At 72.9% G+C, this 112,421-nt stretch carries 103 protein-coding genes, 1 rRNA gene, 4 pseudogenes and 1 riboswitch (1 of these 109 running past the window's edge); of the genes and pseudogenes, 46 read left to right on the top strand and 62 right to left on the bottom strand.

What is annotated here, in order from left to right; translation table 11 throughout:
- On the top strand, positions 1-188 hold the 3' portion of the coding sequence (locus ACZ4WH_RS12345; protein WP_468179405.1) for a DUF7824 domain-containing protein. It extends 2,524 nt beyond the left edge of the window; only the last 188 of its 2,712 coding nucleotides appear in the window; the start codon falls outside the window, past its left edge; its stop codon occupies positions 186-188.
- Positions 189-356: 168 nt separating this feature from the next.
- The gene (locus tag ACZ4WH_RS12340; RefSeq protein ID WP_468179403.1) at positions 357-1,757 is read left to right on the top strand and encodes a GNAT family N-acetyltransferase; all 1,401 of its coding nucleotides are present in this window, start codon (positions 357-359) and stop codon (positions 1,755-1,757) included.
- A gap of 93 nt (positions 1,758-1,850) precedes the next feature.
- On the opposite strand, the gene ACZ4WH_RS12335 is transcribed toward ACZ4WH_RS12340, so the two are convergent.
- Entirely contained in the window at positions 1,851-3,053 is a 1,203-nt protein-coding gene (locus tag ACZ4WH_RS12335; RefSeq protein ID WP_468179401.1) for a trans-sulfuration enzyme family protein, read from the bottom strand.
- Between the two features lie 60 nt (positions 3,054-3,113).
- On the opposite strand from ACZ4WH_RS12335, the gene ACZ4WH_RS12330 reads away from it, so the two are divergent.
- Both ACZ4WH_RS12330 and ACZ4WH_RS12325 read left to right on the top strand, forming a co-directional pair.
- A complete protein-coding gene (locus tag ACZ4WH_RS12330) occupies positions 3,114-3,599 on the top strand; it encodes an Lrp/AsnC family transcriptional regulator (protein WP_468179399.1) in 486 nt (161 codons plus the stop codon).
- Positions 3,600-3,652: 53 nt separating this feature from the next.
- A complete protein-coding gene (locus ACZ4WH_RS12325) occupies positions 3,653-5,344 on the top strand; it encodes a DUF885 domain-containing protein (protein WP_468179397.1) in 1,692 nt (563 codons plus the stop codon).
- A gap of 55 nt (positions 5,345-5,399) precedes the next feature.
- Here the strand turns inward: ACZ4WH_RS12325 and ACZ4WH_RS12320 are convergent, their stop codons facing one another.
- Positions 5,400-6,242, bottom strand: coding sequence for an SDR family oxidoreductase (locus tag ACZ4WH_RS12320; protein WP_468179396.1), 843 nt, complete (start codon positions 6,240-6,242; stop codon positions 5,400-5,402).
- Positions 6,243-6,378: 136 nt separating this feature from the next.
- Between ACZ4WH_RS12320 and ACZ4WH_RS12315 the strand changes: the two genes are divergently transcribed.
- The 4 genes from ACZ4WH_RS12315 (at position 6,379) to ACZ4WH_RS12300 (ending at position 10,097) form a co-directional block, all read left to right on the top strand.
- Entirely contained in the window at positions 6,379-7,056 is a 678-nt protein-coding gene (locus tag ACZ4WH_RS12315) for a hypothetical protein (RefSeq protein WP_468179394.1), read from the top strand.
- A gap of 154 nt (positions 7,057-7,210) precedes the next feature.
- Entirely contained in the window at positions 7,211-7,441 is a 231-nt protein-coding gene (locus ACZ4WH_RS12310) for a ferredoxin (protein WP_468179392.1), read from the top strand.
- Positions 7,431-8,822, top strand: a complete 1,392-nt coding sequence (locus tag ACZ4WH_RS12305; protein ID WP_468179390.1) for an NAD(P)/FAD-dependent oxidoreductase — start codon at positions 7,431-7,433, stop codon at positions 8,820-8,822. Before ACZ4WH_RS12310 ends, ACZ4WH_RS12305 begins: the two co-directional genes overlap by 11 nt.
- Before the next feature lie 36 nt (positions 8,823-8,858).
- Positions 8,859-10,097, top strand: coding sequence for a cytochrome P450 (locus tag ACZ4WH_RS12300; RefSeq protein ID WP_468179388.1), 1,239 nt, complete (start codon positions 8,859-8,861; stop codon positions 10,095-10,097).
- A gap of 13 nt (positions 10,098-10,110) precedes the next feature.
- Here ACZ4WH_RS12300 and ACZ4WH_RS12295 read toward each other — a convergent pair whose 3' ends face one another.
- The 5 genes from ACZ4WH_RS12295 to ACZ4WH_RS12275 all read right to left on the bottom strand — a co-directional run bounded on the left by ACZ4WH_RS12295 (position 10,111) and on the right by ACZ4WH_RS12275 (position 13,935).
- Complete coding sequence (locus tag ACZ4WH_RS12295) at positions 10,111-11,211, bottom strand: sensor histidine kinase (protein ID WP_468179387.1); 1,101 nt, start codon at positions 11,209-11,211, stop codon at positions 10,111-10,113.
- Positions 11,208-11,861: a response regulator gene (locus tag ACZ4WH_RS12290; RefSeq protein ID WP_468179385.1), complete on the bottom strand. Its 654-nt coding sequence runs from the start codon at positions 11,859-11,861 to the stop codon at positions 11,208-11,210. Before ACZ4WH_RS12290 ends, ACZ4WH_RS12295 begins: the two co-directional genes overlap by 4 nt.
- Before the next feature lie 188 nt (positions 11,862-12,049).
- Complete coding sequence (locus ACZ4WH_RS12285; RefSeq protein WP_468179383.1) at positions 12,050-12,715, bottom strand: histidine phosphatase family protein; 666 nt, start codon at positions 12,713-12,715, stop codon at positions 12,050-12,052.
- A gap of 157 nt (positions 12,716-12,872) precedes the next feature.
- A complete protein-coding gene (locus ACZ4WH_RS12280; protein ID WP_468179381.1) occupies positions 12,873-13,376 on the bottom strand; it encodes a GNAT family N-acetyltransferase in 504 nt (167 codons plus the stop codon).
- 82 nt (positions 13,377-13,458) lie between these two features.
- Positions 13,459-13,935, bottom strand: a complete 477-nt coding sequence (locus ACZ4WH_RS12275) for a rhodanese-like domain-containing protein (RefSeq protein ID WP_468179380.1) — start codon at positions 13,933-13,935, stop codon at positions 13,459-13,461.
- 94 nt (positions 13,936-14,029) lie between these two features.
- On the opposite strand from ACZ4WH_RS12275, the gene ACZ4WH_RS12270 reads away from it, so the two are divergent.
- Positions 14,030-14,476: an Lrp/AsnC family transcriptional regulator gene (locus tag ACZ4WH_RS12270; protein ID WP_468179378.1), complete on the top strand. Its 447-nt coding sequence runs from the start codon at positions 14,030-14,032 to the stop codon at positions 14,474-14,476.
- Here the strand turns inward: ACZ4WH_RS12270 and ACZ4WH_RS12265 are convergent.
- From ACZ4WH_RS12265 to ACZ4WH_RS12245, 5 genes are all read right to left on the bottom strand, one after another.
- On the bottom strand, positions 14,473-17,466 hold the full coding sequence (locus ACZ4WH_RS12265) for an AAA family ATPase (protein WP_468179376.1): 2,994 nt from the start codon (positions 17,464-17,466) through the stop codon (positions 14,473-14,475). The genes ACZ4WH_RS12270 and ACZ4WH_RS12265 overlap by 4 nt on opposite strands.
- On the bottom strand, positions 17,463-18,626 hold the full coding sequence (locus ACZ4WH_RS12260; protein ID WP_468179374.1) for an exonuclease SbcCD subunit D: 1,164 nt from the start codon (positions 18,624-18,626) through the stop codon (positions 17,463-17,465). Before ACZ4WH_RS12260 ends, ACZ4WH_RS12265 begins: the two co-directional genes overlap by 4 nt.
- Before the next feature lie 107 nt (positions 18,627-18,733).
- The gene (locus ACZ4WH_RS12255; RefSeq protein WP_468179372.1) at positions 18,734-19,360 is read right to left on the bottom strand and encodes a YigZ family protein; all 627 of its coding nucleotides are present in this window, start codon (positions 19,358-19,360) and stop codon (positions 18,734-18,736) included.
- 36 nt (positions 19,361-19,396) lie between these two features.
- On the bottom strand, positions 19,397-19,939 hold the full coding sequence (locus ACZ4WH_RS12250; RefSeq protein ID WP_468179370.1) for a SixA phosphatase family protein: 543 nt from the start codon (positions 19,937-19,939) through the stop codon (positions 19,397-19,399).
- Positions 19,940-20,174: 235 nt separating this feature from the next.
- Positions 20,175-21,200 (bottom strand): hypothetical protein, encoded by a 1,026-nt coding sequence (locus ACZ4WH_RS12245; protein WP_468179368.1) that lies wholly within the window; start codon positions 21,198-21,200, stop codon positions 20,175-20,177.
- Between the two features lie 142 nt (positions 21,201-21,342).
- On the opposite strand from ACZ4WH_RS12245, the gene ACZ4WH_RS12240 reads away from it, so the two are divergent.
- On the top strand, positions 21,343-21,750 hold the full coding sequence (locus tag ACZ4WH_RS12240; protein WP_468179366.1) for a CoA-binding protein: 408 nt from the start codon (positions 21,343-21,345) through the stop codon (positions 21,748-21,750).
- Positions 21,751-21,886: 136 nt separating this feature from the next.
- A complete protein-coding gene (locus ACZ4WH_RS12235) occupies positions 21,887-23,107 on the top strand; it encodes a 4-hydroxybenzoate 3-monooxygenase (RefSeq protein ID WP_468179364.1) in 1,221 nt (406 codons plus the stop codon).
- A 9-nt stretch (positions 23,108-23,116) separates the two neighbouring features.
- Here the strand turns inward: ACZ4WH_RS12235 and ACZ4WH_RS12230 are convergent, their stop codons facing one another.
- Entirely contained in the window at positions 23,117-23,482 is a 366-nt protein-coding gene (locus ACZ4WH_RS12230; protein WP_468179362.1) for an ArsR/SmtB family transcription factor, read from the bottom strand.
- A 61-nt stretch (positions 23,483-23,543) separates the two neighbouring features.
- Here ACZ4WH_RS12230 and ACZ4WH_RS12225 point away from each other — a divergent pair, with 61 nt between their 5' ends.
- Positions 23,544-24,584 (top strand): cation diffusion facilitator family transporter, encoded by a 1,041-nt coding sequence (locus ACZ4WH_RS12225; RefSeq protein WP_468179360.1) that lies wholly within the window; start codon positions 23,544-23,546, stop codon positions 24,582-24,584.
- A gap of 621 nt (positions 24,585-25,205) precedes the next feature.
- Here the strand turns inward: ACZ4WH_RS12225 and ACZ4WH_RS12220 are convergent.
- Both ACZ4WH_RS12220 and ACZ4WH_RS12215 read right to left on the bottom strand, forming a co-directional pair.
- Positions 25,206-25,763 (bottom strand): YbaK/EbsC family protein, encoded by a 558-nt coding sequence (locus ACZ4WH_RS12220; RefSeq protein WP_468179358.1) that lies wholly within the window; start codon positions 25,761-25,763, stop codon positions 25,206-25,208.
- 32 nt (positions 25,764-25,795) lie between these two features.
- The gene (locus ACZ4WH_RS12215; RefSeq protein WP_468179356.1) at positions 25,796-26,368 is read right to left on the bottom strand and encodes an XRE family transcriptional regulator; all 573 of its coding nucleotides are present in this window, start codon (positions 26,366-26,368) and stop codon (positions 25,796-25,798) included.
- Between the two features lie 109 nt (positions 26,369-26,477).
- Between ACZ4WH_RS12215 and ACZ4WH_RS12210 the strand changes: the two genes are divergently transcribed.
- Positions 26,478-27,335, top strand: a complete 858-nt coding sequence (locus tag ACZ4WH_RS12210; protein ID WP_468179354.1) for an EamA family transporter — start codon at positions 26,478-26,480, stop codon at positions 27,333-27,335.
- Between the two features lie 11 nt (positions 27,336-27,346).
- Here ACZ4WH_RS12210 and ACZ4WH_RS12205 read toward each other — a convergent pair whose 3' ends face one another.
- The gene (locus ACZ4WH_RS12205; protein ID WP_468179352.1) at positions 27,347-28,111 is read right to left on the bottom strand and encodes an acyltransferase; all 765 of its coding nucleotides are present in this window, start codon (positions 28,109-28,111) and stop codon (positions 27,347-27,349) included.
- Positions 28,112-28,220: 109 nt separating this feature from the next.
- Between ACZ4WH_RS12205 and ACZ4WH_RS12200 the strand changes: the two genes are divergently transcribed.
- A complete protein-coding gene (locus tag ACZ4WH_RS12200; protein WP_468179350.1) occupies positions 28,221-28,748 on the top strand; it encodes a gamma carbonic anhydrase family protein in 528 nt (175 codons plus the stop codon).
- Between the two features lie 15 nt (positions 28,749-28,763).
- Here the strand turns inward: ACZ4WH_RS12200 and ACZ4WH_RS12195 are convergent, their stop codons facing one another.
- Positions 28,764-29,408 carry a DedA family protein gene (locus ACZ4WH_RS12195; protein WP_468179348.1) on the bottom strand — a complete coding sequence of 215 codons (645 nt, stop codon included), beginning with the start codon at positions 29,406-29,408 and terminating at the stop codon, positions 28,764-28,766.
- A gap of 252 nt (positions 29,409-29,660) precedes the next feature.
- Here ACZ4WH_RS12195 and ACZ4WH_RS12190 point away from each other — a divergent pair, with 252 nt between their 5' ends.
- Positions 29,661-30,713 (top strand): lysylphosphatidylglycerol synthase transmembrane domain-containing protein, encoded by a 1,053-nt coding sequence (locus ACZ4WH_RS12190; protein ID WP_468179346.1) that lies wholly within the window; start codon positions 29,661-29,663, stop codon positions 30,711-30,713.
- Positions 30,714-30,816: 103 nt separating this feature from the next.
- Here ACZ4WH_RS12190 and ACZ4WH_RS12185 read toward each other — a convergent pair whose 3' ends face one another.
- The 8 genes from ACZ4WH_RS12185 to ACZ4WH_RS12150 form a co-directional block, all read right to left on the bottom strand.
- A complete protein-coding gene (locus tag ACZ4WH_RS12185) occupies positions 30,817-32,094 on the bottom strand; it encodes a class I SAM-dependent methyltransferase (protein ID WP_468179345.1) in 1,278 nt (425 codons plus the stop codon).
- Positions 32,091-33,272, bottom strand: a complete 1,182-nt coding sequence (locus ACZ4WH_RS12180; protein WP_468179343.1) for a glycosyltransferase — start codon at positions 33,270-33,272, stop codon at positions 32,091-32,093. The genes ACZ4WH_RS12185 and ACZ4WH_RS12180 overlap by 4 nt, the downstream gene beginning before the upstream one ends.
- Positions 33,269-34,069, bottom strand: a complete 801-nt coding sequence (locus ACZ4WH_RS12175; protein WP_468179341.1) for an alpha/beta fold hydrolase — start codon at positions 34,067-34,069, stop codon at positions 33,269-33,271. Before ACZ4WH_RS12175 ends, ACZ4WH_RS12180 begins: the two co-directional genes overlap by 4 nt.
- 3 nt (positions 34,070-34,072) lie before the next feature.
- Complete coding sequence (locus ACZ4WH_RS12170) at positions 34,073-34,393, bottom strand: acyl carrier protein (protein ID WP_468179339.1); 321 nt, start codon at positions 34,391-34,393, stop codon at positions 34,073-34,075.
- The gene (locus ACZ4WH_RS12165) at positions 34,390-39,570 is read right to left on the bottom strand and encodes a type I polyketide synthase (protein ID WP_468179337.1); all 5,181 of its coding nucleotides are present in this window, start codon (positions 39,568-39,570) and stop codon (positions 34,390-34,392) included. The genes ACZ4WH_RS12170 and ACZ4WH_RS12165 overlap by 4 nt, the downstream gene beginning before the upstream one ends.
- A gap of 1 nt (position 39,571) precedes the next feature.
- Positions 39,572-46,768 carry an SDR family NAD(P)-dependent oxidoreductase gene (locus tag ACZ4WH_RS12160; protein ID WP_468179335.1) on the bottom strand — a complete coding sequence of 2,399 codons (7,197 nt, stop codon included), beginning with the start codon at positions 46,766-46,768 and terminating at the stop codon, positions 39,572-39,574.
- A 406-nt stretch (positions 46,769-47,174) separates the two neighbouring features.
- Positions 47,175-49,127: an RICIN domain-containing protein gene (locus ACZ4WH_RS12155; protein WP_468179333.1), complete on the bottom strand. Its 1,953-nt coding sequence runs from the start codon at positions 49,125-49,127 to the stop codon at positions 47,175-47,177.
- Between the two features lie 761 nt (positions 49,128-49,888).
- The gene (locus tag ACZ4WH_RS12150) at positions 49,889-50,350 is read right to left on the bottom strand and encodes a DUF4442 domain-containing protein (RefSeq protein WP_468179331.1); all 462 of its coding nucleotides are present in this window, start codon (positions 50,348-50,350) and stop codon (positions 49,889-49,891) included.
- Between the two features lie 62 nt (positions 50,351-50,412).
- Here ACZ4WH_RS12150 and ACZ4WH_RS12145 point away from each other — a divergent pair, with 62 nt between their 5' ends.
- Together ACZ4WH_RS12145 and ACZ4WH_RS12140 are read left to right on the top strand one after the other, a co-directional pair.
- Entirely contained in the window at positions 50,413-51,477 is a 1,065-nt protein-coding gene (locus ACZ4WH_RS12145; RefSeq protein WP_468179329.1) for a DUF8017 domain-containing protein, read from the top strand.
- A gap of 55 nt (positions 51,478-51,532) precedes the next feature.
- A pseudogene (locus ACZ4WH_RS12140) lies at positions 51,533-51,667 on the top strand (MFS transporter); the annotation flags it as partial.
- Between the two features lie 89 nt (positions 51,668-51,756).
- Here the strand turns inward: ACZ4WH_RS12140 and ACZ4WH_RS12135 are convergent.
- Positions 51,757-52,602: a spermidine synthase gene (locus ACZ4WH_RS12135; protein ID WP_468179328.1), complete on the bottom strand. Its 846-nt coding sequence runs from the start codon at positions 52,600-52,602 to the stop codon at positions 51,757-51,759.
- Between the two features lie 85 nt (positions 52,603-52,687).
- Positions 52,688-53,857, bottom strand: a complete 1,170-nt coding sequence (gene tuf, locus ACZ4WH_RS12130) for an elongation factor Tu (RefSeq protein WP_468179326.1) — start codon at positions 53,855-53,857, stop codon at positions 52,688-52,690.
- Between the two features lie 369 nt (positions 53,858-54,226).
- Between tuf and ACZ4WH_RS12125 the strand changes: the two genes are divergently transcribed.
- The 4 genes from ACZ4WH_RS12125 to ACZ4WH_RS12110 all read left to right on the top strand — a co-directional run bounded on the left by ACZ4WH_RS12125 (position 54,227) and on the right by ACZ4WH_RS12110 (position 56,943).
- Positions 54,227-55,378: a glutathione-independent formaldehyde dehydrogenase gene (locus tag ACZ4WH_RS12125; RefSeq protein WP_468179324.1), complete on the top strand. Its 1,152-nt coding sequence runs from the start codon at positions 54,227-54,229 to the stop codon at positions 55,376-55,378.
- A gap of 186 nt (positions 55,379-55,564) precedes the next feature.
- Positions 55,565-56,332 carry a TVP38/TMEM64 family protein gene (locus ACZ4WH_RS12120; RefSeq protein ID WP_468179322.1) on the top strand — a complete coding sequence of 256 codons (768 nt, stop codon included), beginning with the start codon at positions 55,565-55,567 and terminating at the stop codon, positions 56,330-56,332.
- 33 nt (positions 56,333-56,365) lie between these two features.
- Positions 56,366-56,557 (top strand): hypothetical protein, encoded by a 192-nt coding sequence (locus ACZ4WH_RS12115; protein ID WP_468179320.1) that lies wholly within the window; start codon positions 56,366-56,368, stop codon positions 56,555-56,557.
- Complete coding sequence (locus tag ACZ4WH_RS12110; protein ID WP_468179318.1) at positions 56,533-56,943, top strand: hypothetical protein; 411 nt, start codon at positions 56,533-56,535, stop codon at positions 56,941-56,943. The genes ACZ4WH_RS12115 and ACZ4WH_RS12110 overlap by 25 nt, the downstream gene beginning before the upstream one ends.
- A 434-nt stretch (positions 56,944-57,377) precedes the next feature.
- Here the strand turns inward: ACZ4WH_RS12110 and ACZ4WH_RS12105 are convergent, their stop codons facing one another.
- Positions 57,378-58,547 (bottom strand): thiolase family protein, encoded by a 1,170-nt coding sequence (locus ACZ4WH_RS12105; RefSeq protein ID WP_468179317.1) that lies wholly within the window; start codon positions 58,545-58,547, stop codon positions 57,378-57,380.
- A gap of 106 nt (positions 58,548-58,653) precedes the next feature.
- Between ACZ4WH_RS12105 and ACZ4WH_RS12100 the strand changes: the two genes are divergently transcribed.
- The 3 genes from ACZ4WH_RS12100 to ACZ4WH_RS12090 all read left to right on the top strand — a co-directional run bounded on the left by ACZ4WH_RS12100 (position 58,654) and on the right by ACZ4WH_RS12090 (position 60,471).
- A complete protein-coding gene (locus ACZ4WH_RS12100) occupies positions 58,654-59,124 on the top strand; it encodes a winged helix-turn-helix transcriptional regulator (protein WP_468179315.1) in 471 nt (156 codons plus the stop codon).
- Between the two features lie 96 nt (positions 59,125-59,220).
- On the top strand, positions 59,221-60,096 hold the full coding sequence (locus ACZ4WH_RS12095; protein WP_468179313.1) for an undecaprenyl-diphosphate phosphatase: 876 nt from the start codon (positions 59,221-59,223) through the stop codon (positions 60,094-60,096).
- A 195-nt stretch (positions 60,097-60,291) separates the two neighbouring features.
- Positions 60,292-60,471 carry a hypothetical protein gene (locus ACZ4WH_RS12090; RefSeq protein WP_468179311.1) on the top strand — a complete coding sequence of 60 codons (180 nt, stop codon included), beginning with the start codon at positions 60,292-60,294 and terminating at the stop codon, positions 60,469-60,471.
- 57 nt (positions 60,472-60,528) lie between these two features.
- On the opposite strand, the gene ACZ4WH_RS12085 is transcribed toward ACZ4WH_RS12090, so the two are convergent.
- Entirely contained in the window at positions 60,529-61,149 is a 621-nt protein-coding gene (locus tag ACZ4WH_RS12085) for a DUF4291 domain-containing protein (protein ID WP_468179309.1), read from the bottom strand.
- Between the two features lie 95 nt (positions 61,150-61,244).
- Here ACZ4WH_RS12085 and ACZ4WH_RS12080 point away from each other — a divergent pair, with 95 nt between their 5' ends.
- The gene (locus ACZ4WH_RS12080; RefSeq protein ID WP_468179307.1) at positions 61,245-61,709 is read left to right on the top strand and encodes a nuclear transport factor 2 family protein; all 465 of its coding nucleotides are present in this window, start codon (positions 61,245-61,247) and stop codon (positions 61,707-61,709) included.
- A gap of 158 nt (positions 61,710-61,867) precedes the next feature.
- Positions 61,868-63,442: an apolipoprotein N-acyltransferase gene (lnt, locus tag ACZ4WH_RS12075; protein ID WP_468179305.1), complete on the top strand. Its 1,575-nt coding sequence runs from the start codon at positions 61,868-61,870 to the stop codon at positions 63,440-63,442.
- Here lnt and ACZ4WH_RS12070 read toward each other — a convergent pair.
- On the bottom strand, positions 63,360-64,271 hold the full coding sequence (locus ACZ4WH_RS12070; protein ID WP_468179303.1) for a Gfo/Idh/MocA family protein: 912 nt from the start codon (positions 64,269-64,271) through the stop codon (positions 63,360-63,362). The two genes, lnt and ACZ4WH_RS12070, sit on opposite strands and share 83 nt — an antisense overlap.
- 10 nt (positions 64,272-64,281) lie before the next feature.
- Positions 64,282-65,457: an FAD-dependent monooxygenase gene (locus tag ACZ4WH_RS12065; RefSeq protein ID WP_468179301.1), complete on the bottom strand. Its 1,176-nt coding sequence runs from the start codon at positions 65,455-65,457 to the stop codon at positions 64,282-64,284.
- Positions 65,458-65,531: 74 nt separating this feature from the next.
- Between ACZ4WH_RS12065 and ACZ4WH_RS12060 the strand changes: the two genes are divergently transcribed.
- Both ACZ4WH_RS12060 and ACZ4WH_RS12055 read left to right on the top strand, forming a co-directional pair.
- On the top strand, positions 65,532-66,227 hold the full coding sequence (locus tag ACZ4WH_RS12060) for a TetR/AcrR family transcriptional regulator (RefSeq protein WP_468179299.1): 696 nt from the start codon (positions 65,532-65,534) through the stop codon (positions 66,225-66,227).
- Between the two features lie 115 nt (positions 66,228-66,342).
- Entirely contained in the window at positions 66,343-66,822 is a 480-nt protein-coding gene (locus tag ACZ4WH_RS12055; protein ID WP_468179297.1) for a hypothetical protein, read from the top strand.
- 39 nt (positions 66,823-66,861) lie between these two features.
- On the opposite strand, the gene ACZ4WH_RS12050 is transcribed toward ACZ4WH_RS12055, so the two are convergent.
- The 8 genes from ACZ4WH_RS12050 to ACZ4WH_RS12015 form a co-directional block, all read right to left on the bottom strand.
- Entirely contained in the window at positions 66,862-67,209 is a 348-nt protein-coding gene (locus ACZ4WH_RS12050; RefSeq protein ID WP_468179295.1) for an antibiotic biosynthesis monooxygenase family protein, read from the bottom strand.
- Positions 67,210-67,308: 99 nt separating this feature from the next.
- Positions 67,309-67,800 carry a hypothetical protein gene (locus tag ACZ4WH_RS12045; RefSeq protein ID WP_468179293.1) on the bottom strand — a complete coding sequence of 164 codons (492 nt, stop codon included), beginning with the start codon at positions 67,798-67,800 and terminating at the stop codon, positions 67,309-67,311.
- 249 nt (positions 67,801-68,049) lie between these two features.
- Positions 68,050-68,733: a uracil-DNA glycosylase gene (locus ACZ4WH_RS12040; RefSeq protein WP_468179290.1), complete on the bottom strand. Its 684-nt coding sequence runs from the start codon at positions 68,731-68,733 to the stop codon at positions 68,050-68,052.
- A 119-nt stretch (positions 68,734-68,852) separates the two neighbouring features.
- A complete protein-coding gene (locus ACZ4WH_RS12035; RefSeq protein WP_468179288.1) occupies positions 68,853-70,430 on the bottom strand; it encodes an ABC transporter substrate-binding protein in 1,578 nt (525 codons plus the stop codon).
- Between the two features lie 194 nt (positions 70,431-70,624).
- The gene (locus ACZ4WH_RS12030; RefSeq protein ID WP_468179286.1) at positions 70,625-71,386 is read right to left on the bottom strand and encodes an SDR family oxidoreductase; all 762 of its coding nucleotides are present in this window, start codon (positions 71,384-71,386) and stop codon (positions 70,625-70,627) included.
- Positions 71,387-71,407: 21 nt separating this feature from the next.
- Entirely contained in the window at positions 71,408-72,169 is a 762-nt protein-coding gene (gene fabG / locus ACZ4WH_RS12025) for a 3-oxoacyl-ACP reductase FabG (RefSeq protein WP_468179284.1), read from the bottom strand.
- Positions 72,170-72,316: 147 nt separating this feature from the next.
- Positions 72,317-72,766, bottom strand: coding sequence for a DUF3037 domain-containing protein (locus ACZ4WH_RS12020; protein ID WP_468179282.1), 450 nt, complete (start codon positions 72,764-72,766; stop codon positions 72,317-72,319).
- The gene (locus tag ACZ4WH_RS12015; RefSeq protein WP_468179280.1) at positions 72,763-73,551 is read right to left on the bottom strand and encodes a HipA family kinase; all 789 of its coding nucleotides are present in this window, start codon (positions 73,549-73,551) and stop codon (positions 72,763-72,765) included. Before ACZ4WH_RS12015 ends, ACZ4WH_RS12020 begins: the two co-directional genes overlap by 4 nt.
- Positions 73,552-73,715: 164 nt before the next feature.
- On the opposite strand from ACZ4WH_RS12015, the gene ACZ4WH_RS12010 reads away from it, so the two are divergent.
- Positions 73,716-74,177, top strand: coding sequence for a Rieske (2Fe-2S) protein (locus tag ACZ4WH_RS12010; RefSeq protein WP_468179278.1), 462 nt, complete (start codon positions 73,716-73,718; stop codon positions 74,175-74,177).
- Between the two features lie 6 nt (positions 74,178-74,183).
- On the opposite strand, the gene ACZ4WH_RS12005 is transcribed toward ACZ4WH_RS12010, so the two are convergent.
- On the bottom strand, positions 74,184-74,828 hold the full coding sequence (locus tag ACZ4WH_RS12005; RefSeq protein WP_468179276.1) for a cysteine hydrolase family protein: 645 nt from the start codon (positions 74,826-74,828) through the stop codon (positions 74,184-74,186).
- 97 nt (positions 74,829-74,925) lie between these two features.
- Here ACZ4WH_RS12005 and ACZ4WH_RS12000 point away from each other — a divergent pair, with 97 nt between their 5' ends.
- A complete protein-coding gene (locus ACZ4WH_RS12000) occupies positions 74,926-75,396 on the top strand; it encodes a pyridoxamine 5'-phosphate oxidase family protein (RefSeq protein WP_468179274.1) in 471 nt (156 codons plus the stop codon).
- Positions 75,397-75,411: 15 nt separating this feature from the next.
- Here the strand turns inward: ACZ4WH_RS12000 and ACZ4WH_RS11995 are convergent, their stop codons facing one another.
- A complete protein-coding gene (locus ACZ4WH_RS11995) occupies positions 75,412-76,314 on the bottom strand; it encodes a LysR family transcriptional regulator (RefSeq protein ID WP_468179272.1) in 903 nt (300 codons plus the stop codon).
- Positions 76,315-76,388: 74 nt separating this feature from the next.
- Here ACZ4WH_RS11995 and ACZ4WH_RS11990 point away from each other — a divergent pair.
- Positions 76,389-77,329 (top strand): annotated as a pseudogene (locus tag ACZ4WH_RS11990) (DMT family transporter).
- Between the two features lie 77 nt (positions 77,330-77,406).
- Here ACZ4WH_RS11990 and ACZ4WH_RS11985 read toward each other — a convergent pair.
- Entirely contained in the window at positions 77,407-78,738 is a 1,332-nt protein-coding gene (locus ACZ4WH_RS11985) for an aminotransferase class I/II-fold pyridoxal phosphate-dependent enzyme (RefSeq protein ID WP_468179270.1), read from the bottom strand.
- A 50-nt stretch (positions 78,739-78,788) separates the two neighbouring features.
- Here ACZ4WH_RS11985 and ACZ4WH_RS11980 point away from each other — a divergent pair, with 50 nt between their 5' ends.
- Positions 78,789-79,469, top strand: a complete 681-nt coding sequence (locus ACZ4WH_RS11980; RefSeq protein ID WP_468179506.1) for a pyridoxamine 5'-phosphate oxidase family protein — start codon at positions 78,789-78,791, stop codon at positions 79,467-79,469.
- 10 nt (positions 79,470-79,479) lie between these two features.
- Here the strand turns inward: ACZ4WH_RS11980 and ACZ4WH_RS11975 are convergent, their stop codons facing one another.
- The 3 genes from ACZ4WH_RS11975 to ACZ4WH_RS11965 form a co-directional block, all read right to left on the bottom strand.
- Positions 79,480-79,659 carry a hypothetical protein gene (locus ACZ4WH_RS11975; RefSeq protein WP_468179268.1) on the bottom strand — a complete coding sequence of 60 codons (180 nt, stop codon included), beginning with the start codon at positions 79,657-79,659 and terminating at the stop codon, positions 79,480-79,482.
- 72 nt (positions 79,660-79,731) lie between these two features.
- Positions 79,732-80,736, bottom strand: a complete 1,005-nt coding sequence (locus ACZ4WH_RS11970) for an EamA family transporter (protein ID WP_468179266.1) — start codon at positions 80,734-80,736, stop codon at positions 79,732-79,734.
- Positions 80,737-80,820: 84 nt separating this feature from the next.
- Positions 80,821-81,321, bottom strand: a complete 501-nt coding sequence (locus ACZ4WH_RS11965) for a Clp protease N-terminal domain-containing protein (RefSeq protein WP_468179504.1) — start codon at positions 81,319-81,321, stop codon at positions 80,821-80,823.
- Between the two features lie 334 nt (positions 81,322-81,655).
- On the opposite strand from ACZ4WH_RS11965, the gene ACZ4WH_RS11960 reads away from it, so the two are divergent.
- The gene (locus ACZ4WH_RS11960) at positions 81,656-82,084 is read left to right on the top strand and encodes a type II toxin-antitoxin system Rv0910 family toxin (protein WP_468179264.1); all 429 of its coding nucleotides are present in this window, start codon (positions 81,656-81,658) and stop codon (positions 82,082-82,084) included.
- A 105-nt stretch (positions 82,085-82,189) separates the two neighbouring features.
- On the opposite strand, the gene ACZ4WH_RS11955 is transcribed toward ACZ4WH_RS11960, so the two are convergent.
- Together ACZ4WH_RS11955 and ACZ4WH_RS11950 are read right to left on the bottom strand one after the other, a co-directional pair.
- Entirely contained in the window at positions 82,190-82,816 is a 627-nt protein-coding gene (locus ACZ4WH_RS11955) for a PadR family transcriptional regulator (protein ID WP_468179262.1), read from the bottom strand.
- A gap of 140 nt (positions 82,817-82,956) precedes the next feature.
- Positions 82,957-83,192: pseudogene (locus ACZ4WH_RS11950) on the bottom strand (MerR family transcriptional regulator).
- 87 nt (positions 83,193-83,279) lie between these two features.
- Here ACZ4WH_RS11950 and ACZ4WH_RS11945 point away from each other — a divergent pair.
- Both ACZ4WH_RS11945 and ACZ4WH_RS11940 read left to right on the top strand, forming a co-directional pair.
- Positions 83,280-83,565 (top strand): annotated as a pseudogene (locus tag ACZ4WH_RS11945) (hypothetical protein); the annotation flags it as partial.
- 84 nt (positions 83,566-83,649) lie between these two features.
- Complete coding sequence (locus ACZ4WH_RS11940; RefSeq protein WP_468179502.1) at positions 83,650-84,462, top strand: PhzF family phenazine biosynthesis protein; 813 nt, start codon at positions 83,650-83,652, stop codon at positions 84,460-84,462.
- A gap of 8 nt (positions 84,463-84,470) precedes the next feature.
- Here the strand turns inward: ACZ4WH_RS11940 and ACZ4WH_RS11935 are convergent, their stop codons facing one another.
- Together ACZ4WH_RS11935 and ACZ4WH_RS11930 are read right to left on the bottom strand one after the other, a co-directional pair.
- On the bottom strand, positions 84,471-85,271 hold the full coding sequence (locus ACZ4WH_RS11935) for a CPBP family intramembrane glutamic endopeptidase (protein WP_468179500.1): 801 nt from the start codon (positions 85,269-85,271) through the stop codon (positions 84,471-84,473).
- Positions 85,272-85,764: 493 nt separating this feature from the next.
- Positions 85,765-87,282, bottom strand: a complete 1,518-nt coding sequence (locus ACZ4WH_RS11930; RefSeq protein WP_468179260.1) for a glutamate-cysteine ligase family protein — start codon at positions 87,280-87,282, stop codon at positions 85,765-85,767.
- Positions 87,283-87,850: 568 nt separating this feature from the next.
- On the opposite strand from ACZ4WH_RS11930, the gene ACZ4WH_RS11925 reads away from it, so the two are divergent.
- Together ACZ4WH_RS11925 and ACZ4WH_RS11920 are read left to right on the top strand one after the other, a co-directional pair.
- Positions 87,851-88,435, top strand: a complete 585-nt coding sequence (locus tag ACZ4WH_RS11925) for a hypothetical protein (RefSeq protein ID WP_468179258.1) — start codon at positions 87,851-87,853, stop codon at positions 88,433-88,435.
- A 285-nt stretch (positions 88,436-88,720) separates the two neighbouring features.
- A complete protein-coding gene (locus ACZ4WH_RS11920) occupies positions 88,721-88,927 on the top strand; it encodes a DUF5999 family protein (RefSeq protein WP_030603474.1) in 207 nt (68 codons plus the stop codon).
- A 146-nt stretch (positions 88,928-89,073) separates the two neighbouring features.
- Here the strand turns inward: ACZ4WH_RS11920 and ACZ4WH_RS11915 are convergent, their stop codons facing one another.
- Positions 89,074-90,549 carry a glycoside hydrolase family 43 protein gene (locus ACZ4WH_RS11915; RefSeq protein ID WP_468179256.1) on the bottom strand — a complete coding sequence of 492 codons (1,476 nt, stop codon included), beginning with the start codon at positions 90,547-90,549 and terminating at the stop codon, positions 89,074-89,076.
- Between the two features lie 234 nt (positions 90,550-90,783).
- Between ACZ4WH_RS11915 and ACZ4WH_RS11910 the strand changes: the two genes are divergently transcribed.
- The 8 genes from ACZ4WH_RS11910 (at position 90,784) to ACZ4WH_RS11875 (ending at position 98,284) form a co-directional block, all read left to right on the top strand.
- A complete protein-coding gene (locus tag ACZ4WH_RS11910; protein WP_468179254.1) occupies positions 90,784-91,314 on the top strand; it encodes a universal stress protein in 531 nt (176 codons plus the stop codon).
- A 140-nt stretch (positions 91,315-91,454) separates the two neighbouring features.
- Positions 91,455-92,012: a hypothetical protein gene (locus tag ACZ4WH_RS11905; RefSeq protein WP_468179252.1), complete on the top strand. Its 558-nt coding sequence runs from the start codon at positions 91,455-91,457 to the stop codon at positions 92,010-92,012.
- A gap of 251 nt (positions 92,013-92,263) precedes the next feature.
- Complete coding sequence (locus ACZ4WH_RS11900; RefSeq protein ID WP_468179250.1) at positions 92,264-94,222, top strand: APC family permease; 1,959 nt, start codon at positions 92,264-92,266, stop codon at positions 94,220-94,222.
- A 37-nt stretch (positions 94,223-94,259) separates the two neighbouring features.
- Positions 94,260-94,655, top strand: coding sequence for a TOBE domain-containing protein (locus ACZ4WH_RS11895; RefSeq protein ID WP_468179247.1), 396 nt, complete (start codon positions 94,260-94,262; stop codon positions 94,653-94,655).
- A 216-nt stretch (positions 94,656-94,871) separates the two neighbouring features.
- On the top strand, positions 94,872-95,711 hold the full coding sequence (gene modA / locus ACZ4WH_RS11890; RefSeq protein WP_468179245.1) for a molybdate ABC transporter substrate-binding protein: 840 nt from the start codon (positions 94,872-94,874) through the stop codon (positions 95,709-95,711).
- Positions 95,708-96,568: a molybdate ABC transporter permease subunit gene (modB, locus tag ACZ4WH_RS11885; RefSeq protein ID WP_468179243.1), complete on the top strand. Its 861-nt coding sequence runs from the start codon at positions 95,708-95,710 to the stop codon at positions 96,566-96,568. The genes modA and modB overlap by 4 nt, the downstream gene beginning before the upstream one ends.
- A complete protein-coding gene (locus ACZ4WH_RS11880; RefSeq protein ID WP_468179241.1) occupies positions 96,565-97,836 on the top strand; it encodes an ABC transporter ATP-binding protein in 1,272 nt (423 codons plus the stop codon). Before modB ends, ACZ4WH_RS11880 begins: the two co-directional genes overlap by 4 nt.
- A 28-nt stretch (positions 97,837-97,864) precedes the next feature.
- On the top strand, positions 97,865-98,284 hold the full coding sequence (locus tag ACZ4WH_RS11875) for a TOBE domain-containing protein (protein ID WP_468179240.1): 420 nt from the start codon (positions 97,865-97,867) through the stop codon (positions 98,282-98,284).
- Between the two features lie 54 nt (positions 98,285-98,338).
- Here the strand turns inward: ACZ4WH_RS11875 and gcvP are convergent, their stop codons facing one another.
- Positions 98,339-101,224, bottom strand: a complete 2,886-nt coding sequence (gene gcvP, locus ACZ4WH_RS11870) for an aminomethyl-transferring glycine dehydrogenase (RefSeq protein WP_468179238.1) — start codon at positions 101,222-101,224, stop codon at positions 98,339-98,341.
- 175 nt (positions 101,225-101,399) lie between these two features.
- A riboswitch (glycine riboswitch) is annotated at positions 101,400-101,494 on the bottom strand.
- Between the two features lie 119 nt (positions 101,495-101,613).
- On the opposite strand from gcvP, the gene ACZ4WH_RS11865 reads away from it, so the two are divergent.
- Positions 101,614-101,985, top strand: coding sequence for a PRC-barrel domain-containing protein (locus ACZ4WH_RS11865; RefSeq protein WP_468179236.1), 372 nt, complete (start codon positions 101,614-101,616; stop codon positions 101,983-101,985).
- Here the strand turns inward: ACZ4WH_RS11865 and ACZ4WH_RS11860 are convergent.
- From ACZ4WH_RS11860 to rrf, 11 genes are all read right to left on the bottom strand, one after another.
- On the bottom strand, positions 101,907-103,382 hold the full coding sequence (locus ACZ4WH_RS11860; protein ID WP_468179234.1) for a DNA polymerase IV: 1,476 nt from the start codon (positions 103,380-103,382) through the stop codon (positions 101,907-101,909). The genes ACZ4WH_RS11865 and ACZ4WH_RS11860 overlap by 79 nt on opposite strands.
- A 68-nt stretch (positions 103,383-103,450) precedes the next feature.
- The gene (locus ACZ4WH_RS11855; RefSeq protein ID WP_468179232.1) at positions 103,451-104,134 is read right to left on the bottom strand and encodes a MerR family transcriptional regulator; all 684 of its coding nucleotides are present in this window, start codon (positions 104,132-104,134) and stop codon (positions 103,451-103,453) included.
- 260 nt (positions 104,135-104,394) lie between these two features.
- Positions 104,395-104,868 (bottom strand): bifunctional nuclease family protein, encoded by a 474-nt coding sequence (locus tag ACZ4WH_RS11850; RefSeq protein ID WP_026253112.1) that lies wholly within the window; start codon positions 104,866-104,868, stop codon positions 104,395-104,397.
- An 85-nt stretch (positions 104,869-104,953) separates the two neighbouring features.
- Positions 104,954-105,691: a transcriptional regulator FtsR gene (ftsR, locus tag ACZ4WH_RS11845; RefSeq protein WP_468179230.1), complete on the bottom strand. Its 738-nt coding sequence runs from the start codon at positions 105,689-105,691 to the stop codon at positions 104,954-104,956.
- Positions 105,692-105,735: 44 nt separating this feature from the next.
- Positions 105,736-106,566 (bottom strand): FHA domain-containing protein, encoded by an 831-nt coding sequence (locus ACZ4WH_RS11840; protein ID WP_468179228.1) that lies wholly within the window; start codon positions 106,564-106,566, stop codon positions 105,736-105,738.
- A gap of 190 nt (positions 106,567-106,756) precedes the next feature.
- Positions 106,757-107,626, bottom strand: coding sequence for a DUF881 domain-containing protein (locus tag ACZ4WH_RS11835; protein ID WP_468179226.1), 870 nt, complete (start codon positions 107,624-107,626; stop codon positions 106,757-106,759).
- Between the two features lie 5 nt (positions 107,627-107,631).
- Positions 107,632-107,964 (bottom strand): small basic family protein, encoded by a 333-nt coding sequence (locus tag ACZ4WH_RS11830; RefSeq protein ID WP_003988855.1) that lies wholly within the window; start codon positions 107,962-107,964, stop codon positions 107,632-107,634.
- Positions 107,961-108,869 carry a DUF881 domain-containing protein gene (locus tag ACZ4WH_RS11825; RefSeq protein WP_468179224.1) on the bottom strand — a complete coding sequence of 303 codons (909 nt, stop codon included), beginning with the start codon at positions 108,867-108,869 and terminating at the stop codon, positions 107,961-107,963. Before ACZ4WH_RS11825 ends, ACZ4WH_RS11830 begins: the two co-directional genes overlap by 4 nt.
- 131 nt (positions 108,870-109,000) lie before the next feature.
- Entirely contained in the window at positions 109,001-111,496 is a 2,496-nt protein-coding gene (locus ACZ4WH_RS11820; RefSeq protein ID WP_468179222.1) for a sugar phosphate nucleotidyltransferase, read from the bottom strand.
- A gap of 114 nt (positions 111,497-111,610) precedes the next feature.
- Complete coding sequence (locus ACZ4WH_RS11815; protein ID WP_468179221.1) at positions 111,611-112,219, bottom strand: CDP-alcohol phosphatidyltransferase family protein; 609 nt, start codon at positions 112,217-112,219, stop codon at positions 111,611-111,613.
- A gap of 107 nt (positions 112,220-112,326) precedes the next feature.
- Positions 112,327-112,421: ribosomal RNA gene (gene rrf / locus ACZ4WH_RS11810) — 5S ribosomal RNA — on the bottom strand; the annotation flags it as partial.

The following is a 112,421-nucleotide window of genomic DNA, read 5'->3' as shown; positions in this document are numbered from 1 at the left end:
AGGCGGCGGCCGTGGCGGCCCGGGGCCTCGGTGATCTGCTGGCCGTCGCCGCGGAGTGCGCCGAACGGTCCGGCGCGCGAGGAGACGTGCCGCATCTCGCGAAGACCGCCGCCCGTGCCGGCTCCTCCCGCCTGGTCACCCAGGCTCGGCGGCTGCGGGACGCCCTGGGCGTGGAGGTGGCCGCCTGACCCCGACCGCGACGCCCGCGACCACTCCCCCACCCCCACCCGCTCCCGCGCTCCCCGCCAACAATAGAAAATGCAACAAAAAGGACGGAAGCATGCTTTACCCATCGGTCACAATCAGTTCGTGATCACGCAACACCCTTCCTTCACAGTGGCTGCATGACTCCAGACATGCCTGATGTGACCCGGGCGAAGCACGGACGGCCCGTGCACCACTGGCGGCGGGACGTCGTCGAACTCGCCGCGCTGTTCACCGCCGTGGCCGTCGCGGACGCGGTGGCCAACCTGGTCGGGCACGGGCCCGACGGCCCGGCCCTGCTGATGATCTCGGCCATCGTGCTGGCCGCGACGGCGGGCTTCCACGTGTGGTGGTCACGCCGACACGGACACGCGCCGCCGGTGAGCGATACCGGTGCCCGGCCTGCCGCCGAGACGCGGCCGGCCGGGCCCTCCGAGCAGCCCGCCACCGACGAGGTCGCGGGCGTGCTGTGGCGGATGCGGACGACAGTGAAGGACGCGCCGGGCTCCCTGGCCGCCCTGTGCACGGCGCTCGCCGAGCGGCGGGTGGACATCCTGAGCCTTCAGACGCATCCGCTGGCCGACGGCACGGTGGACGAGTTCCTGCTGCGGGCGCCGGGCGCGCTCACGGCGGCCGAGATCACCCGGGCGGTGGCGCTGGCCGGCGGCGCGGCCACGTGGATCGAGCGGGCCGACGCCCACGACCTGGTCGACGCGCCGACCCGGGTGCTCGGGCTGGCCGCCCGCACCGCCCTGGACACCGCCGAACTGCCGCTCGCGCTGCGCCAGTTGCTGGGCCGCTGCACGATCCGGACGCTGCCCGGCACGCCGGCCGGGGGCGGCCGCGGTCCGGAGCCGGTGCCGGTCGAGGGGGTCCTGGAGGACACCGTGATGCGGCTGCCGGCGCCCGAGGGCGGTGTGCTCACCGTGGAGCGGCCGTATCTGCCGTTCACCCCGACCGAGTTCGCGCGCGCCCGGGCGCTGGTGGAGCTGGACACCCGGCTCGGGCCCCGGATCCCCCGTGGTCACGATGTGCTGACCCTGCCCGAGGGCAACCACATCACCGTGCGCCGGGTCGACACCGGGGACCTGGCGGCGGCCCGGGCGATGCACGACCGGTGCTCGCCGCACACCCTCGGCCTGCGCTACCACGGCCCCGTCGGCGACGCGGACCGCTATCTGAACCACCTGCTCAGCCCCCGCTTCGGCCGGACGCTGGCCGCGCAGACCGCCTCCGGCCGGATCGTCGGTCTCGGGCATCTGCTGTGGGACGGCGACGAGACCGAGGTCGCGCTGCTGGTCGAGGACGACTGGCAGCAGCGCGGCGTCGGCGGGGAGTTGCTCGGCCGGCTGGTGGCGATGGCGGCGGAGGCCGGCTGCGCGAGCGTGTACGCCGTGACGAAGGCGTCCAACACCGGCATGGTCGCCGCGATGCGTGGCCTCGGGCTGCCGCTGGACTACCAGGTCGAGGAGGGCACCCTGGTCATCACGGCCCGCCTGGACCCCACACCGGTCGCCACGGCACCTGGCCCCCAGCCGCCCCGCCTCACCTGACGGCCACCCTCGCTCCGCCGCGGCGGCACTCAGCCACAGCGGCGGTCACCGGCGGTGCCGTGCCCTGCGCGAGCACCCGACAGGGCCGCGCCCTCAGCGCACCGCCTCCCGCAGCGGCGTCACCCGCCGTTGGCGCGGAGCGCCCAGGGCATGGTCCAGGTCGGACCACAGGTCGTCGACGTCCTCCAGGCCCACCGAGAGGCGCAGCAGCCGGTCGCTCACCCCGGCCCCGCGGCGGTCCTCGGCGTCCACGATGCGGTGGCTGATGGACGCGGGATGCTGGATGAGCGTGTCGACGCTGCCCAGGCTCACCGCGGGGGTGACGAGCCGGACCTGGGAGATCACCTCGTGCGGGTCGCCGTACACCTCGAAGGCGATCATCGCGCCGCCGAGCCGCGGATAGCGTACCCGGGCCACGCGCGGGTCTGCGGCGAGCCGGCGGGCCAGCTCGGCGGCGTTCGCGGAGGCGGCCCGCACCCGCACCGGGAGCGTGGACAGCCCACGCAGCAGCAGATAGCCGGCCAGCGGATGCAGGACTCCCCCGGTGGCGAACCGTATCTGCCGTAGCCGGCCCGCGAACTCCTCGTCGCAGGCGACCACTCCGGCCAGCACATCGCCATGTCCGCCGAGGTACTTGGTGGCGCTGTGCAGCACCAGCCGGGCGCCCTGCTCGGCCGGGCGTTGCAGCACGGGCGTGGCGAAGGTGTTGTCGGCGAGCAGCGGCACCGCACCACAGGCGTGCGCGATGCCCCGCAGGTCGACTTCGGCGAGGGTCGGGTTGGCCGGGGACTCGACCATCACCAGACCGGTGTCGGGGCGCAGCGTGTCGGCGATGCCGGCCGGGTCGGTCCAGGTGACCTCCGTGCCGAGCAGCCCGGCGGTCAGCAGATGGTCGCTGCAACCGTACAGCGGCCGTACGGCGACGACGTGGCGCAGGCCCATGGCCGACCGTGCGAGCAGGACCGCGCTGAGCGCGGCCATGCCGCTGGCGAAGGCGACGGCGGACTCGGTGCCCTCCAGGCGGGCGAGCGCGGTCTCGAAGCGGGCGACGGTCGGGTTGCCGAGGCGGCCGTAGACGGGCGGCCCGATCGGGTCGGCGCCGTCGGTGGCGAAGGCGTCGATGCGGGCGGCCTCGGCGCGGCTGTCGTAGGAGGGGTAGGTGGTGGACAGGTCGATCGGCGGGGCGTGCAGGCCCTGGCGGGCGAGGTCGTCACGGCCGGCGTGCACGGCCTCGGTGGCCAGGGCTCTCGATGCGGTGCGTACGTCGTCGTAGGCACTCGTGCTCGATGTGTCCATGGCGGGAAGGGTGAACAACGAACGGTTTCCGGAGTCCGGACACCGTGCTACGTTCGGCCGGTGGCTGATTCTGTCGTACTGGATCCGGTCGATCTGCATCTGCTGCGGCTGTTGCAGAACGACGCCCGGACCACCTACCGCGATCTCGCCGCGCAGGTGGGCGTGGCGCCGTCGACCTGTCTGGACCGGGTGACCCGGCTGCGCCGCTCGGGCGTGATCCTCGGGCATCAGCTGCGGCTCGATCCGGCCAAGCTCGGGCGCGGCCTCCAGGCGCTGCTGTCGGTGCAGGTGCGGCCGCACCGGCGGGAGCTGGTGGGACCGTTCGTGGAGCGGATCCGGGCGCTGCCGGAGGCGCGGACGGTGTTCCATCTGACCGGGCCCGACGACTACCTGGTGCATGTGGCCGTCGCGGACATGGCCGATCTCCAGCGGCTGGTGCTGGACGAGTTCACGGCGCGGCGCGAGGTGGCCCGGGTGGAGACCCGGCTGATCTTCCAGCAGTGGGAGTGCGGGCCTCTGCTGCCACCCGGCCACGCCCAGAGCTGAATCGCGGCAAACCCGGATGACGCGGCGATCGTCCGCGTACGAGGATGGACCGCATGTCTGAGACCCAGAGCCCGCTGCCCCGTCAGGTCGCCGACGCCTATGTGGACGACCTCATCGCCCTCGACCCCGTCACCGGTACGTACCTCGGTGTGAAGGAGAGTTCGAGCAGGCTGCCCGACTACTCGCCGGCCGGTCAGGAGGCCCTGGCCGAGCTGGCGCGGGCCACTCTCGCGAAGCTGGACGAGGCCGAGCGGCGGCCCGGCGCGGACAGCGATGTGGAGCGGCGCTGCGCGCGGCTGCTGCGGGAGCGGCTGACCGCCGAACTCGCCGTGCACGACGCGGAGGAGCACCTGCGCCGGATCGGCAACATGGACACGCCCGGCCACTCGGTGCGGGACATCTTCACGGTCACCCCGGCGGACACGGAGGAGGACTGGGCGGCGATAGCGGAGCGGCTGCGCGCGGTGCCGGACGCGCTCGCGGGCTACCGTGCCTCGCTCGAACTCGGCCTGGAGCGCAAGCTGTTCGCGGCGCCCCGGCCGACCGCCACCCATATCGACCAGCTCACCGAGTGGACGGACACGGACGGCACGGGCCGCGGCTGGTACGAGGACTTCGCCGCCGCAGGCCCGGAGGCGCTGCGCGCGGAGCTGGACGAGGCGGCGCGTGCGGCGACCGGCGCCCTGGTGGAGCTGCGGGACTGGCTGCGGGACGTGTACGCGCCGGCGATCGAGGGCGCCCCGAACGTGGTCGGCCGGGAGCGGTACGCCCGCTGGGCCCGCTACTTCAACGGCACGGACCTGGACCTGGACGAGGCGTACGCGTACGGCTGGGCGGAGTTCCACCGCATCCTCGGCGAGATGAGGAAGGAGGCGGAGAAGATCCTGCCCGGCGCCGGGACGCCGTGGGTGGCGCTGGCGCACCTGGACGAGCACGGCCGGCACATCGAGGGCGTGGACGAGGTCCGGGAGTGGCTCCAGGGTCTGATGGACAAGGCGATCGAGGAACTGGACGGCACGCACTTCGAACTCGCCGAGCGGGTGCGAAGGGTGGAGTCGCGCATCGCCCCGCCCGGCGGTGCGGCGGCCCCCTACTACACGGCCCCGTCGGAGGACTTCTCCCGGCCCGGCCGCACCTGGCTGCCCACGATGGGCCTGACCCGCTTCCCGGTCTACGACCTCGTCTCGACCTGGTACCACGAGGGCGTGCCCGGCCACCACCTCCAGCTCGCGCAGTGGGCGCACGTGGCGGAGAACCTCTCCCGCTACCAGGCTACGGTCGGCGGGGTCAGCGCCAACGCGGAGGGCTGGGCGCTGTACGCGGAGCGCCTGATGGACGAGCTGGGCTATCTGGCGGACCCGGAGGAGCGGCTCGGTTACCTGGACGCGCAGATGATGCGGGCGGCCCGGGTGATCGTGGACATCGGCATGCATCTGGAGCTTCGGATTCCGGCGGACTCGCCGTTCCACCCCGGTGAGCGGTGGACGCCGGAGCTGGCCGAGGAGTTCTTCGGCGCGCACAGCAGCCGCCCGGCGGACTTCGTGGAGAGCGAGCTGACCCGGTACCTGACGATTCCGGGCCAGGCGATCGGCTACAAGCTCGGGGAGCGGGCGTGGCTGCTGGGCCGGGAGAAGGCGCGCGAGCGGCACGGCGACGCGTTCGACCTGAAGGCCTGGCACATGGCGGCGCTGTCGCAGGGTTCCCTGGGCCTGGACGACCTGGTGGACGAGCTGTCCCGGCTGTGACCGCCCGCGCTGTCCGGCTGTGACCGCCCGCGCTGCCCTGCTGTGAGCGTCCGCGTCAGCGCCGGAAGCCGCCTTCCGAGTTGACGACCTCCCCCGTGATCCAGCCCGCCTCGTCGGTGGCCAGCCAGGCGATGAGGCGGGCCGGGTCGTCGGGCGCGCCCCAGCGTCCGGCGGGGAACCGCGCGGCCACGGCCGTACGCACGTCTTCGGTGGCGTACCCGGTGTCCACCGGCCCGGGGTTGACGGCGTTCACCGTGATCCCCTGTCCGGCGAGCGTCGTGGACAGGGAGCGGGTGATGGAGGCGAGGGCGCCCTTCTGGAGGGCGTAGGCGATCTCGCCCGGCATGCCGCCGCCGAGATCCTGCCCGGACGTCATCAGCACCACGCGCCCGCCGGGCGTGCCCGGCGGCAGGGCGGCGCGCGAGCGGGCGTACGCCTGGACGAGCAGCAGCACCGAGCGGGTGTCCACGGCCCAGTGGGCGTCGAGCATCGCCGCGTCGATGTCGTCCAGAGTGCCGTCGGAGCCGCTGAGGGCGTGGTTGGCGACGAGGATGTCGAGACGGCCGAACTCCTCGGTCACGGTGTCGACCAGCCGGGCCGGTTCCGTCGGGTCCGCCAGGTCACCGGGGCCCGGCACGACCCGTGCCCGGGGGTCGCCGAGCGCCTCGCGCACGGAGTCGGCGACGGCGTCGGGGCTGTCGGCGCCCCAGGGCATGGCGGCGTCGTGCGGGACGTGGTGGTGCAGATACACACTGGCGCCGTAGGCGGCCAGCCGCCGGGCCACGGCGTGCCCGATCCCGGCCCGCCGGCTCGCGCCGGTGACGAGTGCGGTACGGCCGCGCAGCGGCAGGGGGTCGCGGCGCAGTTCGGCGGAGGTCGGCTTCGGGGGTGTCGGCATGGACGCACACCTTAGGGAGGGCGGCTCAGGCGGCGCGAGCGGATTTCCGCTCGGCCGTACGGCCGCCTCCCGGTGGCGCGAGCGGTGCCCGGGGGGCTAGCTGGTGCCGGGGGCCGATGCGGAAGGCGGGCCGGGCATGCAGGAGATGGGGCCGGGGCAGCAGGCGTTGCGGACACCGCGCGCCGCGGGGCTGGCCGGGGTCGTCTTCGCGCTGCTCCTTGCGGCGGCGATCGTCCTGGTCAGACTGGGGATTCCGGAAGGGGCCGACGCCGTCACCGCGCAAGGCTTCACGGACTCCGCGCGGCGCCAGGCGGTACGCACGGCCCTCGCCCTCGTGCCGTTCGCCGGCATCTTCTTCCTCTGGTTCATCGGCACGGTCCGCTCTCACGTCGGCGCGGGCGAGGACAAGTTCCTCGCGACGGTCTTCCTGGGCAGCGGTCTGGTCTTCACCGCCACGATGTTCGGCGCGGCCGCGGCGGCGAGCGCCGTGCTCGCGGTGACCCACCCGGCCGGCCTGCCGCCGGTGCCGGCCGCCTGGGACTTCGGGCGCCATTTCGCGTACACGCTGATGACGGAGTACGCCATGCGGATGGCGGCCGTCTTCGTGTCCTCCATGTCGGTCATCGGCCACCGCCTCGGTGTGCTGCCGCGCTGGCTCACGGTCCTGGGCTACCTCACCGCCCTGACGCTGCTGTTCGTGTCGTCCAACGTGCCGTGGGCGGAACTCGTCTTCCCGGCCTGGTCGCTGCTGCTCAGCGTGCACATCCTCGTGGCGGGCCGCCGTGACCGGCCCCCGCAGGCCGTGGCCGGATGACGCACGGGCGCCGGCCGCTCACTCGATCGGCGTGCCCGGCGCGCGGTCACCCCGCCCGGGCTCGCATGCTGGCGGGCGGGGGACGACCGCCGTCCGGAGCCGCCCGCGCGCCGCGCGGGCGTCCGGACCTGGCCATCGGAAGGGCGGAGCGTCGATGAGGCTCGTCGTCGATCTCAACAAGTGTCAGGGGTACGCGCAGTGCGCGTTCCTCGCGCCCGACGTCTTCGCCATGCACGGCGAGGAAGCGCTGATCTACAACCCGCGCGCGGACGAGGAGCAGCGGGAGCGGGTGGCGCGTGCCGTGGCCGCGTGCCCGGTGCAGGCGATCACCGCCGACGGACTGGAGCGCACGGGAGAGGCGCGGGAGGCGTCCGATGGTCGCTGACCACGTGGAGTGGCTCAGGCGTGAGGGCCGGATCGTGATCGTGGGCGCCTCGCTGGCCGGCCTGCGGGCCGCCGAGACGCTGCGCGCGGAGGGCTTCGCCGGTGAGCTGACCCTGATCGGGGACGAACCGTACGAGCCGTACGACCGGCCGCCGCTGTCGAAGTCCGTGCTGCTGGGCAAGGCGTCCCCGCACCGCACGGAGCTGCCGCACCGCCGGGAGATCGACGCGAAGTGGCGGCTCGGCGTCGCGGCGACCGGCCTGGATCTGACCGCCAAGCGGGTCCGGCTGGCCGACGGGGACGAGGTGGAGTACGACCGGCTGCTCATCGCGACCGGCGTACGTGCCCGGCCGTGGCCGAAGGAGGAGGAGGCCCGGCTGGACGGCGTCTGTCTGCTGCGCACGCGGGACGACGCGGCGGACCTGTACCGGCGGCTGAAGGCGGGGCCGCGCCGGGTGTTCGTGATCGGCGCCGGGTTCGCCGGTTCGGAGGTCGCCTCGGCGTGCCGGGAGATGGGCCTCTCCGTGACCGTGGCGGAGCGCGCGGGCGCGCCGCTGGTGGGCGCGCTCGGCGGGGTCGTCGGCGCGGTCGCGGCGGACCTCCAGACCGAGAACGGCGTGGATCTGCGCACCCATGTCACGGTGACCGCGCTGGAGGGTGACACGGTCGGCAGGGTACGGGCCGTCCATCTGTCCGACGAGAGCGTGGTCGAGGCGGACGTGGTCGTGGTCTCGCTGGGTTCGCTGCGGAACACCGAGTGGCTGACCGGGTCGGGGCTGGGTGCCGGGCCCCGGGGCATCGCCTGTGACGCGGGCTGCCGGGCCTTCGACTTCCGGGGCATCGTCACGGACGACGTCTTCGTGGCGGGCGATGTGGCGCGCTCCCCGCACGCGCTCTTCGGTTACCAGTTCCTGTCGCTGGAGCACTGGGGCAATGCCGTCGCCCAGGCGGAGACCGCCGCGCACAACATGATCTGCCACGGCGCCGACCGGCGGCCGCACCTGTGGATGCCCGCCTTCTGGTCGTCGATGTTCGGTGTGAACATCAAGTCGGTCGGGGTGCCGCCCATGGGCGAGCAGCTGATGATCACGCAGGGCTCGTTGACCGAGCGCCGGTTCGTCGGTGTCTACGGCTATCAGGGCCGGGTGGTGGCCGCCGTGGCCTTCGACAACACGCGGTGGCTGGAGTTCTACCGGGGGCAGATCGAGCGGGGCGCGCCGTTCCCGGTGGAGTACCCGACGGTGGACCGGCGTCCCGAGGGCCGGCAGCCGGTGCCGGCCGGGTTCCCGGACCCGTCCCTGCCGACGCACGGCCCCATGGTGACCCTCAGCGGTTACTCGCCGGCCGACCAGCAGCTCGTCTTCCACCCCGCCCGCCACTGACACCCGGCCACGGCCCCGACGCCCCAAGGACCCGCCATGCCGCACGCCTCGATCGCGCGCCAGATCACCGACTTCGCCACCCGCGCCAACCCGTACCCGGTCTACGAGGAACTCCGCAGGACGCCGGTGCTCCACGAGGAGGAGGGGGGCCCGTACATCATCAGTTCGTACTACGACATCAAGGCCCTCCTCCACGATCCGCGGATCAGCTCCGACGCCGCCAACCTGGCCGCCGCCGGGGACGACGAGCTGGGCCGGACCGAGGAGACGGGGGGCCTGCCGCCGTCGTTCCTGCGTCTGGACCCGCCCGAGCACGACCGGCTGCGGCGCATCGCCAACAGCGCCTTCGGACCGCCGCACCGGCCGCGGCGGATCGAGAGCATGCGGGACGAGATGCGGGAGATCGTCACCGAGCTGATCGACGGTTTCGGGGACGCGCGCCAGGTCGACCTGGTCGACCAGTTCGCCTACCCCTTCCCGGTGACGGTGATCTGCCGGCTGCTCGGGGTGCCCCGGGAGGACGAGCCACGGTTCCGCGGCTGGGTCGACCCGCTGGTCGCGAGCCTCGACCCGGCGACCCGCCAGGGCTCGGACGCCGACTCCCGGAAGACGGCGCGGGAAGCCCGTATGCAGCTCGGCATGTACCTGGCCGGACTGGTCGAGCAGCGCACCAAGGAACCCCGGGACGACCTGTTGTCCGACCTCGTGGACAGCCGGGGCCCGGAAGGCTCCATGACGATGATGGAGGTCCTCAGCACCTCGGTGCTGCTGCTGATCGCCGGTCACGAGACGACGGTCAACCTGATCACCAACGGCATGCTCACCCTGCTGCGCCACCCGGAGATCCTCCAGCGGCTGCGGGAGGACCCGGAGCTGTCGGTCACCATCGTGGAGGAGCTGCTGCGGTACGAACCGCCCGTGCAGATGGTGCCGCAGCGCACCTGCATCGCCGACATCGAGGTGCGCGGGGTCACGATCCCCAAGGGCTCACGGATCTGGCTGGTCCTCGCCGCGGGCAACCGCGACCCGGAGCGGTTCAAGGACCCGGAGCGGTTCGACCCGGACCGCGAGGACCTCCAGCACCTCGGCTTCGGCAGCGGCATCCACAGCTGTTTCGGCGCTCCGCTGGCCCGGCTGGAGACCCAGATCGCGCTGTCCGAGCTGGCCCGGCGGCTGGAGAGTCCCCGCCTGGTCGAGGACCCGCCGCCGTACCGGCAGAACGCCGTGCTGCGCGGCCCCCGGCATCTGGGCGTCGCCTTCGACGGGCTGCGCTGAGCACGTCGTCCGTTCAGCCCGCGACTTCCGCCGGCAGCACCACGCAGACCTCGTAACCGCCGTCGCTCGTCGGGCCCGAGGTCATGGTGCCGCCGAGGAGTTCGGCGCGCTGGCGCAGACCGATCAAGCCGTGGTGCGCGCCGGGCAGCGGCAGCGGCGGCTGGGTCGGCGCGGTGTTGGTGACCCGGACCCGGACGGAGCCGCCCGCGTGCAGCAGGTCGATGCGTGCCCTGGCGCCGGGAGCGTGTTTACGGGTGTTCGTCAGCGCTTCCTGGACCGTGCGGTAGACCGCGCGCTGGACGGTGGCCGGCAGCCCCTCGGGCAGGTCCATCTTCAGCTCGGTCTCGATGCCGCAGCTGTCGGCCAGCCGCTGGATGTCGGTGAGCGCCGGCTGCGGGGTCAGTTCGGTCGGGTGGCCGCCGGAGGCACGCAGGACGCCGACCATGTGGCGCAGCTCGTCCAGCGTCTGCACGCTCAGTCGCCGGATCGTCGCCGCGGCCTCCTTGGTGTCCTCGTCGCCCGCGCCGACCTGGAGCGCTCCGGCACGCACGGCGATCAGGCTGACCTGGTGGGAGACGACGTCGTGCATCTCCCGCGCCAGCTGGGCGCGCTCCTTGGCCAGGACGGCCTGGGCCGTCAGCAGCTCCTGATGGTCACGCGCCTCGGAGATCTCGGTCAGCCTGAGCGACAGATCGCGCCGGGTCCGCACCAGCTGCCCGAGGAACACGGCGGCGGCCGCCGTGGCGGCGCTGTAGCCGAACGGGATCAGCCTCCGCAGCTCGGTCAGATCGAAATTCGGTGACGGCAAGGCCGTCGTGTCGCTGAACGCGAAGGCCAGGACGCACAGGAGCAGCAGCGTCCTGGGGCGACTGAGCGAGGCGAGCGTGTACAGCGCGGCCAGACAGGCGACGACCGCGTCGGACAGCAGGACCGCCGGAAGGGTCAGGAGGAAGGTCAGCAGCGGTTGCCGCCGGCGCAGCAGCAGGACGACGGCGGCGCCCAGGGCGCAGGCCATCCGCCACGGCTCGGCGATGTCCCAGTGGGCCCACACGTCGAGGAGGGCCATGGCCATCGCCACGCCGTCCAGCACCAGCGGGGGCGGGCGGCGGTTCATCCGGTCTCCTCCGCGAGGATTCCGGCCCGCTGGGCGAAGAGGGCGGCCTGGACCCTGCCGCTGACCTCCAGCTTGGTGAGGATCGCGCTGACATGGTCCTTGACCGTGCCGGTGCTCAGGTGCATGCGGGTCGCGATCTCGGCGTTCGACAGGCCCTCGGCGATGAGGACGAGCACCTCTCGCTCCCGGCCGGTGAGTCGTTCGAGGGCCTTGGGCGGGCGCTCCTGCGCTCCGGCGCTCAGATAGCCGTCCACCACCGTGCGCGTGACCTTGGGCGACAGCACCGTGCCGCCGCGGGCCAGGCTCTCCACCGCCAGCGGCAGCGCCTCGGGGTCGGTGTCCTTGAGGAGGAATCCGGCGGCGCCCGAGCGCAGCGCCGTCTCCACGTACTCGTCCATGTCGAACGTGGTCAGCATGGCCACCACGGGAGGCTCCCGCAGCCGACGGATCTCACCCAGGACGGTGAGCCCGTCCACGTCCGGCATGCGGATGTCCAGCAACACCACGTCGGGGTGCTTCTCGCGCACCGTCCGCAGGGCCTGGCCGCCGGACACCGCGCCGACGACCTCGATGCCGTCGGCGGCGGCCAGGATGCGCTGGAAGCCCGTGCGGATCAGGGCTTCGTCGTCGACCACCAGTACCCGGATCACGTGCGCTCCAGCCTGTATGGAACCACTGTCCGATTCGTACCACGCCCGGGGCGGCTTCGCCGCTGGGCGCCGTACGGACAGGCTCCATGACCTACGGTGCCGTGATCACGCGATCGCGCGTCCTCCCTCTCCTGCCTGTCCCCCTGTCCCGCCTGTCCTGTCAGGGCCGGCCTGTCAGGGCCGGCCTGTCAGGGGCGACCGGTGCGACCGGTGAGGCACAGGTGCCGTGGCGTGGCCGGCATGGTCAGCACCGTGACGGCGGGAGAGCCGTCGACCCGCTGCGGGCGCCGCGGCGCGGTCAGCCGGTCGACCTGGGCGCTCCACCGGCCGTCGCGCAGCGTCAGCGTGACCGCTGACGAGGGCGGCACCTGGAGATGCCGGAACGAGCGGGCGGGTACGGACAGGGCGTGGACCAGCGCGGCTCTGATGACGGACGCTTCGGTGATCGCGAGGATGCGCCCGGTGTCGGCGGGCAGGGTGTCCAGCCAGGCGGCTGTCCGACGGCAGAGCCCGCGGACGGACTCGCCCCCGTGCGGAGCGGCGTCGGGATCCGTCAGCCAGTGGGAGAGACCGTGGGGGTCCACGGCCGCGATGTCCTCGGGCGTACGGCCGTCCCATGTGCCGTGGTCCAGGTCGCGCAGGGCGTGCTCGGGCGTGGCCGCGATCGCGAGCGCCTCGGCGGTCTGCGCGCAGCGGGTGGAGGGCCCCCGCAGGGCCAGTGCGTACGGTGGAAGGGTCGCTGTCACGGCCGCCAGCTCACGCCGGCGGCGCTCACTCACGGCACCGTCCCCGAAGACCCGGCCGAGGCCGTCCTCCGCGGTGGTCGCGCAGAGCATCGTCAGTCGCACCGTCACTGTCCGACCTCCTTCTCCGATCGGGAGGGCCACGCGGCCGGTGGACCAGCCGGGGCAGAGCTGTTTTCCTCGGACACAACCTTCCAGGAAAGATGCCCCTTCAACCTCCGGCAGGTGGCCGGACCACCCCCGCCGGTCGGCGGGTCACCCCGTCGGTCTACCGCTGGAGCGCGACCAGGTCGCACTGGTACCAGGTGCCCCGCTTGCCGCCCAGGTCGGCGGGGTCGGCCGGTCCGATCGGGATGAACCCGGACTTGGTCAGCACCCGGTGGGACGCGGCGTTCTGGTGGGAGGTGGCCGCCCGCAGGACGCGCAGTCCGTGCCGCTGTGCCGCCAGGCGGCACAGCTCCCGGACGGTCTCGGTGGCCACTCCGCGGCCGGCGACGTGCTCGGCGACCCGGTAGCCGAGTTCCGCGCTGCGGTTCCCGATGTTGACCAGGTTGAACCGGCCGAGGACCGATCCGTCCTCGGTGACGAGGACGTAGAAGGCGCAGGTGCCGGCCTCCTGCTCGGCCAGCAGGGCGTTGTACCGGTCGGTGAACTCCTCGAAGTACGCGTCGCCACGGTCGGAGATCGAGGCGGCGAAGTAGGCGCGGTTCGACAGCTCGAAGGCCAGGACAGCGGGGGCGTGGCTGGCGTCCAGCCGCTTCAGCTCGGGCACCGCCCGACTCTACCCGGACGGGGTGCCGGGACCACGTGTGTTCGGCCGACCGACCGAGTGCCGCGCGGCGCGGGGGCGTGCGTCAGCAGCCGCACTCGCCCGCCACGGGTGCTGTCAGCGGGTCGGCGTCCCGGCGCGCCGGGCCCTGCCAGGTCTCGTAGGGGAAGCCCTCGCGGGCCCAGTACTCGAAGCCGCCGAGCATTTCCTTGACCCGGTAGCCGAGTTCGGCGAGGGCGAGGGCGGCGCGGGTGGCGCCGTTGCAGCCGGGGCCCCAGCAGTACGTCACCACCGGCACGTTCGTGTCGAGGAGCTGTCCGGCCTGCTCGGGGATGAGCGCGGTGGGCAGGTGGACCGCGCCGGGGATGTGGCCCTGGTCCCAGGACTCGGTGGAGCGGGAGTCCACGACGACGAAGCCGGGGTCGCCGCCGGACGCGAGCGCGGCGGCGACGTCGGAGACGTCGGCGTGGAAGGCGAGGCTCGCCCGGAAGTAGGCGGCGGCCTCCGCTGGAGCGGCGGGGTCGACGCGCAGGACGGGATTCTCGGAAGCCGTGTCGATCATGAGGGGAAATGTACGGTCCACTGGCCGCCCCCTGAAGGGACGATCCCCGGGCCTGCCCTTGCCCGGCCGGGGATTCCCCTGCTATCCATCCGGGATGACCGTGTATTCCCCGGACGCCACCGACTGGCGCATCCTCGACGTCCTCCAGCGCGACGGGCGGGCCAGCTACGCCGAGCTGGCGCGGGCCGTGTCCATGTCGCCGAGCGCCGTCACCGAGCGGGTCCGGCGGCTGGAGGAGGCCGGCGTGATCCAGGGATACGCGGCGGTGGTGGACCCCGAGCGGCTGGGCCTGCCGATCCTGGCGTTCGTACGGCTGCGCTATCCGAACGGCAACTACAAGCCGTTCCACGACCTGGTCGCGGCGACCCCCGAGATCCTTGAGGCGCACCATGTCACGGGCGACGACTGCTTCGTCATCAAGGTCACCGCGCGGTCGATGTCCCACCTGGAGGAGATCTCGGGCAGGATCGGCGCGCTGGGCTCGGTGACCACCAGCGTCGTGTACTCGTCCCCGCTGACGCGCCGGCCACTGGGCCGCTAGGCCGCTCCCCGCTGGCGCAGTGTCGAGCCCGAGCGGTCCTTGACGACCTCCAGTTGGGCATGGATCCGGCGGCGCAGGTCGGCGACATGGCTGACGATGCCGACACTGCGGTCGCGTTCACGCAGGGAGTCCAGAACGTCCAGGACCTCGTCCAGGGTCTGGTCGTCCAGGCTGCCGAATCCCTCGTCGATGAAGAGGGTGTCCAGGCGGACGCCGCCCGCCTCGTCCGTGACCACGTCGGCGAGGCCGAGCGCGAGCGCGAGCGACGCGAAGAAGGTCTCGCCGCCGGACAGGGTGGCGGTGTCCCGTTCCCGTCCGGTCCAGGCGTCGACCACGTGCAGCCCCAGCCCGGAGCGCCCGCGCCCGGTGCGGTCGTCGGAGTGGACCAGGGTGTAGCGGCCCGACGACATGCGCTGGAGGCGGACGGTCGCGGCTGCGGCGACCTGTTCCAGACGGGCCGCCAGGACGTACGACTCCAGGCGCATCCGGCGTTCGTTGTCGGCGGAGGTGCCCGCGGTGAGGGCGGCGAGCCGGGCCACGCGGTCGTGCTCCTCGCGCAGCGGGCCCAGCCGGCGTACGGCCTGGGCGGCCCGGGCGGAGAGGCGGTCCAGCTGCGCGCAGCAGCGGGCGGCGGCGTCGCGCGCGGAGGCGGCCTCGCGCAGCCGCCGTTCCGCCGCTGCCGCCGTCCGCTCCGCCGTGGCCGGGTCGGCGGGCGGCTGCTGGGCGGCCGCCGCGGTACCGGGCTCGACGAGGACCGCGCGGACGGCGGCCTCCTCCTGCTGCCAGGCGTCGAGGCGGTGCTGGAGTTCGCGGTGGGCGGCCGGGTCCAGGAGGGCCGCCGCGGCGGCCTGCGGGGTGTCGAAGCCGGCCCGGTAGGCGGCGTCGGCGAGGCGGGCGTCGGCGTCCTTCAGCCGCTGGGCGGCGTCCTCGGCGGCGCGCACGGCGTCGGCGGCGTCGGTGAGCAGGGCCGTCCGCCGCTCCAGCTGCGCGGCGCGCGCGGCCACGCTGTCGGCGGTGCCCCGGGCCTGCGCCAACTCCTCTTGCAGCTGGGTCCGTTCGTGCTCCAGCGTGTCGCGGCGGGTGAGCCGGGAGGCGGCCCGTACGGCGGCCTGCTGGCGGTCGGCGAGCCGCTGCTCGCGCTCCCGCTCGGCGCGCCGCAGCTCCTCCTGGGCGGGGTGCAGGGCGGAGGCCGCGCGGCGAGCGCGGGCGTACTCCTGCTCCAACCGGTCCGCCTCGGTGGCGAGTTCGGCGGTGGGCGGGTCGCCGGCCTCGGCGGTGGCGGCGGCCAGGGCCTCGCGGACCACGCCGAGACGCCGCTCGGCCTCGGTGTGCTGGTCCTCGGCCCGCTGGTAGGCGGCGAGGGCATGGTCCTCGGCCTCGCGGTCGACGTGTCCGGCGACCTTGCGGGCGGGGGCGGGGTGTTCGGTGGCTCCGCAGACCGCGCAGGGCTCGCCGTCGGTGAGATGGGCGGCCAGTTCGGCGGCGATGCCGTTCAGCCGCTGTTCCTTGACGTCGAGCCAGTGGGCGCGGGCGTCGAGGGCGCGCTGCCGGGCGGCGCGCGCGTGCTGCTGGGCCTGTTCGAGGTCGGCGGCGAGCTGGTCGCGGTTGCGGGCCGCGTCGAGCCGCCGCCGCATGGGGGCGCGCTGGACGGCAAGCTGTTCGGCGCGGGTGGCGGCCTCCTGGGCGGAGTCGACGCGGGTCTGGAGGGCCGCGCGGATGCCGTCCCAGTCGGCGAGCCAGGCCTCGGCCTCGCGCAGCACGTCCTCGTCGGCGCGCTCCTGCCGGTCGAGTGCGGCCCGCTCCTCGGCGAGTTCGGCGAGCCGCCGTTCGGCGCGCCGGGCCGCGTCCAGGCCGCCCAGTTCCTCGGCGACCCGGCGGGCGGCGGCGGCGAGTCCGCTCGCGCCCGCGTCGGCGTAGGAGTCGGGCAGCAGCCCCCGCGCGCGTGCCTCGGCCGCGGCGGCCCGGCGGTGTTCCGCCTCGGCGGCCTCCCGCAGCTCCAGCGCGGGGGCGACCGCTTCCGCCTTGCGGGCGCGCTCCATGCGCCGCTGGGCCTCCTGGTGGGCGCCGGCCCGCTCCTGGAGGCGCTCGGCGCGCTGCCGGGCCTCGGCGAACCGGGCCTGGAGGCGGGCGAGTTCGCGTACCTCGTCCAGGGCGCGGCGGGCCGCGGCGTGGGCCGACTCGGCGGCGGACAGCCGGCAGTGGGCGACGGTGAGGCGCTCCCGCGCGGTGCTGCGGGCGACGGCGGCGGCGCCGAGCACGGCCTCGGCCAGGCCCGGGTCGCCGGGGGCCAGATCGGGCAGCTCCATGGCGTCGCCGGCCTCCTGCTGCATGCGGTGGGCGTCCGCGAGCAGGGCCGTGTCACCCTCGCGCACGCGTGCCTCGGTGGCGCGGCGGCGTTCGGCGAGGCGCTTCTCGACGTCGGCGAAGCGCTGGGTGTCGAAGAGGCGGCCGAGGAGCCTGCCGCGGGCCTCGGCGTCGGCGCGTAGGAAGCGGGCGAAGTCGCCCTGGGGCAGCAGGACGACCTGGCAGAACTGCTCGCGGCTCATGCCGAGCAGCTGGGTGATCTCCTCGCCGATCTCCTGGTGGGAGCGGCTGCGGTCCTTCCAGACGCCGGCCGTGCCGTCGTACTCGCGCAGCCAGGTCTGGGCCTTGTCGACCGTCGTGCCCGTGCCCCGCAGCTTGGGGCGCTCCCACGGGGGCTGCCGGGTGATCTCCAGGCGGCGTCCGGCGACGGTCAGTTCGAGGCGGACCTCGGTGCGGGTGCCCGGCCGGGCGTGGTCGCTGCGCAGGGTCATGCCCTGGCCGTTCTGGCGGGCGCCGGGGACGGAGCCGTAGAGGGCGTAGCAGACGGCGTCCAGGACGGAGGTCTTGCCGGCGCCGGTGGGGCCGTGCAGCAGGAACAGCCCGGCGGCGGACAGGGCGTCGAAGTCGACGGTCTGGGCGCCGCCGAAGGGCCCGAAGGCGGTGATGTCGAGCCGGTGCAGCCTCACCGGGCCACCTCCCGCGCGGCGTCGTCGGCGCGCAAGGCGTCGAACGCCTCGCGCAGCACGGCCGCCTCGTGCTCGTCGGGTCCGGCGCCCCGCACATGGGCGACGAAGTCCTGGGCGATCTGCTGGTCGCTGCGGCCGGCGAGGCGGCGCGCGTACGACACCTGGGGGTCGTCCGGGGCGCGCTCGGGGGCGAAGACCAGGCTGAGGGTGTGCGGGAAGCGCTCGGTGAGGCGGGCCATGGGGTCGGCCGGGCGGACGGGGTCGGTGAGGGTGGCCTCGACCCAGGCGTCCTCGTGGCGGGTCAGCTCCGGGTCGGCGAGGAGGTCGTCCAGGGTGCCCCGGACGCGGGCGAGCGGGCGGGGCACCGGGCAGTCGAGGCGTTCGGCGGTGACCGCGCCTGCCGCGTCCAGGTCGATCAGCCACATGCTCTTGCGGTGGTCGGCCTCGGAGAAGGAGTAGGCGAGCGGTGAGCCGGAGTAGCGTACGCGCTCGGTGATGGTCTGGCAGCCGTGCAGATGCCCGAGCGCCACGTAGTCGACGCCGTCGAAGACCCCGGCCGGTACGGCGGCCACCCCGCCGACGGTGATGTCCCGCTCGCTGTCGCTGGCCTGGCCGCCGGTGACGAAGGCGTGGGCGAGGACGACGGAACGCGTGCCCCGCGCGCGGGTGGCGAGGTCGGCGCGGACGCGGTCCATGGCGGCGCCGAGCACGGCCTCGTGACCGGCCTTGTCGACGCCGAACTCGTCCTTCACCAGGGCCGGTTCGAGGTACGGCAGGCCGTAGAAGGCGACGTCCCCGTGGGCGTCCCGGAGCACGACGGGGGTGCCGGCGGCGGACGGCTCGGTACGCAGGTGGATGCCCGCGCGGTCGATGAGTCCGGCGCCGACGCCGAGGCGGCGGGCCGAGTCGTGGTTGCCGGAGATCATCACCGTGGGCACGCCGAGGTCCGCGAGGCGGTGCAGGGCCGTGTCGAACAGCTCGATCGCGGCGAGCGGGGGCACCGCGCGGTCGTACACATCGCCCGACACGACCACCGCGTCCACCTCGCGCTCACGCACGGTGGTGACGAGGTGACCGATGAACTCGGACTGGGCCCCGAGCAGGTTCACCCGGTGGAAGGCCCGGCCGAGGTGCCAGTCGGACGTGTGCAGGACTCTCATGATCCCCGAGACTAACGGCCGGGTCTGACATCACGGGCGGTTACTCCCGTACCAGCCCGTCACAACCCGCGCCACATGGGCCCGTTATGTCTGATTCGCTCCAATCGTCAGGCGTCTCCGTAGGCTTCGCCGCCGAGTTCGAAGACGGCCGTGCCCGCCGTCACATCGGCGAGCCAGGCGCGGAAGGCGTCCACGTCGGCGTCCGGCAGGCCGATCTCGATGGTGACGGCCTCCCCGTAACGGACGTCCCGCACCTCGCGTCCGGTGGCGCGCAGGTCGTTCTGGACCTTGCCGGCGCGCTGGTGGTCGACGGTCACCGTGGCCAGCCGGAAGCGGCGCCGGGTGATCGTGCCGAGCGCGTCCAGGGCCTCGCCGACCGAGCCGCCGTAGGCGCGGATGAGTCCGCCGGCGCCGAGCTTCACACCGCCGTAGTAGCGGGTGACGACAGCGACGACGTACCGCATGTCGCGGCGCAGCAGCATCTGGAGCATGGGCACGCCGGCGGTGCCGCCCGGTTCGCCGTCGTCGCTGGCCTTCTGTACGGAGGCGTCGGCGCCGATGACGTACGCCCAGCAGTTATGGGTGGCGTCGGCGTGCTCCTTGCGCACGGCGGCGATGAAGTCCTGGGCCTCCTGCTCGGTGGCGGCCGGGGCGAGGGCGCACAGGAAGCGGGAGCGGTTGATCTCGGTCTCGTGCACGCCCGCGCGGGCGACTGTGCGGTACTCGTCCTGCATCCCGCCAGCCTATGCGAGTGCCGGGAGGTCCCTCGGTCAGCTCTTCTTCTGCCCGCGCGGGACCGTGAAGGAGGTGAGCAGGGCCGCGCCCGGGGCGAGGGCCGGCCAGTCGGTGCCGTGCCAGGCGAGCACGGCGATGGCGCAGGTCGGGAACTTCGCGCGCACCCGGTCCAGGGAGTCGTCGAGGCCGTCCGCGGCCAGCGCCAGCACCAGCTCCTCCAGACCGGGGTTGTGCCCGATCAGCAGCAGCGTCCGCACCTCCGGCGGCACCTCGTGCACGACGTCCAGCAGCTCCGGTACGCCGGCCGCGTACAGCCGCCGGTCGTAGCGCACCGGCGGGGGCGTGGCCCACTCGGCGGACACCAGCTCCCAGGTACGGCGGGCGCGTACGGCGGTGGAGCACAGGGCGAGGTCGGGCAGGGAGCGGGCGGCGAGGGCGCGTCCGGCGGCCGGCGCGTCCCGCAGCCCACGCGGCGCGAGCGGCCTGCGGTGATCCTCGACACCCTCGGGCCACGCGGACTTGGCATGCCGCAACACCACCAGCCGCCGCAACGGCCCCACAGCCGCCGGCGCGCTCACGAGGGGCTCCCTACACCACACGCCGCGAACAGCCCGCACCGGCCCTCGACACCCTCGCCCCAGGCGGACTCGGCGCGCCGCAACGGCCCCACAGCCGCCGGCGCGCTCAAGGCGCGACTCCCGACACCACACGCCGCGCGCAGCCCGCACCGGCCCTCGACACCCTCGCCCCAGGCGGACTCGGCGCGCCACAACACCGCCAGCCGCCGCAGCAGGCCCGTACCCGCCGGGGCGCTCACGCGGGGCTCCCGAGGTCGCGCGCGAGGTCCAGGCCGAGCAGGCGGTCCGCGTAGGCGTACGTCTCGAAGCGGGCGCCGTCGGGCAGGTCCGGGGCGTGCGCGACGTCCCGCAGCACGTCCAGCACCCCCGGCAGGTCGAGATCGTTCTCCCAGGCGGCCCGCAGGCGTCCGCGCACCTCTTCGGGCACCGGTCGTGAGGGCCGCCGCGCCCATCCGGCCACGGCCCGCCGCCAGTCGGCGAGCTGCCCGGCGGCCCGTTCCAGGGCGGTGGCGTCCAGTCGCGCGGGCTGGTACCGGGGGACGGAGAGCAACGCGAGCCGCAGCGCGGCGGGGTCGGAAAGGAGGGCCGGGAGCCACGGCTGCGAACCGACCCACTCCACCGGCGCCACAGCGGCCAACGGCCCCTCCCCCGGCACTCCCGGCGCAAAGCCCGCCATCGGATCTCCGGCCGACCGAGCCCCGGGTGCCGAGCCTTCGGCCCGCGGGACCGGCGCCGGGCCCGTGACGGGTCTCTCGGCCTGCTCGCCCGGGGCCACGGCCGACGTCACGCCCTCGCCCCGCGCTTCCGGTGCCACGGCTGGCGTCGGCCGCTCAGCCGACTCCCCCGGCAACACGGTCGGCGTCGGCCGCTCAGCCGACTCCCCCGGCGCCACACCCCCTACCGGCCCCTCACCCCGCTCCCCCGACCCCGCACCCCACCCGCTCGTCACGTCCCACCGTGCGACGTGGATGGCCTGGGCCTCGCCCAGGCCGGAGGCGAGGTCGCGGTCGTCCTCGAAGGGGCGGATGGACAGGTGGGTGGCGGCTGTGCGGAGTTCCGGGCGGTCGCGGGGGGCCGTGAGGATCGTCCAGACCGGGGTGCCGCCCAGTTCCAGGGCACGGACGAGCAGGTCGGCGGTGAGCAGCACCCGCAGCGCCGTCGGGTCGAGGCCGGAGGCGTGGGTCTCGATGCGGGTCAGGCCGCGGCGGGCGGGCGCGGCGGGGACGGGCTCACCGGTTCGGGCGTCGTGAATGCGCAGCACGGAGCGAGCGTAGGCGGGTGAGCGGCCGTATGCAGCAGCTTGCGCCGATTCCGGACAGCGTGGCGGGGTACGGCGGGAATCCACACCCGCCACGGCGATGTTGCTCCGACGCAGAGTTCCCCGCAGCCCGAGGAGGCGGCCGATGTACGGCGACGAAGCGACGATCCGCAGGATTCTGACCGAGCTGGGCGACACCTGGGCGGTGGTCGGCCTGTCCTCGAACCAGAACCGGCCCGCCTACGGCGTGGCGCGGGTGCTCCAGCGGTTCGGCAAGCGGATCGTGCCGGTGCACCCCAAGGCCGAGACGGTGCACGGGGAGCAGGGTTACGCCTCCCTGGCCGACATCCCCTTCGACGTGGACGTGGTCGACGTCTTCGTGAACAGCGACCTGGCCGGCGCGGTGGCGGACGAGGCCGTGGCCAAGGGCGCGCGGGCGGTGTGGTTCCAGCTGGGAGTCGTCGACGAGGCCGCCTATGAGCGGACCCGGGCGGCGGGTCTGGACATGGTGATGGACCGGTGCCCGGCGATCGAAATTCCCCGCCTGAGCTAGCCTGTCTCATCTTCTGGATGAGGTCGTGGTGACGGACGCCCCCGCGCACTGACCAATCGGCGCGCTGACCGCGCCCGCCGCACCCACGGTGTCCCGTCGGCCGCCCGGCTGACGGGACACCGTCATAATCCCCGGCGTGACGCCTCCTTCCCCCCAACCCGAGTCCCCTTCCCCCTCGCACCGTCCGGTCGTCGTCGTGGGCGCCGGACCGGCCGGCCTGACCGTCGGCAACATCCTGCGCGCCGCCGGTGTCGACTGCCTGGTCCTGGAGACCGAGAGCAGAGCGTTCATCGAGCAGCGGCCGCGCGCCGGCGTGATCGAGGAGTGGGCCGTACGCGGCCTCGAACAACGCGGCCTGGCCGGTGACCTGTCGAAGCGCGCCGAGCGGCACACCGAGTGCGAGTTCCGCTTCGACGGCCGCGGTTACCGCTTCGCCTACACAGAGCTGACGGGGTACCACCACTGGGTCTACCCGCAGCCGTTGCTCGTGACCGATCTCGTGCGCGAGTACGCCGACGTGCGCGGCGGGGAGATCCGCTTCGGCGTGCGGGACGTACGCCTGCACGACCTGGACTCGGACCGGCCCGCCGTGTCGTACACCGACCCGGACTGCGGTGAACGGCACCTGGTGACCTGCGAGTTCGTGGCGGGCTGCGACGGGGCGCGCGGGGCGAGCCGGGCCGCGCTGCCGCCCCGGGCGCGGATCTCCCGGCACGACTACGGCATCGGCTGGCTGGCGCTGCTGGCCGAGGCGCCGCCGTCCTCGGACCGCGTGCTGTTCGGCATGCACGCGAACGGGTTCGCCGGGCACATGCCGCGCAGTCCCGAGCTGACCCGCTACTACCTCCAGTGCCCGCCCGGCGACGTCCCGGACGCCTGGTCCCACGAGCGGGTCTGGGCCGAGCTCCAGCGGCGGCTGCGCGCGGCGGACCGCCCGCCGCTGACGGAGGGGCCGCTGCTGGAGAAGCGTGTGCTGGACATGCACAACTACGTGGTGGAGCCCATGGTGTTCGGCCGGCTGTTCCTGGCCGGGGACGCCGCGCACCTCGTCGCGCCGATCGCCGCGAAGGGCATGAACCTGGCCCTGCACGACGCGTTCCTGCTCGGTGACGGCCTCGTCGCCCAGCTGACCGAGGACGACGCCACCGGCCTGGACGGCTACTCGGAGGCCTGCCTGCGCCGGGTGTGGGACTACCAGGAGTTCTCGCAGTGGCTCTCCGAGATCTACCACGGCACCTCCTCCGGCGACCCCTACCGCGCCGGCACCACGCTGGCCCGGCTGCGTCGGATGTTCACCTCACCGGTCGCGGCGGCGGCCTTCGCCGAGCAGTACCTCGGGACGGCCGGCGCGTTCTGAGCGAGCCGGTCAGCGCGCCGCTCCGCCGCCTCCTTCGGCGAGGCGGTGGTCGGCCGCCCTCAGGGCCTCCTCGACCACGCGCCGCACGTGTCCGTGGCGCAGTGAGTAGATCACCCGGCGACCCTCCTTGCGGGTGTCCACCACCCCGGCCAGCCGCAGCCGGGCCAGGTGCTGGCTGACGGCCGGCCGGGCGGCGCCGCACGCCTCGGTGAGCGTGCTGACGTCGGCCTCGCCGGCGGCCAGGGTGTGCAGGAGGGCGAGCCGGGTGCGGTCCCCCAGCAGGGCGAGGAGTTCGGCGGCGAGCGCGAACTGCTCCTCGCCCGGGCTGCGCTCGTGCGCATGGTGCGCAGATGATAGGTGCATGCGTGCGCTCATACGCACATAATGGCTCCGTGGGCGCCGTGCGTCCACTCCCGCACACCGGAAGGGGATCGACGTGAGCGACCGGCATCCTCATGAACACGGCCCGCACGAGCATGCGCACGACGCCCCCGGCCTGCGGCACCGCCTGGCCCATCTCCTCACCCCGCACTCCCACGAGACCGCCGGGAAAGTGGACCCGGCACTGGAGTCCTCGGCGCGCGGCATGCGCGCGCTGTGGGTGTCGCTGGCCGTGCTGGGGGCGACCGCGCTGGCCCAGGCGGTCGTGGTGGCCGTGTCCGGGTCGGTGGCGCTGCTCGGGGACACGGTGCACAACGCGGCCGACGCGCTGACCGCCGTACCCCTCGGCATCGCCTTCGTGCTGGGCCGCCGGGCGGCGACCCGCCGGTTCACCTACGGGTACGGCCGTGCCGAGGATCTCGCTGGGCTGGTGATCGTGCTGACCATCGCCGCGTCGGCGGCGTTCGCCGCATGGGCGGCTGTCGCCCGGCTGCTCGATCCGCGCCCGGTCGCGCAGGTGCCGGCGGTCGCGCTGGCCGCGCTGCTCGGCTTCGCCGGCAACGAGTGGGTGGCCCGGTACCGGATGCGGGTGGGCCGGGAGATCGGCTCGGCCGCGCTCGTCGCCGACGGGCTGCACGCGCGTACCGACGGATTCACCTCGCTGGCCGTGCTGCTGGGCGCCGGCGGGTCGGCGCTGGGGTGGCGGTCGGCCGACCCGCTCGTGGGGTTGGCGATCACGGCCGCGATCGTGCTGGTGCTGCGGGACGCGGCGCGGGAGGTGTTCCGGCGGGTGCTGGACGCCGTCGACCCGGCCCTGGTGGACCGGGCCGAGCACGCGGTGCGCGCCGTTCCGGGGGTGCGTGGGGTGGGCGAGCTGCGCCTGCGCTGGATCGGCCACCGCCTGCGGGCCGAGCTGTCGGTGGTGGTGGACGGCGAGGCGACGCTACGACAGGCCCACGCGATCGCCGTCGAAGCGGAACACGCCCTGCTCCACGCCGTACCACGCCTGACAGCCGCCCTGGTGCACGCCGACCCGGCCCCGACCCCCGGAGAAGCGGACCCACACCTGACACTGGCCCACCATGCGACGACCTGAGTGGGGCCGGGGGCCGACGGGAGGCGGGGCGGCGCAGCGGGCGTGCGGCGCGGCGGGCGTGCGGCGCGGCGGGAACGAGCGAGACCCGGCATGCGACGGGCGTGCGGCGCGGCAGGAACGAGCGACGCCCGGCAGCACGGCCGGCGTGCGGCGCGGCGGGCGTGCGGCTGGTGGGAGCAAGCGAGGCCGGGCGGCGCGGCGGCTCAAACCGCGACGGGATCGACCACGGCCAGGCGGCGCGGCCGGCGTGCGGCGCGGCAGGAACGACCGAGACCCGGCAGCACGACCGGCGTGCGGCGCGGCGGGAACGAGCGACGCCCGGCAGCACGACCGGCGTGCGGCGCGGCAGGAACGAGCGACGCCCGGCAGCACGGCGGGCGTGCGGCTGGTGGGAGCGAGCGAGGCCGGGCGGCGCGGCGGCTGAGACCGCGACGGGATCGACCAGGGCCAGGCGGCACGGCGGCATGCGGTCGGCGGGAACGACCGACGTCGGGCGGCATGGCGGCGTACGGGCGGCCGGACCGAATCGGCGGCCTGGCAGCACGGCGGTGTATGGCTCGCCGGAGCGCGCTGAGGCCCGGCAAGCACGCGCCGTGAGGGGGCGGCAGACAGCCTGAGGTGTCAGGCGATGCCCAAGTTGTCCAGTACCACCGCGCCGGGCAGGTCGGCCAGGAGCTTGCCCGGCAGGAGGAGCTTGCCGCGGCGGCGGCCGCTGCCCACCAGGACGTAGGGCAGGTCGACGACGGCCGAGTCCACCAGGATCGGCCAGCCGGTGGGCAGGCCGAGGGGGGTGATGCCGCCGTACTCCATGCCGGTCTCGCCGGTCGCCGTCTCCATCGAGGCGAACGAGGCCTTGCGGGCGCCCAGTTGACGCCGGACGACGCCGTTGACGTCGACCCGGATGGTGGAGAGCACCACACAGGCGGCGAGCGTGGTCTCGCCGGCCCGCTTGCCCGCGACCACCACACAGTTCGCCGACCGCTCCAGCAGGTCCCGGCCGTAGTGCTCCACGAAGACGGCCGTGTCGGCCCACTGCGGCTCGGTGTCGACGTACAGAATCCGGTCGGCCGGAACCGCCCCCCGCCAGTCGCGTACGGCGTCGGCGACGGGAGCGGTCAGCTCCTCCAGGCAGTCCGGGGCCGGGACGGCGGTGTCGAAGTCTCCGATGGGTGCGCGCATGGCCGCACGCTAGCAGCCCCTTCCGGCGCGGTTCAGCGCACCGGCGGCACCGAGACGGCCATCACCATCTCCATGGGTTCCGCACCCTCGTTGCCGTACGTGTGCGGCGTACCGGCCTCGAACGTGGCGCTCGCCCCGGTCGGCACCAGGTGCTTCACCCCGTCCACGGTGAGGGTCAGTTCACCGGCGGTGACGTGGACGAGTTCCACCGTGCCCGCTGGATGCGGGTCGGACGGGCTCTGTTCGCCGGGCATCAGCCGCCAGTCCCACATCTCCAGCGGGCCGGGCGCCTCCGTGCCCGCCAGCAGGCGGTTGTAGCTGCCGGCCTCGGTGTGCCACAGCCGTACGGCCTGCTCGGCGGGGACGATGCGGACCTTGGGGCCCTGTTCGTAGTCGAGCAGCGTGGTGATGCTGACGCCGAGCGCGTCGCCGATCTTGACGACGGTGCCGATGCTGGGGTTGGTCCGGGCCTGCTCGATCTGGATGAGCATGCCACGGCTGACCCCCGCGCGGGCGGCGAGCGCGTCCAGGGTGAAGCCGCGTTCGGTGCGCCACCGTTTGACGTTGCGCGCCAGGGACTGGGTCAGCAGGTCGAGGTCCGACACGTTGTGTCCAATATCCGGGAAGTTCAATATTATTGATAGATCAGTTCAATGAACTGGACTACCGTGAGGTGCACCTGATCGTTCACCGAACTGTACTGCGAGGCCGGCCGTGACAGCATTCTTCGCCCTGACCACCAGCCTGCTGTGGGGGCTGGCCGACTTCGGCGGCGGACTGCTGACCCGGCGTACCCCGGCGCTGACGGTCGTGGTGGTCTCGCAGGCCATCGCTGCGGCCGTCCTCGGCGCGATCGTGGTCGCCACGGGCGGCTGGAGCGAGGCCGGACCCCGGCTGTGGTTCGCGTTCGCGGCCGGCCTGGTCGGACCGGTGGCCCTGCTCTCCTTCTACAAGGCCCTCGCGCTCGGCCCCATGGGCGTCGTCTCCCCTCTCGCCACCCTGAGCGTCGCCGTGCCCGTCGGCGTCGGCCTCGCCCTCGGCGAGCGGCCGGGGCTGCTCCAGGCCGCGGGCATCGCGGTCGCCGTCACCGGGGTGGTCCTCGCCGGCGGCCCGCAGCTGCGGGGCGCGGCCGTGCAGCGGCGCGCGGTCCTGCTCACCCTGGTCGCCGCGCTCGGCTTCGGCACGGTGTTCGCGCTGATCACGGAGGCCTCGACCGACGTCACAGGTCTGTTCCTCGCGCTGTTCGCGCAGCGGCTCACCAACGTCGCGGTGGGCGGGGCCGCGCTCGCCGTCTCGGTCCGGCGCGGCGGCGCCGCCCTGCCGGAGGGGGGCTTCCCCTGGGCCTCGCTGCCCGCGCTGGCCTTCGTGGGACTGGCCGACGTGGCGGCCAACGGCACGTACGCCGTCGCCGCCCGGAGCGGTCCGGTCACCGTCGCGGCCGTGCTCGCCTCGCTGTACCCGGTGGTGACCGCGCTGGCCGCGCGAGGTTTCCTCAGCGAGCGGTTGCGCGCGATCCAGGCGGCGGGGGCGGGCCTGGCCCTGCTCGGCACGCTGCTGCTGGCGACCGGTTGAGCCGGTCCGCGTCAGCCCTCGGGCTCCAGCGCGGCGAGCCGCGCCACCGCGTCCTCCTCCAGATCCGCGAGCGCCCGCAGCTGCCCCGGCGTCATGCCGTCCGGGATCGGCACCGGGGCGGGGGTCCGCAGCGGCGGCTGCCAGCCCTCGTCGGGCGTCCAGCGCCGTACGACCTTGGCGGGCGCCCCCGCCACCACCGCGTGGTCGGGCACCGTGCCCCGCACCACCGCGCCGGCCGCCACGACCACGTTCCGGCCGATCCGCGCCCCCGGCAGGATCACCGCGCCGGTGCCGATCCAGCAGCCCGGGCCGATCTGGACCGGCTCCATCCGTGGCCACTGCCTGCCGATGGGCTCGTGCGGGTCGTCGTAGGAGTGGTTGGTGGACGTGACGTAGACGTACGGGCCGAAGTAGCAGTCGCTGCCGATGGTGACCGTGGTGTCCGCGATGACATGGCTGCCGCGGCCGAGGACCACGCCGTCGCCGATGCGCAGGATGGGCTCCGGGCCGAGGTCCAGGTCGGGCATCAGGCCGGCGGTGAGGGTGACCTGCTCGGCGATGATGCAGTGGGAGCCGAGCCGGATCCAGGGTTCGCCGAAGACCGTGCCGAGCGGGAAGGCCAGACGGGTGGCTTCGCCGATGGAGCCGAAGCGGAAGCCCGCGGGACGCTCGGCCGTGACGGACCCGTTGCGCTGCATCCAGGACCAGGCCGCGTGTACGGCTCGCTGCGCGAGGCCCTGTCGCCAGGATGAGAACGTGTTCTTGCGCTTCGGCACGGGGTCACGTTACTCACCGGTCGGTTCCGGCGGTGAGGGCGGGCTGCTGTGATCTTTGCCCCACCTGGTGTCGTACGGTGCCGTGTACCGCTGACACGAGGAGACGGTGATGACGCACAAGGCGCTGATCGTGGGTATCGGGGGCAAGGAGCCGCAGATCGACCCGGAGGCGTTCGTGGCGCCCACGGCGTCCGTGATCGGGGATGTCACGCTGCACGCGGGGGCCAGTGTCTGGTACGGGGCCGTGGTGCGCGGTGACGTCGAGAAGATCACCGTGGGGGCGCGGGCCAATGTGCAGGACAACGTCACCCTGCACGCCGATCCCGGGTTTCCCGTGAGCGTGGGCGAGCGGGTGTCCATCGGGCACAACGCGGTGGTGCACGGGGCCACCGTCGAGGACGACTGCCTCATCGGGATGGGGGCGACCGTGCTCAACGGGGCGGTGATCGGGGCGGGGTCGGTGGTCGCGGCTCAGGCGCTGGTGCCGCAGGGGATGGTGGTGCCGGCCGGGTCGTTGGTGGCGGGAGTACCGGCGAAGGTGAAGCGGCCCCTGTCCGCGGAGGAGCGGGAGGGGGTCACCCTCAACGGAACCTTGTACGCGGAGTTGGGCAAGGCGCACAAGGATGTGCACCAGTAGGAGTCCCGGGGCGGTTCACTCCCCCGCGCTCACCGGCTCCGCTTCCCGGTGGTCCTGCTGGGCCTTCTTCGCCTTGCGCTTCAGGATCAGCATGGAGGCCAGGCCGATCAGTACGGCCACCGCCAGACCCACGTACGAGAAGCGCTTCAGCCAGTCCTCGGCGACGATGCCCACGTAGTAGATGACGGCCGTGGTGCCGCCGGCCCAGCAGATGCCGCCGAGGACGTTGGCGATCAGGAACTTCCAGTACGGCATGTGCAGGACGCCCGCGAGGGGACCGGCGAAGATACGCAGGAGGGCGACGAAGCGGCCGAAGAAGACCGCCCACATGCCCCACTTCTCGAAGGACCGCTCGGCGGTGGCGACATGGCCCGCGCTGAAGTGACGTGGGAACTTCCTGCCGAGCCAGGCCAGCAGCGGGCGTCCGCCCTTGCGGCCGATGGCGTAGCCGATGGAGTCGCCGATCACCGCGCCCGCGGTCGCGCAGGCACCGAGGACCACCGGGTCGACGCCCGAGTGCTGGGAGGACATCAGCGCCGCGGAGACCAGGATGATCTCCCCCGGCAGCGGGATGCCCAGGCTCTCCAGACCGATCACCAGAGCCACCACGGCGTAGACGGCAGCCGCCGGCACCGAGTCGAGCCATTCCTGGACGTGCACCGCCGGTTCCTCCCCTGTCGCTGTCCTTGCCCGCCGGGTCGTCGCATGTAAAGCGCGCCCCAAGGGAAGGCTACCTGGTCGGTGGTGAACGGCTGCCTGCCCGCGCCCGACCGGCGGCACCGTCCCGCCCTCGCCCCTTTCGTTTCCGGCCATCCCGGTGTCACGCGGGAGGGGAAGGCTCTCCGCGGTTCCGCCCGGCCCGCCTCCCCCAGGTCCCCGCCGTGGGGCCCGCCGCGGAAGGACGACGTCCCCGTGTCCTCACTGTCCCCGTCCCGCTCGCTGCCCCCTGCCACCGCTCCCTGTCCCGGGTCCGCCACGCCGGCCACGGGTCCCTGTCCCGTGACCACGGCTCCGGCCCGCCCGGCGTCCCGTATGTCCGCCCGGCCGGTACGGCTGGCCCTGTGCCTGGCTCCCCTGCTGCTCGCCGTCGGCTGGGGTGTGGCGAACCGGCCCGTGGTGTACGAGGGGGTACGGCGGCTGGTCGCGGCCGACCCGGGGTGGCTGCTGGCCGGAGCCGGCTTCACGTGTCTGACCTGGGTGGCCGCCTCCTGCGTCCGGCAGGGCGCCCTGCCCGACCCGTTGCCGCCGGGGCTGCTGCTGGCCTCGCAGTTCGCCGCCGGCGCCGCCAATCACGCGCTCCCCGCCGGGCTCGGTGCCCACGCGGTCACCCTGCGCTTTCTGCGCGGCCGGGGCGTACCGCTGGAGCGGGCGACCGCGTCGATCGGGCTGTACTCACTGGCCAAGTCCACGGCGAAGACGCTGGTCCTGCTGGTGTTCCTGGCGGTGTCCCCGGCCTGGCGGCGCCTCGGGGACCTGGTCCCGGACGGACGGCTGCTGGTGCCGCTCGCCGCCGTCGCGGGCGGGGCGGTCGCGGTGGCGGGGGTACTGCTGACGGTCGTACGGCCGTTACGGCGGCCGGTGACCGGGCTGCTGCGCTCCGCCCTGGCCGACGTGCGCGTGGTGCACTCCCGGCCCTGCCGGGTGCTCGCCCTGTGGGGCGGGGCGGTCGCGATGCCGCTGGTGCAGGCCGGCACGCTGGCCTGTGTCGGGGCCTCGCTCGGGCTGGGGCTGCCGTGGGAGCAGGTGGTGCTCGCCTACCTGGCGGCGGGCACGGCCGTCGGTGCGGTGCCCGCGCCGGGCGGGCTGGCGGTCGACGCGGCGCTGGTGTGGACGTTGGTCACGTTCGGCGCGGGGCCCGCGGTGGCGACGGCCACGGTGATCGGGTACCGGGTGCTGTCCGACTGGGTGCCGTTGCTGCCGGGGGCGTTGGTGTTGTCGGCGTTGATCCGCGCGAAGGTGTTGTGAGCCGGTTCGCCCACCCACCCACCCGACTCGGGTGTTGACGAGGCGCCCTTGAGGGTGTTCGTGCGCACCCGACTCGGGTGGTGGGGAGATGCCCTGGGAGGCGTCAATCCCTGCGGGCCACCAAGCGGTAGGCGTTGGACAGGCCCAGGTGGCGGGACAGGGGGCGTATCGCGAAGCGGTCCAGGAGGGTGGCGGTGAGGAGGGCCGGGACGCCGGCCAGGAGGAGTGCGGTGCGGGCGGCGCGGTGGAGCGCGTTCGGTGGTTCGGGGAGCCAGGGCGCGTCCTCGCGGGGGGCCATGTGGTCGAGGGCGAGCCAGACGGCGGCCAGCAGGTCGACCGGGTCGTGGGCCTCGGCGTGCTGCTCCGCGACCACCGTGAACCCCAGGTCGGTGAGCCGGCGGCGCAGATTGGCGACCGGCATGAAGTGCAGGTGCTGCGGCTGGAGCCAGGGCAGCCACCAGCGGCCGAGGAGCCGGGCGTAGCGGCTCTCCGGGTCCGGGACCTCGATGAGGACGTGGCCGCCGGGGCGTACGGCTCGGTGTGCGGCGCGCAGTTCGCGGTCGGGGTCGGTGCTGTGTTCCAGGTAGTGGAACATGCTCACCACGTCGTAGCGGGCGGTGAGTTCGGGGACCAGGTCGGGAAACGCGCCGCGGTAGGCGTGCTCCACGCGGCCCTCGCGGGCGGCGAGTTCGACGCCGTCGGTGAAGTCGAGCCCGTCGAAGGCGGTGTCCGGCAGGACGGCGCGGGCCGCCGCGCAGAAGTGGCCGTGACCGGTGCCGACGTCGAGCCAGGTCTTCGGCGCGGGGTCGTACGGCAGCATGGCCTCGGCGCGGCCCAGGTACATCGCGCCGCGCCCGCCGAAGGTACCGCTCATGCGCTGCTCGCCGAGGCCGTCGTAGAAGTCGCGGTAGTAGAAATCCAGGCCTTCGGCCGTCAGTCGGGGGTTCTGGAAGACGTGGCCGCAGTCGGCGCAGCGGTCCAGGGTGAAGCGGCCGGGCTTGTGCTGGAGCAGATCCGTGGTGCGCAGGCGGGGGACGAGCCGGCCGGAGGAGCACCAGGGGCAGGTGGTGCGCCGGGGGGCGAGGAAGCGGTCGGTGCCGGCTTCCAGGTCGGCCCGGTAGGCGAGGCGCAGGACGGCGACGCGGGCTGCCTTGTCGACGGGGTTCTGCTCGGGGGCGTCCTGCTCGGGCGTGTCCTTCTCAGGCGCGTCCGTCCCAGGCGTGTCCTTCTCAGGCGTGTCCTTCTCAGGCGCGTCCGTCCCAGGCGCGTCCGTCCCAGGCGCGTCCGTCCCAGGCGCGTCCGTCCCAGGCGCGTCCGTCTGAGAGGCGCCGGTTCCATGGGCGTCCGTCTTGAAGACGTCGCTCTCACGCGCGTCGCTCATCGGCTCTCCGTTGCCAGTCGTTCGAGGTGGGTCGCGGCCGTCGGGGCGCCGCCCGCCGCGCGGAAGGCGGTGCTGGTCCGGACGGCGGCGGCCCGGTGGGCGGAGTCGTGCAGGACGGTGTCGAGGGCGGCGCCCAGCCGGGCCGCGGTGACCCGGCCGAACCGGACCCGGACGCCCGCGCCGCAGTCCACGACCTGCCCCGCCACCACCGGCTGGTCGTCCCGGATGGGCGCGACGACGAGCGGGACGCCGTGCCACAGGGCCTCGCACACGGTGTTGTGGCCCGCGTGGCAGACGACGGCGTCCATCCGCTCCATGAGCGGGAGTTGGGGTACCGACGGCAGGATCAGGATGTCCTTGTCGTCCGGCACCGCGGGCAGGGTGCCGCCCGGGTCGGCGATCACCGCCTGGACGCGGGCGGCACGGTCCCGCAGCGCGGTCAGGGCCTCCGCGAGAAATCGGCCGCCGGCGTCGGCGTTGGCCGTGCCGAGCGTCACCAGGACCTTGGCCCGGCCGTGGTCCAGCCGTTCCCACGGGAATCCGGGCCCGGCCGGGCGGTCGGCGAGGGACGGGCCGACGTAGTGGACGTGCGGAGCCAACGGCGCCCGCGGACCGATGAGTTCCGGTGTGCTGAACACCAGCAACAGGTGGGGCGAGAAGCGCGGGTCGGCGGTGCCGGACGGGTCGCCGACCCGGGCGCGCAGCTCGGCCAGATGCTGCCGGAGCCGGTCGGCGACCTTGGGCAGGCCGTCGTAGGCGCCGCTGAACTCGGCGGACGTGGTCGCGGAGGTGGCCCAGGGCAGCCCGAGGCGCTCCGCCACCAGGGCGCCGGCGAAGGCCTGCTGGTCGGCGACGACCACATCGGGCCGGAACGCGGCGACGGCCGCGCGGACCCCGGGCGCCATCGCGTGGGCGAGCGGCACCAGATACCACTCCCACAGGAACTTCAGCGCCTCCGCGCCCCGCAGGTCCGGCGGTCGTACGGCGCCCTCGGCGCCCGGCACCGGACCCGCGCACTGGAACACCACGGCGTCCGCGCCCGCGAGCCGCCGTACCAGCGCGGGGTCGGCGCACGCCCAGGCCACCCGGTGGCCGTGCGCGGTGAGCCGGGCGGCGACGCCGACGGCCGGGTTGATGTGCCCGGTCAGCGGCGGGACGACGAAGAGGAAGCCGCTCACCGGACGCCCGCCCCCGACGAGACCAGGTCCAGGATGTGCGCGCCGACGGTGCCGGGCGCCTCGACCAGGACCGAGTGCTCGTGCCCCGGCAGGACGACCGCCCGGAAGTCCGGGAGCAGCCGCCGCTGCGCCGGTACCAGGTCCGCCAGGTCCGAGTCACCGCCGTACACACCGAGGACCGGGCAGCGTACGGCCCTGATCTCGGCCTCGGTGAGCACACGGCTGGCGGGGATGTCCCGGCCGAGGGTGGTCTCGCGGGCGAGCCGGGCCGCGCCCTTGGCGAGGCGGGCGGTGTTGTGGCCGCGATGGGCGGTGATCCAGGCGAGCGCGTCCGGCTCGTTGTGCGCGAGTTCGGTCACCACCCGGCGCAGGATGCGGCCGAGTTTGGCGGCCCACGCGGCCGTGGCCGGCTCGGACTCGATCAGGGTCAGGGTGGCCGCCCGGCCGGGGTGGCGGGCCGCGTAGCCGAAGGCGATGGTGCCGCCGTAGGAGTTGCCGACGAGGTGCGCGGGCCCGGTCACGCCCAGTCGGTCCAGGAGCGCCGTCAGGTCGTCGATGTTGTGGTCCAGGGTGTAGCCGTGCGGCGGGCGCTCGCTGCGGCCGTGGCCGCGCAGGTCGTACATGACGACGTCGAGTCCGGCCGCCGCGAACGCGGGCGCGACGGTGAAGTAGTAGCTCGCCAGGCTGTCGGTGAGCAGTCCGTGCACGAGGACGACGGTGGAGTGCGGGGTGCGGCCGTCCGTGGGGCCGATGCGCTGGACGTGCAGCCGGATGCCGCCGGCGTCGACCATCGCCATCGGTCAGCCCGCCTGGGTGGTCTTCAGGCTCCACACCACGTACTCCACGAGCCGGCCGACGGTCAGGTCGATGATCTCCTCGAACTCCATGCCGGCCAGGAACTCGGCGAGGTTGACCCGCTGTCCGTACCGCTCCTCCAGCAGGCCCGCCAGGGTGACGAGGTCGATGCTCTCCAGTTCCAGATCGTGGTTGAAGGTGGTGGACATGCCGATGGCCATGTCGTCGTCGCCGTACTCCGCGAGGACCGTGCGGAGCATGCCGGTGACGTCGGCCAGCACGGTGTCGGCGGTGGGCCGCGCCGGGGCCGGCGGGGTCGGGTTCATCGGGGCTGCTCCTCTGCTGCGGGGTCGTGGGGTGCGGCGTCGGCTGCTGGGTCGGGGGGTGCGGCGTCCGTTCCGGGCCCGGTCGTCCAGGCCACCACGTAGGCGCGCTCGGGCAGGCCGGGCGGGTTGGCCACCGGCGCGCAGTGCACGGTGTAGGCGCGTTCCAGGCGGCCCGTGACGACGAGCCGGCAGCCGTCCGGGGCGGCCTCCAGAACGGCGAAGTCCCGTGGCCGGCCCCCGAATCCGACACCCTCGGCCTTGGCGACCGCCTCCTTGGCGGCCCAGAACCGCGTGAACCACACGGACTGCGGATCGCCGCCGTCCGCGCACCGCGCCCGCAGGAGCCGCAGTTCGGCCGGGCCGAGCGCGGTGATGAGGGTCGCCGCGTCCCGGTCGGTGACCTCTTCGATGTCGATGCCGGGACCGGGCCGCGGGCGGTGCGGCCGTACGAGCGCCACGCCCGCCTCGGCGCGGTGCGCGAGCGAGACGTCCAGTGGGGGCAGGTCGCGGCCGTGCACTCCGGTGACGTACGGGCGGCCGAGTGCGTCGTTGCCGACCCGGATCTCCGCCGGGAAGACCGGTCCTTCACCCTGCTGCCAGAGCCAGTGCCGTACGGCGTCCTTGACCGCGATCCTGCCGAGCAGCCACGGCCGGCGTCCGCGCGGTGGGCGCTCCGCGTAGGCGGCGCGCTCCGCGCCGCCCAGTGAGTTGCGCATGATCAGTTCACGGGAGGCGAGGTCCGGCCACCGCTCGTGCACCAGCGCCCAGCCGCCGGGCAGGACCGTGGAGAGGGTGTGGCGCTCGGGGAAGCGTTCGACGGGCCTGGTCGTGGGGTCGTTGTCGAAGCGGCGGTCCTGCCAGCCGGTCAGCCGTGCCCACACCCGGCCGCCGACGGTCAGCTCCGCGTCCGCCTCCAGCACGGTGTCCGTGAGAGAGGTGATCCGCAGCAGGCAGTGGACCTCTGTGCCCGGCTCCGGGTGCGGTCCGTGGAACCGGGCCTCCCCCAACTGCACCGGGAAGACGACGGTCCGCTCGGTGCGGGTCGCCATGATCCAGTAGCCGAGCAACTGGCCGACGTTGTCGAGCAGGGCACCGGGGGCCGCCGGGGTGGTGATCACTCCGCGGACGTGCCGCTCCCCGATCGCCGTCAGCTCGGTCAGGCCCTGGAACCCCGGGCCGTGGAACATCCAGCGGTCGCGGTAGAGCTGCGCGGCGGTGTGCGCGGGGCGGCGTTCGGGGGCGTCCGGGCGGGGGCCGGGCGGGGGCGGTGCGGGGTGGTGCGGCGCGAGTTCGACGACGGCGCGGGCGGTGGGGCCGAAGGTGACGGTGACGTGGGTGGGGTGGTCGGGGGTGGGGGTGACGGGGAGACGGTCCGGGCGATCGGGGGGCGGGGGGACGGGGACGCGGTGCGGGCGATCGGGGGGCGGGGGGACGGGGACGCGGTGCGGGCGATCGGGGGTCGGGGTGACGGTGACCTGGACGTCGACCGGGGGTACGGCGGTGAGCCAGCGGTCGAAGCGGGCGCCGTGCACGGCGACGGCGCGCAGGCCGGGCGCCGCCGCCTCCGCCGCGTCCATCATGTGCCGGACGATCGTGGTGGCCGGGACGACCGGCCAGCGGTCCTCCAGGTCGGGCCAGCCGGGACGCTGGGGGAAGAAGCAGTGGTCGAGGAGGTGGGGCATGGTGTGCGGGGAGACGTGCAGGGTCGTGGTGGTGGGGGCGCGGGGGACGGTCGTGGTGGGGGTGCTGGGGACGGTGGCAACAGCGGCGGTGGGGGTGCTGCCGGAGTCGGGCGCACCTGTCGCCGGCGTGGGAGGCGTTCGGTCGTTGGGTCGGTGGCCCGCCGCGATCAGCTCCGCCGCCGTGATCGCCGTGTCCCGCAGAAGGGCGGTCAGTTCGGCGGCGGCCGGGTGGTGCACGGCGAGGTCGTCCAGCGCCGGGGTGCCGGAGTGGGGCCGTACGCCCGGCTCCGTCGGTCGCAGGTGCGCGCGCAGCGCCTCGCGGGTCGCGACGTCCAGGGACACCAGGGCGCTGCCGAGGTCGAGGCGGACGGGCGGGCGTACGGCGGCCGGCCCCGCCCCGGCACTCGGGGGTGCCGCCGGTGCCACGGTTGCCCCGGCCGTCCACAACGCCGTTGCGGCACGGCGGAGTTGGGCCAGACCGCTGTGGTGAGGTGAGTTGGCGGCTACGGCCAGGTGATCGCGGTCGCCGAGAGTGTCGCCGATCAGGGAGGGCAGCCGGCCGGGGCCGGTCTGGACGAAGACGCGGTGACCGGCGGTGTACAGGGCCTCGGTCAGCTCGCGGAAGCGGACGGGTTCCAGGAGGTGCCGGACGAACAGGTCGCGGACCGCCGGTTCGTCCGGTGGGAAGGGAGCGGCTGTCGTGCCCGACCACACCGGCACGGTCGGCGGGTGGAGCCGGAAGCGGTCGGCGGCCTCCTTGATGGGGGCGAGGAACGGTTCGAGCATCGGCGTGTGGAAGCCGGACCGGAACGGCAGCACCTGGCAGAGCACGCCCTCGGCGCGGAGCGACCGGACGAACGCCTCCACCGCCGGGCCGGGGCCGCAGACCATGGACTGGCGGGGCGCGTTGTCGTGGGAGAGCACGATCCCGGCGTCCGCCCAGGCGCCGGCGAGGATGGCGTGGACATGGGCGGCGGAGGTGCCGACGGCGGCGAAGACGAGGCCGGGGACGGTGACCGAGTCCGGGTCGAACTCGGCCATGAAAACGTCCACTTGGTCCGCCGAGTACAGCCCGGCCGCGACCATGGCCGTCCACTCGCCGACGCTGTGCCCGGCGACCGCGTCCGGTACGACGCCCATGCGGCGCAGGGCCTGGTCCAGCAGGCGGCCGACGCCGACGACGCCGAAGCCGTGCCGGCCGATGTCGCCGACCTGAACGTCCGGGCCGGTGCCGGAGGCCGGGGGGAGGCCGAAGTGGGCGGCGATGTCGTCGGTGCGGGGTGTGAAGTCGGCCTCCAGGCCCGGGAAGACGAACGCCAGTCTGCCGCCGGACCGGCCGAGCAGGGGCGCCGGCCGGAACCACACGTCACCACGGCCGTGCCAGGCGCGGCCCCTGGCGACCGCGCGCCGGGCGAGGGCGAGCCGCTTGGCGGTCGGCTCCACGACACCGAGCCGGACCGGACCTGCGTCGCTGTGCGGCCGGGCGGGGTCGAGCCCGGCGGCGAGGACGGCGGAGTCGCCGGCATCGAGGAGCGCGGCGAGGCTGTCCACGTCATCGGCCGACAGCAGGAGGACACGCTCGGGTTCGGTGACGCGCGGGGGGCTGCCACTGAGAGCGGGGCGAGTGGACGCAGTCCGCCCGTCCGTGGCCGCCTGTTTCCCGCTCTGTGCGAGCGCGGACAGGGAACGCCCATCCGTGTCCGCCCGCGCCCGGCCCCCTTCAGCCCCGGCGAGCGCGGACACGGAACACCCGCCCATGACCGCCTGCGCACCACTCCCGTTGTCCCCGGCACGAACAGGCACGGAACACCCGTCCGCGTCCGCCCGCGCACCACTGCCGCCGCCCCCTGCAACAGGCACGGAACGCCCATCCGTGTCCGCCTCCGCGCCACTCCCGCCGCCCCCGGCACGAACAGGCACGGAACACCCGTCCGCGTCCGCCCGCGCACCACTCCCGCCGCCCCCGGCAACAGGCACGGAACGCCCATCCGTGTCGCTCTCCGCGAGCGTGGGCGCGGACCACCTGCCCGCCCCCACCTGCGCGCTCGCCCCGCCGGCCCCGGCGAAAGCCGCTGCCTCCTCCAGCACCACATGGGCGTTGATTCCGCCGAAGCCGAACGCGTTCACCGCTGCTCTTCTCCGCGTGCGCCCCGGGGCGGTCTCCCAGGGTTGGGCGCGCTGGAGGGTGTGGAAGCGGGTGGTGGCGAGGCCGGGGTGGGGCTCGTCGCAGTGGAGGGTGGGCAGGAGGGTGCGGTGGTGGAGGGCGAGCGCGGCCTTGACCAGGCCCGCCACTCCCGCCGCCGGCATGGTGTGACCGATCATCGACTTCACCGAGCCGAGCACGGGACGGTCGGCGTCCCGGCCGTGACCCGTTCCCGGCCCGAACACCTCGGCCAGCGTGGTGAGTTCGGCCGTGTCACCGGCGGGTGTGGCCGTGCCGTGCGCCTCCAGCAGGCCGATGGAGTCCGGCGCGGCGGGGTCGAGTCCGGCGGCCCGCCAGGCCTGGCGCACGGCGCGGGTCTGCCCGCCGGGGTCGGGGCTGACGAGTCCCGCCGTACGGCCGTCGCCGGCCACGCCCGTGCCCCGGATCACTGCGTACACGCGGTCGCCGTCGCGTTCGGCGTCCGCGAGCCGTTTCAGTACGACGACCCCGGTGCCCTCGCCGATGAGGGTGCCGTCGGCGTCGCGGTGGAAGGGGCGGATGCGCTCGGTCGGGGAGAGGGCGCGGAGCTGGGAGAAGACGCTCCACAGGGTGATGTCGTGGCAGTGGTGCACTCCCCCGGCCAGCATCAGGTCGCAGCGGCCGGTGGTGAGCGCGGTGACCGCCTGGTCGACGGCGACCAGGGAGGAGGCGCAGGCCGCGTCCACGGTGTAGGCCGGCCCGCGCAGATCGAGGCGGTTGGCGATGCGGGAGGCGGCGAGGTTGGGTACCAGGCCGATCGCGGCGTCGGGGCTGTCGGGCCCGAGCCGTTCGGTGAACGCGGCCCGGATGCGGTCCAGTTGGCCGGCTCCCAGGCCGGGCAGCAACTCGCCGAGCGTGCGGACGAGTTGGTGGGCCGTACGCACCCGTTGGTCCAGCCGGGCCAGGCCCGGGGTGAGATAACCGCCCCGGCCCAGCACGACCCCGGTCCGGTGCCGTTCGGGCAGTCGTTCCGGGCCGCCCGCGTCGGCGAGCGCGGCGGCGGCCACATCGAGGGCGATCAACTGGTCGGGCTCGGTGCCGGGCACCGAGGCGGGCATGATGCCGTAGCGGGTGACCTCCACCTCGGCCAGGCCGTCCACGAATCCGCCGCGCCGGCAGTACACCTGGTCGGCGACGGCGGGTCCGGCGGCCGAGCCGGGGGCGTAGTAGTCGGCGTCCCAGCGGCCGGCGGGGACCTCGGTGATCGCGTCGGTGCCGTCGCGCAGGTTGCGCCAGTAGGCGTCGAGGTCGCGGGCGCCTGGCAGCAGCACCGCCATCCCGACGATGGCGACGGGTGGCTGACTGTCTGTCATGTCACCAGCCCGAGGCGGTGTAGACGACGGCGCGGGCCGCCGGGTCGCCCCAGGCGAGTTCGCGGAGCAGGGCCGCGGTGCCCTCCTCCGGGTCGATCAGCGCGACCCCGCGCCGGGCGTACTCGCGGCCGAGTTCCGCGCCGACCATGCCGGTGTGGCTGCCGGCCGGCGCCCAGGGACCCCAGTGAACGGTGAGCGCGCGGTGGCCGGTACGGGCCGCCCAGTCGGCGCCGAGCGCTTCCAGGGCGTCGTTCGCGGCGGCGTAGTCGGCCTGGCCCCGGTTGCCGAGGACGGCGGCGATGCTGCCGAACAGCACGGTGAACGCCGGTGCGGCGGGCAGGTCGTCCAGGGCGGCGAACAGCGAGGCGGCCCCGGCCGTCTTGGTGCCGTAGACCCGTCGGAAGGAATCGGGGGTCTTCTCGGCGATCAGCCGGTCCTCGATCACGCCGGCGGCGAAGACGACACCGTCGAGCCGGCCGTGTTCGGCGTGGATCTCCTTGACGGCCTGGAGGACCGTGTCGCGTTCCCGGAAGTCCACCGCGCGGTAGCGGGCCGGGCTGCCGAGAGCGGTGAGTTCGGCGAGCGTGGTGGTGATCTCCCGCTGGGCGAGGATCAGTTCGGCGGAACGGTTGATGTCGGCGGGCTTCGGGGCGCCGGGGCCCGCCGCGAGCGCGGCCCGCAGCTCGACGGGGGTGCGGGCGGCGGCGGTGTGCGGGGCCTCGGGTGCGGTGGGAGCGGGCGTACGGCCGAGCACCTCGATCCGGCACCGGCAGGAGGCCGCGAGCGTGACCGCGAACCTCGCCGTGATGCCCCGGGCGCCGCCGACCAGCAGGACCACGGAGTCCCGGTCGAGCCCGAGCGCGGCGGCCTCGGCGGCGCCGTCCCCGGCGGGTCCGGCCCCGGTGGTGCCGAGCGGGCCGAGGGGCGCGGGCACCAACGCCAGGGCGTGGCGGAGTCCGGCGGCCGTGCGCAGGACGACGGGGGCCGGTGCCGGAGTGGGTTCCGAAGGTGCCGGAGCGTTTTCCAAAGGTGCCGGAGCGGGTTCCAAGAGTGCCTGAGCGGGTTCCCGAGGTGCCCGAGCGGGTTCACGAGGTACCCGACCCGGTTCCGGAGCTGGTTCCGGAGCGCGCAGCTCTGCGAGGACCGCGTCGGCGACGGCCGCCGGGCCGGTGTCGGCGACCGCCAGCACCCGCGCCAGGAGGTCCGGGTACTCGCGGCCGACGCTGCGGATCAGACCGTCCAGCCCCGCCGCCCGCAGCGCCCCGGCGCCCTCGGCGGCGCGCACGGCCAGCAGCACGTGGGGGCCGCGCTCCAGCGCCGCCCGGAACACCGGGAAGGCGTCCGGCAGCACCGGGAGGTCGGGGCCTGTCAGCGCGCCCAGGTAGAGGACGCCGTCGACCGGGCCGTCGGCGGCGCCGAGGAGGTGGCCTCGGTCGCGGAGCACGGCGTCGGCGCCGTACCGGGTGAGCCGCGCGGCGACCTGGGCCGCCGTGTCGTCGGCGGCACCGCCGAGCAGGACGAACCGCCGGCCGGACAGGTCAGTGGCCGGTGCCGGGTCGGGAAGCGGGACGGGCCGCAGTTCGCAGCGCTGGGGAGCGACACCGGCAGGGGTGTCGCTGGGCGTCCCCATCCCCAAGCGCCCGTCCTCGGATGGCACTTGACCGTCATGGGTTGCCGCACCGATCCGTGCCGACAGCCACGCCGTGACCGCTGCCGCGGTGCGGGCCTTGGCCAACTCCTCCAGTTCCGTGTCGTCGAGCAGTTCCGGGCCGCCCGCGATCCCCAGGCGCTGCGCGAGTTCGCCCGCGATCTCGGCCCGCTTGATGGAGTCGATGCTCAGATCTGCTTCGAGGTCCAGGCCGGGCTCGATCATGTCGACGGGGTAGCCGGTGCGCTCACTGATGATCTCCCGTACGACCCGCTCCACGTCCTCCGGCGGACCCGGCTCGACGGGGCCGCTCGGCTCCGGTCGCGCGGGCGGTTGCCGTACGGTCTCGACAGGCTCCAGGGCCCGCGCGGACGTCAGGGGGGCCACGGGTGCGACGGGGACGGCGGGCGCCGGTGGCGTGGCGCCGAAGTAGGTGAGCAGCACGTCCCGTTGGGCCGCGATCATCTCCCGGCTGGTGCGCAGGAATTCGGAGATCAGCGCGTCCCGGTCGGCCGGGGCGCCGTTCGGCTGGTCGGTCGTCACAGTCGTCTCCAGGACGCGTCGGGCCGGCGCGAGGGCACCGGGCAGGAGTGCTCCGTCGGCCGTACGGACGAGGTGTCCGTCGACCGTCCAGCCGGGCCGTTTCGGTGCCGGGGTGCGCAGCGCGTCGACGGCGTCGCGGCCCCGGAAGAGCCACGCGGTGCGCACCGGCTGCCCGGCGACGGCGAGGCGGGCGAGTGCGTCGAGCCAGCCGGCCAGGCCGCTGTCGGCCCGTGGCTCGCAGGCGACCGTGCGGTGCGGGCGGCCGCCGAGGATCTGGCCGACGAGCCGGGTGAGGATCGTCCCCGGGCCCGCCTCCACGAAGATCCGCGCGCCCGCCTCGTACATCGCCTCGATCTGCGCGGCGAAGGCCACCGGGGCGCCGATCTGGGCGGCCAGTTCGGCGCGTACGCCGTCGGGGTCCTGCGGGTAGGGGGCGGCGGTGCGGTTGGCCCAGACGGGGAACTCGGGCGCCCGGACCGGCTTGTCCGCGAGCACCTTGGCGAAGCGCTCCCCCGCGGGGGCCACGAGCGGGCTGTGGAAGGCGCAGGCCACCGGGATGCGGCGGGCGCCGAGCCCGGCCGCGCGCAGGGCCCGTACGGCGGTGTCGACATCCGCGCTCGGTCCCGAAATCACCGTCTGCTCGGGCGAGTTGAGGTTGGCGACGACGACGGACCCCGGTGCCCCGGCCGCGCGCAGGGTGCGTACGACGGTTTCGGCGGGGGCACCCACGGCGGCCATGGTGCCGGGCTCGTCGCCGGCCGCCGCCAGGATCGCGCCGGCCCGCTCGGCGCTCAGCTCCAGCAGGGTCTCCGGCTCGAGGGCGCCGGCCGCTGCGAGGGCGACCAGTTCGCCGTAGCTGTGCCCGGCGGCCAGGTCCGGGTGGACACCGGCCGACGTGAGGAAGGCGTGCGCGGCGAGACCGGTGACACCGAGGGCGGGCTGCGCCGTCCGGGTGTCGGTGAGAGCGGCCCGCTGCCGCTCACGCGCGGCGTCGTCGAAGGCGGCCGGCGGAAAGAGCCGGTCGGCGTGGGTGCGACCGAGGTGCAGGTAGTCCCTCAGCTCGGGCAACACGACGAAAAGCTCGCCGAGCATACCGGTGCGCTGACTGCCCTGCCCGGGGAAGAGAAAGGCGACTTGGCCACTGCCGACTGCTGCTGTGCCGGTGGGGGCGGAGTGCGGGGCGGTTCGGTGGAACGGGGAGTCGGGACCCGGGGGGTGGGCGCCGGCGCCCCCGTCCGCGCGAGCGCCCCCTCCGCCCGTCTCCGCGAAATACGCCCCCGCGCCCGGGTCCTGCTCACCCGCCGCGATCCGTCGCAGTTGTCCGATCAGTTCTCCGGTGTCGTGGGAGACGACTGCCGCCTGTGCCGGTTCGTGGGACGTGTCGGCGCGGTGGGCCGCTGCGAGGGCGAGGTCGCGCAGACGCCACGGACTGTCGGCGGACTCGGCGGCGCGCAGGATCTCCTCGGCGGTCCGGCGGGCCGCCGCCATGTCGCGGCCCCGGAAGAGGAACAGCTCGGCGGGCCAGGCGTCCAGGGCCTGCCGGGGCGGTGGCGCGTCACCGTACGCCGCCAGTACCGCGTGGAAGTTGGTCCCGCCGAAGCCGAACGCGCTGATCCCGGCGAGGCGTTCGGCGGCCGGTGCCGCCCAGGGCTGGGCGCGGGTGTGGAAGACGAACGGGCTGTCGGCCTCGTCCCAGGCCGGGTTGGGTCGCTCCAGGTGCAGGGTGGGCGGCTTGACGCCGGTGTACAGCGCCAGCGTGGTCTTGATCAGGCCGGCGAGTCCGGCAGTGCACTTGGTGTGCCCGATCTGCGACTTGACCGACCCGAGGGCACAACCGCCCGTCGCGGCGCCCGCCTCGGCGAACACCTGACCGAGCACGGTGAGTTCGGTGCGGTCGCCGACGACGGTCCCGGTGCCGTGCGCCTCCAGCAGACCGACCGCGGCCGGCGGGACACCGGCATTGCGGTACGCCCGCTCCAGCGCGGTCCGCTGGCCCTCGGGACGGGGCGCGGTCAGGCCGAGGGAGCGGCCGTCGCTGGCGGAGCCGAGGCCCTTGACCACGCCGTAGATCCGGTCGCCGTCGCGTTCGGCGTCCGCGAGCCGTTTGAGGACCACGCAGGCCACGCCCTCGCCGAGGGCGATGCCGTCGGCGGAGGCGTCGAAGGCGCGGGACCGGCCGGTCGGGGAGAGCGCGTGGACGGAGGAGAACAGGACGTAGTCGTTGATGCCGTTGTGCAGGTCGGCGCCGCCGCACAGCACGAGGTCGCTGGTGCCGCAGACGAGTTCCTTGCAGGCCACGTCCAGCGCGGCGAGGGAGGAGGCGCAGGCGGCGTCGACGGTGTAGTTGGCGCCGCCGAGGTCCAGGCGGTTGGCGATGCGGCCGGAGATGACGTTGGCCAGCATGCCGGGGAAGGAGTCCTCGGTGAGCCGGGGCAGTTGGTCGTCCAGTCCCTCGGGGACCTTGCCGTAGTACGACGGGAGCACGGCCCGCAGGGTGACCGCGTTGGACAGGTCGCTGCCGGCCTCGGCGCCGAAGACGACCGAGGTGCGGGAGCGGTCGAACTGCCGTCCCTGCTCGCCGTATCCGGCGTCCTCCAGTGCTCCGCGGGCCGCTTCCAGGGACAGCAGCTGGACGGGTTCGATGCTGCCGAGGGAGGTGGGCGGGATGCCGTAGCGCAGCGGGTCGAAGGGGACGGGCGGCAGGAAGCCGCCCCATTTCGACGCGGTGCTGCCGGCGGTGTGGTGCACGGCGGGGTCCCATCGGCCGGGCGGGACCTCGGTGACGGCGTCGCGTCCGGTGACGATGTTCGCCCAGAAGGTGGCGAGGTCGGGGGCCTGCGGGAACATGCAGGCCATGCCGACGATCGCGATGTCGAGCGGCGGGGGCGGCGGCGGTTCGGGGGTGGCGCGGGGACTGGGCCGTACGGCCCGGTCGGCTCGTCCGGTCGGCGTGTCGGGGCCGAGCCGCGCGACCCGCCGGGTGAGGAAGTCGGCCGCGCCGTCGGTCACCGCGTGGTGCAGGGCCGCCAGGGTCGTGCGCGCCGAGCGCAGCACGGCGATCTGCCCCGCCATGAACAGACCCTCGGTGAGCTGCCGTTCCTCCGCCACGGCCCGCACCTCACCGTCGTCGGCGCGGGTCAGGCCCTTGCCGGCGATGCGCAGCCGGCCGACGTTGAGCCGTTCCAGCCGCTCCCAGACCTCCCGGTCGGCCAAGCCCTGTGCGCGTAACGCGGCTTCGTGCTCGCGGTAGGTCCGGGTGAAGGGGCTGGGCACACAGCGGGTGGCATGGCCCGGTGCCGTCTCCAGCAGCGCGGTCTCGGTGGCGGCCAGGACCTGCCGCTGGAACAGCGGCTGGACGGCGCCTCGGGCGACGGCCTCCTCGGTGAACAGGTAGGCGGTGCCCATGAGGACGCCGACGGCGGCGCCCCGGGCGGTGAGCGGCGCGGCCAGCGCGGCGACCATCGCCGCCGACCGCTCGTCGTGGACGCCGCCCGCGAAGAACACCTCGAGCGCATGCGCCGTCTCGTCGTCGGCGTCCGCCAGGAAGCCTTCCAGTTCGGCCAGTTGGGCCTCCCAGAGCGGGAAGGAGGCCCGGGGCCCGACATGCCCGCCGCACTCGGCCCCCTCGAACACGAACCTGCGCACGCCCGCGTCCAGGAACTGCCGCAGCAGCCCCGGCGAGGGCACGTGCAGGAAGGTGCGGATGCCGGCCCGCTCCAGCGCCTCCGCCTGGGCGGGCCGGCCGCCCGCGACGATCGCGTGCGTGGGCCGCAGCTCCCGTACGGCGTCCAGCTGGGCGTTCCGGATGTCCTCCGGCGCGAAGCCGAGCACGCCCACGCCCCAGGGGCGGCCGTCCAGCACGGCCCGCGCCTCGGTGAGCATCGCCCGGGTCCGCTCACCGTCGGCCAGGGCCAGCGCGAGGAAGGGCAACGCGCCGTCCTCGGCCACGGCGGCGGCGAATCCGGCCTGGTCACTGACCCGCGTCATGGGCCCCTGCGCGACCGGTAACCGAGTGCCCAGCGCCCGGCTCATCGCCGACCCGGGCCGCAGGGCCGTACCCGCCGGTGGCGTCGGCGCCGCCGCCCCGCCCAGGTCAGGCATCGCGGCGGACTCGACCACCTCACCGACCACCGCCGACCCGACCGCCGCCGACCCGACCACCTCCTCCACCGCCGCCGACACCCCGCGTACGACCCCCCGCACGTCCCCCCAACGCTCGGCGAACCGGGCCGCGAGGAAGCCGTCCTGGCCCACGGGCAGCAGTCGGCCGCGCAACTCGCGGGCGCTCAGCAGGGACGCGACCGTTTCGGGGTCGTCGGCGGGCGGCTGTGGCGCGTCGGGGCCGCGTCGCCGCAGTACCCGGTGCCCGCCCAGCACCACGGTCTCGGAACCGTCCAGGGACCGCAGCACCGCCCGCACCGCCTCGGGCAGCGCCGACTCGGCCAGCAGGGCCAGTTGGCTGTCGAGGACGACACCGGCCGCGCCGCCCGCCACGGCAGCCGCCGCCGTACGCGGGCCGACGCCCCCGCACGCCCATACGGGCAGGCCCCTCAACTCCTCGTCCGCCAGCATCTGTTGCAGCAGGACGAAGGTGCTCAGCTCGCCGACCCTGCCACCGCTCTCGCCGCCCCGGGCGATCAGTCCGCGCGCACCCGCACGGGCCGCCGCACGGGCCTGACCGAGGTCGCGCACTTCCGCCAGCACACGGCAGCCGGCCGCGAGTCGGCCCGCCGCCCAGGTCGCGTCCGGGGTGAGCACCACGGTGTCCACGGCGCCGCCGAGGTCCGCGGGGGTGAGGGCACAGCGACCGGTCACCCGTACGCCGAAGGGGCCCGGTGCCGTACGCCTCAGCCGGGACAGCTGCTCGCGGCATCTTCGGTCGCCGGTGCCCAGGTCCAGGACGCCGAGCGCACCGGCGGCACAGGCGGCAGCGGCCAGGCCGGCGTCGGGTTCTCCGAACGGGGTGAGGCACAGGATCAGGTCATGGGCACGCACAGGGGAGGTCATGATGCTCCGGCACGATCGAGGAGACAGCTCGGTGGGGGGATGCGCGGGGAGACACTCTGGTGCGAGGGCCTCGGAAACTAGCGAGGTCGTTACTCGCGGGTCAATAACGGCGCAGCCTTTCCCTGTGCGGTGGCGCCGATTCGGCCAGCCTGCCGAATTCCGCGCAACAGGCGGTAAATCCAGCATTTCCCCGCACCGGCGACGACGGAGGCCTCACCGACCGCGTACGCCACACCGGCACAAGCCCGTCAAAACCGTCCGCCCGCTTCACCGGGCATGCGCCCCCGCGCCACGCGCCGGGACGTCCGGCCGCCTTCTGTGAATTCCGCATCACGCCGGCCCGGTGGCTCGAACCGGGCCGACGGGATACGGACAGGGCGGCGTTGGCGTACTCGCCGACCGTGTGTCAGCCGAGCACCGTCCGTACGGCCGCCGACGCGGCCCCGCCGATACCGGTACCGGCACCCCCGACCGGCGAGGTCAGCGCGTCGGCGACCGGACCGAGAAGGTCGCCCGCCTGCGCCACGCCCCCCGCTCCCCCGGCCGCACCGGCACCCCCTGCCCCGGTCGGCCGCTCCGGCTCCGCCTCCCCCGCACGGACCTGCGCGATGCGCGGCTCGCCCTGCTCACCGCCGCCCTGACCGGCACGCCCCGGCTTCCCCCGGGAGGTGCCGCCGTCCCCCTCGTGCCCGGGAGCCTGCCCGGCACCATCCCTGGACGCCCCCGGCCGCCCGGCACCGGACTCGCCGCGCCCACCGGGCCCCTCCGGCCCAGTTCCAGAACCCTCCGAACCCTCCGAACCCTCCGGCCGGTCACCGGAACGCGCCGCCCCAGCCCCGAACACCCACCTCTGCTCCGCCGACCCGTCCCGTTCCGCCACCGTGACCCCCGCACCGGGACGGCCGGAACCCGGTGTGAGGGCCAGCCCGTGGTGTCGGCGCAGCAGGATCTCGCCGCGCACGGTGACGTCGTACGACACCTCCCCGGCGGGCATGGCGCAGTCGGCCAGCGTCGCGGTTTTCGTCCCGGGGGCGGCGGCGAGGCACAGGGAGGGGTCGGCGGCGCTGCGCAACAGGCCGTCGTCCCGGTACGACCACTGCTGCGAGGCCGCCGCCGAGCACGGTGCGAGCCGCACGCCCGCGCCCGCCGCGATCCGGGCGCCGCGCACGTCCAGGCAGAGCCCGGAGGCCGGCCCGCGCAGGGCGCCGTGGGCGACCTCGACGGGTGCGCCGACGGAGGCGGCGGAGGGTGAGGCGGCGGAGCGGGCGCCGGTGCCGCTGGGCCGTGTGGTCTCGCCGGCAGGGGCGCCCCAGGTGGCGCCGGGGTCGGGGACACCGTTGTCGTGGGACCGACTGCGGACCCCGAGGACGGTGGCGAGCAGGGCGAGCGAGGTGAGTCCGACGCCGATGACGACGGCCTTGCGGTGGCGGTGGCCGGGTCCGGTGCGGTGCCGGCCGCCGGTGGCGGGGGGTGCGGTCGGCGGGGGCGGCCATTCCTCGGGGGCCGGGGGCGGCCACTCCTCACGGGTGCCGCGGCCGGGCCATGAGCCGAGGTAGCGGCGGGCCCCCCAGCCGAGCACGGTCTCGGCGAGCAGCAGGGGCAGGCCGCCGTCGAAGAGACCGAGTTGTTCGGCGGCGTGCCGGCAGTGGGCACAGACCGTCAGGTGCCGGCGCACGTCCGGCAGCAGGGTGCCGCCGCGCCGGATGGGGACGTCGAGGAGCCGGTTGTGGAAGCGGCATTCCTTGGTGGGCGCGAGTTCGCGGTGGGCGCGTACGCAACCGGCGCGGAATTGCTCGCGCGCCTGCTCCAGGGCGGTTGTCGCGGTGGCCGCGTCGACGCCCAACAGACCGGCCGGTATGTTTATGGGTTCGGCTTCGACCTCGGTGTGCCAGAGAAGGCATTGCGAGGCGCCGGGAAGGGCCTGGAATGCCTGGGCGGCGAGCTGCCTGCTTTCCGGTGGCCCGGGCTTTGTGGCGCGCAGACCGCGCCCGCCGGTGGTTTTGCGCAATTCCGGCAGGGCGATGCGGGCAGCCTCGTCGGCGGCCCAGGCGCGGACGGTGTCGCGGACGGCGACCAGCAACTGCGGGCGCAGAGCGCCGCCGATCGCGCCGCCCGCCATGCGGCCGAGCACCTGTTGGAAGGCGGCGGTGGCCACCAGCTGGGCGCTGGACCCGGCGGCGGCCAGACAGACCACGGCATAGTCGCGGGTGGCCCGCCAGTGCCGGGCGAGCAGCAGCGCGACGGCGTGGTGGCGGCCGTCGTCCGGGCCGCTCAGCCGGGCGACGAGCGCGCGGTCGGACTCCCCGGTCGGGCCGGGCAGGGGCGGATAGGGCGGGCGTGGGGGGTGAGAGGACTGCACGGAACCATTTCCTTTCCAGCCGCGGGACCGCATGTGGGGGGCGGTTCCCGCGGGAAAGCAGTGCCTGATTGGTGCATACCTAAAGGGCCGGCGTCGACGTCGATGTCGTCTGCCTTTGCCCTCCCGTGGGGAGGCTCACCTTGGCACACGCGACTCACAGGAAACAAGAAGTGAGAATGCCTCCGGCGGCGAAGTCGGTTTGTTCTCCGAGGGTTACCGCCGGTATCCGCGAACCGCGTCCCGATCAGCCGTCAAGTTCGGCACCGGAAAAGCCGGATGGCACACGAAATCTCCGGCTTCCCGGCCTGGGCGAGCCGGCGATCCACACCGTGTCGTAGGTGCCGAAGACGTCTCGCGCGATGGCGGTGGGCGGAGTTGGCCCAGCCGAAGACGATGGGGCCGTCGTCCCCGTACGTCCGCCGGCTGAGGGCGATGACCGGGGGCACGGTCGTCACGCCGACGAGACGTAGCCGACGGCGAAGGCGATCACGGACGGCTGGGCCGAGGCGGTGAAGACCAGGGACAACATGGGTCAGGCGACGGTCGCGTGCATGCCGTGGTGGTGGGCGGCGGGCACCCGGTTGCTCCACATGATGCCGTTGCTGGAGGCGCCGCAGATGATGAACATGCCGGCCGGCAGAAGAAGGTGCCGGTGCCGGAGGTCTGGATACAGGCCGTCAGTTCCCGTGCTCCTTGCCGGGTTCGAGGAGACCGAGGAACGCGGCGCCCCGCTCCGGCGCGTCGGGAGCGGGGCGTGGTGCTCACTTCTGCTGGTCGTTCAGCCGGAGGGTCCACACGACGGTCATCTCGCCGGTCACGGCGCCGTCCGCGCGCCGGATCTCGATCGACACCGGGAACTCGGGGCGCTGTCCGGCGTCCAGTTCGGCGACGACCTCGGCGGCCGGGCGGCCCAGCTTCGCCGTCGCGGTGACGGCGCCCATGGCCAGCTTCTTGTAGGCGATGTCGGCCCGCACGGCGAGCGGCACGGCACGCGAGAGCTGGTCCCCGAAGGCGGCCAGCACGATGGCGCCGCTGGCCGACTCGCCCAGGGTGAACATCGCACCGGCGTGCGGGCCGCCCACGTGGTTGTGGTACGCGCTCTGGTCCGGCAGGGACACCACGGCCTGGTCGGGGGTGGTCTCCAGGAACTCCAGGTTCAGGGTCCGGGCCATGGGTACGGTGGCGGCGAGCATGTCGTCGATCGACATCTGGTCTGCGCTCATGGCCAGGCATGTTACTCACGAGTAGCAGAGCCTGACCAGTGAAGCCACTAGGGTTACTGGCCATGTGGCCAGATCAGCAGCCGCCAGGGGGCGCGCCGAACCCGCAGCAGAACCAGCAGCAGAACCCTTATCAGCAGCCTGGTTACCAGCAGCCGAACCCGTACCAGCAGCCCGGATACCAGCAGTACCCGCAGGCCGCCCCGTACGGACAGCAGGCACACGGACAGCAGGCACAGGCCGGCCCGTACGGACAGCAGCCGCAGTGGGGGCAGCCTCCCGGCGCGCCCGTGCCCCAGCCGCCGCAGGGCAATGGCGGCCGTACCAAGCTCGTCGCGATCGTCGCGGCCACGGCCGTCGTGGTCACCGCGGCCGTGACGGGCTATCTGGTGCTGGGCGGCTCGAAGGACGACGAGGCGGACAACGGCAAGGGCGGACAGCACACGAGCCCGTCGCCGACGGCCACCGAGCCCGCCTCGCCCACGTCCTCCGCGACCGGCAACCCGCGCGGCAACGAGACCGAGAAGCCGACCGTGGCGGGCTGGAAGGTCGTGGTCAATCCCAAGTACGGCACGGCGTTCGACGTACCCGCCGACTGGGAGGTGCAGCGGCCCGGCGTCTTCTCCTTCTTCGAGGACGAGGCGAAGGGCGACGGCTCGGCGTACATCGGCTTCTCCGGCACCACGTTCCTGAAGCCGGACTACTGCACCTCCGAGGACAGCGGCACCAAGGAGTCGCACGCGCTCGCGGGCAGCGGCACCAAGGGCGAGAACGGCGCCAAGGACACCGCGAGCATCGCCCGCGGCGACTCGGCCACCTTCGCGTTCGGCGGCTACACCGACCAGTCGGAGGCCGCGAAGAAGTATCTGCGGATCGGCAAGGCGAAGCCCTTCACGACGGCGTCGGGCGTGAAGGGCAGCGTCGCGACGTCGTACGTCGTCGGCGTGCCGAAGAAGAACAAGTGCGACACCGACGGCAAGGCCACCACGTTCGCCTTCAAGAACTCCACGGGCAGCTTCGTCTCGTGGACGTTCTACGGCGCCAAGGGCGTCAAGGACGAGGTGCCCGACGCGACCATGAACAAGATCCTCAGCACGGTACGGCTCCACGGCGACCCGATCGCGGACTGACCGTCGTCCGCCAACTCACTTGGCAGAGCGGGAGCCGGGCGGGGACAGTCGTCCGGTGACGCAGACCGCCGGCTCCCCCGCCCGCCCTCGCGGACCCGCCTGGGCGGGACGCAACTACTCCCTGCTGACCGCGGCCGCCGTCGTGACCGGTCTCGGTGCGAACGGCTCGCTGATCGCCGCCGCGTTCGCGTGGTCGTGGTCACGGCCCTCGTGCTGCTGGTCCCGGACGTCCGCAATCTGACCCGCCGTACCCGCCCGGTCGCCGGCTCGCCGCCGGCGTCAGCCGATACCGAACGCCCCGTCGGGGGGCTCGGGTGACGGTACGGCGTCGGCGTCCTCGACCGGCCGGGCCGCACGGATGAACTCCCTGACGGCTGCCCCGTGTTCGACCCGCGCCGGAAAGGCGTCCGCTGCGGTGCGCCGGGCCAGCGCGGCGGTGTCCAGCGGCCGGTGCGAGGCCACGGCCACCGCGTTCCCGAACCGCCGCCCGCGTAGCACGGCCGGCTCGGCGATCAGCGCCAGCTCCTCGAACACCGCGGCCAGAGTCGCCAGTTGGGAGCGGAGGAACCCGAACGGCGCCGCGTCCGCGAGGTTGGCCAGGTACACCCCGTCGGCCCGCAGCACCCGCTCGGCCGCACGGACGTAGGCGAGCGTGGTCAGGTGCGCCGGCACCCGGGACCCGCCGAACACGTCGGCGATCAGCACATCGGCGTGGTCGTCGGGCGCCTCCTCCAGCCAGGCCCGGGCGTCGGCCGCGTGCAGCGCGATGCCCGAGCCCTCCGGCAGCGGCAACCACTCGGTGACCAGCTCCAGCAGTCCCCGGTCCGCCTCGACGACGTCCTGCCGGGAGCCGGGGCGGGCGGCGGCGAGGTACCGGGGAAGCGTGAGCGCTCCTCCGCCCAGGTGCACCGCGTCCACCGCCCGCCCGGTCTCGGCCACGGTGTCCAGGACGTACCCCAGCCGCCGCGCGTACTCGAACTCCAGATACTCCGGATCATCGAGGTCGACGTACGACTGCGGCGCCCCGTCGACCGTGAGCAGCCAGGCCCGCTCACGGTCGACATCGGGCATCAGCTTGGCGGTGCCGTGGTCGGTGGTGCGGGTGACGGGTATCGATGCGTTCACTTCTCCATTGTCGGCGCCCGCACCTCCCGCAACCGTTCACCCCCGCACCTCCCGCGCCCGCCCACCCCGCACGTCCCGCGACCCTTCACCCCACGGCGACGACGGTCCCCGCTCCCACGGTCCGCCCGCCCTCACGGACGGCGAAACCGAGCCCCGGCTCCAGCGGCACCTCCCGTCCCAGCTCGACGCTCATCTCCACCGTGTCTCCGGGCCGGGCGACAGCCACCTCGCCGAGGTCCACGGAACCGACGACGTCCGCCGTCCGGATGTAGAACTGCGGCCGGTAACCGCTGACGACGGGCGTCGTACGACCCCCCTCGCGCCCGGAGAGCACATACACCCGCGCCGTGAACCGACGGCTCGGCACCACGCTGCCCGGCGCCGCGACCACGTGCCCGCGCCGGACGGCGTCCCGGGGCACCCCCCGCAGCAGCAGCGCCACGTTGTCCCCGGCCTGCGCCTCCTCCATCGGCTTGCCGAAGGTCTCGATCCCGGTGACCACGGTCTCGGCGTCCGCGCCCAGCACCGTCACCCGGTCGCCCAGCCGGAGCGTCCCCCGCTCCACGGCCCCGGTCACGACCGTGCCCCGCCCGGTGATGGTCAGCACGTTCTCGACCGGGAGCAGGAACGGCGCGTCCAGATACCGCTCCGGCATCGGCACGTACGTGTCCACCGCGTCGAGCAGCGCCTCGACGGACGCCGTCCAGCGCGGGTCGCCCTCCAGGGCCCTCAGCCCGGAGACGCGGACGACGGGTACGGCGTCGCCCGGATACCCCTGGGCGGTGAGCAGGTCGCGGACCTCCAGCTCGACCAGGTCGGTCAGCTCCTCGTCCCCCGCGTCGGCCTTGTTCAGCGCGACCACGATGTGGTCGACCCCGACCTGCCGGGCGAGCAGCACGTGTTCGGCGGTCTGCGGCATGATCCCGTCGAGCGCGGAGACGACGAGGATGGCCCCGTCGAGCTGCGCGGCACCGGTGACCATGTTCTTGACGTAGTCGGCGTGGCCGGGCATGTCGACGTGGGCGTAGTGCCGGGTGTCGGTCTCGTACTCGACGTGGGCGATGTTGATGGTGATGCCGCGGGCGGCCTCCTCCGGGGCGCGGTCGATGCGGTCGAACGGGACGAAGGTGCCGGTGCCGCGTTCGGCGAGGACCTTGGTGATGGCGGCGGTCAGGGTGGTCTTGCCGTGGTCGACGTGACCCATGGTGCCGATGTTCAGGTGCGGCTTGGTGCGCACGTAGGCCGTTTTGGACATGGCTGTACCTCGTAGCCTCTCAGCCGTGACAGACGATGCGGGACCCCGGGGACTCGCCGACCCTCCCCCTGCGGGGTCCGCCGGACGATCCGGAGAGGGTCAGCTTCGGGCGCCGTCGACGGCGGCCACGAGGTGCGGGACGGCAGCCTTCGCAGCATCCGCGACGGCGGATGCTGCGACGAGGAAGGCGTACCGGAACATGCCGTCGATCATCGCCGAGGGGTGCGTCCGGCGTCGAATGGTTTTCCCGCGCATTCGCATCTGCAATCTTATTGCGCAGTGCATTGATCCGTCCCGACGCGGCTTGCAACCCCCTCCGTACAGGCGTTCCCTGGAAGGGGGGTGACGCTCGACGCGGAGGTGACAGACGTGAAAGCCGTCGTCTACGAAGAGCCTTTCAGCGTGGTGGTGAAGGAGGTCCAGGACCCCCAGATCCAGCACCCCAACGATGTCCTCGTACGGGTCACGTCGACCGCGATCTGCGGCTCGGACCTGCACATGTACGAGGGCCGCACGGCGGCCGAGGCGGGCATCGTCTTCGGACACGAGAACCTGGGCATCATCGAGGAGGTCGGCAGCGGGGTGACCTCCCTGTCCGAGGGTGACCGCGTCGTGATGCCGTTCAACGTCGCCTGTGGATTCTGCAAGAACTGTCTCGTCGGAAGGACCGGCTTCTGCCTGACGGTCAACCCCGGATTCGCCGGCGGGGCCTACGGCTATGTGGCGATGGGGCCGTTCATCGGCGGCCAGGCCGAGCGGCTGCGGGTGCCGTACGCCGACTTCAACTGCCTGAAGCTGCCTCCGGGCGAGGAGTTCGAGACCGACTTCGTGCTGCTCGCCGACATCTTCCCGACGGGCTACCACGGGTGCGAACTCGCCCAGGTGTCCCCCGGTGAGTCCGTGGCCGTCTACGGCGCCGGACCGGTGGGCCTGATGGCCGCCTACTCCGCACTGCTGCGCGGTGCGGCGAAGGTCTTCTCCGTCGACCGGGTGCCCGAGCGGCTGGCCAAGGCGGAGGAGATGGGAGCCATCCCCATCGACTTCACCAAGGGCGACCCAGCGGAGCAGATCAAGGAACAGACCGGAGGTGAGGGCACCGACAAGGGCGTCGACGCCGTCGGCTACCAGGCCCAGAGCCACGACGCCAGCCACGAGGAACCCGCCATCGTCCTCAACGAGTTGGTCGAGACGGTACGGCCGACGGGCATGCTCGGCGTACCGGGTCTGTACGTGCCCTCGGACCCCGGCGGCCCGGACGAGCACGCCAAGCACGGCCAGCTGCTGGTCTCCATCGGCAGGATGTTCGAGAAGGGCCAGCAGATGGGTACCGGTCAGTGCAACGTCAAGCGGTACAACCGCCAGTTGCGCGACATGATCATCGCCGGGCGGGCCAAGCCCAGCTTCGTGGTCTCCCACGAGCTGCCGCTGGACCAGGCGCCGCAGGCGTACGAGAAGTTCGACAAGCGGATCGAGGGCTACACCAAGGTGGTTCTGCACCCCGGTCACGCTCTCGCCGCATGAGGCACGCGGTCCTGCTCGCCGCATGAGGCACGCGGGCCGTCTCGCCGCATGAGGCACGGGTCCGGGCGTCGCCGGCGCCTGGGCCCGTCCTCGTTCACCGGCGTCCGAGGGCGCCGGTGCCGTGCGGTGACGGTCATGGGACACAGTTGACGGCGATCACACACGTTCGTCGGTTAATGTCATCGGATGCTCGATGCCAACCGCTCTGGCACCGCCACGGCCTCCCCTCGGGCCGCCGCCCAGGAGTTCGTCGTCCCCGTTCTCCCCGTGCGCCCCGCGGGGTTGGCCGCCCGCTGCACGCGCGTGCTGCTGTCCCCGTACGCCCGGCTGTCGCTGCTGGTCGCCCTGCTCGTGGGTGCCGCCGCGTGCGTGCTGCTCTTCGAGCCGCAGCAACTGCTGACGCACGGCTGGCCGCCGCAGCTCGGCGGGGCCGCGGCGGCCGTCGTGTTCGCCGCGGCGTACGGGCTGTGCACCGTCGCGTTCGTGCCGCGCCCCTTGCTGAACCTGGCCGCGGGCGCGCTGTTCGGCTCGCAGGTGGGGCTGGCGACGGCGCTGGCGGGCACGGTGCTCGGTGCCGGGGTGGCCTTCGGACTGGGCCGGCTGCTCGGTCAGGACGCGCTGCGCCCGCTGCTGCGGGGCCGCTGGCTGCGAGCGGCCGACGGGCAGCTCAGCCGGCACGGATTCCGGTCCATGCTGGCCCTGCGGCTCTTCCCGGGGGTGCCGTTCTGGGCGGCGAACTACTGCGCGGCCGTCTCCCGCATGGGCTGGCTGCCCTTCCTGCTGGCCACCGCTCTCGGCTCGGTCCCGAACACGGCCGCCTACGCCGTCGCCGGCGCCCGCGCCTCGGCGCCGACCTCCCCCGCCTTCCTGATCGCGATGGCCTGCATCGCCGTACCGGCGCTTGCGGGCACGGTGGTGGCCTGGCGCAAGCGCCACCAGCTGCGCGGCCGGTGAGCGCCGGCGCCCGTCCGCCGAGGGGAGCCTTCGATGTGGTCCAGCGTCATCGCCGTGGCCGGCACGCTGCCCGGCGGCGCGTTCACCGCGCTGCTCCAGTCCCGCCGTGAGCGGGCCGCCCACGCCGAGCGGAGGGCGGAGGCGCTGCGCGTGGCGCTGGGCGAACTGGTGGCGGCCCTGGGTGACCATCGGCGGGCCCTGTGGCGCGCGAGGACCTTCGCCTGAACGGCGCGGGCCAGGGCGCCGCCGAGGCGGCGCGGGCGGCGTCCCACGCGACCCGCTCCGCCGTGACCGCCCCCTTGGTCGCGGTCTCCGTCCTCGAACCGTCCCTGACCGGCCCGGCCCGCCAGGCGGCCCTCGCCGCGTTCGACCTGCGCGACGCCGCCGACCACACCGTGCTGGCCGCGCACCGGGAGGCTGCCATCGCCGCGACCGACGAGCTAGTGACCGGCGCCGGGCGGACCATGGCCTGGTCACGCCGCCGGGCCGGTCATAGCCGGGGCCGCCGCCGGGCGGATCGTGGCCTGGTGACCGCCGCCAGGCGCGTCTTGCTGACCACCACCGGGGGCGTCATGGCCGGGACCGCCGCCGGGCGGATCGTGGCCTGGTGACCACCACCAGGCCCGTCCTGGCCTGGGTGGCCGCCGCCAGACGCGTCATGGCCTGCTGACCACCACCGAGCGCGTCATGGCCGGGACCGCCGCCGGGCGGACCATGGCCTGGTCACCGCCGCCAGGCGCGTCTTGCTGACCACCACCGGGGGCGTCATGGCCGGGACCGCCGCCGGGCGGATCGTGGCCTGGTGACCACCACCAGGCCCGTCCTGGCCTGGGTGGCCGCCGCCAGACGAGTCATGGCCTGCTGACCACCACCGAGCGCGTCATGGCCGGGACCGCCGCCGGGCGGACCATGGCCTGGTGACCGCCGCCGGCCGGGTCGTGGCCTGGTGACCGGCGGCCCCGGCGATGACCGGCGGTCCCGGCGGTGGCCGGTCCGCTGCTCGGCGCTGTCCTGCCCCGCCCCGTCCCGTCGCCGGAGCCCGGGCTCAGACTCCTTCCAGGATCATCGCGTTGGCGAGTCCGCCCGCCTCGCACATGGTCTGGAGCGCGTAGCGGGCGCCGCGTTCGCGCATCGCGTGGACCAGGGTCGTGGTCAGCCGGGTGCCGCTGGCGCCGAGGGGGTGGCCGAGGGCGATGGCGCCGCCGTGCACGTTGACCTTGGCGAGGTCGGCGCCGGTCTCCTGCTGCCAGGCGAGCACCACGCTGGAGAAGGCCTCGTTGACCTCGAACAGGTCGATGTCGTCCAGCGTCAGTCCGGCCCGGCGCAGCACCTTCTCGGTGGCCGGGATGACCCCGGTGAGCATCAGCAGCGGGTCGGAGCCGGTCACGGCGAAGCTGTGCAGACGGGCCAGTGGGCGCAGGCCGAGCCGGGCCGCGGTGTCGCTGGAGGTGATCAGGACGGCGGAGGCGCCATCGTTGACGGGGCTCGCGTTGCCCGCGGTGACGTTCCACTCGATCTGCGGGAAGCGCTCGGCGAAGCCGGGGTCGTAGTAGGCGGGCTTGAGGCCCGCGAGGATCTCGGGAGTGCTGTCCGGGCGGACGCACTCGTCGCGTGCGACGCCGTCCAGCGGCGCGACCTCGGCGTCGAAGAGCCCGGTCCGCCACGCGGCGGCGGCCTTGTGGTGCGAGGAGACGGCGAACTCGTCCATCCGCGCGCGCGTGAGGGACCATTTGGCGGCGATGAGTTCGGCGCTGATCCCCTGCGGAACCAGCCCGTCCGGATAGCGCTCGGCGACGCCGGGCCCGAACGGGTCCTTGCCCGCGGGCACGTTGGACCACATCGGCACCCGGCTCATCGACTCCACGCCGCAGGCGACGACGAGGTCGTACGCGCCCGAGATCACGCCCTGCGCGGCGAAGTGGACGGCCTGCTGGGAGGAGCCGCACTGGCGGTCCACGGTGGTCGCCGGGACGGACTCGGGGAGGCCGGCGGCGAGGACGGCGTACCGGGTGGTGTTCATGGCCTGCTCGCCGACCTGGTCGACGGTGCCGCCGATCACGTCGTCGATCAGCGCCGGGTCGACGCCGGAGCGCTCGACCAGGGTGCTGAGGGTGTGGGCGAGGAGTTGCACGGGGTGGACGTGGGCGAGGGAGCCGTTCGGCTTGCCCTTTCCGACAGGGGTGCGTACGGCTTCGACGATGACCGCGTCTCGCATGGCGCCGGCCTCCAGCTTCATCGGACGAGCTACCGGTGAGTAGGAAATCTGGATCCACCATAGCCCTTAGGGTTGGGAAATCAAACCCTCCTTTAGACTGGGCCCCATGGCCGCCACCAAGGATTCGCGCCCCTGCTCCATCGCCGACGCCCTCGCGGTCGTCGGGGAGAAGTACTCCCTGCTCGTCCTGCGGGAGGTGTGCCTGGGCAACGGCCGCTTCGACCAGCTCGTACGCAACATCGGCGCCCCGCGCGACATCCTGTCCGCCCGGCTGCGCAGCCTGGTGGAGGCCGGCATCCTCACCAAGCGCCTCTACAGCGAGCGCCCCCAGCGCTTCGAGTACCGGCCCACGCAGGCCGGGCTGGAGCTGGAGCCGGTCCTGATGACCCTCAAGGAGTGGGGCGACCGGCATCTGCGCAAGGGCGTCGACCTGCCCATGGCCGTCGAGCACAGCTGCGGCAACGAACTGGTGCCGGTGGTCACCTGCCAGGCCTGCGGCGACCCCGTGCGCCACGAGGACCTGACCGCCCATCCGCAGACCCCGGGCTGGACGGTCGCCGGGCCCTCGGCCGCCTAGACGGGACCTCGTCGCCGCGCTGTCGGCGGGGCCCGCTACGCTTCCTCCGTCATATGATCACCTCTTCATCCCTCAGCGCTTGGACGCCATACCTTCATGTCTTGGTTTGAATCCCTCGTCCTCGGACTCGTCCAGGGGCTGACCGAGTTCCTGCCCGTCTCCTCCAGCGCGCACCTGCGGCTGACCGCGGCGTTCTCGGGCTGGAAGGACCCGGGGGCGGCCTTCACGGCCATCACGCAGATCGGCACGGAGACCGCGGTCCTCATCTACTTCCGCAAGGACATCGGCCGGATCATCACGTCCTGGTTCCGCTCGCTGTTCGACAAGGCGATGCGGCGCAACCACGACGCGCAGATGGGCTGGCTGGTGATCGTCGGCTCCATCCCGATCGGGGTGCTGGGCGTGACGCTGAAGGACCAGATCGAGGGCCCGTTCCGCGATCTGCGGATCACCGCCACCATGCTCATCGTCATCGGCGTGATCATCGGCATCGCCGACCGGATGGCGGCCCGCGACGAGACCGGCGGCCGGCACCGGGCGCCCAAGCAGCGCAAGACCCTGGAGAACCTGAGCGTCAAGGACGGCCTGATCTTCGGTCTCTGCCAGGCCTGCGCCCTCATCCCCGGCGTCTCCCGCTCCGGCGCGACCATCAGCGGCGGCCTGTTCATGGGGTACAAGCGCGAGGCCGCGGCCCGCTACTCGTTCCTGCTCGCCATCCCGGCCGTCCTCGCCTCCGGCGCCTTCGAGGTGAAGGACTCGCTGGGCGAGGGCCATGTGGACTGGCCGCCCACCCTGTTCGCGACGGTGATCGCGTTCGCGTCGGGATACGCGGTCATCGCCTGGTTCATGAAGTGGATCTCCAACAAGAGCTTCATGCCCTTCGTCTGGTACCGCGTCGCCCTCGGCGTGGTGATCATCGCCCTCGTCGGCGCCGGCGTGCTGAGCCCGCACGCGGCGGAGTCGGCGGGCTGACGGTCCGCCCGACCACCTCTGTTTCGGACATCTTCGCGCCCGCGGCGGCCCGCCCACGACCTGGGCAACGCCCCGCGGGCGCCGGGCACTTCGCGGCCACGGACGGATGGCCGGGCGGCGCCGGTGACCAACCCCATACCTTCTGCGTAGCCGCGCGGTAGCGCACGGTCAGCCCTTGCCCCTAGGCTGGTCGGCATGTCCCCCGAATTCCTGCCCCCTGGTTCCGTGCGCTCTGCTGCCGAGGTGAACGAGCAGATCCGGGCGCTGTGGCTGCGTGCGGGCGGCACCCTGTCGGCCCAGGAGCGCGCGGAGTACGAGCTGTTGGTGATCGAGTGGGCCGAGGCGATCCGCGGTCAGGTCATCGAGGCGGCCTGACGCGACCCGGCGCGGCCTGCCCGGTGCCCGCATCCCCGCGAGCACCCCGCCGCCGCTCTACGCCCGCAGATGCGCCAGCACCTCGTCGGCCGCCGGATACGGCCGCTCCTTCGGCAACAGCCCCTTCGCCCGCTCCAGTTCCCCCGCCCGCACCAGCCCGTGGATCTCCGTGGCCAGCGGTGTGACGTCCTCGATGCCGACGATCCACTCGTCGGCGTACCGGGCCGCCGCCTCCCCGGCGAGGCCGAGCTGCAACGACCGGTACGGCAGCGGGTCGAGGTGCAGATCCCGCTCCGGGTCCCACTGGACGCGGGCCGGACAGCGCGCCAGCTCCGCCTTCCAGGCGGCCTGGTCGGCGTGGAGCGCGGGGACGTAGTGGGACAGGCAGGCGTGGCGCAGGGCCCACTCGAAGCCGTCCCGGCTGATCTCGACGGCCAGGACGGTCTCCTGGCCCTCCTTCGTCCCCCAGCCGCAGCGGTACATCATCCACAGGAAGGACGGCTTGATCCACGTCATCCGGTCCCGCTTCCAGGCGGACGGAAAGCGTCCGGTGCGGGCGGCGGCCCGGCCGATCTTCGGGCGGTAGGCCTGGTAGACGGTGACCGTGGTGTCCGTGTGCCGGGCGCGGACGCGGAATCTGGGCTCGGTGTCGACGAGTTGTTCGTTCTGTTCGCTCACCGGGACAGGTTCGGCCGCCGGACCCGCCCCGCACCACCGAATATTCACCCCGCACACCTCTTGGCTCCGCGCCCGCCGTGCCCAACACTGTGCCGATGACCCAGCGTGCGGAGTTCGCGACCGTGAGGGACCGCCTGGCCGTGGACGACCTGGTCACCGCGTACGCGGTGGCGGTGGACGACGGCGACTGGACGGCGTACCGAGGGCTGTTCACGACGGACGGACGCGCCGACTACCGCTCGGCGGGCGGTATCGAGGGCGACGCCGGACAGATCACCGCGTGGCTCGCCGGGAACCTGACCCTGTTCGCCATGCGCCAGCACCTGATCGTCAACCGTCAGGTCCGCTTCGGCGTCCTGGACCAGGACACCGGGGACACCGCCCGCGTCCGCGCCGACTACCTCAACCCCATGCGCTTCACCGACCCCGACGGCTCCGCCGCCCCCGACCTGGTGTGCGGCGGCCGCTACGACTTCGCGCTCCTGCGCACCGCCGAGGGCTGGCGCCTGCGCGAGGTCGTCGTACACGAGAAATGGCGCCGCGGTCCAGGTGCCCCGTAGAGGTGCGCGGCTGTACCGACATGCGGCTCCGCCGCGTGGGCGCGAGCAGCCCTCCCCGGCCCGCGGCGGCCGAACCACCGCCCCCACCCGAGCTGAAACGCGCCCGCCGTCACACTCCACGCGCACACTGGACCTATCGCTGGGTAGGGAGGCTCCCTATGAGGACGATCAACCGCTGGCTGACCTCCCCCTGGCGCCGCTCGGCCGCCGCCGCCCTCACCGGTGCCCTGCCGGTGCTCTCGTTCCCGGCCCCCTCGCTGTGGTGGTTCGCGTACATCGCGCTGGTGCCGTGGATTCTGCTCGCCCGCTCCGCGCCGACCGGGCGGCGGGCCGCGTACGACGGCTGGTGGGGCGGCATCGGCTTCCTGACGGCCGTCCACCACTGGCTGCTGCCGAGCCTGCACGTGTTCATCTTCCTGATCGCCGCGCTGCTGGGCCTGCTCTGGGCGCCCTGGGGCTGGCTGGTGCGCCGGTTCCTGGGCGGGGTGCCGTCGGCGGGCCGGGGTGCCGCCGCGCTGGTGGTGGTGCCGTCGGCCTGGCTGGCGGTGGAGCTGGTCCGGTCCTGGCAGGGGCTCGGCGGGCCGTGGGGCATGCTGGGCGCCAGCCAGTGGCAGGTGGGCCCGGCGCTGCGGCTGGCCTCGGTCGGCGGGGTCTGGCTGCTCAGCTTCCTGGTGGTGGCCGTCAACGTGGCGGTCGCCGAGCTGCTCGCCGTCCGCGCCTGGCGGGTACCGGCCGTGGCCTCGCTGGTCGCCACGGCCGCCGCGACCTCGGCCGCGTGGGCGTGGGCGCCGCGTCCGGACGTCGACGGGCGGGTGCGGATCGCCGTCGTGCAGCCGGGGATCGTGGCCGGGCAGGACAGTGGCGACAAGCGGTTCGACCGGGAGGAGCAGCTGACCCGGCGGCTCGCCGGGGAGGGCGTCGACCTGGTGGTGTGGGGGGAGTCCAGCGTCGGCTTCGACCTGGACGACCGCCCCGACCTGGCCCGGCGGCTCGCCGCGCTGTCCCGCGAGACCGGCGCCGATCTGCTGGTGAACGTGGACGCCCGCCGCTCCGACCGGCCCGGCATCTACAAGAGTTCGGTGCTGGTCGGCCCGGGCGGCCTGACCGGCGACCGGTACGACAAGATGCGGCTGGTCCCGTTCGGTGAGTACATACCGGCCCGTTCGCTGCTTGGCTGGGCCACCTCGGTGGGCCGGGCGGCCGGCGAGGACCGGCACCGCGGCACCGAACAGACCGTGATGAACGTCGGGCACGGGCTGCGGATCGGCCCGCTGATCTGCTTCGAGACCGCGTTCCCGGACATGAGCCGGCGCCTCGCCGAGGACGGCGCGGACGTCCTCCTCGGCCAGTCGTCCACCTCGTCCTTCCAGCGCAGCTGGGCCCCGGAGCAGCACGCCTCGCTGGCCGCGCTGCGCGCCGCGGAGACCGGCCGCCCGATGGTGCACGCCACCCTCACGGGCGTCTCGGCGGTGTACGGCCCGGGCGGGCAGCGCCTCGGCTCGTGGCTCGGCACCGACGCGAGCGCCGCGCGCGTGTACGACGTACCGCTCGCCCACGGCATCACGCCGTACGTCCGCTACGGCGACTGGCCGGTGGACGGGGCGCTGCTGGTGCTGGCGGCGCTGTGCGGGACCGAGGGGGCGCGGGCGCTCAGGCTGCGCCGCAGCGGTCCTGAACCGCTCGGACCACCCGCTCACACAGTTCATGAGTCGCCAGCGCGTCCCTGGCGCTGAGCGGCTTCCCGGCCCGCACGGCGTCGAGGAACGTGAGGGCCGCCTGTTCGATGCCGCGCTGGCGGGCCACCGGCACCCAGTCGCCGCGCCGACGCACGGTCGGCTGCCCCTTGTGGTCGATCACCTCGGCGAGGTTGACCACCTGGCGCTTGGTGTCCTGCCCGGACACCTCCAGGATCTCCTCGGTGGAGCCGCTGAGCCGGTTCATCACGCCGAGCGCGGTGAAGCCGTCGCCGCCGAGCTGGAGCACGACGTGGTGCAGCAGCCCGCCCTCGGCGCGAGCCCGCACGGTGACGTCGTCGACCGGGCCCGGCACCAGGAAGCGCAGGGTGTCGACGACATGGATGAAGTCGTCCAGGATCATCGAGCGCGGTTCCTCGGGCAGCCCGATCCGGTTCTTCTGCATGAGGATCAGCTCGCGCGGGTGGTCCAGGCACTGGGCGTACCCGGGGGCGTACCGGCGGTTGAAGCCGACGAACAGCGAGACGCCCCGCCGCTCGGCGAGCCCGACCAGCCGCTCGGAGTCGGCGAGTTCGTAGGCGAGGGGCTTGTCCACGTACGTCGGCACGCCGGCCTCCAGCAGCCGGGTGACGATCTCGGGGTGGACGGCGGTGGGCGCGTGCACGAAGGCCGCGTCGAGGCCGGCGGCGAGCAGCGAGTCCAGGGTGGTGTGCCGCTGCTCCCGGGGCAGGTGCAGGCTGTCGCCGACCCGGTGCAGGGTGGCGGGCGTGCGGGTCTGCACATGCAGGTCGACTCCCGGCTGCATGCCGAGCACCGGCAGATACGCCTTCTGCGCGATGTCCCCGAGTCCGATGCAGCCGACCTTCACGTGCTCTCCCCTACGGCTTGCCTGCGTGTTGCCTGCCGGAAGCATACGGGGGCCGCCAGTCGGCGATGCCGTCGAAGCCGCGCAGGAAGAGCGCGGGCCCGGCCTGCGACAAGGCCGCGATGACCGTGTTCCGTACGGCCGCGACGGCCCGGGTGCCGGCCATGTTCAGGCGGGCGACCCGGACGGCCTGGCGGGCGATGGCGGCCGTGCGCGGGAGCCGGTCCGCGGTGTAGGCGGCCAGATCTCCGCTGTGGTGGGCGAGGACGACGGCATCCTCGATGGCCTGGTTGCCGCCCTGGCCGAGGGTCGGGGGCATGGCGTGGGCGGCGTCGCCGAGGAGGGCGGTCCGGCCCGAGTGGTACGCGGGCAGGGGCCGGGCGAGATGGTGGACGTCGTGCCGGAGCACGTCCTCGGGGCGGACGGCGGCGAGCACGGCCGGGATCGGGTCGTGCCAGTCGCCGTAGCGGCGCAGGAGTTCGGCCCGCTCGTCGTCCGGGACGCGCTCCCCCGCCGGGACCATGGCCGCCGCGTAGGCGTAGACCCGGCCGTCCTTGAGGGGCTGGGTGCCCCAGATGTGACCGCGGCCCCAGGTCTCGTGCGGGGTGAACTCGGCGCCGGGCACGGGGATCAGGACGCGCCAGGTGGTGAACCCCGCGTACACCGGCCCGGGGTGGGCGGGGAACAGGGCGGCGCGGACCCGGGAGCTGACGCCGTCCGCGCCGACGACCAGGTCGGCCTCCAGTTCCTCCCCGCCGGCGGTCACGCGGGCGGGCCGGGCCCGGTCGCCGGGGTCGGCGAGGGTCGCGGGCGTCCCGGTGCGGACGGCGCCGGGCGGGAGCAGGGCGGCGAGCCGGTCGACGAGGGTGGCCCGGGGCAGCAGGACCAAGGGGCCGCCGAAGCGGGCGGCCGCGGCCTCGGCGTTCACGCGGGACAGCCAGCGCCCGCCCGGGGTGCGCAGTCCCCCGTCGCCCTGCCAGGCCGCCAGGTCGCGGATCTCCTCACCGATGCCGAGGACGTCCAGGGCGCGCAGGCCGTTCGGGGCGAGGGAGATGGCCGCGCCGACGGGGTTCAGGGCGGGAGCGCGCTCCAGCACGGTCACGGCCCAGCCCTTGAGGTGCAGGGCGGCTGCCACGGCCAGCCCTCCGATCCCGCCGCCGATGACGATCACGCGGGCCGTCTCTGCCATGACCCCTCCTCGGGACTACACCTGTAGTGGCCGCGACTGTACTACGGCCGTAGTGCGACGGATAGGGTCGCCTCATGCCCGCACAGCAGCCCGCCACCACCGGTACCCCCCGCACGACCGACACCAAAAGCACCTCCGGCACCCACAGCGCGACCGACACCAATCGCACCTCCGGCACCTCCCGCGCCGATCTCGTCGCCGACGCCGCCCTCGCCCTGCTCGCCGAGCGCGGCATGCGCGGGCTGACGCACCGGGCGGTGGACGAGGCGGCCGGGCTGCCGCTGGGCTCGACGTCGAACGTGGCGCGCACCCGGCAGGCGCTGCTGGAACTCGCGGTGCGGCGGCACGCGGAGCGGGAGGCACGGGTGCTGGCACTGGCGGAGATGCCGGACCCGAGCGGCGGACCCGAGGCGCTGGCGGACGGGCTGGCGCTCGCGGTCCACCGCTCCCTGACCCGTAACCGCGACCTGCTGATCGCCCGCTACGAGCTGGCCCTGGAGGCCACCCGCCGCCCCGAACTGCGCGCCTTCTACGACCGGACCGGCGCCGTCTTCAAGGAGCAGCTGACCGCGCTGCTGACCGCCGTGGGATCACCGGACCCGGCCCGCCAGGTGCTGTCCCTGGTCGCCTGGGCGGACGGGCTGATGTTCTCGTGCGCGGCCGGTTCCTTCAGCACCCGGACACCGGGCCTGGAGGAGATCCGCACGGGGCTGCGGGAGCTGCTCGGGGGCCTGATGGGAGTGCGGCCCGAGGGCGCCGACGGCGGCTGAACGTCAGCCCCGGTACGGCGCGTCCCTCCGCGGGGGGCACGCGATCACCCGTACGGGGCACCGGATTCGGCTTCCCCGGTGCCGAGCCGGGTGCCGACCCAGCAGAGTTGCGTGGGTGTATCGAACGACGACGACCGCAGCGCTTCTGGTCACCGTGGCCGTCTCGGCCCTGTCCGGCTGTGTGACGGTGCGGCAGGCGGCGCCACCGGGATCGCCGCCGGACACCGCGCCCTCCCAGCCGACGGCGCCCCGGGCGGACAGCGCGGAGCCCCGGGTGGTGCAGGCACCGGCCCGCGAGGCGCTGGAGATGGTCGGCCCGTCCCGGCGCCCGCAGCGCTCCGGACCACCCGCCCGGCACCGGGCCCCGGCCGCGCCCGAGGTCACCCGCCGGCCACCGGCGGCCCCACCCGGGCCCCCGCTCCCGGTCGCCTCCCGCCGGCCGCACACCCCCGCGCCCTCCCCGCCCCCGGCGGCGCCCGGTCCTCCGGACGTGTGCGCCCTGGGCAGGACGTACGGCGGCTGGCACAAGGACAGTCCGGAAGCGAGGATCTGCGCACAGGCATACGGCCACCGTCCCGCGCCCCGAAGCCAGTGAACTCCCGGCGGCGCGGGGGAGCATGGGCGGCGGTGGCACCTACATGTCCGCCGGGCGGGTGAACCCGTAGGCGCGCTCGACCTTGGCCACGTGGAGCGAGAACGAGGAGTACCAGTGCTCGCGTCCCTGCGCGCGGGCCAGGGCGTGCTCCGCGTGATCCCGCCAAGCGGCGATCGAGTCCTCGTCCCTCCAGTACGACACCGTGATCCCCAGGCCGTCCGCACGGCGGGCGGAATCGACACCGAGGAATCCCGGCTGCTCGGCAGCCAGTTTCAGCAACCGCTCGTCCGTCTCCCCATAGCCGTTGTCGCCGGCGGTCCGCACGGCGGTGAACACCACGGCGTAGTAGGGCGGCGCGGGCAGCGACGCGGGCGCGAGATCCGTCACGGAGGTCCTCCAACAGACGACACCGGCACTATCGCCTCAAACGGTCTCGCGCACCCACCCGAACTCACAACCCTGCCGGCGGGTCACTGACCCACGCCCCTAGCGTTCGTCGCCAGGCGTGCCGTCCTCGCCCAGCCGCAGCGCCAGGCGGCTGATCGCGGAGCGGACGCCCGCGCCGTAGCCGTCGTCAGCGAGGCAACGCGCGGCGCCGCGGGCCCGGCGCAGATGACTGCGGGCGGCCTCGGCGCGGCCCAGCTTGGCGTAGTCGGCGGCCAGGTTGAGGTGCAGGGAGGGGAAGAAGCCCCGCACGCTCGACGGGTCGCCGTCCACGCGGCCGTCGGCGATCTCCTCCGCCGCCGACAGCGCCCGCAGGTCCCAGGCGAGTTCGTCCGCGGGGTCGTCCTGGGTGTCGGCCAGGTAGTGGGCGAGGGTGCAGCGGTGCAGCGGGTCGCCGTCCTCACCGATCTCCGCCCAAAGGTCGAGGAAGCGGCTGCGGGCCTCCTCGCGGTCGCCGCCGTGGTGCAGCATCACGACCTGCCCGATCCGCGTGAGCACGGCGTCCGGCGCCGCCTGTTCCTGTCGCTCCGCCACGGGTGCCCTCCGGGCCGTTGGCAATGGTTCGACCCTGACGCTAACCGGCCCCGCGGGGATTCCTGGTCAGGCGGCGCCGTTGCGGTGCGGGCCGGTGGTCGACCGCGGGTCCGCCGTGGCTGGTCGCGCCCACGCGGCGCAGCCGCCTGTCGACACCGCCTCACGTCCCCTCGGGGCGCGGCCCCCTAGGACCGGGCCCTGGCCGTCTTCGCCGTGCTGTCCCGGCCCTCGCGCCCCGAGGGCCGGCCGTCACCCGAGGTTCGGGATGCGCCAGTCGATCGGCTCGTGCCCCTGCGCGGCGATCGCCTCGTTGATCTGCGTGAACGGGCGGGAGCCGAAGAACTTCTTGGCGGACAGCGGCGAGGGGTGCGCGCCCTTGACCACCGCGTGCCGGGTCTCGTCGATCAGCGGGAGCTTCTTCTGGGCGTAGTTGCCCCACAGGACGAAGACGGCCGGATCGGGCCGGGAGGCCACCGCGCGGATCACCGCGTCCGTGAACTTCTCCCAGCCCTTGCCCTTGTGCGAGTTGGCCTCGCCGGCCCGGACCGTGAGGACCGCGTTGAGCAGCAGCACGCCCTGCCGGGCCCACGGCATCAGATAGCCGTTGTCCGGGACGGGCAGGGCCAGCTCCTCCTGCATCTCCTTGTAGATGTTCCGCAGGGAGGGCGGGGTCTTCACGCCGGGACGGACCGAGAAGCACAGGCCGTGGCCCTGGCCCTCGCCGTGGTACGGGTCCTGGCCCAGGATCAGGACCTTCACCCGCTCGTACGGCGTGGCGTCCAGCGCGGCGAAGACCTCCTCGCGCGGCGGGTAGACGGGGCCCCTCGCCCGCTCCTCCTCGACGAACTCGGTCAGCTCCTTGAAGTAGGGCTGCTGGAGCTCGTCGCCCAGAACCCCGCGCCAGGACTCGGGCAGCATGGCGATGTCGGTCACGTCAACGTCCTCATGGTGTGGATCAACTACGGCGTGCGGTCACTTCCAGGTTTCCGAACCTACAGGCGACCACTGACAACCGGAGCCGCGAGGGCCGTTCGCCCAGCCCACAGCCGGTCTCACCAGCTGGTCTTGCGGTGCAGCGTCCACATCATCATGATCGTCGAGGGGTCCAGGGCCTGCTCGCCGCCGGAGATGTCGACGCTGGCCGCGAGGAACTGCCGGCCCTGCCACAGCGGGATCAGCCGGGCGTCGTTCACCATGATCTGCTGGGCCGCCTCCACGTCCTTGACGGTCTGGGCGCGGTCGCTCTCCGCGCGCGCGTGGGGCAGCAGCCGGTCGGTCAGCTCCTTGGACGGGTAGGGCGTACCGAGCGCGTTGTGCTCGCCGACGAACGGCGCGATGAAGTTGTCGGCGTCCGGGAAGTCCGGGAACCAGCCGCGTCCGAACACCGGGTACTCACCCTTCTGGTAGCCGACCACATAGCTCTTCCAGGGGCGGCTCCTGAGGGTGATGGTGAACAGGCCGGAGTCGTCCAGCTGCCGCTTCAGTTCCCGGAACATCAGGGCCGTCTCGGAGCCGTAGCGGTCGGTGGTGTACCAGAAGGTGAGCGGCACGGGCTGGGTGATGCCGGCGTCGGAGAGGATCTTGCGGGCCTTGGCGACGCTCGGTTCGCCGTAGTCGTCGAAGAACGGGGTGGCGTGGCCGGTCAGGCCCTTGGGGACCATCGAGTACAGCGGGTCGACGGTGTCCTTGTAGACCTTGTGCGCGATGGCGCCCCGGTCCACGATCTGGGCGATGGCCTTGCGCACGGCGGGCTGCTTGGCCCAGGGGTCCTTGGGGTTGAACACCAGGTAGCTGATGTCGGTGCCGGTGCCGTCGACCAGTTGCAGGTCCTCGTTGTCGTGCTCCTGGAGGGCGAGGATGTCGTCGGCGGCGAGGCCTCGGTAGGTGACGTCGATCTGCTTGTCCCGCAGCGCCCTGACCATGCCGGCGGAGTCCTTGAAGTAGCGGATGGTCACCGCGTCGTTCTGCCGCTTGGCGAAGCCCTGGTAGGTGTCGTTGCGGACCAGGACGGCCTTGCCGCCCTCGTCGTAGGACTGGAGCTTGTACGGCCCGGAGCCGTGGACCGTGGTGTCCTTGCGCAGGGAGTTGGCGGGGTAGTCGTCCGGGTCGACGATCGACATGGCGGGGGTGGCCAGCACGAACGGGAAGGTGGCGTCGGGCTGGTTGAGGTGGAAGACGATCTCGCGGTCGCCGCTGGTCCGGACGCGGTCCAGGCTGCCGAGCAGCCCGGCGGGGCCGCCGGGGGCGTCGATGGTGCGGATGCGGTCGATGGAGTGCCGGACGGCCTCGGCGGTCAGCGGGTCGCCGTCGGCGAACTTCAGGCCGGCGCGCAGCTTGCAGCGGTAGGTGCGGCTGGTGGAGTCGGTGAAGGAGCAGCTCTCGGCGGCGTCGGGCTGGGGGGTGGTGGCGCCGTTCGGGTAGGCGAGGAGCGTCTGGAAGATGTTCCGGTACAGCTCCCACGAACCGTCCCAGGCGCCGGCCGGGTCCAGGGTGCTGGGGGCGCTGGTGGTACCCACGACGATCGGCCCCTGGCTGTCGGGGTCGCCGTCGGACAGCAGACTGCATCCGGCCACCAGCGATATGGACGCGATCGCCGCGACTCTCCGCAGGAATCGGTTCCGGTTGAACACGCGCACGCTCCTCGATCTGCCATACCAAGGGTCGGCAGACCATACCGCAGCGTTCGTACCCCTGAACCTGCCCGAATTCAGGCCTTCTTGATCGACTGAGCGATGACGACGTTGTCATTCCGCTGTGCGGACGCTGTACGGCCTTCCGGGCGCCGATCCGTCCGAAAATCGACGCCCGGAAGAGATGCGCGGGCTCAGCCCACGCCGGCGTTGAGGAAGATGCCGCCGTCCACGACGAGGGTCTGACCGGTGATCCAGTCGGACTGCCGGGAGGTGAGGAACGCGGCGGCCCCGCCGATGTCGGAGGGCACACCGAGCCGGCCGAGGGGGTAGGCGGCCGCCGCCTCCTCCTCGCGGTTCTCGTACAGGGCCTGCGCGAACTTGGTCTTGACGACGGCCGGGGCGATCGCGTTGACCCGCACCTTGGGCGCGAACTCGTGCGCGAGCTGCTGGGTCAGGTTGATCATCGCGGCCTTGCTGACGCCGTAGGCGCCGATGAAGGGCGAGGGCGCGAGGCCCGCGACGGAGGCGATGTTGACGATCGCGCCGCCGTTGTCCTTCTGCCAGGCGTGCCAGGTCTTCTGGGCGAAGCCGAGCGCGGAGATCACGTTGGTCTCGAAGACCTTGCGGGCGACGTTCAGGTCGAGGTCCGCGATCGGGCCGAACACCGGGTTGGTGCCCGCGTTGTTGACCAGGAAGTCGACCCGGCCGAAGGCCTCCATGGTGCGCTCGACGGCCTCGGCCTGGTGGTCGAGGTCGTGGGCCTTGCCGGCGACGCCGATGACCCGCTCGGCGCCGAGCTGCTCGACGGCCTCCTTCAGGGCGTCCTCGTTGCGACCGGTGATGCACACGCGGTCGCCGCGCGCGATGAGCGCCTCGGCGACGCCGTAGCCGATACCGCGGCTGGCGCCGGTGACGAGCGCGACCTTGCCGGACGGCTCCGGGAGTTCAGTCATGTCCGTGTTACCCCTGGATCCTTAGTTGAGCGGTCCGCCGGCGACGTACAGCACCTGGCCGGAGACGAAGCCGGCGGCCTCGCCGGTGAAGAACGCGATGGCGTTGGCGATGTCCTCGGGCTCGCCGACGCGCTGCACCGGGATCTGGGTGGCGGCGGCCTTCTTGAAGTCGTCGAAGCCCATGCCGACCCGGTCGGCGGTGGCCTTGGTCATCTCGGTGGCGATGAAGCCGGGGGCGACGGCGTTGGCGGTGATGCCGAACTTGCCCAGCTCGATGGCGAGGGTCTTGGTGAAGCCCTGGAGACCCGCCTTGGCGGCCGAGTAGTTGACCTGGCCGCGGTTGCCGAGCGCCGAGGAGGAGGACAGGTTGACGACGCGGCCCCAGCCGGCGTCCACCATGTGCTTCTGGACGGCCTTGGTCATCAGGAACGAGCCGCGCAGGTGCACGTTCATGACCGTGTCCCAGTCGGAGACGCTCATCTTGAACAGCAGGTTGTCGCGCAGCACGCCCGCGTTGTTGACGAGGATCGTCGGGGCGCCCAGCTCCTCCACGATCCGGGCGACGGCCGCCTCGACCTGCGCCTCGTCGGAGACGTCGGCGCCGACCGCGATGGCCTTGCCGCCGGCCGCGGTGATCTTCTCGACGGTGTCCTTGCAGGCGGCCTCGTCCAGATCGATCACGGCTACCGCGCGACCTTCGGCGGCCAGTCGTACGGCGGTGGCGGCGCCGATGCCGCGCGCCGCGCCGGTGACGACCGCGACCCGCTGTTCAGTGGTGGACATTGCTGTGTCTCCTCGCCCTTGAGAGAACCTGTCGGGCCCTCGGAGAGGACCCCTGGTGCGGTGAGCGACCGCTTAGTACCTTCAGCACCCGTGACGCTAGAAGCCCTGGCACCCGGTGTCAACGGCACATCCGCCCGGTGTGATCCATTACCTCACCAGGAGGTCCAGCAACCGCTCCGTCTCGGCGGCCGGGTCGACCGTCAGGCCGGTGTGCACGGGGCCGGGCTGCACCACGGTGGAGCGGGGGGCGATCACCCAGCGGTAGCGGCGCCCCGCGTCGTCGCCGGCCGCCTGTCCGGCCTGGTCGCCGCCCGCGCAGTGCCGTTCGATCGCACGGAGTGCGGCCCGCACCCCGGCGACGTCGGCGGCCGGGTCCAGCGCGAGCAGCCGGGCCTCGTCCAGATGGGTGCGGGCGCCGACGTAGTCCCGGGCGCGGCAGTACACGACCACGCCCGCGTTGACGCACTCCCCGCGCTCCACCCGGGGCACGACCCGCAGCAGCGCGTACTCGAACACGTCCCGGTCGCCGCCCTGGCCCGCCCGGGTGATGTGCCGCTCGGTCACATGGCCGGCCATGTGGATGTGGCGCTCGCTCACTTGCCCTCCTCGGTTCCGGAGCCGTCACCGGTGCCGATGCCGGTGATCCGCTCGGCGATGACGGCCGCCCGCGCGAGCAGCGGCCGCGTGTAGGCCCGGCGCAGGTCGTCCGGGGTGTCGAAGCCGGGCTCGTCGGCGAGCCAGACGTCCGGGATCTCGGCGGTGACCTCGGCGAGCAGGTCCTCGGTGACCCGGGGGGCCAGCTCGGCCGCGGCGGCGGACACGTCGGGGGCGAAGCGGGCGAGGGCGTGGTCGGAGGCGTCGTACGGCCGGGCCGCCGAGGCCTCGGCCGCGGGCCAGTTGTGGTGCCAGATCATGGTGGCGCCGTGGTCGATGAGCCACAGCTCGCCCTGGTGCACGAGCAGGTTGGGGTTGCGCCAGGAGCGGTCGACGTTGTTGATCAGCGCGTCGAACCAGACGATCCGGCCGGCCTCCTCGGGGCTCACCTGGAAGGCGAGCGGGTCGTAGCCGAGGGCGCCGGACAGGAAGTCCATGCCGAGGTTGGTGCCGCCGCTGCCCCGCAGCAGGTCCTGCACCTGCTGCTCGGGCTCGCCGAGCCCGAGGACCGGGTCCAGGTGGACGGTGACCAGGCGGGGCACGCGGAATCCGAGGCGCCGGGCGAGTTCGCCGCACACCACCTCGGCGACCAGCGTCTTGCGGCCCTGTCCGGCGCCGGTGAACTTCATGACGTACGTCCCGAAGTCGTCGGCCTCGACGAGCCCCGGCAGCGAGCCCCCCTCACGCAGGGGCGTGATGTAGCGGGTCGCGGTGACTTCCTTGAGCATCGCCCCAGGTTACTGGGGTACGCCCGGACGGCCGGCCGACAGCCGTGGCTCACGGTGCGTTCATCACCGGACGGGAAGGATCTGGATGCCCGTCTGAACGGCCGCCGCCCCCCGGCCGTACCCCATGACGGATCACGAGCAGCTCCGCGGAAGGGAATCCTCACATGACAAGCCCATCGCTCCACCCCGCAGCGGGACCGGCCCGCCGTACCGTCATGGCGGCGGCCGGAGCGGCGGGGCTCGCCGCCGCGCTGACCGCCTGCGGTTCGGGCGACGACTCGTCCGACACCGTCGACACCGGCTCGGGATCCGGCGGGTCCGCGCAGGACGGCGCCGACGGCACCGCGCTGGCCAGGACCGCCGACATCCCCGAGGGCGGCGGCAAGATCTTCAAGGACCAGGGTGTCGTGGTCACCCAGCCGTCGGCGGGCACCTACAAGGCGTTCTCGTCCAAGTGCACCCACCAGGGCTGCGCGGTGGGCAGCGTGGCCAACGGCGTGATCGTGTGCCCGTGCCACAACAGCGAGTTCTCCGTGACGGACGGCAGTGTGAAGAAGGGTCCCGCGACGAAGCCGCTGCCCGCGGCGAAGATCACCGTCTCCGGCGACGAGATCACGCTGGCCTGATCGGGCTCAGCGCCGTCCGCGCGCGCGTCCGAAGCAGCCGAGCAGCTCGTCGGTGGTCGCGACCGTGGCGACCAGCGCGAGCGTGTTGCGGATCATCGCGGGGGTGTAGTCGGCGGGCACCCCCGCGATGGCGTCGGCCGCGACGACGGCGGTGTAGCCGAGGTTGACGGCGTCGAACACCGCGTTGGGCACGGCGACGTTGGCCGAGACGCCGGTGACGATCAGCGTGCGGCAGCCGAGGTTGCGCAGCAGGGCGTCGACGTCGGTGCCGTGGATCGGGGACAGCCCGTGCAGCCGCCGTACGACGAAGTCCTCCTCGGTGACCTCGATCGGGGGCGCGACGCGGACCGCCGTGCTGCCGGTCAGCTGCCGCACGGGAAGCCGTTCGGCGGCCCGGAAAAGGCGGGCGTTGCGGTTCGCGCCCCGGCCGTCGGGCCGGCGCTCGGCGACCGCGTGGATCACCTGCACACCGGTCTCGTGGGCGGCGGCGACCAGCCGGGCCACGTTGTGCAGGACACCGGAGGAGCGTGCCACGCGGGCGAGTTCGGGCAGGGCGCTGTCCGGGCCGACGACCCCCTGCTGGCACTCCACGGTGAGGAGCACGGTGCTCACGGGGTCGAGGAGGTCGTCGAGTCGCTCGTTCGACGGCATGGCGGCGCCCCCTTGAAGACGACGGCTTCTCTTTTCTGACGTGATGTCAGAGGATCACCATAGTTTTCTGACACGACGTGGGAGAAGAGGGGGCCGCATGACCGTCACGCAGCAGCGCCGGGGCCGGAAGATCATGATGACGCCCGGCGAGCTGGACGAGTTCCTCACCGCCCAGCGCACCTGCCGGGTCGCGACCGTCTCGGCCGACGGCGCGCCGCACGTCAGCGCGCTGTGGTTCGCCTGGGACGGCACCTCGCTGTGGCTGTACTCGGTGGTGCGCAGCCGGCGCTGGGCGCAGCTGCGCCGCGACCCCCGGGTGGCCGTCGTGGTGGACTCCGGCGAGGAGTACGACCAGTTGCGCGGGGTCGAGCTGTCCGGCCGGGTGGAGTTCGTCGGCGAGGTGCCGCGCCGGGGTGAGCTGTGCGCCGAACTCGACACCGCCGAGACGCTGTTCGCGCGCAAGAACTTCGGCCTGGACGAGATGCCGCACGACGGCCGGCACGCCTGGGCCCGGCTGACCCCGGACAAGATCGTGTCGTGGGACTTCCGGAAGCTGAGCGGGGCGTAGCGCGGGCCGCGGGTCTCAGCCCAGCTTCCGCGCCGCCGTACGCAGCGCCTCGACGGCCGCCCGGATGGAGGGACGGCGGTCGGCGTCCGCCCGCCAGACCACGTACACATGGCGGCGCACGCGCTGCTTGAGCGGCACCAGGACCACGCCCTCGGGCACCGGGTGCCGGCCCAGCAGCGGCGCGATGCACACGCCCAGCCCGGCCGCGACGAGGCCGAGTTGGGTGTGGGTCTCGCCCGCGCGGTGGCCGACGATCGGCTCGACGCCCTTGGACCGCAGGGTGAACATCAGCCACTCGTGGCAGAACTCGCCCTCGCCCCAGGTGATCCACTCGTCCTCGGCGAACTCGGTGAGGTCCACCTCGTCCCGGTCCGCGAGCCGGTGCGTCGCGGGCACGGCGACCTCGGCCGGGTCGTCCAGCAGGGGCGCCTTGACCAGGCCGTCCGGCACGGGCATCGGCTTGTTGTACCAGTCCAGGACCACCGCGAGATCGAGATCACCGCGCACGACCCCGGCGATGCCCTGCTCCGGTTCCAGCTCGCTGGAGCGCACGCGCAGCCCCGGGTGCTCGGTGCGCAGGGCGCCGAGCGCGGCGGGGAAGAGGCCGCGGGCGGCCGTCGGGAACGCCGACAGCCTCAGTTCGCCGACGACCTGGCCGCGATGCGCCTCCAGGTCGGACTGGGCCAGCTCGACCTGCGACAGGATGCGCGCCGCGTGCTCCGACAGCAGCCGGCCGGCGTCCGTGAGCCGTACGCCACGGCCGTTCTTGGCGAGGAGCTGCTGGCCGACCTCCCGTTCCAGCTTGCCCAGCTGCTGGGAGACGGCGGAGGTGGTGACGTGCAGCGCGTCGGCGGCGGCGCTGACCGAGCCGTGCCGGGCCAGGGCGTCGAGGGTGCGCAGGCGCTCCAGGTTCAACATGTAAGTGATTCTAAGAGGTACCAGGCGATAATTCTCGATTGTGCTACGAGGTTGTCTCCAGCATCGTGGAGACCATGAGCACGGTCACCACATCGACCCGAACCAGGTCCCAGTCCCCCGCCCCCGCCCGGCCGCGCGCCCGCCTCGACTGGCGGCTCCGCTTCGGCGTCCTGTCCCTGATCTGGGGCTTCAGCTTCCTGTTGATCAAGGTGGGGACCGAGGGGTACGCGCCCTTCCAGGTCACCCTCGGACGGCTGGTGTTCGGTACGGCGGTACTGGTGGCGGCGATGGCGGTGAAGCGGGAGCGGCTGCCGCGCGGGGCCCGGCTCTGGGGGCACATGGCGGTCGCCGCGTTCCTGCTGAACGCCCTGCCGTTCTCCTTGTTCGCCTACTCCGAGCTGACGATCCCGTCCACCCTGGCCGGCATCTGCAACGCCACGTCTCCCCTGTGGGGCATGGCGCTGTCCCTGGTCGCCCTGTCCGAGGACCGGCCGACCCGCGTGCGCGTCGCCGGGCTCGGGCTCGGTTTCCTGGGCGTCCTCACCGTGCTGGGAGCCTGGCAGGGCTTCCACGGGCTGGACGCCAGGGGTACGGCGATGGCACTGCTGGCCTCGCTGAGCTATCCGGTGGGCTGGATCTATGTACGGCGGACGCTGACCGGCACGGGGAACTCCCATCTGTCGATGACCGGGGGCCAGTTGCTGCTGGCGACCGTGCAGCTTGCCGTGGTGACGCCGCTGTTCACCAGCGTGCCGGAGCACTTCTCCGTCGTCCCGCTGCTGGCCGTCGCCGCGCTGGGCGCGTTGGGGACCGGGCTCGCGGTGCTGATCCAGTACGGGCTGGTCGCCGAGGTCGGGCCCACCACCCTCAGATGGTCACGTACTTCATTCCCGTCATCGCCACGGCCGCGGGAGTGGCGATTCTCGGGGAGTCGCTGCGGTGGACGACGCCGGTGGGGGCGGTGATCGTGCTGGCGGGGGCCGCGCTCACGCAGGTGCGGGGCAGGAGCGCGTGATGGGGCGGGGTGCGTGCGTGGGTGCGGGTCCGTTGTGGCTTGTCGCGCGGTTCGCCGCGCCCCTTTCTCCGTCGCCGTCAGCCGTAGACGCGGGCCGGGGACGGGCGTACCGCCGCTGCCACCGCGTCGGCCAGGGGAACGACGTCCTCCTCGGTGAGCGGTGAGATCGTGATGCGGACCGCCTGCCGCGAGGCCAGGCGGAAGCGGGCTCCCGGGGCCACCGCCCAGCCTCTTTGGAGCAGGCGGGCGATGGCACCCGTCTCGTCGGGGACCGGCACCCAGACGTTCATGCCGCTGCGGCCGTGCGCGACCACCCCCCGCTCCGCCAGCGCGTCGACCAGGCCGATCCTGCGGGCACGGTACGACTGCGCCACCGCCCCCCGGTCGACCGCGCCGTGGGTCCAGAGGTGGGCCACGGCCCGTTGCAGGAGGAGGCTCACCCAGCCGGGGCCCAGGCGCTGGCGGCCTCGGACCCGGTCGACGGTGACGGGGTCCCCGGCGAGGACGGCGAGGCGCAGGTCGGGGCCGTAGGCCTTGGCGGCCGAGCGGACGAAGGCCCAGTGGTGGGTGACGCCCGCGAGGGGGTGCAGTGGCAGGTCGACGATGCCGTGGCCGTGGTCGTCCTCGATGAGCAGGGTCCCCGGGTGGTCCCGCAGCACCGCGCGCAGGGCACGCGCGCGCGTGGCGGTGACCGAGGCGCCGGTCGGGTTCTGGGCCCGGTCGGTGACGATCAGGGTGCGGGCCCCGGACTCCAGGGCGCGGCGAAGGTCGTCCGCGCGCGGCCCGTCGTCGTCCACGCCGACCGGGGCCGTGTGCAGGCCGAGGGCGGGGACGAGGTCCAGGAGGCTGCCCCAGCCGGGGTCCTCGACGGCGACCGTGTCGCCGGGCCTGAGGTGCGCGGTGAGGACGCGTTCGACGGCGTCGAGGGAGCCGGACGTCACGGTCAGCGGGCCCGCCGGAACCCCGTCGGCGTCGAGTTCGGCGCGGGCGAGGCGGGCGAGGTCCGCGTCCACGGGGTCGTCGCCGTAGAGGACGGGCATGCGGTCGCCCTGCTCCGCCGCCGCGGCGAGAGCCGGGGCCAGGCGGGGCAGCAGGGCCGGGTCGGGATTGCCCGTGGAGAGGTCGCGGCCTCCGGGGGGCACCTCCACGCGCAGCTGCTCGCGGCCGGTGGTGGCCGGCTTGGGGCGGATACGGCTGCCCCGGCGGCCGGCGGTCTCGATCACTCCGCGTTCGCGCAGGATGCGGTAGGCGGCGGCGACCGTGTTCGGGTTCACCCCCAGCTGGGCCGCCAACTCCCGCATGGGGGGCAGGGCCTGGCCCGGTTGCAGCTCGCCGGTGCCGACCGCCTGCTCGACGCCGGCCGCGATCTCGGCTGCACCGCGCCCGGTGATCCGATATTCTCCTAGCACAAAGAGCATTATGCACTAGTGCAAAACTCGCCGCCATGGAGGGGACCGACATGCAGGGCACGACCGAGGACACGCGGGCCGCCGCCTACACGCCGACCGACCGGACCGTGCCCACGCGCTCCGCCGAGCGGGCGTCGTACGACAAGGAGCTGGTCCACGCGATTCTGGACGAGGGGTACGTCTGCCACCTCGGCTTCGTCCGGGACGGCGCCCCGGTGGTGCTGCCGACGCTGTACGGCCGGGTCGGCGAGCGGCTCTACGTCCACGGCTCGACCGGCTCCCGGCCACTGCGGATGACCGGCCAGGCCGACCCGGGCCTGCCGGTGTGCCTGACGGTCACCCACGTCGACGGGCTCGTGCTGGCCCGCTCCGCCTTCCACCACTCGATCAACTACCGCTCGGTCGTGGTGCACGGCATCGCGCACGAGGTCACCGACCCCGAGGAGCGGCGGCTGGCCCTGGACGCGCTGGTCGACCACGTCGTCCCGGGCCGGGCCGCCGACTCCCGGCCCGCGAACAAGAAGGAGCTGGCCGCCACCGCCGTCATCCGGCTGGACCTGGAGGAGGTCTCGGCCAAGGTCCGCACCGGCGACGCCAACGACGAGCCCGAGGACATGGACCTGCCGCACTGGGCCGGGGTCGTTCCGATCCGCAGGGGCTACGACACACCGGTCCGCAACGCCGACCTGGCGCCCGGCATCGAGCTGCCGGACTATCTGGCACAGCGGTAGCGCCGGAGGGTCACACCGGTACCGCCTTCCGCCGGCCGGCCGCGCGGGGCTCGCTCACCGCGAGGCCCGCGACCGCGCCGAGCATCAGCAGGATGCCGGCCGCCGTGGTCACCGTGAGCCGCTCGCCGAGCAGCACGACAGCGAGCACGGTCACCCGCTCCGGCTCCATGATCACGGAGACGGTGCGCACGTGGACGTGCGGAAGTCCGGGAGCGTACCGCTTCGGCGGGGCGGGCGGACCTTGTGCGACCTGATCCGGACTCTAAGCGGCCGTACCCCGCGCGGACAGCTCCCTTTCCGCGCCACCCGAGGCGACCGGCCCGGAGGAGCCCTTGGCCGGGGTGGCGGACTGGGCGATGAACGCGCCGACCAGCACGACCGCACCACCGGCCACCTGCGGCGCGGACAGATGCTCGCCGAGCAGCACCCAGGCCAGCACGGTCGCGATGACCGCCTCCAGGCAGGCGACGACCCCGGCGACCTGCGGCGACAGCCGGCGCACGGAGAGCACGCCGGTGACGTACGCGATCACGGTGGCGACCAGCACGATCCAGGCGAGCAGGGCGACGGCCGGTACGGCGGTGCCGTTCAGGCGCGCGGAGCCCGCCAGCACCGACCAGTCCATGCTCCAGGGGCGGGCCACCACGGTCAGCACGGCGGCGCCGACGAGCAGCCCGTAGGCGATGACACCGAGCGGGTCCGGCGCCGCGTCGCCCGCGTCGCTGCCCTGGTCGGACAGGACGAAGTAGCCGACCTGGCAGCAGGCGGCACCGAGGGCGAGCACCAGGCCCAGCGCGTCGAAACTCAGACCGGACCAGACCTCGACCACACAGGCGAGGCCACCGGCGGCGAGGACCACGCCGAGCGCGGCGGCGCGGCTGACGGGCCGTCGCTGCACGAACCGCACCCAGCCCAGCACCAGGGCGGGAGCCAGGTACTCGATGAGCAGGGCCACGCCGACCGGTATACGGGAGAGCGCGGCGAAGTAGCAGGCCTGGACACCGGCCACGGCGAGCAGCCCGAACCCGGCGAGCAGCGCGGGCCGGCGGCGCGGCAGGGCACGGTGCCGTATCGCGACGGGCAGCATCACCAGGGCGGCACCCGCCACCCGCAGCCACACCACGTGGAGCGGATCGAGTCCCGCCTCGATCAGCGGCTTGGCGGCCACTCCGGACCCGCCGAAGGCCAGCGCCGAGCCGAGCGCGAGACCGAGCCCGGCTCCCTTGCCGGGGCTGTCCTGACTGCTCACAGACGTATGCACCGGCACATGATGACAGGCGTCGACAGGAGCGTCACCCCTGGTGACACCTGTCTCAGCTGGTGGACGGGACCAGCCGGTCCGGCCCCGGGGTCAGCAGGCCGTCTCGCCGCCGTCGGCGTACGCGTCGGCTCCCGCCTCGATCCGCGCGGACAGCTCGGGGGCGGCGATGCCGGCGCGTTCCAGGACCTCGGCCGCCCGGGACCACGGGTCTGCGGCGAGCGCGGCGAGCAGGTCGGTGCCGCCGACGCCGGCCGCGCCCCGTCGCCGGGCTCGCGCGCGGGCGTCCGCCAGCGCGGCCGACGCGGCGGGGGACCAGCCCTCGGCGTTGCCCACCGACCCGACGGACTCGGCGGGAGCGGCCGGGGCGGGTACGAGGGGAGTCGCACCGGAGTCCTCCACGCTGCTCTGCCAGCGCAGCCCGTAGCCGATGCTGCGCTGCACGAGGTAGCCGAGGAGCCGGGCGAGCCGCTGCGGGCCGCCGACGGCGGCACGGGCCTCGGGGTCGTGTTCCAGCAGGGCGTGCAGCAGATGGGCGGTGTCGGTGTGCCGGTCCCTGTCCCGGACGGCCCTCCGACGGGCAGCGGCGACCACCACTGCCAGCTCGACACCGAGCCCGGCAGCGCCGTCCGGGTGCGGAACCGCTCCGTCATCGGCGGTCCGGTGGGCTGTACGGGGTTGCACATCCCCCACCTCATCAGCCTCAACGGGACGGGGCATCCACGAGGGGAACCATTTTCGCGTCCCACGCGGAGTGCACATCGCCGACTCGGATCTCATCCTTACGGAGGAGATCTGACCGATCCCGCACAAGAGCGGAACGCCCACGGACCACTTCTGACGGTTCGTCAGTATTGAATGTTCGCGCCCTTGCGGCTACGTTCCGCGACACCGTAGCCCGATACGCCCGATCCGAAGGGGTGGTCGCATGGCCGAAGTCAGCGCGGAGGCACGCATCCAGGCGCCGGCCGAGAAGGTGTGGGCCCAGCTCACCGACTGGCCGTCGTACGGGGCGTGGAACGCCACCCACACCGGCTTCCCCCAGGGCGGTCCGGAGACCCTGGCCGTGGGCGGGACGTTCCAGGAGAACATGAAGCTGATGGGCTTTCCGGCGGAGGTCGACTGGACCATCGAGGAGCTGGAACCGGCCCGGGTGTTCGCCATCCGAGGCAAGGGCCCGATGGCGGTGACCGTCGCCACCCGTTACACACTGACCCCGGACGGGGACGCCACGACGCTCCGGATCGACGGGGAGTTCACCGGGGCCGCGGTGTCGTTGATGGCGGGCAAGCTCAAGGACTCGGCGACGGCCGCCCTGAACGAGTCGCTGCGCAAGCTGGACGGCCTGGTGGCCTGAGCCGCGACAGGCGAAGGACAGACGAAGGGCAGACGAAGGCGCCCCGCGCGGACGCCGCGGGGCGCCTGGACCGTCGTACGGGCGGCGGCCGTTCGCTCACGAGGCTCAGTCCTCGTCGGCGAGGATGAGGTACAGCTTCTTGCGGGCGTCGTTGATGACGGCGAGCGCCTTCTCGCGCTGCTCCTTGCTGCCGGTCTTCCAGACCTGACCGAAGGCCTCCATCAGCCCGAAACCCGCCTGGCGGATCTCGGCGAGGGCCTCCCAGTCGACTCCGCGCGAGGCCTCCTCCCACGGGGCGTCCGGCCCCTCGCCGGCGGCGGCGCGCCCGCTCTCGGTCAGGGAGAACAGCTTCTTGCCGCCCTCGCTCGCGCTGGCGATCAGCCCCTCGTCCTCCAGCAGCTGGAGGGTCGGGTAGACCGAGCCGGGGCTGGGCTTCCAGGCGCCGCCGCTGCGTTCGGCGATCTCCTGGATCATCTCGTAGCCGTGCATGGGCCGGTCCTTGAGCAGGGCCAGGATCGAGGCGCGTACGTCACCGCGCCGCGCCCGCCCTCGCGGACCGCCCCGTCCGCGCGGTCCCCAGGGGCCCGGTCCGAAACCGGGTCCGCCGGGGCCGAATCCCGGGCCGCCCGGCCCGAAGGGCCCGAAGGCGGCCCGCCGCCCGTCGAAGCCACCCATGCCCCGCCGGCCGGGGCCCTCGTGCCGATGTCCACGCTCGAAACCGTGGGTATGCATCGCGATCACTCCATTCCATCGTCGATCTGTCACGTCTGCATCGCGTATCGTTCGCGATGTCTCAACGATATATCGGGAACGATCGCATGACAACCCCCTTGCCGGGCGAGGGAGGGCGTGAGGCCGGTCAGCCGATCCGATCAGTCGATCCGTTCAGCCGCCCGCAAGGGGCAGCCGGTGCCGACGCGGGCGGTGAGGTCCCGCAGTTCCGCGCCGTGCCGGGCGATCTCGGCCAGGGTGAACCCGAGCGTCCGCGCGGTGCGCACGTACTCCAGCCAGGTCACCGTCTCCGGGGGAAGTCGCGGTAGCCATTGGGCAGCCGGACGCCCTCGATCAGGCCGATCTTCTCGTAGAGGCGCAGCGTGCCCTTGGACACCCCGGTGCGCGCGCGTGAGCGGCGCCCGAGCGAGCCCTTTCCGAGGAGGCCCGATGAGCCCTTTCGCCCCCGCCTACCTGCGCCCTCCTGTCGGCCGGCGGTGAGGCGGCCGGCCTCGGCACGATGCCGGCGCTCACCCCGATGCAGACCCTGTACGCCAACCTGCTGGGCTCGGTCGTGGTGGTCTGGTCCGTCCTGCGCGTCGTACGACCGCTGCCGCTGCACGGCCTCCTCGACGGCACCGCGCGCGTCCGTGTTCTCGCTGTGGCAGGCGTACGCGCTGGCACACGGCGGGCCGGCGGTGCTGTGGCCGTTCCTCGTCGTGGAGGTGTCGTTCGGCATCGCCCAACTCGCCCCGTGGCTGCGGGCGCGCGCGACCGCGGCCGGCCGGGAATCAGTCCGGCACTCGCGAATTGGCCTTGGTCCGGCGGCCGTCGCAGCCGCTAGCGTCGGCGCCATGCGCATGCGAATCGTCGACGCCTTCACCGACCGTCCCTTCGCCGGCAACCCGGCCGGAGTCCTGCTCCTGGACGACGTCTTCCCGGACGACGACTGGCTCCAGAACGTCGCCATGGAGGTCAACCACGCCGAGACGGCGTTCGCGCACCGGCTGCCCGAGGACGGCGAGGCCGACTGGGCGCTGCGCTGGTTCACGCCCGTCACCGAGGTCGCGATGTGCGGCCACGCCACCCTCGCCACGGCCCACGTCCTGCACACCACCGGCGCCCACGAGGGTCCCGTGCGGTTCGCCACCCGCAGCGGCGTGCTGATCGCCACGCCCGGCGCGGACGGCTCGGTCACCCTGGACTTCCCGACCGCCCCGCTCACCCCGGTGGAGATCCCGGCCGGGGTCGCCGAGGCGCTCGGCGCGCGGCCGGTCGCCGCGTTCGACACCGGCCCGAACGTCGGCGACCTGCTGGTGGAACTCGCCGACGAGAAGACCGTGCTCGGCCTCTCCCCCGACCACCGGGCCCTCGGCGCCTACTCCTCGCGCGGCATCATCGCCACCGCCCGCGCCGACGAGCCGTCCCGTGGCTACGACTTCGTCTCCCGCTGCTTCTTCCCGAACGTCGGCATCGACGAGGACCCGGTGACCGGCAGCGCCCACACCGCGCTCGCCCCGCACTGGTCCGCCGGCCTCGGCCGCGACGACCTCACCGGGCTCCAGGCCTCCCGCCGCACCGGGCTGGTCCGCACCGGCCTGCGGGGCGACCGCACCCTGCTCACCGGCTTCGCGGTGACGGTCATCGACGGCGAACTGCACGCCTGAGGCGTGCGTCAGGCGGTCGGCAGCCAGCCCACCCTGCCCGCGAGGAGGGCGTAACCGACGAACGCGCCGATGTCGAGCAGGGAGTGCGCGACGACCAGCGGCCCGACCCGGCCCCAGCGGCGGTAGAGGTAGACGAACACCACGCCCATGACCATGTTGCCGAGGAAGCCGCCGATACCCTGGTAGAGGTGGTAAGAGCCGCGCAGGACCGCGCTGGCCACCAGCGCGGTGCCCGGGGTCCAGCCCAACTGGCCCAGCCTGCGCAGCAGATAGCCGACGACGATCACCTCTTCGAGGATCGCGTTCTGCAACGCGGAGAGGATCAGCACCGGGTACTTCCACCACACGTCCGGAAGTGCCTCCGGTACGACGGTGAGGTTGAAGCCGAGGCCGCGGGCGGCCAGATAGAAGGCGATGCCGGTGCTGCCGATCACGGCCGCGATACCGGCGCCCCGGGCGAGGTCGGGCCAGGGCCGGGTGCGGTCGAAGCCGAGGGTGCGCAGGCCCGCGCCCTCGCGCAGGAGCAGGTGGGCGACGAGTGCCACGGGAACCAGCGCGGTGGCGATGCCGAAGAGCTGCCAGGCCAGGTCCAGCCAGGGGCGGCCCGGGGCGGCGGAGGCGTTGAGGGTGGCCGCCTGGTCCTTCAGGCCGCCCGGCTTGGTGACCGAGCCGATGAAGCTGATCAGCGCGGAGATACCGCTCGCTCCGAGCGAGAGCGCGAGGACGAGCAGCGTCTCGTCCCGCAGGATCCGCCGCGGGTCGCGCTCCCGCGCCGCGGAATCGGCCACCGAGTCAGCCTCCACCTGCACCCCTGCCTCCAGCCGGCTCACGGGCCCCTGGCCCACCTTCGCCTGGCAAGGATCGCAGAAGGAGCTACGAAGAGCGCGAGATGGCCCCGGAAGCCCGGCACCTCGTCTTGTGACCTCATGACAGCCCACTGCTGTCCACGACCGACACCTCCGACAGCCCTCCACCGCCCACGGATGTCCGCCCCTACCTTCTCCGCGCCCCCCTCTTCTCCGCCACCCGCTCTGCTCCCCCGCCCCCACTCCTCCGCCGCACCGGCACTCAGCCCCCACGGCGCGACCCGGCGGCACGCGCGGTGCTCGGCCCCTGACCAGTTCCCCCGACACGCCCCCACCGATGCCCGCTGCCCCCTCTTCTCCGCCCCCGCTCTTCTCCGCAGCACCGGCGCTCAACCCCCACGGCGCGACCCGGCGGCACGCGCGGCGCTCAGCCCCTTCAGCGGCTCGGCGGAGCCAGGCGCTCGGCCCCTCCAGCAGCTCGGCCGGAGGCTGGGGCTCAGCCCAGGGGCACCGGCTCCGGCAACCCCACCGGCCATGTGTGCACCGGCTCCCCCACATGCATCAGCTCGGCGTACCGCCGCGTCGTCGCCGCCAGGGCCGCCTCCCGCGACAGCCCCCGCTCCAGCGCCCGGTGGAAGGTGGCCGCCTGCCAGGACGCCCCGTTGACCCGGCGCCGGCAGCGTTCCTCGATCACGCCCAGGTAGAGGTCCCGGTCGGCGGGCTCCACGCCCCACGCGTCCAGCCCGGCCGAGGCGAGCGGCAGCAGCTCGTCGCGGACCAGCGTGACCGCGTCGACCTCGCCCGTGCCGCCGTACCGCCCCCGCCGGGGCCAGACGAAGCGCGCGTCGATGCCGTACCGGCACGCCGCGTCGAAGTTCGCCTCGGCCGCGGCGAACGGCAGCCGCGTCCACACCGGCCGGGACTCCTCGGCGAGGGCGCGGACGAGGCCGTAGTAGAAGGCCGCGTTGGCGATCACGTCGGTGATGGTCGGCCCGGCCGGCAGCACCCGGTTCTCCACCCTGAGGTGCGGGACGCCGTCCGCGATGCCGTACACCGGCCGGTTCCAGCGGTAGATCGTGCCGTTGTGCAGGACGAGTTCGGCGAGCTTGGGCACCCCGCCGGCCTCGATGACCTCCAGCGGCTCCTCGTCGTCGCAGATCGGCAGCAGGGCCGGGAAGTAGCGCAGGTTCTCCTCGAACAGGTCGTACGCGGAGGTGATCCACCGCTCGCCGAACCAGGTGCGCGGCCGTACGCCCTGCGCCTGGAGCTCGGGCGGCCGGGTGTCGGTGGACTGGAGGAACAGCGGCGGCCGGGACTCGCGCCACAGCTCGTGCCCGAAGAGGAACGGCGAGTTGGCGCCGACGGCGATCTGCGCGGCGGAGGCCGCCTGGGCCGCGTTCCAGACGTCGGCGAACCGCGCCGGGGTGACCTGGAGATGCAGTTGCAGGGAGGTGCACGCGGCCTCGGGCACGATCGACTTCGAGGTGCACACGAGGTGCTCCACGCCCTCGATGTCGAGCCGGAAGTCCTCTCCGCGCGCGGCGACGATCTGGTCGTTGAGGAGGGTGTAGCGGTCGACCTCGGAGAGGTTGGAGGAGACCAGGTCGTCCCGGTCGAGGGTGGGCAGGATGCCGATCATCACGATGCCCGCGTCGACCTCGCCGGCCTTCCGGTCGGCATACGCGAGCGAGGTGCGCAGTTCCTCGGCGAGCCGGTCGAATACCCGGCCGCCCAGACGGTGTGGGGCGATGTTGACTTCCAGGTTGAACATGGCGAGTTCTGTTTGGAAATCGCGGCTCGCGATGCGCTCCAGTACCTGCCCGTTCAACATTTTCGGCATACCGTCGGACCCGGCGAGATTCAACTCGATCTCGACTCCCATGAGGTTCTTGGGACGGTCGAATCGCTTCTCGCGCAGCAGCCGCTCCAGCCCCGTCAGGCACTTCTGGAGCTTTTCGCGGTAGCGCTGGCGATCGGACAGGTCGAACTGCCCTGCCACGACCTTCTCCCCCATCGAAGTGTCCCTCCTCGGATGGGCGGGCCGACGATCCGGCCGCCTGGCTCCCGGGTCAGGTGGGATGATGCCCAGCCGAAGCGATCGATAACGTCCCGCGCGGGCCCGCCGCCCGCTAGTCTGTCGGAATGTTCCCGGCGGCACATTCACGGGGCATGCCGCACTCGCACCTTCGGGTGCCCCGCACACCTCGTGAAAAACGCCGACGACATTCGGCCGACCGTTACCGGTGCGTATGACGAGGTCAGCGACGGGGGCCAGTCCGGAAAACGGGATGATTTCCGCAAATCGACGGCCTAATTCCACCTTGCCCGGCCGACCGGAATCGGATAGACGAAACATCGGCCGAACACGCGTCGTATAAACTTCGTCCACAAGGCAGAAGGTTGGCGCCCTCGGTCCTGGTTTCCGCGGTGTTCCTGCCGTCCCGGTTGACGGGCGGCAGACCGAGCCGCACTCTCTTTCACACCAACCCGGGCCCCCACCTCTCCAGCCTTCCGTGAGCTGACAGCGCCGTCCGCCCCACCCTCCTCGCGCCGCCGCGCCTGTCGAATGAGAGGCGACCCACATGCCGCTGCACGTACCCCCTGCCCCCGCGCCTGCCCTGCGCTCCGTCCTCACCGCCCTCGGTTCCCCCACCGCGGTCCGTGAGGCCCGCACCCCCTCCCTGCGCGCCGCGCAGGGTCCGGCGACACCGGAACTCCCGCTGCCCGTCCACGTGCTGGACCGGATCACCGCGCAAGGCCTGTCCGCGACCCGGCTGGCCGGCTGGCGCTTCCTGATCCGGTGCGGTGATCGCGCGGTGGCCGCGGCCGAGACCATGCTGACTCCCGACGGCTGGGCCTTCTCGCACTTCTTCGAGGGCCCGTACGTCGCCTCCACCGAACGCGCCCTGCAACAGGCCGAGGCCCTGCAACAGCCGTACCAGGCGCGACTGCTGTCCGTGCCCGGGCTGTACATGCTCACCCTGTGGTTGCACGGCGACTGCTCCGGCGACGGCAGCGAGGGCCATCCGGCCGCCACCGATCTGCTCGTGCCGCTGGCGCCCGCACCGCCCGGCATTTCGGCGCACCGGCCGTTCCCGGTCGCCGAGTTGCTTCCGGTGCTGACCCATCGGGCGACTCCTCTCCCGTTGCTCGGCTCGCCTGCCTGACCGACGCCCGCGTACCCCGCTGACCGCAAGGGAAGCGGGGTACGACTGTCTTTCGAGCACTCCGCCGCCCGGAGCCATCCGGACTAGTCCCATCCGGCCACTGCGAACCCCCCGAAGAGACAGTGCAGTTGGACTGAACCGTCCGCGCGGGTGACGCGTCCTGAACCTGTGAGAAGCGGTGCTGTGAAATCCCTGCGGAACGACGCGCTGAGGACAACACTGGAGCCGACCGACTCATCACCACGGGGGACGGACATGATCACGACAGAGCGAAAGATCCCGCCCATGTGCCAGCACCAGCCACCGTGCCCGCCAGCCGAATCCGCCGACCGGGAGTCCGCCCGCCTCGTGGCGCACCACCCGGAGCAGGGGTGGAGCCTGCTGTGCAACGGCGTCCTCCTCTTCGAGGACACCGGTGAGCTGCTGCCCGACGGCCGCATCATCGCCCCGCACCGCCCACTGGGTGCGGAACAGGTGATGACCGCCGCCTGAGCGCGGCACAGTGCCTGAGGGGCCGGCCCGCACCTTACCCGTGCGGCACCGGCCCCCGACGTGTGTCCTGGCTGCGGTGACCGGGCAGGTTCCGGTTGTCCGCCGCATCGAAACTTTCGGAAGCGTTCCGAACGCCAGGATGTCGCCTACGACGTCGCGGGCGCGTACTCGAACCAGTCGAAGGCCGCCCGGCCCTCCGTGACGTACATGCCGATGACACGGCCGGTGAAGCCGGCGGCCACCTCCGTGGACAGATAGCGGCCGTCCAGTTCGGCGAGCCGGACGGCTCCCTCGGAGGTCTCGACGGAGAAGGCGAGGGTGTCGGGGCCGTGCTGCGCACCGGGGTCCCGGGTGGCGCGGATGTCGACGGCCAGGGTGACCGGCCCGGCCGGCACCGGGTGTTCGGCGAGGCGCTGCCGCAGCGGGCCGATCCGCGCGATCACGGCCGCGGTGCCCCCGCTCACCTCCAGGTCGTAGTGGTGGGCCTCGTCCAGGCGCACGGACAGCCCCGCCCGCGCGGCGCCGGGCTCCAGCGAAGCCGCCGCCCGGCAGTCGTGGTGCTGCTGGCGGCGGCCGACGAAGGTGTGCCCGGGCCGGTCGAGGCTGTCACCGGTGGCGGTCAGGATGAGCCGGCCGGGCCGTTCGGTCAGCGACCAGCAGCCCTCGGGCCTGCGTCGCGGGGATATCCAGTGCGGTGCGAGCGCCGGACCGGTGAAGTCGTCCCGTGCCGGCGGCTGTTCGACGGGCGCCCAGGCGGCCGGCGCCGGATGCCGCTCCTGGACCGGTCCCGTCCGCGGCCAGCCGTCGGCCCACTCCACCGGGACCAGGAACGTCTCCCGGCCGAGGACGTGGAACTCCGGGAACCAGCCGCGGGGCCGGGTGCCGAGCAGCACCATCCACCAGGTGCCGTCGGACGCCTGGACCAGGTCGCCGTGGCCGGTGCACTGGATGGGCAGGCCGGTGCCGCGATGGGACAGCAACGGATTGCCCGGAGCCGGCTCCCATGGGCCGCGCGGTGAGCGGGCGCGCGCGGCGGAGACACCGTGGCCCAGGGCTGTGCCGCCCTCGGCTAGCAGCAGGTACCACCAGTCGCCGATCCGGTACTGGTGCGGAGCTTCCGGGTCCCTGAGGCCGGTGCCGGACCACATCGGCAGCGGGCCCTCCAGCACCCGTCCGCTGTGCGGGTCGATCCGGGCGACGCTGACCCCGGCCATCGCGACCCAGCAGGAACCGTCCTCGTCCCACGCCAGGTCGGGGTCGATGCCGGGCAGATCGATCGGCACCGGGTCGGACCAGGGGCCCTCGGGGCGGTCCGCGGTGACGAGGAAGGTGCCGCCGGCGCCCGTGCTGGTGGTGATGACGTGGAAGAGCCCGTCGTGGTACCGGATCGTCGGCGCGTAGACGCCGCCGGACGCCGGGACGTCGTCGGGCAGGTCCAACTGCCCCGGGCGGTCGAGCACGTTGCCGATCTGGCGCCAGTGCACCAGGTCCCGGCTGTGGAACAGCGGAACGCCCGGGAAGTACTCGAAGCTGGAACACACCAGGTAGTAGTCGTCGCCGACCCGGCACACGCTGGGGTCGGGGTGGAAGCCGGGAATGACGGGATTGTCGTAGGTTCGCATGCTCGCCTCCTGGAGGCGCTCGAAAGTTTCGTGCTGAGCGCCGAATTTTAACGGCCGCAGAGGCGTTTGCGCGGGAGTTCTTGCCGCCCCGGCTGCCGCCCGGCTGGTCGAATCACCGGCACGGGAGTGGGATGGAAGGAAGCGAGGACCTCGCAGCGGGCACGCCCGCGGGTGTCACGGGGTCACGGGTGTCACCCCCTCCGGTGCCCGTCCGGAACGGTGGAGTCATGAGTCATGTCCGGTTACGACGCCTCGGCGGTCATGCGAGTGGTGGTCGGGGTGAGCGGCTCCCTCAACAGCGTCACGGCCCTGCGCCGGGCCACCGCGCTGGCCCGCCGACTGAGAGCCGAGCTGTGGCCTGTGCTGGCCTGGGAGCCACCGGGCGGTGACTCGGCCGCCCGGCGCTCCCCCGCCGCCGGGCTGCTCGTAGAGGAGTGGCAGCGGCTCGCCAAGCAACGGCTGGCCTCGGTGCTGGAGGAGATCTTCGACGCGGAGGGCCCCGGTGTGCCGATGCAGCCCGTCGTCGTGCGCGGCGCCCCCGGCCGGGCGCTGGTGGCGACCGCGAACCGGGAGAACGACGTCCTGGTCGTGGGCACCGGCCGGCGCGGACTGCAACGAGCCTTCTCCGGCCGGGTCTCCCGGCACTGCCTGGCCCACGCGGTCTGCCCGGTCCTGGCGGTGCCCCCGTCCCCCCTGGAATCCGAGCTGCTGTCCGTCCACCGCCGCAACACGTGGCACCTGCGCATCGACACGCGGGGGTTGTGAACCCCGGGGTGCGAGGAGGGCCGGGCGGGGCGAGGGCGTGACGCCGGCCGCGCTGTCGTCCCGTCAAGAAACAGACCCCGTCCGTCAGGGCGCCGTCAAGGGCCGACGCGAGGCACCGTCGGCGGACTACCGTTTGTCTCATGGAGCACGGCAACGACACCCGCCCCCAGCCGACCGGCTCACCCCCGTCCGGCACCGGGACCGTCGTGTACGACCGCGCCTGGACCGAGGACGCGCGCACGTCGGCCCGCTGTGCCGGCGCCCTGTTCGGCCTGCTGTTGTGCGTCGACTGGGCGGCCGGCTCGCTGACCTGGTGGCGCGGTGCCCTGTGGCTGCTGCTGGCCCTGCTCCTGTTCCTCGTACTGTTCCCGGTGCGCGTGTCCGCCGGCCCGGGCTGGCTGGCCACCCGCCGCCTGCACCGCACCCGCCGCGTCCACACCGATCTGCTGACCGCGGTGCGCCCGCTGGACGGCGTCACCCAGCGCCTGGTACTGCGCGACGCCCTCGGCAACCGCGTCGAGATCGACCCGGAGGTCCTGATCCGCAACCCGGAGCTGTGGTACCGGCTGGACGAGGGCACCCGTAGCTCCGAGGCCGCCGGCACCCTGCTGTGCGGCAAACCCGCGCTGCACCGCCTGGCCCGCCGCGTGGACCGCGAGACCGCTCTCGGTGTGTTCCGGGCATCCGGTCTGGAGTGACGCTCGGTGGCCGCCGCTCGGCCGACTCCCCCACCGCGTCCCCTGGGCTCACCCGCTCCGCCCCAACCCCGGCGGACCCGCCCCGGCCTCCCTTTCTTGGTGCGGCTTCGCCGCGCGCGGGCCATTCTTAACGCAAGCTTGACGCCGCCGGAGCCGTGATCCATAGGCCCAGACGTCACGCTCTGCTTACGCTGGTGCCGCCGTCCGGGTGATGGCCGGAAAGAGCTGAGCCGCACATCAGGAGCATGCCGATGGTCACGACCGAGCGCCCTCCCAGTACCAGCCGCCTGCGCGCCTGGATGCTGGAGGGCCTGTCCGACATGGGCAAGGGCGGTGGCCACACCGGACCCCACGCCGCACCGGAGCCCCCGCACCAGGGCCAGCGCTGGTGGCGGGTGATGTGCCTGACCGGTGTCGACTACTTCTCGACCCTCGGCTACCAGCCCGGCATCGCGGCCCTGGCCGCCGGTCTGCTCTCGCCGGTGGCGACGATCGTGCTCGTCGTCGTGACACTGGCCGGCGCGCTGCCGGTCTACCGCAGGGTCGCCGAGGAGAGCCCGCGCGGCGAGGGCTCGATCGCGATGCTGGAGCGCCTGCTGTCGTTCTGGCAGGGCAAGCTGTTCGTGCTCACACTGCTGGGCTTCGCGGCGACGGACTTCCTCATCACCATCACACTGTCCGCCGCCGACGCCTCCACCCACCTGGTGGAGAACCCGCATCTGACCGAGGCCCTCCAGGGCAAGCAGATGCTGATCACGCTGTTCCTGGTGGCCCTGCTCGGCGCGGTATTCCTCAAGGGCTTCCTGGAGGCGATCGGAGTCGCGGTCGCCCTGGTGGGCGTGTACCTCGCGCTCAACGTCGTCGTCGTGATCACCGGCCTGTGGCACGTCGTCACCGCCGGGCATGTGATCACGGACTGGAGCAGCGCGCTGACCGCGGAGCACGGGAACGTCTTCGTGATGATCGGCGTGGCACTGATCGTCTTCCCGAAACTCGCCCTCGGCCTGTCCGGCTTCGAGACCGGTGTCGCCGTCATGCCGCATGTCCAGGGCGAGCCCGGCGACACGGAGGAGCGACCCGCCGGCCGGATCCGGGACACCAAGAAGCTGCTGACCACCGCCGCGCTGATCATGAGCTGCTTCCTGATCGCCACCAGCTTCATCACCACGCTGCTGATCCCGGAGCAGGAGTTCAGGACGGGCGGCCAGGCCAACGGCCGTGCGCTCGCCTACCTCGCGCACGAGTACCTCGGCAACGCCTTCGGCACGGTGTACGACGTGTCGACCATCGCCATCCTGTGGTTCGCGGGCGCCTCCGCCATGGCCGGTCTGCTCAACCTGATGCCGCGCTATCTGCCCCGCTACGGCATGGCTCCGCACTGGGCGCGAGCGGTGCGGCCGATGGTCATCGTCTTCACTCTGGTCGCCTTCCTGGTGACCTGGATCTTCGACGCCGACGTCAACAAGCAGGGCGGCGCCTACGCCACCGGCGTGCTGGTGCTGATCAGCTCGGCCGCGATCGCCGTGACCATCGCCGCGCGCAAGGCGGGACAGCGCGGCTGGACCGTCACGTTCGCGGTGATCTCGGTGGTGTTCCTCTACACGACCGTCGTGAACGTCATCGAGCGCCCGGACGGTGTGAAGATCGGTGCCTGTTTCATCGCGGGCATCGTGCTGGTCTCCCTGCTGTCCCGGCTGGCCCGCGCCTTCGAACTGCGCGTGACGAGCGTGTCGCTCGATCCGATGGCGGAACGATTCATACGGGACATGGCCAGCCGCAAGATGCGGTTCATCGCCAACGAGCCGGACCGCCGGGACAAGGCCGAGTACCGCGACAAGATCGAGCAGATCCGCGCCGACAACGACATGCCCGAGCAGGAGGACTTCGCCTTCGTCGAGGTCACGGTCACCGACCCGTCCGAGTTCGAGGCGAGCCTGACCGTGCGCGGCGAGGTGCTGCACGGCCGCTACCGGGTGCTGACGCTGGAGTCCGCCTCCATCCCGAACGCCCTCGCCGCGCTGCTGCTGCACATCCGTGACGTCACGGGCTGCACCCCGCACATCTACTTCGAGTGGACCGAGGGCAATCCGTTCGCCAACTTCCTCCGCTTCTTCCTCTTCGGCCAGGGCGAGGTCGCCCCGGTCACCCGTGAGGTACTGCGCGAGGCGGAACCGGACCGGGAACGCCGACCGCGGGTGCACACGGGCTGAACTGCCGTCGTAGTCGATCATCAGTATCGTGACCGGCATGCAGTCCTACACGATCGGCCAGGCCGCGCGGCTGCTCGGCGTCAGCCCGGACACCGCCCGCCGCTGGGCCGACGCCGGCCGGGTGGCCACGCACCGCGACGAGTCCGGCCGGCGCCTGATCGACGGCAGAGACCTCGCCGCGTTCTCCGTGGAACTCGCCAAGGCGGGCGGCGCCGAGGAGGACGCCTCGTACACCTCGGCCCGCAACGCCTTCCCCGGCATCGTCACCGCGATCAAACTCGGCGATGTCGCCGCCCAGGTGGAGATCCAGGCGGGCCCGCACCGGCTCGTCTCGCTGCTGACCCGGGAGGCGGTCGAGGAACTGGGCCTGGAGGTCGGCATGGAGGCCACCGCGCGCGTGAAGTCCACCAACGTGCACATCGACCGGACCTGACCCGGCACGCCCACCCGGCACACCCGGACGTCAGACCTCGGAGTCGACGAGCGCCGTACAAACGCACATGCAAGCTGGAAGTCGATGCTTCGCAGCTCATGCGATGCCACAGCAGACTTCCGCCTGGCAGATGCGGCAGTATCATCGCGGCACGGCCACCACTCGGCCGTGCCCGGGCGCGACAGTCGTTCGACAGAACCGAGGAGTAGATCCGTGATGACCCGTTCCGTGCGCCGGACCCGGCGGATGCTCCAACTGGCCGGTGCGGGAGCCGCCGTCGTGATGGCCCTCAGCGCCTGCTCCTCCTCGTCGGACTCCACCGACTCGTCCAACTCGTCCGACTCCTCCGACGCGGCCGGCGCGTCGGCGTCCCCGAAGCTCTCCGGCACGGTCACCGTGTTCGCGGCGGCCTCGCTGAAGGAGAGCTTCACGGCCCTGGGCAAGGAGTTCGAGAAGCAGCATCAGGGCACGAAGGTCAGCTTCAACTTCGGCGGCAGCGACACCCTCGCCGCGAACATCACCAGCGGCGCCCCCGTGGACGTGTTCGCCGCGGCCAGCCCCAAGACGATGGCCGTCGTCACGGACAAGCAGGACACGGCCGGCACCCCGGTCACCTTCGTCCGCAACCAGCTGGAGATCGCCACCGTACCGGGCAACCCGCACAAGGTGTCCTCCCTGAAGGACCTCACCCGGTCCGGTCTGAAGGTCGTCCTGTGCGACAAGACCGTGCCGTGCGGCGCCGCCGCCCAGAAGGCCCTGGACGCGAGCAAGCTGAAGCTCACGCCGGTCTCCTACGAGCAGGACGTCAAGGGCGCCCTGACCAAGGTGGAGCTGAAGGAGGCCGACGCGGCGGTGGTGTACAAGACCGATGTGAAGGCCGCCGGTGACAAGGTGGAGGGCGTGGAGTTCCCCGAATCGGCCGGTGCCGTCAACGACTACCCGATCGCGCTGCTGAAGAACGCGCCGAACGCCGAGGCCGCCAAGGCGTTCATCGCCCTCGTGCGCTCCGCCGAGGGCCAGAAGGTGCTGACCGAGGCCGGGTTCCTCAAGCCGTGACCTCCCTCGACAGGCCCGGTGCCACGACCGGCCCCCGCACGGGCCGGCCCCGGCGCCGCCGCGTCGGCACCGGGGGCCGACGCGGTGTGCCGTTGCCGCTGCTACTGCCGGGCGTGCTGGCCCTGGCCTTCCTGCTCCTGCCGCTGCTCGCGCTGCTCGTCCGCGCGCCCTGGCGCGGCCTACCGGATCAGCTGACCAGCGCCGAGGTGTGGCAGGCACTCCAGCTGTCCCTGGTCAGCGCCACCGCGGCGACCGCCGTCAGCCTCGTCCTCGGTGTGCCGCTGGCCTGGCTGCTGGCCCGTACGGAGTTCCCCGGCCGGGGTCTCGTACGGGCCCTGGTGACCCTCCCACTGGTGCTGCCGCCGGTGGTCGGCGGTGTGGCCCTCCTGCTCGCCCTGGGCCGCAACGGCGTCATCGGGAGGTGGCTCGACGCGTGGTTCGGCATCACCCTGCCGTTCACCACCACCGGGGTCGTGATCGCGGAGGCGTTCGTCGCTATGCCCTTCCTGGTGATCAGCGTGGAGGGCACGCTGCGCGCCGCCGACCCGCGCTACGAGGAGGCGGCGACCACGCTCGGCGCCTCCCGCTTCACCGCGTTCCGCCGGGTCACACTGCCGCTGATCGCGCCCGGCATCGCGGCCGGCGCGGTGCTGGCCTGGGCCCGGGCGCTCGGCGAGTTCGGGGCGACGATCACGTTCGCGGGCAACTTCCCCGGCCGCACCCAGACCATGCCCCTCGCGGTCTACCTGGCCTTGCAGAACGACCCCGAGGCCGCCATCTCCCTCAGCCTGGTCCTGCTGACCGTGTCGATCGCGGTACTGGCGGGCCTCAGGGACCGCTGGATGACACCCTCATGACGACTCCCCACCCCACAGCCTCCGACGGCACCGATCCTTCCCGGAACCCGTCCGCGGCCGCCGACGGCGCTTCCGCCCCACAGGGGCCACCCGCACCCGACGACGAAACCGTCACGGGTGGTGCCGGTGGGAACCCAAAGCCGGCCGCAGGCCGGCCACCCACCACACACCGGCACCCGAACCCGCAACAGCACCAGCGCCCGCAGCGGCACCCACACCCACACCAGACCACCGGCCTCGACGCCCACCTCGTAGTGGACCGTGGCACCTTCCGCCTGGACGTAACCCTGAAAGCCACCCCCGGAGACGTCCTCGCCCTACTGGGCCCCAACGGCGCCGGCAAGACCACCGCCCTGCGCGCCCTGGCCGGCCTCACCCCCCTCACCGACGGTCATCTCCACCTGGACGGCACCCCCCTGGCCCACACACCCCCCGAGGCCCGCCCGGTCGGTGTCGTCTTCCAGGACTACCTCCTCTTCCCCCATCTGTCCGCCCTGGACAACGTCGCCTTCGGCCCCCGCTGCCAGGGCGTGCGCAAGGCGGAGGCCCGCGCCCAGGCGGCGACCTGGCTGGAGCGGATGGGCCTGGCGGCCCACGCGGGCGCCAGGCCGCGGAGTCTGTCCGGCGGCCAGGCCCAGCGCGTGGCCCTCGCCCGCGCCCTGGCCACCCGCCCCCGGCTGCTGCTCCTGGACGAGCCGTTGGCGGCCCTGGACGCCCGTACCCGCCTGGAGGTCCGCGCACAGCTACGCCGTCACCTGGCCGAGTTCGAGGCGGTCTCCGTGCTGGTCACCCACGACCCGCTGGACGCCATGGTGCTCGCTGACCGGCTGGTGGTCGTGGAGCACGGCCGGGTCGTCCAGGAGGGCACCCCCGCCGACATCGCCCGGCACCCGCGCACGGACTACATCGCCCAGCTCGTCGGCCTCAACCTCTACCGCGGACAGGCCGAGGGGCACACGGTACGGCTCGACGCGGGGCCCGCGATCACGACCACGGAGGAGCTGTCGGGCCCGGTCTTCGTGGCGTTCCCGCCGTCCGCCGTGACCCTGTTCCGGGACCGGCCCTCCGGTGCCAGCGCCCGCAACCTGTGGCACTGCGAGGTCGCCGGCCTGGAGACGCACGGCGACCAGATCCGCGCCGACCTCACCGGCGAGCTGCCGCTCGCGGCGGACCTGACGACGGTCGCCGCGGCCGAGCTGGACCTGCACCCGGGTGCACCGGTCTGGGCGACGGTCAAGGCGACGCAGACCCACGCATACCCGGCCTGAGCGGACCGGCGCTCTACGGTGGGTGCCCATGACCCTGAGCATCCGCAACCAGCTGCCCGGCATCGTCACCGAGGTGCACCCGGGCGAAGTCATGGCGACCGTCAAAGTCCGGCTCACCGGCGGCCAGGACCTCACCGCGGCCATCACCCTGGAGGCCGTCGAGCACCTCGGCCTCGCTCCGGGCTCCCCGGTGAGCGCCCTGGTGAAGGCGACGGAGGTCTCCCTGGCCGCCAACCGGATCGAGGGTCTGTCGATCCGCAACCAGCTGCCCGGCACGGTCATCCGTCTCACGCTCGGCGAGGCCATGGCCACAGTCCGGATCTCCGTGGACGGCGGTGAACTCACGGCCGCGATCACGAAGGACGCGGCCGGAGACCTCGGCCTGTTCGTGGGCTCCGACGTCGTCGCCCTGATCAAGGCGACCGAGGTCTCGCTGGCGACGGCGTAGGAACGCCCGAAGGCCCCGCCCGGAACCCGGGTGGGGCCTTCGGCAGCGGCTCGCTCAGTCCTCGTAGGCGTCCAGCGGCGGGCAGGAGCACACCAGGTTCCGGTCGCCGAAGGCCTGGTCGATGCGGCGCACCGGCGGCCAGTACTTGTCGGCGGCCGAGACACCGGCCGGGAAGACGGCCTCCGCGCGGCTGTAGGCGTGCGTCCACTCACCGCCGAGCGCGGCGGCGGTGTGCGGGGCGTTCCGCAGCGGGTTGTCCTCGGCGGGCCACGCGCCGGAGCCGACCTTCTCGATCTCCGCGCGGATGGCGATCATCGCATCGCAGAAACGGTCCAGCTCGGTGATGTCCTCGGACTCGGTCGGCTCGATCATCAGCGTGCCGGCCACCGGGAAGGACATGGTCGGCGCGTGGAAACCGTAGTCGATCAGCCGCTTGGCGACGTCGTCCACGCTCACGCCGGTCGCCTTGGTCAGCGGGCGCAGGTCGATGATGCACTCGTGCGCGACCAGGCCGCCGGGGCCGGTGTAGAGCACCGGGTAGTGCGGCTCCAGGCGCTTGGCGATGTAGTTCGCGGAGAGCACCGCGACCTGCGTGGCGCGCTTGAGGCCCTCGCCGCCCATCAGACGGACGTACGCCCACGAGATCGGCAGGATGCCCGCGCTGCCCCACGGGGCGGCCGAGATCGGGCCCACGCCCGTCTCCGGGCCGGCCTCCGGCTGGAGCGGGTGGTTCGGCAGGTACGGCGCCAGGTGCGACCGGACCGCGACCGGGCCGACGCCCGGACCGCCGCCGCCGTGCGGGATGCAGAACGTCTTGTGCAGGTTCAGGTGGGAGACGTCACCGCCGAAGTGGCCCGGCTTGGCCAGGCCGACGAGCGCGTTGAGGTTGGCGCCGTCGACGTACACCTGGCCGCCCGCCTCGTGGACCTGGGCGCAGATGTCGGCGACGTGCTCCTCGAACACACCGTGCGTCGACGGGTAGGTGATCATCAGCACCGCCAGCTCGTCGCGGTACTGCTCGATCTTGGCGCGCAGGTCCTCGACGTCGATCTCGCCGTCCTCGGCGGTCTTCACGACGACGACCTTCATGCCGGCCATCACGGCGCTGGCCGCGTTGGTGCCGTGCGCGGAGGACGGGATGAGGCAGACGGTCCGCTGCTCGTCGCCGTTGGCGCGGTGGTAGCCGCGTACGGCGAGGAGACCCGCCAGCTCGCCCTGCGAGCCCGCGTTCGGCTGGAGCGAGACCTTGTCGTAGCCGGTGACCTCGGCGAGGCGGTCCTCCAGCTCGTGGATGAGCGTGAGGTAGCCCTGGGCCTGCTCGGCGGGCGCGAACGGGTGCATCTGCCCGAACTCGGACCAGGTGACCGGCTCCATCTCCGTGGTCGCGTTGAGCTTCATGGTGCAGGAGCCCAGCGGGATCATGCCGCGGTCGAGCGCGTAGTCGCGGTCGGCCAGCTTGCGCAGGTAGCGCAGCATCGCCGTCTCGGAGCGGTGCTGGTGGAAGACCGGGTGGGTGAGGTACGCGTCGGTGCGCAGCAGCGCCTCGGGCAGGGTGTCCTCGGCGCTCTCGTCCAGCGCCTCGATGTCGCCCTCGACGCCGAAGGCGGCGAAGACGGCGGCCAGCTGGGCCCGGTTGGTGGTCTCGTCGCAGGCCGCCGAGACGTGGTCGGCGTCGACGAGACGCAGGTTGACCCCGTTCTCCCGGGCGGCGGCGACGATCGCGGCGGCCTTGCCGGGCACCCGCGCGGTGAGCGTGTCGAAGTACGCGCCGTGGACGATCTCCACGCCGCCGGCCTTCAGCCCCTCGGCGAGGAGCGTGGCGTACCGGTGCGTGCGCCGGGCGATGGTCTTCAGGCCCTCCGGCCCGTGGTAGACGGCGTACATGCCGGCCATCACGGCGAGCAGCACCTGCGCGGTGCAGATGTTGCTGGTCGCCTTCTCCCGGCGGATGTGCTGCTCACGGGTCTGGAGCGCGAGGCGGTAGGCCTTGTTGCCGTCGGCGTCGACGGAGACGCCGACGAGCCGGCCGGGAAGGCTGCGCGCGAACTTCTCGTGTACGGCCATGTAGCCGGCGTGCGGCCCGCCGAAGCCCATCGGCACACCGAAGCGCTGGGTCGTACCGACGGCGATGTCCGCCCCCAGCTCGCCCGGCGAGGTCAGCAGGGTCAGCGCGAGCAGGTCGGCGGCGACCGTGACGAGAGCGCCCAGCTGGTGCGCCTGGTCGATGACGGGCTTGATGTCCCGTACGGCACCGGAGGCGCCCGGGTACTGGATCAGCACGCCGTTGATCTCGCGCTCGGCGATCTCCGCCGGGATGCCGTCGCTGAGGTCGGCGACGACGACCTCGACGCCGGTCGGCTCGGCGCGGGTCTCGATCACGGCGATGGTCTGCGGCAGCGCGTCAGCGTCGACCAGGAACACACCCTTCTTGTTCTTGCCCATGCGCCGGGACAGCGCCATCGCCTCGGCGGCGGCGGTGCCCTCGTCCAGCAGGGATGCGCCGGAGGTGGGCAGGCCGGTCAGGTCGGCGACCATCGTCTGGAAGTTCAGCAGGGCCTCCAGGCGGCCCTGGGAGATCTCCGGCTGGTACGGCGTGTAGGCCGTGTACCAGGCCGGGTTCTCCATGACGTTGCGCAGGATGACGGGCGGCGTGAAGGTGCCGTAGTAGCCCAGGCCGATCATGGAGCCGAGGACCTGGTTGCGGTCGGCGAGCGAGCGCAGCTCGGCGAGCACCTCGGCCTCGGTACGGGCACCCGGCAGGTCCAGGGCGTCGGCGTTCTTGATCACATCCGGGACCGCGGCGGCGGTCAGCTCGTCCAGCGAGCCGTATCCGACCTGCGCGAGCATCTTGGCCCGCGCCTCCGGGTCGGGCCCGATGTGGCGCTGCTCGAACGGGGTGCCCGCTTCGAGTTCGGAGAGCGGAATGCGATGGGCGGTCATTGCGGAGGCCTCCTGGTCTGACGCGACCTGCGAGGGGCACCACGGCGCGGGTACCCCGACGGCCTCCCCCTCTGTCATCTCGACCTGAGAGCTTCACCGGACGCCCGTGGGCACCGGCTTTCACCGTCGGTGAGGGCGGAAGCCGATCGACATCCGCCCTGCTTTCCAGAGTGACCTCGTCCGTGCGGTACGTGAGCCTGAGAGATTCCGGGGAGGATTTGCTCCTTCGGCGCCTCCGAGGTGGTCGGAGGACTCTCCCGCACGGGGTCAGCAGCCGCTGTCAGCGTACCAGCGAGGTCAACGCCAGGGCCTTCGAGTGGCCGCCTCCTTGAATGTGCTCTTTTGTAGTGCTTACGGATGAGTTGCGACCACGTGGAGGGAGAGGGACCGTGCAGACCGACATCGATCCGCGCAACCTGATCGGCCGCAAGGCGTTCGACCGTAACGGCACCAAGATCGGCACCATCGACGAGGTGTACCTGGACGACGCGACCGGCGTGCCCGAATGGGCGGCCATACGCACCGGCCTGTTCTCCCGGGACGCCTTCGTGCCCCTGGAGCCCAGCGAACTCGTCGAAGGCACCCTGCACGTCCCCTTCGACCGCGCCCTGATCAAGGACGCCCCCGACTTCGGCGTGGGCCGCCATCTCTCCCCAGAACAGGAACTCCAGCTCTACCACCACTACGGCCTGGACGTGGCCTCACCCCCCAACGTCCCGGACCACGACTTCGGCAAACTGGCGGGGTCGGAGGAGGCCTGATCGCGGCTTCCTCCCTGGTCGCGTGCCTCTTCCGGGGTCCGGGGCGGAGCCCCGTGCGGGTGGGAGACATCCGAAACCAACGGCAACGGATCGGCGGCCTCCAGCGCAGGATCGTCGACGAAAAACGTCCGCACCCGCCCCGGAGGGGACTGCGGCGTCTCGAACCGCACGGTCACCCGCCCCAGCCCACTGCCCTGCACCCATCCGTGCCCGTACTCGGCGTGCCGCACATCCTGCCCGGCCCGCCACTGCCGCTCGACAGGCTCCGCCCGCTCCACGGCAGCCTCCACCGCCCCCTTCTCCGGCTCCTCCTCCGCAGGCACCGGCAGCGCCTGCGCGAACAGATCCTCCTGCGTGTAGTCGGCGAGCCCGGACACCCCCACCCCGAGCAGCCGCACCCCTCCCGTGGTGTCCACGGAGTCCAGCAGCCGCGCCGCCGCCTCACGGATGACCACGGGGTCGTCCGTGGGCCCTCTGAGCGTCTCGGACCGGGTCAGGGTGGAGAAGTCGTACCGCCGTACCTTCAGCACGATGGTCCGCCCGGACAGCCCGGCCTCGCGCAGCCGCCGCACACACCGGTCGGCCAGCCGCTGCACCTCCAGGCCGACCCGCAGCCGGTCGTGGATGTCCACGTCGTACGTGTCCTCCACCGACACCGACTTGGTCTCCCGCTCGGCGACCACGGGCCGCTCGTCCCGGGCCAGGGCCATGGCGTACAGCGCGTGTCCGTGTGCCTTGCCCAGCAGCCGGACGAGTTCGTCCTCACCCGCCTCGGCCAGTTCCTCGACCGTGCTGATCCCGGCCCGGCGCAGATGGTCCCCTGTGGCCGGCCCGACCCCCGGCAGGGTGCGCACCGGCATCGGTCCCAGCAGCGCCCGCTCGGTGCCCGGCTCGATGAGCACCAAGCCGTCCGGTTTGGCCTGCTCGGAGGCGATCTTCGCGAGCATCTTGGAGGCGGCGAGCCCCACCGACCCGGTGAGCCCGGTGACCGCCAGGATGTCCGCGCGCAGCTTCTCCCCGGCCCGCCGCGCCGACTCCTCGTCCCAGGCCGCTTCCCCGGCCTCCAGGTCCACGAACGCCTCGTCCAGGCTCAGCGGCTCCACCAGCGGTGACAGCTCCCGCAGCAGCGCCATCACCTGTTCGCTGACCGCCCGGTACAGGGTGAAGCGCGGCACCAGATAGGCGGCGTTGGGTGCCAGCCGGCGTGCCTGCGCCATGGGCATCGCCGAGTGGACCCCGAACACCCGTGCCTCGTACGACGCGGTGGCGACCACCCCGCGTGGGCCGAGCCCGCCCACGACGACCGCCTTCCCGCGCAGGCTCGGCTTGGATGCCTGCTCCACCGAGGCGAAGAAGGCATCCATGTCGAGATGCAGGATCGTGGGCGCGTTTCTCACATCTCCGATGCTGCACCACGGCACTGACAACGCGGTGATGCCGGAGCGCCCTACGCGAGGTCCGGCGGTCAGACCGCCCGGTTGCGGCGCCGCGCCAGCTCGTCCGCGGGGTTGTGCCCGACGAGGGTCTCACCGGTGTCGATGCGCTCGCCGTGCAGCTGGGAGAGGGCGCTTTCCACGTCCCGCCACACCACGCCGACGGCGATCCCGAAGATACCCTGACCGCCCTGGAGCAGGGCGTGGACCTCGTCCGGCGACGTGCACTCGTACACGGTCGCGCCGTCGCTCATCAGGGTCATCCGCTCCAGATCGCGGAAACCGCGTTCTCTGAGGTGCTGGACGGCCGTGCGGATGTTCTGCAAGGACACCCCGGTGTCCAGGAACCGCTTCACGATCTTCAGGACGACGACGTCCCGGAAGCTGTACAGACGCTGGGTGCCCGACCCGTAAGCGGGTCGTACGCTCGGCTCCACCAGACCCGTACGGGCCCAGTAGTCGAGCTGCCGGTACGTGATGCCGGCAGCCGCGCAGGCCGTGGGCCCGCGGTAGCCGATCTGCTCGGACGTCATGGACGCCACCCCTCCGCCGTTCGGCACCGCCGTCGGCAGCTGCGGAGCGTGCTCCACCGCGCTGCCGGGATGGGCATATCCCCCGCCTGAGCGCGGCCGCGAGTTCGGGGGCGGGTACGGACCGCTCTCCCCGAAACCGCGTCCGGGGGCACCCCCAGCCGTACCGTCGCCGCTGGTTCTCACGCCGACCTCCGTCCTTGACCTGCCTTCTCGACGGTAGGCAGTCACCAGGGGTGCGTCAACGATCGCCACACTCGGCACGCCGAGTGATAATCACCCAAGGAGTGGTTTCCCGTGTCCCACCGCGGGGAAAGGCTAGCCGAATGCGCTGGCGGGGGGCCGTAGGACGCTCTCACTGGCCGGAGGCAATTGCCGGGGCGTGGACCTCGCGATGCCGCCGCCCGCCCCGGTCGAACCCCGGGGCCGACGGGCCGGCCCGCGTCTCACTGGCTGCTGGTGCCGAAGTCCTCGGGCGAGATCTGGTCGAGGAACTCGCGGAACTTCTCCACCTCGTCCTCCTGCTCGTCCGGAATGGCGATGCCCGCGTCGTCCAGCACCGTGTCACTGCCGTAGATCGGCGTTCCGGTGCGCAGGGCCAGCGCTATGGCATCGGAGGGGCGGGCGCTGACCTCGACCCCACTGGCGAACACCAGCTCCGCGTAGAAGACGCCTTCTCGCAGATCGGTGATGCGCACTTCGGTCAGCTCCTGGCCGACGGCCTCCAGCACGTCCTTGAACAGGTCGTGGGTCAGCGGTCGCGCGGGGGCCATGCCCTGCTGGGCGAAGGCGATCGCCGTCGCCTCCCCCGGCCCGATCCAGATGGGGAGGTAACGGTCGCCCCCCACTTCGCGCAGGAGCACGATCGGTTGGTTGGAGGGCATTTCGACCCGGACACCTACGACATCGAGCTCGTTCACACAGCAACCCTAGGCCGTGCTCGGGACGTTTGGGTAGTCGGGCCGGGAACAGGTGCCCGATCCGGCCGCTCCGCGGCCCGCCGGATCAGGGCAGCCGCACGCCGAGAGCGGTTTTCACCAGGGCCGCGTGCAGCTTCACCGTGAGGGCCGCCAGCTCCTTCGTACGGGCCTCGGCATGTGCCCTGGTCTGCGGGTTGCGGTGGCGCTTGAGCGGGGCCACCACCTGGTCGACCAGGCCCGCCTCACGGTCGGCGGCGGCCTTCATCACCCGAAGGTGGCGCGGCTCGATCCCGAACCGGCCCAGCTCCGCGATGAGCGAGGCCACGGTGACGGCCTCGGCGTCGTACGCCCCGTCCTCCAGGGGAGCGATGAGCCCGTAGGACTCCCACTCCTTCAGGTCGCCGTCGTCGATGTCCGCGGCGGCCAGCAGCTCGGCCCTGCCGAGCCTGGCCACCGTGGGCCCCTCCACACGTGCCGGCACGTCCTCCGCGGTGCGCTGGCGGCCCACCACGGGCAGCGGGACGGCCTCACCCCGCTCCATGGCGTCCAGGTGCTCACGGATCACCTTGAGCGGCAGGTAGTGGTCCCGCTGCATCCGCAGGACGTGACCGAGGCGCTCGACGTCCTCGGCGCTGAACTTGCGGTATCCCGACGGGGTCCGCTGCGGCTCGATGAGCCCCTCCGACTCCAGGAAGCGGATCTTGGAGATGGTGACTTCGGGGAACTCGTCGCGCAGCACGTTCAGCACCGTGCCGATGCTCATCAGCCCACTGTCCCTGGCGGCGGTACCGCTTCCGGCACCGCCGCTCGGTGTTTGAAGCATGGACCTTCCCTGGGGGTCCCCCCGGACGTCAGTCCGGGGGCGGGTCAGATGCCCTGCCGGCTCGCGTAGAACACCAGCCGGTACTTGCCGATCTGCACCTCGTCACCGTTCGACAGGGCCACCTGGTCGATGCGCTCCCGGTTGACGTACGTGCCGTTCAGGCTGCCCACGTCGGCCACCGTGAAGGAGCCGTCCGGGGAGCGCCGGAACTCCACGTGGCGCCGGGAGACGGTCACGTCGTCCAGGAAGATGTCGCTCTGCGGATGACGACCGGCCGTGGTCAGGTCGCTGTCCAGCAGGAAGCGGCTGCCCGAGTTCGGCCCCCGGCGCACCACCAGCAGCGCCGAACCCACCGGCAGCGCGTCCACCGCGGCCTGCGCCTCCGGGGAGAGCATCGGCAGCTGCGTCTGGCCGGTCGCCTCGGCGTCGTAGGCCTCCAGACCCGAGATCGAGATCGTGGAGGTCGTCTCGGACGCCCGCTCGGGCGTCAGCCCGGGACGCAGCGGCGCCCCGCAGTTGGAACAGAAGCGGGCGTTCTCCGCATTGCGGTTACCGCACCTCGTACACACCAGGACCGACATCGACGGATCCTCCTGCCGCGGCTGCCCCGCCGGGGCATTGGACGCGTACGGGCCGGGGGCGAACCCTCCACCCGTACCTGAGGTTGACGGTTGCCCGAAACCTATGCCGCCGGACTGGGCAGGGTCAACAGACGCCGCGCCCTGACCTCCGGAAATGTCACCACCCGGACCAGCGACCTGGTCCCGGAACAGCGGGCGCTGGCCCTCCGCGTCAGGCTGTGCGCGATGACGAGCGGTCGCGTTGTCGCTGCCCTCTCGCGCGCTCTTGCCGAACAACTTCGCAAACAACTTCACGGGCGATTCCCCTTGACCGAAACAGACCCGCCCGTGGGGCAGGACGAACCCTGATTGCCTACACCGGCCGAGCCGGACATTCTCACAACGTCCGTATCCACCAGACAGTTTCCACCACGCACCACCCCTTCGGTGCGCCGACCCCCCGCAACCTCATGCCCCTGCCGGACGGCACCCATGCACCGCCGGTTCACTGGGAGGACGACCGAGCGTAGTCAGGCCGCTTCGCCTGTCGCAAGGCGTCCACGACGATCTTGTCCGACCGCTCGACGGTCACCGTGGCCTGCTCCTTCTCCAGAGTCTGCACCACGCCTCCAGGGATGTTCAGCGCCGGCTCGAGGTCCTGCGGCTTGCCGATGACCTTGAAACGATAGGGAGCGTTGATCTTGTTCCCGTCGACACTCACACTCTTGCCGGAGTCGGTGAAGTAGGTCCCGGCGACCACCCGGACCCCGTTGACCTGGATCGCCTCCGCGCCGGCCGCGCGCAACTCCTGGATCGCGTCGAGCAGCATGTCCGCCTGGACCGTCCCCTTCGTGTCCTCGATCGTCATGGTGATGCCGGGACCCTGCGCCGCCACGGTGCCCGCGAGGATGCCGAGTTGCCTCTCCTTCTCGGCGGTCTGCCGGCGCGCCTCCGCGGCCTGGTCGGAGCTGGTCTGAAGCTCCTGACGCTGCTTTTCGAGTCCCTGCTTCTCGTCCTCAAGACGCTGAGTACGCGAATCCAGTTCATCGAGGATGCGCACAAGATCTTCCTGGCGCGCTCCGCGCAGCGCGCTGTCGGTGTCGCTGTTGGACGCCACCTGCACGGCCAGGCCGAAGCCGAGGCCGAACAGCAGCACGGCCACGATGAGTTGGGCGCGCGTGAAGCGCGGCGGCCACAACCCCTTGACGAGCCGCTGCCGGCCCGTCAGCGGCTGCTGGGCCTCCCCCTCGGCCGGCCGCCCGGCCTCGGGCGCGGGCGCGGGCGCGGGCACCTCGGCCGGCAGTTCCCTCCGCAGCCGGTTCTCCCGCTGATCGGTGCGGCCGTTGCCGCCGTTGCTGTCGTTCTGCTCGCTCATCGGTGTCACGCCCGGAACACGTGCCGCCGGATCGCCGCGGCGTTGGAGAAGATGCGGATGCCCAGGACCACGACGACACCCGTGGACAGCTGCGCGCCCACGCCCAACTTGTCACCGAGGAACACGATGAGGGCGGCGACGACCACGTTGGACAGGAACGACACCACGAAGACCTTGTCGTCGAAGATGCCGTCGAGCATGGCCCGCAGACCACCGAAGACGGCGTCCAACGCCGCGACGACGGCGATCGGCAGATAAGGCTCGACGACCGCCGGAACCTCGGGCCGGACCAACAGGCCGGCCACGACTCCCACGACGAGGCCCAGTACGGCGATCACGATGTGCCCTTCTCGGTTTTCTCTGACTTCGGCTGTGCTGTACGTACGATCACACTGGGTGCGGCGGGCAACCGGACGTCGCCCTCCGCGGAGATGGTGGCGCGGATGCCGTAGTTCTCCTCCAGGGCATGCAGATACAGGCCGTCGGCGCTGTTCTGGAACCTGGTGCTCAGCCTCTCCCCGTCCCCCACCGCCAGCACCGTGTACGGCGGCACCAGCGGCCTGTTGTCGACCAGTATCGCGTCACCCGCGGCCCTGATCGCGGACAGGGCCGTCAGCCGCTGCCCGTTGATGGAGATCGCCTCGGCTCCGGAGGCCCACAGTCCGTTGACCACGCGCTGCATGTCGCGGTCCCGCACCCGGCCGGTGTCGGAGAAGCCCGACGTCTCCCGGGGGCCGGCGCCGTCCCCGCCGCCGTCGGCCTCCTTGGCATCGTTCACGACGAGCTTGACACCGGGACCGCGCACCGCGGTGGCACCCGACAGCAGGCCGACCAGGTCCGCCTCGGCGCTGCCGCCGCTCGACTTCAGGGCCGCCCGCTGACGCGCGCTGACGTCGTCGCGCAGCGTGTCGACAGTGCTTTCCAGCTTGTCCGCGTCCGCGGTCTCGCTGTCGATGCGGTCGATCAGCTCCTGGCGCTCCTTGGCCACCACGGGCGCCGTCACGCGCGCCTGTGCCGCCCCCACGGTGACGACGAGCGCCGCGAGAACGAGGCCGGCGGCCAGGCCCAGCTTGGCCCGGAGCGTCTTCGGCAGGCCGCCCTCGCCCTCGGACTTCCTCCGGGCGGCGGCCTCGGCGTACCCGTCGTCGAGGCTGTGGTCCATGACGTTGGTGATCAACGACATGGAGGCGTCCGGACGCTGCGGCCGCGTGGGGCTGCTCCGAACGGGGGGTTGCTGCGGCATGCCGCACATCGTCGCATGTCGCGAGCAGTACCTCCGAACGGCCCCACCGGCGTGCCGGACAGGCCCCCTTGGGGGACACTTGTCCGGCACGCACGCGTGCAGCGACTTTTGCCGCTCTCAGCCGATGCAGGTCACCGGCCGGCGCTGTCCACGACCGCCGACCACTCGTCCAGCAGAGCCTGCGCGGAGGCGTCGTCCGGCCCCTCCGCCCACAGATGGGTGACCGCCTCGGCCGGGTCGGGCAGCACCATCACCCAACGCCCGTCGCTCTCCACGACCCGCACACCGTCGGTCGTGTCGACAGAGCGGTCTCCCGCGGCCTCGACCACCCGTCGCATCACGAGTCCCTTGACCGCCCACGGCGTCGCCAGGTCCCGCTTGAGGACGTGCGCCCGCGGGATCCGGGCGTCGATCTGGCTCAGCGTGAGCTGGGTCCGCGCCACGAGCCCGATGAGACGTACGAAGGCGGCCGTGCCGTCGTAGACGCCGCTGAACTCGGGGACGATGAACCCGCCCTTGCCGTCACCACCGAAGATGGTGCCCTCCTCGCGCCCCACGCGCGTGAGGTCGTCGGGCGAGGTGGTCGTCCACTCGACCTGGGTGCCGTGGTACGCCGCCACCTGCTCGGCGATCCGGGTCGTGGTGACGGGCAGCGCGACCCGGCCGCTGCGCCGCTCGGCGGCCACCAGGTCCAGCATGACCAGCAGCGCCCGGTCGTCCTCGATGATCCGGCCCTTCTCGTCCACGAGCGACAGCCGCTCGCCGACGGGGTCGAACCGCACCCCGAACGCGGCACCCGAGGACGCCACGATCTCACCGAGCCGCACCAGCCCCTTCCGCCGCATCTCGGCGGTCTCGGTGGGCCGGGACTCGTCGAGACCCGGGTTGATCGTCAGCGAGTCCACACCGAGCTTGCCGAGCAGGCTGGGCAGCACGAGCCCGGCACTGCCGTTCGAGGCGTCCACGACCACCTTGAGGCCCGACTCGGCTATCCCGGTCGTGTCGACGTTCCGCAGCAGCGATCCGGTGTACGAGTCGAAGACGCTGGCCGGGAAGTACAGGTCGCCGATCTCGCCCGGGAACGCCCGCCGGTACTCCTGGCGCGCGAACACCCGGTCCAGCTTGCGCTGGCTGCCCTGCGACAGGTCCGCGCCCTGCCCGTCGAAGAACATGATGTCGACCGAGTCCGGGACACCCGGCGAGGTCCGGATCATGATGCCGCCGGCACTGCCCCGCGCGGTCTGCTGCCGGGCCACGGGCAGCGGCACGTTCTCCAGGTCGCGTACGTCGATGGCGCTGGCCTGGAGCGCGGAGATCACCGCCCGCTTGAGCGCCCGGGCACCCCGGGAGTGGTCGCGGGCCGTGGTGACGGTGGAGCCCTTCTTCAGGGTCGTGGCGTAGGCGCCGGCGAGCCGCACGGCCAGCTCGGGCGTGATCTCCACGTTCAGGATGCCGGTGACGCCCCGGGCGCCGAACAGATGGGCCTGCCCCCGGGACTCCCAGATCACCGAGGTGTTGACGAAGGCACCGGCCTCGATGGTCTTGAACGGGTAGACCCGGACATTGCCCTGAACGATCGATTCCTCACCGATCAGGCACTCGTCACCGATGACCGCGCCGTCCTCGATCCGGGCAGCACGCATGATGTCCGTGTTCTTGCCGACGACACAGCCGCGCAGATTGCTGTGCTGCCCGATGTACACGTTGTCGTGCACAACGGCCTTGTGCAGGAAGGCACCGCTCTTGACGACGACATTGGAGCCGACGACGGTGTGCTCCCGGATCTCCGCGCCGGCCTCGACCTTCGCGTAGTCGCCGATGTACAGCGGCCCGCGCAGCACGGCGTCGGGATGCACCTCGGCTCCCTCGGCCACCCACACACCCGGGGAGATCTCGAAGCCGTCGATGTCGACGTTGACCTTGCCTTCGAGGACGTCCGCCTGGGCCTTCACATAGCTCTCGTGCGTGCCGACGTCCTCCCAGTAGCCCTCGGCGACATAGCCGTAGATCGGCTTGCCTTCCTTCATCAGCTGAGGGAAGACGTCGCCGGACCAGTCGACGGGCACATCGGCTTCGACGTAGTCGAAGACCTCGGGCTCCATCACATAGATGCCCGTGTTGACCGTGTCCGAGAAGACCTGCCCCCAGGTCGGCTTCTCCAGGAAGCGCTCGACCTTGCCTTCCTCGTCGACGATGGTGATGCCGAACTCCAGCGGATTGGGCACCCGGGTCAGGCAGACCGTGACCAGCGCACCCTTCTCCTTGTGGAAATTGATCAGCTCGGTGAGGTCGAAGTCGGTCAGGGCATCGCCGGAGATGACGAGGAAGGCATCGTCCTTCAACGCCTCTTCGGCGTTCTTGACGCTTCCGGCGGTACCGAGTGGCTTCTCCTCATTGGCGTATGTGAGCTCCATGCCAAGTTCTTCGCCGTCACCGAAATAGTTCTTGACGAGCGATGCCAGGAACTGCACGGTGACAACGGTCTCGGTGAGCCCGTGCCTTTTGAGCAGCCGTAGCACATGCTCCATGATCGGGCGGTTCGCCACGGGCAGGAGCGGCTTGGGCATGCTAGAGGTCATGGGGCGCAGGCGCGTGCCTTCGCCCCCGGCCATCACGACGGCCTTCATGTCGGAAGCGTCCTCCTCCAAGAGACGACGGTCTAGCCGACTTCACCCGTCCAGATTGTCCCGCACTTTTCCACCGCGGGCCATCGAGGCGTCAGGTCTGGACAATCACCGAGCTCAATCGGCCGTGGCGTCCGCGCGAACCAAGCGGCGGACCTGTACCACGTAGAGCACTCCTGCCCACCAGTAGAGGGTTGTACCCCATCCGGCGAACGCCCATCCGAAAATAGCAGCGAGTGACGCGATCCAACCACTTCCGTCACTGAGCAGCAGAAGTGGGAAGGCATACATCAAGTTGAACGTCGCGGCCTTCCCGAGGAAGTTCACCTGAGGCGGCGGATACCCGTGCCGGCGGAGGATGCCCACCATCACCAGGAGAACCAGCTCGCGGAACAGCAGCAGAGCGGTCAGCCAAAGCGGCAGGATCTCCCGCCAGGTGAGACCGACCAGCGTGGAAAGGACGTAGAGGCGGTCGGCGGCGGGGTCGAGAAGCCGGCCGAGGCTGCTGATCTGATTCCAGCGCCGGGCGAGCTTGCCGTCGAGATAGTCACTGACGCCGCTCAGGGCCAGCACGAGGAGGGCCCAGCCATCACTCTGCGGCCCACCGAACTCCGGCCTGAGGATCAACCACAGGAAGAGGGGTACGCCGACGAGCCGTGCCATGCTGAGGATGTTGGGGATGGTGAGGACCCGGTCTGTCTGGACGCGGGTCTCCTGGACCTCCACCCGGGGGCCTCCTGTGCGAAATAAGCCAACGATGCCCCCTGACCTTACCTCAACGCAAAAAAGCTCCGGCCCCTGGGCAGTGCCCAAGAGCCGGAGCTTCAAAAGGAGTTCGGCGGTGTCCTACTCTCCCACAGGGTCCCCCCTGCAGTACCATCGGCGCTGTGAGGCTTAGCTTCCGGGTTCGGAATGTAACCGGGCGTTT

The sequence above is a fragment of the Streptomyces sp. NPDC029138 genome (assembly GCF_055564375.1).
This window is presented reverse-complemented; position numbering and strand designations above follow the sequence as displayed.

Bases quoted from the DNA above. Each gene is read 5' to 3' on its own strand.
- ACZ4WH_RS11875 (WP_468179240.1), top strand. From the start codon at position 97,865: ATGACCCTGAGCATCCGCAACCAGCTGCCCGGCATCGTCACCGAGGTG.
- ACZ4WH_RS11835 (WP_468179226.1), bottom strand. From the start codon at position 107,626: ATGAGCGAGCAGAACGACAGCAACGGCGGCAACGGCCGCACCGATCAG.
- ftsR (WP_468179230.1), bottom strand. From the start codon at position 105,691: ATGCTTCAAACACCGAGCGGCGGTGCCGGAAGCGGTACCGCCGCCAGG.
- ACZ4WH_RS12150 (WP_468179331.1), bottom strand. From the start codon at position 50,350: ATGAGCGCAGACCAGATGTCGATCGACGACATGCTCGCCGCCACCGTA.
- ACZ4WH_RS12170 (WP_468179339.1), bottom strand. From the start codon at position 34,393: ATGAACCCGACCCCGCCGGCCCCGGCGCGGCCCACCGCCGACACCGTG.
- ACZ4WH_RS12240 (WP_468179366.1), top strand. From the start codon at position 21,343: ATGTACGGCGACGAAGCGACGATCCGCAGGATTCTGACCGAGCTGGGC.
- ACZ4WH_RS12120 (WP_468179322.1), top strand. From the start codon at position 55,565: ATGCTCGATGCCAACCGCTCTGGCACCGCCACGGCCTCCCCTCGGGCC.
- ACZ4WH_RS11930 (WP_468179260.1), bottom strand. From the start codon at position 87,282: ATGGGGGAGAAGGTCGTGGCAGGGCAGTTCGACCTGTCCGATCGCCAG.
- ACZ4WH_RS12300 (WP_468179388.1), top strand. From the start codon at position 8,859: ATGCCGCACGCCTCGATCGCGCGCCAGATCACCGACTTCGCCACCCGC.
- ACZ4WH_RS12095 (WP_468179313.1), top strand. From the start codon at position 59,221: ATGTCTTGGTTTGAATCCCTCGTCCTCGGACTCGTCCAGGGGCTGACC.
- ACZ4WH_RS11895 (WP_468179247.1), top strand. From the start codon at position 94,260: ATGCAGTCCTACACGATCGGCCAGGCCGCGCGGCTGCTCGGCGTCAGC.
- ACZ4WH_RS12145 (WP_468179329.1), top strand. From the start codon at position 50,413: ATGTGGCCAGATCAGCAGCCGCCAGGGGGCGCGCCGAACCCGCAGCAG.
- ACZ4WH_RS12080 (WP_468179307.1), top strand. From the start codon at position 61,245: ATGACCCAGCGTGCGGAGTTCGCGACCGTGAGGGACCGCCTGGCCGTG.
- ACZ4WH_RS11925 (WP_468179258.1), top strand. From the start codon at position 87,851: ATGCCGCTGCACGTACCCCCTGCCCCCGCGCCTGCCCTGCGCTCCGTC.
- ACZ4WH_RS12060 (WP_468179299.1), top strand. From the start codon at position 65,532: ATGCCCGCACAGCAGCCCGCCACCACCGGTACCCCCCGCACGACCGAC.
- ACZ4WH_RS11980 (WP_468179506.1), top strand. From the start codon at position 78,789: ATGCAGGGCACGACCGAGGACACGCGGGCCGCCGCCTACACGCCGACC.
- ACZ4WH_RS12105 (WP_468179317.1), bottom strand. From the start codon at position 58,547: ATGCGAGACGCGGTCATCGTCGAAGCCGTACGCACCCCTGTCGGAAAG.
- ACZ4WH_RS12000 (WP_468179274.1), top strand. From the start codon at position 74,926: ATGACCGTCACGCAGCAGCGCCGGGGCCGGAAGATCATGATGACGCCC.
- ACZ4WH_RS11910 (WP_468179254.1), top strand. From the start codon at position 90,784: ATGTCCGGTTACGACGCCTCGGCGGTCATGCGAGTGGTGGTCGGGGTG.
- ACZ4WH_RS12260 (WP_468179374.1), bottom strand. From the start codon at position 18,626: ATGAGAGTCCTGCACACGTCCGACTGGCACCTCGGCCGGGCCTTCCAC.
- ACZ4WH_RS11905 (WP_468179252.1), top strand. From the start codon at position 91,455: ATGGAGCACGGCAACGACACCCGCCCCCAGCCGACCGGCTCACCCCCG.
- ACZ4WH_RS12220 (WP_468179358.1), bottom strand. From the start codon at position 25,763: ATGCGCGCACCCATCGGAGACTTCGACACCGCCGTCCCGGCCCCGGAC.
- ACZ4WH_RS12175 (WP_468179341.1), bottom strand. From the start codon at position 34,069: ATGGCGATGGTCGACGCCGGCGGCATCCGGCTGCACGTCCAGCGCATC.
- ACZ4WH_RS12270 (WP_468179378.1), top strand. From the start codon at position 14,030: ATGACCGTGTATTCCCCGGACGCCACCGACTGGCGCATCCTCGACGTC.
- ACZ4WH_RS12185 (WP_468179345.1), bottom strand. From the start codon at position 32,094: ATGAGCGACGCGCGTGAGAGCGACGTCTTCAAGACGGACGCCCATGGA.
- ACZ4WH_RS12015 (WP_468179280.1), bottom strand. From the start codon at position 73,551: ATGCTCAAGGAAGTCACCGCGACCCGCTACATCACGCCCCTGCGTGAG.
- ACZ4WH_RS12230 (WP_468179362.1), bottom strand. From the start codon at position 23,482: ATGAGCGCACGCATGCACCTATCATCTGCGCACCATGCGCACGAGCGC.
- tuf (WP_468179326.1), bottom strand. From the start codon at position 53,857: ATGTCCAAAACGGCCTACGTGCGCACCAAGCCGCACCTGAACATCGGC.
- ACZ4WH_RS11960 (WP_468179264.1), top strand. From the start codon at position 81,656: ATGGCCGAAGTCAGCGCGGAGGCACGCATCCAGGCGCCGGCCGAGAAG.
- ACZ4WH_RS11820 (WP_468179222.1), bottom strand. From the start codon at position 111,496: ATGAAGGCCGTCGTGATGGCCGGGGGCGAAGGCACGCGCCTGCGCCCC.
- ACZ4WH_RS12335 (WP_468179401.1), bottom strand. From the start codon at position 3,053: ATGGACACATCGAGCACGAGTGCCTACGACGACGTACGCACCGCATCG.
- ACZ4WH_RS11825 (WP_468179224.1), bottom strand. From the start codon at position 108,869: ATGCCGCAGCAACCCCCCGTTCGGAGCAGCCCCACGCGGCCGCAGCGT.
- ACZ4WH_RS12115 (WP_468179320.1), top strand. From the start codon at position 56,366: ATGTGGTCCAGCGTCATCGCCGTGGCCGGCACGCTGCCCGGCGGCGCG.
- ACZ4WH_RS12320 (WP_468179396.1), bottom strand. From the start codon at position 6,242: ATGCCGACACCCCCGAAGCCGACCTCCGCCGAACTGCGCCGCGACCCC.
- ACZ4WH_RS12165 (WP_468179337.1), bottom strand. From the start codon at position 39,570: ATGACAGACAGTCAGCCACCCGTCGCCATCGTCGGGATGGCGGTGCTG.
- ACZ4WH_RS11995 (WP_468179272.1), bottom strand. From the start codon at position 76,314: ATGTTGAACCTGGAGCGCCTGCGCACCCTCGACGCCCTGGCCCGGCAC.
- ACZ4WH_RS12275 (WP_468179380.1), bottom strand. From the start codon at position 13,935: ATGATCGACACGGCTTCCGAGAATCCCGTCCTGCGCGTCGACCCCGCC.
- ACZ4WH_RS12315 (WP_468179394.1), top strand. From the start codon at position 6,379: ATGCAGGAGATGGGGCCGGGGCAGCAGGCGTTGCGGACACCGCGCGCC.
- ACZ4WH_RS12030 (WP_468179286.1), bottom strand. From the start codon at position 71,386: ATGACTGAACTCCCGGAGCCGTCCGGCAAGGTCGCGCTCGTCACCGGC.
- ACZ4WH_RS12200 (WP_468179350.1), top strand. From the start codon at position 28,221: ATGACGCACAAGGCGCTGATCGTGGGTATCGGGGGCAAGGAGCCGCAG.
- ACZ4WH_RS12305 (WP_468179390.1), top strand. From the start codon at position 7,431: ATGGTCGCTGACCACGTGGAGTGGCTCAGGCGTGAGGGCCGGATCGTG.
- ACZ4WH_RS12090 (WP_468179311.1), top strand. From the start codon at position 60,292: ATGTCCCCCGAATTCCTGCCCCCTGGTTCCGTGCGCTCTGCTGCCGAG.
- ACZ4WH_RS12325 (WP_468179397.1), top strand. From the start codon at position 3,653: ATGTCTGAGACCCAGAGCCCGCTGCCCCGTCAGGTCGCCGACGCCTAT.
- fabG (WP_468179284.1), bottom strand. From the start codon at position 72,169: ATGTCCACCACTGAACAGCGGGTCGCGGTCGTCACCGGCGCGGCGCGC.
- ACZ4WH_RS12010 (WP_468179278.1), top strand. From the start codon at position 73,716: ATGACAAGCCCATCGCTCCACCCCGCAGCGGGACCGGCCCGCCGTACC.
- ACZ4WH_RS11880 (WP_468179241.1), top strand. From the start codon at position 96,565: ATGACGACTCCCCACCCCACAGCCTCCGACGGCACCGATCCTTCCCGG.
- gcvP (WP_468179238.1), bottom strand. From the start codon at position 101,224: ATGACCGCCCATCGCATTCCGCTCTCCGAACTCGAAGCGGGCACCCCG.
- ACZ4WH_RS12065 (WP_468179301.1), bottom strand. From the start codon at position 65,457: ATGGCAGAGACGGCCCGCGTGATCGTCATCGGCGGCGGGATCGGAGGG.
- ACZ4WH_RS11940 (WP_468179502.1), top strand. From the start codon at position 83,650: ATGCGCATGCGAATCGTCGACGCCTTCACCGACCGTCCCTTCGCCGGC.
- ACZ4WH_RS12255 (WP_468179372.1), bottom strand. From the start codon at position 19,360: ATGCAGGACGAGTACCGCACAGTCGCCCGCGCGGGCGTGCACGAGACC.
- ACZ4WH_RS11955 (WP_468179262.1), bottom strand. From the start codon at position 82,816: ATGCATACCCACGGTTTCGAGCGTGGACATCGGCACGAGGGCCCCGGC.
- ACZ4WH_RS12100 (WP_468179315.1), top strand. From the start codon at position 58,654: ATGGCCGCCACCAAGGATTCGCGCCCCTGCTCCATCGCCGACGCCCTC.
- lnt (WP_468179305.1), top strand. From the start codon at position 61,868: ATGAGGACGATCAACCGCTGGCTGACCTCCCCCTGGCGCCGCTCGGCC.
- ACZ4WH_RS12340 (WP_468179403.1), top strand. From the start codon at position 357: ATGCCTGATGTGACCCGGGCGAAGCACGGACGGCCCGTGCACCACTGG.
- ACZ4WH_RS12295 (WP_468179387.1), bottom strand. From the start codon at position 11,211: ATGAACCGCCGCCCGCCCCCGCTGGTGCTGGACGGCGTGGCGATGGCC.
- ACZ4WH_RS11920 (WP_030603474.1), top strand. From the start codon at position 88,721: ATGTGCCAGCACCAGCCACCGTGCCCGCCAGCCGAATCCGCCGACCGG.
- ACZ4WH_RS11915 (WP_468179256.1), bottom strand. From the start codon at position 90,549: ATGCGAACCTACGACAATCCCGTCATTCCCGGCTTCCACCCCGACCCC.
- ACZ4WH_RS11900 (WP_468179250.1), top strand. From the start codon at position 92,264: ATGGTCACGACCGAGCGCCCTCCCAGTACCAGCCGCCTGCGCGCCTGG.
- ACZ4WH_RS12005 (WP_468179276.1), bottom strand. From the start codon at position 74,828: ATGCCGTCGAACGAGCGACTCGACGACCTCCTCGACCCCGTGAGCACC.
- modA (WP_468179245.1), top strand. From the start codon at position 94,872: ATGACCCGTTCCGTGCGCCGGACCCGGCGGATGCTCCAACTGGCCGGT.
- ACZ4WH_RS12310 (WP_468179392.1), top strand. From the start codon at position 7,211: ATGAGGCTCGTCGTCGATCTCAACAAGTGTCAGGGGTACGCGCAGTGC.
- ACZ4WH_RS12160 (WP_468179335.1), bottom strand. From the start codon at position 46,768: ATGACCTCCCCTGTGCGTGCCCATGACCTGATCCTGTGCCTCACCCCG.